Genomic DNA, 114,662 nt, shown 5'->3' on the forward strand with positions numbered 1-114,662 from the left:
ATTGCCGGCAAGAGTGGCACGGCCCAGGTGGTGGCGATCAAGCAGGGCGAGAAGTACGACCGCAACAAGCTGCAGGAGCGCCACCGCGACCACGCCCTGTTCGTCGCCTTCGCCCCGGCCGAGGACCCGAAGATCGTTGTTTCGGTCATGGTCGAGAACGGTGAGTCCGGCTCGGGCGTCGCCGCCCCGGTGGTGCGCCAGGTGATGGACGCCTGGCTGCTTGACGAAAATGGCCGGCTCAAGCCCGAGTTCGCGCCTGCCACGGTTACCCAGGAATCAGCCCTGTGATGAACAATTTCGATCGCATGCTCTCCAGCGAGGATGTGATGCGTAGGCGCGCCAGCTTTCTGCAGCGCATCCACGTCGACGGCCCTTTGCTGATCATTCTGCTGACCCTTGCGGCCGGCAGCCTGTTTGTCCTGTATTCGGCCAGTGGCAAGAACTGGGACCTGCTGCTCAAGCAGGCCACCTCGTTCGGCATCGGCCTGGTGTCGATGTTCATCATCGCCCAGCTGGAGCCGCGCTTCATGGCCCGTTGGGTGCCGCTGGCCTACCTGGCCGGGGTGCTGCTGCTTGTGGTGGTGGACGTGATGGGCCACAACGCGATGGGCGCCACGCGCTGGATCAACATCCCCGGGGTGATCCGCTTCCAGCCCTCGGAGTTCATGAAGATCATCATGCCGGCGACCATCGCCTGGTACCTGTCCAAGCGCACCTTGCCGCCGCATCTGAAACATGTGGCGATCAGCCTGGTGCTGATCGGCGTGCCGTTCATCCTGATCGTGCGCCAGCCCGACCTGGGCACGGCGCTGCTGATCCTTGCCTCCGGGGCTTTCGTGCTGTTCATGGGCGGCCTGCGCTGGCGCTGGATCCTCAGCGTACTGGCGGCTGCGGTGCCAGTGGCGGTGGCGATGTGGTTCTTCGTCATGCACGACTACCAGAAGCAGCGGGTACTGACGTTCCTGGACCCGGAAAGCGATCCGTTGGGCACTGGCTGGAACATCATCCAGTCGAAGGCGGCCATTGGCTCGGGCGGCGTGTTCGGCAAGGGGTGGCTGCTGGGCACCCAGTCGCACCTGGACTTCCTGCCGGAAAGCCACACCGACTTCATCATCGCCGTTCTCGGCGAGGAGTTCGGTCTGGTCGGCATCTGCCTGCTGCTGATCGTCTACTTGCTGCTGATCGGCCGTGGCCTGATGATCACCGCCCAGGCGCAGACCCTGTTCGGCAAGCTGCTGGCGGGCAGCCTGACCATGACCTTCTTTGTATACGTGTTCGTCAATATCGGTATGGTCAGCGGCCTTCTGCCCGTAGTGGGCGTGCCGCTGCCCTTCATCAGCTATGGCGGAACTTCGTTGGTGACGCTGCTGTCAGCGTTTGGCGTTTTGATGTCGATCCACACGCACCGCAAATGGATCGCTCAGGTTTGAATAAGGTGAAGAATTTCATGCAAGCAGTGCGTAACTGGGCTGCCCGTTGTGCGCCGTGGATCGGCGCGGTGGGCCTGTTCGGCGCTGTACAGCTGGCCCATGCCGGCGATTACCAAGGCTCGCCCCAAGTGGCCCAGTTCGTTGGTGAAATGAGCCGCGACTACGGCTTTGCCCCTGAGCAGCTGATGGCTGTGTTCAGTGAGGTGCAGCGCAAACAGTCGATCCTCGACGCCATTTCGCGCCCGGCCGAACGGGTAAAACCGTGGAAGGACTACCGACCGATGTTCATCACCGACGCGCGCATCGCACGTGGTGTGGACTTCTGGCGCCAGCACGAGGCGGTGCTGGCCCGTGCCGAGCAGGAATACGGCGTGCCGGCACAGTACATCGTCGCCATCATCGGCGTGGAAACCTTCTTTGGCCGCAACACCGGCAACTACCGGGTGATCGATGCGTTGTCGACCCTGGGCTTTGACTACCCGCCACGGGCCGAATTCTTCCGCAAGGAGCTGCGCGAATTCCTGCTGCTGGCCCGTGATGAACAGCTCGACCCGCTCACGCTCAAAGGCTCCTACGCCGGTGCCATGGGCCTGCCGCAGTTCATGCCGAGCAGCTTCCGCAACTTCGCGGTGGACTTCGACGGTGATGGCCACATCAATATCTGGAACAACCCGGACGATGCCATCGGCAGCGTGGCCAGCTACTTCAAGCGCCACGGCTGGGTTGCCGGCGAAGGTGTGGTCAGCCGCGCCTGGGTGGACGGTGGGCGCGCCGACGAAGGCCTGACCACCGGCATCGAACCGGTAAAAACCGTTGGGGAGTTGCGCACGCTTGGCTGGTCGGTCCATGATTCGCTGCGCGATGATCTGCCGGTTACCGCCTTCCGTCTCGAGGGCGACAATGGCCCCGAATACTGGATGGGCCTGAAGAACTTCTACGCGATCACTCGCTACAACCGCAGCGTGATGTATGCCATGGCGGTGCATCAGCTATCGGAACAGCTGGTTCAAGCACGGGGCGTCAAGTAATGCGCGCAATCTTCTCTGGCAACACTTTCAAGCTGCTCACCTGCCTCGCCGTCGGCGTGGTGTTGGCCAGCTGTTCGTCCAACCGCCCGCCCAAGCAAAGCAGTGGCAACGTGGTGCGCACCCAGCCGGGCCTGGACATCAACCGGGCGCACAAGGACGGCGCGCCGTGGTGGGACGTGGATGTGAACAAGATCCCCGACGCCACGCCAACCGTGCACACCGGCAACTACAAGGCCAACCCGTACACGGTACTGGGCAAGACCTACTACCCGATGCAGGACTCGCGCAATTATCGCGCGGAGGGTACAGCGTCGTGGTACGGCACCAAGTTCCACGGCCAGAACACCGCCAACGGCGAGCTGTATGACCTGTACGGCATGAGCGCGGCGCACAAGACCCTGCCGCTGCCGGCCTACGTGCGGGTGACCAACCTGGCCAACGGCCGCAGCGTGATCCTGCGGGTGAACGACCGTGGCCCGTTCTATTCGGACCGCATCATCGACCTGTCCTACGCTGCGGCGAAAAAGCTTGGTTATGCCGAGATCGGTACCGCGCACGTGCGCGTCGAAGGCATCGACCCGCAGCAATGGTGGGCCCAGCGTGGCCAGACACCACCGATGGTGCTGAAAGAGCCGCAGGTAGCCCAGACCCAGGCAATCCCGGCCAGTACCGGGCGCGTCGAGCAATGGACCCCGCCGCCCCAGCAGCACGCGGCGCCGGTTGTGCCTGTGCAGGTGGCTGGCAACAACGTGCCGGCCGGCAATGGCGGCAGCTTCCTGCAGGTGGGCGCCTTCGCCAACCCGGACGCCGCCGAACTGCTGCGCTCCAAGCTCAGCAGCATGGTTAGCGCGCCAGTGTTCATCAGCTCGATCGTGCGTAACCAGCAGACCCTGCACCGCGTGCGCCTGGGACCGATCAACAGCCAGGGCGAGATCCAGCAAGCGCAGGACAGCATCCGCCTGGCGAACCTTGGGCAAGCCAAGCTGGTCACAGCTGACTGACCGCGTTGCCTTCTTCGCGGGCACGCCCGCTCCCACAGGGGCATGCGAAACCCTGTGGGAGCGGGCGCGCCCGCGAAGAAGGCAACACCAAACTGTCGGTTTTGTCATGAATTGCCGGGCACGGGCATGTACAATGTCGGCTTTTGCCCGCAGCGACATAAAGCCGCACTTTGCGAGCCTGGCCTACGGCCACAAAAACTAGACTGACTGGCGCTGGGCACATGATCTTGCCCAGGGAACATCAGACCATTAGCGATTTTCGAGAGACGGATGAACATCACCAACCTTGCCAAACGACTTTGCCTGCCCGTACTGCTGATGATCACGCCTGCCGCCTTCGCGGCTGAGCAGATGACGCCGGCGCCACCGCAACTGGCAGCCAAGTCCTACGTACTCATGGACGCGTCCAGCGGCAACGTGCTGGTCGAGAACAACGGTGACGAGCGCCTGCCGCCAGCCAGCCTGACCAAGCTGATGACGGCCTACATCGCCACCCTGGACATCCGCCGTGGCCAGATCGGTGAAAACGACCCGGTTACCGTCAGCGAAAACGCCTGGCGTACCGGTGGTTCGCGCATGTTCATCAAGGTGGGCAGCCAGGTGACCGTCAGCGACCTGCTGCACGGCATCATCATCCAGTCCGGCAACGACGCCTCGGTTGCCCTGGCCGAGCACATCGCCGGCAGCGAAGACGCCTTCGCCGACATGATGAACAAGACCGCTGCCGACCTGGGCATGGCCAACAGCCACTTCATGAACCCGACTGGTCTGCCGCACCCGGAGCACTACTCGTCGGCTCACGACATGGCTACCCTGGCCCGTGCGATCATCAACGTCGACCCGGCCCACTACGCCATCTACTCGCAGAAAGAGTTCTTCTGGAACAACATCAAGCAGCCAAACCGCAACCTGCTGCTGTGGCGTGACAAGACCGTCGATGGCCTGAAGACCGGCCACACCGACGAAGCCGGCTACTGCATGGTGGCTTCGGCCGTTCGCGATGGCCAGCGCCTGATCGCCGTGGTGTTCGGCACCAACAGCGAGCAGTCGCGTGCTGCCGAGACCCAGAAGCTGCTGACCTATGGTTTCCGCTTCTTCGAAACCCAGACCTTCTACCAGAAGGGCACCGAGCTGACCAAGTCGCCGGTCTGGAAAGGTGCGACTGGCGAAGTGAAGGCCGGCCTGGCCAACGACCTGACCCTGACCATGCCTAAAGGCCAATTGAAGCGCCTTCAGGCTTCGATGACCATGAACCCGCAGCTCACCGCGCCAATCGCCAAAGGTGACGTGATCGGCAAAGTGGAAGTCAAACTGGACGAGAAAGTGGTTCACAGCGCCGACCTGATCGCCCTCGATGGCGTCGAGGAAGGTGGTTTCTTCCGCCGTATGTGGGATAGCATCCGTCTATTCTTCTACGGGTTGTTCAACTGATACGTGACCTGCATGCCCCCGCGTATCCTGCGGGGGCATTGTTGTTGCCACGGCTTACGAGGCCGTTTCCGCCATGAGCGAACCAGACGTCAAGTCGCACAAGATCGAATTCCCCTGCGACGATTACCCGATCAAGGTCATCGGTGACACCGTTGTCGGCTTCAAGGACACGGTGATCGAGATCCTGAGCAAGCACGCCAAGGTCGACCTTTCCACCCTGGCCGAGCGCCAGAGCAAGGAAGGCAAGTACACCACCGTGCAATTGCACATCGTTGCCGAAAGCGAGAACCAGCTGCACGATATCAACAGCGCCCTGCGCGCTACCGGCATCGTGAAAATGGTGCTCTGATGTCCGCCTGCCTCGGTTTTCGCGAGCTTGGCCTGCAGCCCTATGAACCGGTGCTGGAGGCCATGCGTCGCTTCACCGAGCAGCGCAACCCGGACAGCCAGGATGAAGTCTGGCTGGTCGAGCACCCTGCGGTCTTCACCCAGGGCCAGGCCGGCAAGGCCGAGCACCTGCTGGTGCCGGGCGACATCCCGGTGGTGCAGACCGATCGCGGTGGCCAGGTGACCTACCATGGCCCCGGGCAGCTGGTGGCCTACCTGCTGCTGGATGTGCGGCGACTGGGCTTTGGCGTGCGTGAGCTGGTCAGCCGTATCGAGCAGACGCTCATCGACCTGCTCGCCAGTTACGATGTCCAGGCCGCGGCCAAGCCCGATGCCCCGGGCGTCTATGTCGACGGAGCGAAAATCGCCTCCCTCGGCCTGCGAATCCGCAACGGCCGTTCGTTCCACGGCCTTGCCCTGAACGTGGACATGGACCTTGCGCCATTCCGCCGAATCAACCCCTGCGGCTATGCGGGGCTGGCGATGACCCAGCTGCGCGACCTGGCAGGTCCGATCGAACTCGACGAGGTCAGGACAAGGCTGCGCGGACAGCTGGTCAAGCACCTCGACTACGCTGAGCAGACGACCCTCACGGGCGGAATCGACTGAATATGACAACTGTGCAAGAAGCCGTGCCGAACCTGACACCCTCCCAGGATGCCACCCCGCGCCCAGCGCCGAAGAAGGTGGAAGCCGGGGTCAAGCTGCGTGGTGCCGAAAAGGTGGCGCGCATCCCGGTGAAGATCATCCCTACCGAAGAGCTGCCGAAGAAGCCCGACTGGATTCGTGTGCGTATCCCGGTGTCGCCAGAGGTAGACCGCATCAAGCAACTGCTGCGCAAGCACAAGCTGCACAGCGTGTGTGAAGAGGCGTCCTGCCCGAACCTGGGCGAGTGCTTCTCCGGTGGTACCGCCACCTTCATGATCATGGGTGACATCTGCACCCGTCGTTGCCCGTTCTGCGACGTTGGCCACGGCCGGCCGAAACCGCTGGACCTCGATGAGCCGAAGAACCTGGCGGTTGCCATCGCCGACCTGCGCCTGAAGTACGTGGTAATCACCTCGGTGGACCGCGACGACCTGCGTGACGGTGGCGCCCAGCACTTTGCCGACTGCATCCGCGAAATCCGTGCGTTGTCGCCGGGCGTACAGCTGGAGACCCTGGTGCCGGACTACCGTGGGCGCATGGATATTGCCCTGGAGATCACCGCGCAAGAGCCGCCGGATGTGTTCAACCACAACCTCGAGACCGTACCGCGCCTGTACAAGGCCGCGCGCCCGGGTTCTGACTACGACTGGTCGCTGGACCTGCTGCAGAAGTTCAAGCAGCTGGTGCCGCACGTACCGACCAAGTCGGGCCTGATGCTCGGCCTGGGCGAGACCGACGAGGAAGTGATCGAAGTGATGCACCGCATGCGCGAACATGACATCGACATGCTCACCCTCGGCCAGTACCTGCAACCGTCGCGCAGCCACCTGCCGGTGCAGCGTTTCGTCCACCCGGACACCTTCGCCTGGTTCGCCGAGGAAGGTTACAAGATGGGCTTCAAGAACGTTGCCTCCGGCCCGCTGGTACGTTCTTCGTACCACGCTGACCAGCAGGCTCACGAAGCCAAGATCAAGCTCTGAGCCAAGCCAGAGCCACGCATGCCGATGCGCGCCGAAGGGCGGCATCGGCATTTTTGTTTGTGCCACACGCGCTGCAAGGAGCCGCGATGAATTGCGCCGAAACCTTCCAACCCAGCCTGCCCGCCGCGCTGCCGCGTGATGCCTGTTTTGCCATTGTCGCCCCGGCGGGCGCGGCGCGGCTGGATACGCACAAGGTCAACCAGTGGTTCGTTGATCGAGGCTACAGTTGCCGCATCTACCCGGGTGCCCTTCAGGCCCAGGGCTATCTGGCGGGGCCGGACCGGCAGCGGTTGCAGGACCTGCATGATGCCTTTGCCGACCCGGCCATCGACGCCATTCTGTGCATGCGTGGGGGGTACGGCAGCATGCGCCTGCTCGACCAGCTCGATTTCGAACTGATCCGGCACAACCCCAAGCCGTTGATCGGTTACAGCGACATCACCGCGCTGCACACGGCGATCTACCGGCATACCGGGATGCTCACCTTCCATGGCGGGATGCTCAATGCCGACCTGCTGGGGGGCAAGTTGGCGCCAACCGAGGCTTCGTTGCTGGCGCAGCTGGGTGGGCATGTGCGGGCAGGGGAGCAGATCTTGCACCCTGCTGACTTCGCCTTGAGCAGCGTGCTGCATGGGGTGGCCAGCGGGCCGCTGCTGGGCGGCAACCTGTCGATGCTGGGCGCGACCCTGGGGACGATTGCCGAGCTGGATACGCAGGGCTGCATTCTGTTTATCGAGGACGTCAACGAGCCGCTTTACCGGGTGGACCGCTTGCTCACCCAGCTGCGCCTGGCGGGCAAGCTGGAGGGGGTGAAGGGTGTTCTGGTGGGGGATTTTGCCGGGATTACCACTGCGGCATTGACGCCGTTGCTGGAGGACATCTTCGCGCCGCTGGGTGTGCCGGTGCTGGCCGGGTGGCGCAGTGGCCATTGTGACCCGAATGTGTGCTTGCCGTTGGGGGCTCGGGTCAGGCTGGACAGTGATCGGCAGAGCTTGATGCTGGAGCAGGATCTTTTCCAGGCTTGAGATTTTTGGGGCTGCTTTGCAGCCCTTCGCGGGCACGCCCGCTCCCACTGGGTTTGGCGCGATACCTGTGGGAGCGGGCGTGCCCGCGAAGGGGCGCAACGCGCCCCCGGCAATCTCACTGGCTACGCAGGCTCTCGAGTAGCTTGTGGGTCGGATACCCATCCGCCGGCCACCCCAGCCCCTGCTGGGCATTGCGGATCGCCTTGCGGGTATTGGCGCCAATGATGCCATCGGCATTGCCGGCTTCGTGCCCTTTGCTGTTCAACAGGTTCTGCAGCTCCATGCGCTCGCTGCGGCTGAGCGGCAGGTCTTCTTTAGGCCAGCTGCCGGCAATGAAGCCCCAGCCCGTGAAGCGGTCACCCAGCAGGCTTACCGCCAGCGCGTAGGACGACGAATTGTTGTACTTGAGAATGGCGCGGAAGTTGTCCAGCACCAGGAACGCCGGGCCACGCGCGCCCGCTGGCAGCAGCAGGGCGGCAGACAGCTGGTTGCTGCCCACCGGCAATTGGGTACCGGCAGGCAGTTTCACACCCATCGCCAGCCACTCGCTCACCGGCTTGCGCAGGGCGCCATCGGCCTGCCAGTAATCGAAGCCAGGCGGCACCTGTACTTCGAAGCCCCACGGCTGGCCACGTTTCCAGCCCGAGCTCTGCAAGTAGTGCGCGGTCGAGGCCAGGGCGTCTGCCGTGCTGTTCCAGATGTCACGGCGGCCATCGCCATCGAAGTCTACGGCATGGGTGTTGTAGGTGGTCGGGATGAACTGGGTCTGGCCCATGGCGCCGGCCCACGAGCCACGCATGGCCTCAGGCAGGATATCGCCATGCTGGATGATCTGCAGCGCGGCGATCAGCTGGTCTTGAGCGAACTGCGGGCGGCGGCCCTCATAGGCCAGGGTAGCCAACGAGCGGATCACCGACTTGTTGCCCTGGAACTGACCGAAATTGCTTTCCATGCCCCATACCGCGACCAGCACCTGGCGATCGACGCCATAGCTTTGCTCGATGCGGGTCAGCAGTTCGGCGTTCTGTTCCAGCAGCTTCTTGCCGTTGCGTACGCGCAAAGGCGACAGGGCGCCTTCGAGGTATTCCCATACCGGGCGGGTGAACTCCGGCTGGCTGCGATCGGCCTTGATCACGTCCATGTCGGGGGTGACGCCGAGGAAGGCGCGGTCGAAGGTGTCTTGCGAAATGCCGGCTTGCAGGGCTTGCTGGCGAAAGCCTGCTTGCCATTGCGCGAAGGTTTGCAGAGGCTGGATTTCAGTGCTGGTATCGGGCGTCGTGCCGGGCAGGGTCACCACCGGGGTGGGCTGGGCAGGGGCCAGCGGCAGGGCATCGGCGGCGGTGGGCTTTTCTGCGCAGGCCACTAGCAGGATGAAACTGGAGGCCGCGATCAGCTGACGGGTTTTCCAGCGGGGGAGAAGACTGAGGAGCATTCACAGATCCAGAATTGCAGGTCAGGTGACGACCATACCATGCCTGCGCTTTCGATGCTTTCATGCAGCCAAAAAGTAGGAAGCCTCCCAATCTCTCGATTGGAAGGCTTCGCGGCGGTAGCTGCCTTTGCCTTTGTCTGGCCGTTCCTGGCGGCAGCGGAACAGTGGTTGGGCGATGATCGACTTGGCCTTGTTGGGGATGTGCTTTTTCGGCTTTTTGCTCATGGCGGAGTTCCCGGGTTGGGTGGGTTTCGCGGCGCACTGTAGGGCTTGGGACAGGGTGGGGCCAATTGATTGTGTTTATGGTCGAGATCGTGGCGCTGAGGTTGAGGCGAGCGCCGGCCCTGTGGGAGCGGGTTTACCCGCGAAGCATGCGACGCGGTGCATGGCACCGGCTTTGCCGGTGTTCGCGGGTGAACCCGCTCCCACAGGGGGGGGCAGTTATTCGGAAGGGAGGGTGAGACGCTGACCGGCCATCAGCAGCGACAAGCGCGCCAGGCCCGTCCATGGCGAGCCCTCGGCCTGCCCCTTGATCTGTGCATCGATACGCTGGGCATCCTGCAACAACTGCGCCCAGCGCTGCGCCGACAGGCGCTGCAGGGCCTTGCTGACCAATGGCCGGCGTTTGTCCCAGACCGGCGGGCGGGCCTGGCTGAAAGCCTTGTCCAGCGGTACGCCCTGGCTGAACTGCTGGGCCAGCCCCGCCAGCTGGCGCAGCTCTCGGGCCAGGGCCCAGAGAATCACCGGTGGCTCCACGCCTTCACCGCGCAAGCCTTCGAGCATGCGCAACGCATGCGCGGCTTCGCCGTTGAGAATGGCATCGACCAGGCCAAAGACATCGAAACGGGCGCTGTCGGCGACGGCGGCCTGCACGGTCTCGACAGTTATCTGGTTGCCTTCGGCGAGCAGCTTGAGCTTTTCGATTTCCTGCGCGGCCGCCAGCAGGTTACCTTCCACGCGCGCGGCAATCAGGTCGACGGCGTCACGCTGTGCCGACAGGCCGGCCTGCTGCAGGCGCTGATTGATCCACTGTGGCAGCTGGTGTACATCCACCGGCCAGATCTGGATGAACTGGCAGTGGGCACCTTCGATCAGCGCCTTGCCCCACTTGGTCTTCTGTGCGCTGCCGTCGAGCTTGGGCAGGCTGACCAGCAGCAGAGTATCTTCGGCGGGGTTCGCGCAGTATTCCATCAGCGCAGCAGCGCCCTTGTCACCGGGCTTGCCCGAGGGCAGGCGCAATTCCAGCAGGCGGCGCTGGGCGAACAGCGACAGGCTGGCGCCGGCCTGGAGCAGGGTGCCCCAGTCGAAGTTGGCGTCGGCACTGAATACCTGGCGTTCATCGAAGCCCTGCTGGCGCGCGGCGTTGCGGATGGCGTCGGCGGCTTCCTGGCACAGCAGCGGGTCGTCGCCGCTGACCACGTAGACCGGTGCCAGGGCGCCTTGCAGGTGCTTGTTGAGTTGGGCGGGGGCGAGCTTCATGGGAATCAGGCGGGGCACCCGAAGGTACCCCGCTCGGGCTTAGTTGCCCGGTACTTCCAGTGGCGACTGCTGAGGCGTCTCGGCCTGCTGGCGGCGAGCGGCGTCCAGTGCAGCGGCTTCGGCCTTGGCACGCTCGTCGGCCTGACGCTGCAGCTCGTCCAGCTGGGACGGGGTCAGCATCTGCAGGCGAACGACCATGGCGTTGACCAGGTCGCGACGCATTTCTTCGCGGGCGCGGTCGGCTTCCTGCTCGGAGCCGGTGATGTTCGAGCCGTCACGCAAGTAGATCTTGCGCACTTCCAGCTTGTCGCTCATCAGCTCCAGGTTGTTCAGGCCCTGGATGCTGTAGTTCAACACGGTGGTCAGCTCGTACTCGGCAGTACGGTTGCCGCTGTTGTAGGTCGCCGAGCGCTCGCGCTCCTGCTCGTTGGTCAGCACCAGGCGGTACGGTGCGCCAGCGTGCACGTTGACACCGCTACGCTCCAGTACTTCACGCAGCTGAACCACGGTCGGGCCGTAGGCGTTGCGTGCGCTGACGTCCATTTCTTTCACGCTCAGCTCGGTAGAGCCGGTGCCGCGCAGCTGGAAACCGCAGGCGCTGAGCATGACCGCCAGGCCAATTACCAGCAAATTGCGTTTGATCATGTTGTTGCTCCCTTGTGGGCCTGTTCGCCCGCCCGCAGTGGCTGCGGGCGGGCGTTGCCATCAGTTGGCGACGATGTTGACCAGCTTGCCCGGAACCACGATAACCTTGCGGATGGTCAGGCCATCGATGAAGCGCAGGACGTTCTCGTTGCTGCGCGCGGCGGCTTCGATTTCTTCGCGGCTGGCGGCGGCCGGCATTTCGACCTGGCCACGCAGCTTGCCGTTGACCTGCACCACCAGGGTGACGGTGTCCTGTACCAGGGCTGCCTCGTCGACGGCTGGCCAGCTGGCGTCGATGACGGCCTGCTGGTGGCCCAGCTGTTGCCACAGCTCGTGGGAGATGTGCGGGGTGATCGGTGCCAGCAGCAGGGTGACGGCCTCGAGGCCTTCCTGCAGCAGGGCGCGGTCCTGTTCAGTGGCCTGCGGGGCCTTTTCCAGCACGTTCATCACGGTCATCACCTGGGCGATTGCGGTGTTGAACTTGTGGAACTGGCCGACGTCGGTGCTGGCCTGCTTGATGGCTGCGTGGATGGCGCGGCGAATGACCTTTTGTTCGTCGTTCAGGCCGGCGATGTCCAGCTTGCCTGCCGGGCCTTGGGCCACGTGGGCCTGGGCCAGGCGCCAGACACGGCGCAGGAAGCGGCTGGCACCTTCGACGCCGGAGTCGGACCATTCCAGGCTCGCATCAGGTGGCGAGGCGAACATCATGAACAGGCGGCAGGTGTCGGCGCCGTACTGATCGATCATCGATTGCGGGTCGACGCCGTTGTTCTTCGACTTCGACATCTTCTCGGTGCCGCCGATTTCCACCGGCAGGCCGTCGGTCTTCAGGCGGGCGCCAATGATCTTGGCCTTGGCATCACGCTCGATCTCGACATCTGCCGGGTTGAACCAGTCCTTGCCGCCGTTGCTGGCCACACGGTAGTAGGTTTCGGCGACCACCATGCCCTGGGTCAGCAGGTTCTTGAACGGCTCGTTCGAGGTGACCAGGCCTTCGTCACGCATCAGCTTGTGGAAGAAGCGCGCGTACAGCAGGTGCAGGATGGCGTGCTCGATACCGCCGATGTACTGGTCGACCGGCAGCCAGTGGTTGGCCGCTTTCGGGTCGACCATGCCACCTTCGTAGTTCGGCGAGGCGTAGCGGGCGAAGTACCAGGACGACTCGACGAAGGTGTCCATGGTGTCGGTTTCGCGCTTGGCCGCGGCGCCGCATTTCGGGCAGCTGCATTCGTAGAATTCAGGCATGCGCGCCAGTGGCGAACCGGCACCGTCCGGCACCACGTTCTCCGGCAGGGTGACCGGCAGCTGGTCTTCCGGCACCGGTACGTCGCCGCAGGACGGGCAGTGGATGATCGGGATCGGGCAGCCCCAGTAGCGCTGGCGGCTGATACCCCAGTCGCGCAGGCGGAACTGGGTACGCGATTTGCCCAGCTCCTTGCGGATCAGGGCGGCTTCGATGGCGTCGAAGGCACCGGCGAAGTCCAGGCCATCGAACTCGCCGGAGTTGATCAGCTGGCCGTGCTCGCCATAGGCGGCCAGCCACTCGCTGCCGACTTCATCACCAGCGCTGGTGCGTACCACGGCCTTGACCGGCAGGTTGTACTTGTGGGCGAACTCGAAGTCGCGCTCGTCGTGGGCAGGCACGGCCATGACGGCGCCATCGCCGTAGTGCATCAGCACGTAGTTGGCGACCCATACCGGCAGCTTCTCGCCGGTCAGCGGGTGCTCGACCAGCAGGGAAGTGGCCATGCCCTTCTTCTCCTGGGTGGCCATGTCGGCTTCGGCAACGCTGCCGCTCTTGCACTCGTCGATGAACGCCTGCAGCGCCGGGTTGCCCTGGGCAGCCTGGGTGGCCAGTGGGTGTTCGGCGGCGACGGCGACGTAGGTGGCGCCCATCAGCGTGTCGGGACGGGTAGTGAAGACCTTGAGGGTGCCTTCGTGGCCGATGCTGGCCAGGTCGTAGGGGAACTGCACTTCCATGCCGCGCGACTTGCCGATCCAGTTGCGCTGCATGGTCTTGACCTGCTCAGGCCAGCCCGGCAGCTCGTCGAGGCTTTCCAGCAACTCGTCGGCGTAGTCGGTGATGCGGAAGTAGTACATCGGGATTTCGCGCTTCTCGATCAGCGCGCCCGAACGCCAGCCACGGCCATCGATGACCTGCTCGTTGGCCAGTACGGTCTGGTCCGCCGGGTCCCAGTTCACGGTACCGTTCTTGCGGTAGATGATGCCTTTCTCGAACAGGCGGGTGAACAGCCACTGCTCCCAGCGGTAGTAGTCGGGCTTGCAGGTGGTGACTTCACGTGCCCAGTCGATGGCCAGGCCCAGGCTCTTGAGCTGGGTCTTCATGTAGTCGATGTTTTCGTACGTCCACTTAGCCGGGGCGACGTTGTTCTTCATCGCCGCGTTTTCCGCGGGCATGCCGAAAGCGTCCCAGCCCATCGGCTGCAGGACGTTCTTGCCCAGCATGCGCTGGTAGCGGGCAATCACGTCACCGATGGTGTAGTTGCGCACGTGGCCCATGTGTAGCTTGCCGCTCGGGTACGGGAACATCGACAGGCAGTAGTAGGTGTCCTTGCCTGGCTGTTCGGTAACAGCGAACGATTGTTGCTCGTCCCAGAACTTCTGGGCGGCGGCTTCGATATCACGGGGCGTGTATTGTTCGTGCATGGCTACTTTTTGCTGAGAGGGAAGAGACCTTGTTCCAGGCAGCGGAACCTCGCTGCGTCCGGCACTCCGGTGTCGTTTAGAGTGAACGCCGTAGCATACAGCAGCGCCGCGCATCGTGGGAAACCTTCGTTGCGAATGCCCGCTGGTCGCGGCACACGGCTGCTTTTTGCAACGACGCTAAGCTCAGGTGTGGGGGGAGATATTCTTATCTTCAATGAGGTGAACGGATGGGAGAGACGCAGCTACCCGCAATCAGACCGGAGCTATACGAACGCCTGATCGACCGGCTTGGCCTGGCACTGGAAGTGGCCAGGACCTCGGTGCGATTGCGCGACGAGATGCCAGCCGAGCTGGAGTTGCGTGGCCTGAGCCACGCAGAGTTCGAAGTGATCAAGGCCTACCTGGATTCCCTCCCGGAGCGCCACAATGCCTGTGTCGGCAGTTACCCACAAGCGGAGCCGACATCGGCCAAGATCATCTGGCTCAAGGACAAGAAACGCCCCGCCAGCACGGCGAGATCCAGGACGCTGCCACATCGCTAGCCGTTCAGGACGCCAGGCGCAGGCTATCGCGCGCCGGTTCTTCAATATCATCACAGCTCAGGATCGACGCCGGCCATCCTCTTGTTGACCGGCGTCGATCCACTTAGGCTGCACGCCTGCCAAGGAGGTGTAGCCGATGCCGATCCGATTCTTCATCAAACAATGGCTGATGCCGCCGGGCGTGCTTTTTCTGCTGCTGCTTCTGGCGTGGTGGTTGCGCGCCCGGCGGCCGCGGCTGGCGGCGCTGTGTTTTGCCGCAGGGCTGGGCGGCATGTGGTTGATGAGCCTGCCGCTGGTGGTGCAGGAAACCGCTCGTGTGCTGGAGACGGAAGCGCCGCTGGCGGTAAGCGATTGGGCCGGGCTGGCCAGCCGTGCAGATGCCATCGTGGTGCTGGGTGCGGGGCGAGAGCGCGGTGACCCAGCCTGGGGCGGTAGCGACCAGCCCACAGCCACAGCGCTGGAGCGCATGCGCTTTGCCGCGCGGCTGGCCAAGGCTTCGGGCTTGCCGGTGCTGACCAGTGGCGGGTTGCACTACGGCACGCCGCCGAGCGAGGCGCGCTTGATGGCTGATCGCCTGCGTGAAGATTTCGGCGTCGAGGTGAAATGGCGGGAGGAGGGCAGCCGCACGACCTGGGAGAATGCCCAGCTGACGGCCAAGGTGCTGCAGCCGTTGGGAATTCGCCGGGTGGTCGTAGTGACCCAGGCGTGGCACATGCAGCGCTCGCGCTGGAGTTTCGAGCAGGCTGGGTTCGAGGTGGTGCCGGCGCCGGTCGGGTTCCTCGGGCGTGATCATGCGCGGCCGTTCGGCGGGTTGCTGCCGGAGAGCCGGGCGATGTGGCAGAGCGGGCAGTTGCTCAATGAAGTGGCGGGGTTGGTGGGGTATCGGCTGTTTTACTGAGCCTTCTACTGCCTGTACCGGACTCTTCGCGGGTGAACCCGCTCCCACAGGATTACCACACGCTACGAGATCGGTGGAGAACCTGTGGGAGCGGGTTTACCCGCGAAGAGGCCGGTGCAGGCTACATCATCAGACAGTCTTGGCAATGCGCCCGGCCAGCAACGCCCAACCCAGCAGCAATGCACAGACAATCGCCAGTGGCCACGACCGCCATTGCAGGTACGGCGTCAGTTGCTGCATCGGCACCACTTCGCCATACAGTACCGCCTGCTGGAACTGTGGTACCTGCGTGGTAATGCGGCCAAACGGGTCGATCAGCGCGGTCACCCCGTTGTTGGTGGCGCGGATCATCCAGCGCCCGGCTTCCAGCGCCCGCATCTGTGCCATCTGCAGGTGCTGCAACGGGCCGATCGAGGTGCCGAACCAGGTGTCGTTGCTGATGGTCAGCAGCAGGTCGCTGCGGGCCGCCAGGCCAGCAGCGAATTCGGGGTAGACCACTTCGTAGCAGATGTAAGGCGCAATCTGGTAGCCCTTGGCCTGCAACAGCGGCTGGTCTTCCGGGCCGCGGGCGAAGTCCGACATGGGCAGGTTGAAGAACTCGATGGCGCCACGCAGCATGTCCTGCAGCGGCACATACTCGCCAAACGGCACCAGCTTCTGCTTGAGGTAGGTGCCATCGCCTTCACCGGTGACGGTAATACCGTTGTAGTAGCGGCGCTGGTGGTGCACCACTTCACGCACCGGCACGCCGGTAATCAGCGCCGAATGCCGCTCGGCGGCGAACCGGCCCATCACATCGATATAGCCCTGGGCCTGGTCCTTGAGCACCGGAACCGCGGTTTCCGGCCACACCAGCAGGTCTACCGGCCTGGAGCTGAAGCTCAGGTCACGGTACAGCGCCAGTTGCGCGTCGATGTGCGCCGGGTCCCATTTCAAGTCCTGCTCTACGTTGCCCTGGATGGCCGCCACTTTCAACGGGTCGCCCGCCGGCTTGGTCCAGGCATGGCCCTTGAGCACCAGGCCCAGTACCCAAGGGGCCAGCAACAGCAGGCAGCCCACCGCCAGGAACGAGGGGCGGGCTCGCAGGCGGTGCAGGTTGCACAGCAGCGCAGCGGTCAGGGCCAGGGCAAAGGAAATCAGCCACACGCCGCCCAGCGGTGCCAGGCCGGCCAGCGGGCCGTCCAGTTGGCTGTAGCCGGCGTAGAGCCAGGGGAAACCGGTCAGGAACCAGCCACGGAAGGCCTCTTGCAGCAGCCACAGAGCGGCAAAGCACAAGGCGTCGGCCAGTGGTGCTTCGGTCCGCCGCAACCAGCGTGCCCACAGCCAGGTGGGCAGGGCGAAGAACCAGGCCAGGGCGGCGAAGAACGCCAGCAGCAACAGGATCGCCAGCAGCGGGGAGGCGCCGCCGTAGGTGTTCATGCTGACGTAGATCCACCAGGTGCCGGCACCGTACAGGCCGAAGCCGAACCACCAGCCACGCCACATGGCCTGGCGCGGGCTGAGCTCGCGCAGGCCGAGGTAGAGCAGGGCGATGGACAACACGGCCAATGGCCAGATGTCGAACGGCGCCAGGGCCAGGAGGGTGGAGGCACCGGCCGCCAGGGCCAGCAGGTTACCGGGCCAGCCGGGGCGGGTGATCCAACGCATGTTTGTCCTTAACGGGTGATCGGTGTCAGGCGCAGCAAGTGTATCCGCCGGCTGTCGGCATTGAGAATACGGAACTTGTAAGGGCCGATCTCGGTGGTCTCGTTGCGCTTGGGCAGGTGACCGAAGGCGCTCATCACCAGGCCGCCGACCGTGTCGAACTCGTCATCGGAGAATTCGCTGTCGAAGAACTCGTTGAAGTTCTCGATCGGGGTCAGCGCCTTGACCAGGAAGTCACCGCTGGGCAGCGGCTTGATGTAGCTGTCTTCCTCGACGTCGTGCTCGTCCTCGATGTCGCCGACGATCTGCTCCAGCACGTCCTCGATGGTGACCAGGCCGGCCACGCCGCCGTACTCGTCGATGACGACGGCCATGTGGTTATGGTTGGCGCGAAATTCGCGCAGCAGCACGTTCAGGCGCTTGGACTCGGGCACGAAAGTGGCCGGGCGCAGCAGGTCCTTGATGTTGAAGCTGTCGCCGTTCTCTTTGAGGATAAGTGGCAGCAGGTCTTTGGCGAGCAGGATACCGAGCACATCATCGTGGCTTTCGCCGATCACCGGGTAGCGCGAGTGCGCGGCGTCGATCACCGCCGGCAGGAACTCCCGGGGCGACTGGCTGGCCTTGATGCTGATCATCTGTGAACGCGGCACCATGATGTCGCGAACCTGCAGGTCGGCCACCTGGATGGCGCCTTCGACGATGGTCAGCGCTTCGCTGTCCAGCAGTTTGTTCTGATGGGCTTCGCGCAGCAATTCAAGGAGTTGCTGGCGGTTTTTCGGCTCATGGGCAAAAGCCTGGGTCAGTTTACCCAGCCAGGACTTCTGCCCGTTGCTCGATCGATCTTCGCTCATGGCGGTTCTCGTGATCCTTCGTGTATCAGTGTGTGAGGGTGTCGGTTTCATCGTCGGCGTACGGGTCGGGATGACCCAGTTCTGCCAGCAATTCCCGTTCCAGGCTTTCCATTTCCTCGGCTTCCTCATCCTCGATGTGGTCGTAGCCGAGCAGGTGCAGGCAACCGTGGATGACCAGGTGTGCCCAGTGCGCTTCCAGCGACTTGCCCTGTTCGGCGGCTTCGCGCTCGACCACCGGCACGCAGATCACCAGGTCGCCCAGCAGCGGGATGTCGAGCAGGTCGTCGGGGACGTCGGCCGGGAACGACAGCACATTGGTCGCGTAGTCCTTGTGCCGGTAGGTGTGGTTCAGCTCGCGGCCTTCGGCCTCGTCGACCAGGCGAATGGTCATTTCCGAATCGGCGCTGCGCTGGCGCAGGGCCAGTTCGCACCAGCGGCGAAAGGCGGTGTCATCCGGGGCGGCAGCATCCGTGGCCCGTTGAATATCGAGTTCAAGCATCTTTGCCGGGCGCCTCGGGCTTGGCCTGGCGGGCATCGAAGCGGTCGTAGGCCTCGACTATGCGCTGCACCAGTGGGTGACGAACCACATCTTTGGGTTGGAAGTGGGTGAAACTGATCCCCGGAACGTCCTTCAGCACCTCGATGACATGCGCCAGGCCCGACTTGGTGCCACGGGGCAGGTCGACCTGGGTGATGTCGCCGGTGATGACCGCGGTGGAGCCGAAGCCGATACGGGTAAGGAACATCTTCATCTGTTCCAGCGTGGTGTTCTGGCTCTCGTCGAGGATGATGAAGCTGTTGTTCAGGGTACGGCCACGCATGTAGGCCAGCGGGGCGATCTCGATCACCTGGCGTTCGATCAGCTTGGCCACGTGTTCGAAGCCCAGCATTTCGTACAGGGCGTCGTACAGCGGGCGCAGGTACGGGTCGATCTTCTGGGCCAGGTCGCCGGGCAGGAAGCCGAGCTTTTCGCCCGCTTCGACCGCCGGGCGCACCAGCAGGATACGGCGCACCTGTTCGCGCTCCAGCGCGTCCACGGCGCAGGCCACGGCCAGGTAGGTCTTGCCGGTACCGGCCGGGCCGATGCCGAAGTTGATATCGTTGGCCAGGATTTCCTTGACGTAGCGCTGTTGGTTGACCCCGCGCGGGCGAATGTTGCCCTTGCGCGTGCGCAGCGACACGCTGACCTCGTTGACGGCCGGGTTGTCGATGTTCTCGACGGTCGATTCCTGCAGGTACAGGTGCACGGTTTCCGGGGACAGATCGCTGGCCTTGGTCTCGCGGTAGAGACGGCGCAGCAACTGCTCGGCAGCGGAGGTGGTCTTGGGTTCGCCGATCAGCTCGAACTGATTGCCGCGGTTGCGGATCTCGATGGCCAGGCGCTGTTCGATCAGGCGCAGGTGCTCGTCGAACTGGCCGCACAAGTTGGCGAAACGGTGGGCCTCGAAGGGTTCGAGGATGAAACGATGGGGTTCTATGGGTGCGTTCAAGGTCGTTTTTAGCCGCTCGACGGCAATGGATGTGAGCTCAAGAATAACCCTTGAATGGCAGTGGCGAAAGCACTGAAACGATCAAGGGTATGTGTGGCCTGTTCTGGCCCCTTCGCGGGTAAACCCGCTCCCACAGGGATTGCACGGTTCCTGCGGGCTGCGCAGAACCTGTGGGAGCGAGTTCACCCGCGAAGAGGCCGGCACTGCTATGATGCCGGCCTTTTCTTACGCATGTGTTATCCCCCGAACATGAGCAAACCCGAACCTGCCATCTATAAAGTGATCTTCCTCAACCAGGGGCAGGTCTTCGAGATGTATGCCAAGCAGATCTACCAGAGCGACCTATGGGGGTTCCTGGAGATCGAGGAGTTCGTGTTCGGCGAGCGCTCGCAGCTGGTAGTGGACCCAAGCGAGGAGAAGCTCAAGAGCCAGTTCGAGGGGGTGATCCGCAGTTTCGTGCCGATGCACTCTATCGTGCGCATCGACGAGGTGGAACGCCTGGGCACGGCGAAGATCAGCGAAGCCAAGGGCGGCGGCAACGTGATGCCGTTCCCCATGCCGATGCCGGAAAAGTGACCACTCAGGGCAGTGGCGAGAACGGTGTGCGCCCTTCGGCGCTCTGCAGCTCCAGCAGGTACTTGCGGAAAATCTGGCCGAGCACCTGGGTGGCATGCTCCAGCTCGTCGCGGGGCATCTGCTCGGTCACTTCGTCGGCCATGTCCAGCGCATCCTCGGCGCCGTTGACCGCGGCCATCTTCAGCAGGATGTAGGCCTGCACATTGTTGGCCTTGACCCCTTCGCCACGGAAGAACATGGCGCCCAGGCGATACTGGGCCTCGGCATGGCCTTGCAGCGAGGCCTTTTCGAACCAGTTAAGGGCTTTGCCCAGATTTTTCGGCGTTTGCGTGTAGTAGTACTCGCCCAGTTCGAATTGCGCCTGGGCATCCCCCGCGGTAGCCGTCTGCTCACAAGCCTTGAGGGCGTTTGCCAGGTCTTCGGGCTGGACATTCAAGGTGCAGCGGCCCGTTGCCGGAATCAGCAACGAGTTACCGCCCTCTGCCAGGGCCAGCAGGGGCTGAAGAAGCAACAGGCAGCCCAGGGTCAGGGCGCGGCCGGTGCGGTTCATGGGGATCGACTTACCTCTGCAAAGCTGCGGCCAATGTCTCTGGTGGCACATTATGGGATAAGCAGCGCCAACCTTACAAAGTTTTACTCGATTTTCTGCTTGGTTGGGGAAGTCAGCTGATTGTGCAGGGTTAATTATTTCCTTTGGCGACCCCTTCGCGGGTGAACCCGCTCCCACAGGTACTGCACCAACATTGGCTCGGTGCGGTCCCTGTGGGAGCGGGTTTACCCGCGAAGAGGCCGGGACAGGCTGACAATCACTTCAGGGCTGCAAAGGCCTTTTCAGCCGCATCCAGGGTGATCTGCAGCTCTTTGTCGCCATGGGCGATAGAGGTGAAGCCAGCCTCGAACGCGCTAGGCGCCAGGTACACGCCACCATCGAGCATCAGGTGGAAGAAGCGCTTGAAGCGCTCGGCGTCGCTGGCCATCACGTCTTCGAAGGTGACGATGTCGTCGGCACCGCTGAAGTACAGGCCGAACATGGCACCGGCCTGGGTGGTGACGAACGGCACGCCAGCGGCATCGGCGCGCTGTTGCAAGCCGTCGAGCATACGGCTGGTGTAGTCGGTCAGCTCGGCGTGGAAGCCCGGGCGGCTGATCAGCTTCAGGGTGGTCAGGCCGGCGGCCATGGCCAGCGGGTTACCCGACAGGGTGCCCGCCTGGTACACCGGGCCGAGCGGGGCGATGCAGCCCATGATTTCACGCTTGCCGCCGAAGCAACCGACCGGCATGCCGCCGCCGACGATCTTGCCGAAGGTCGACAGGTCCGGGTTGATGCCGTAGTGGCCCTGGGCGCCGCCGAGCGAAACGCGGAAACCGGTCATCACTTCGTCGAAGATCAACACCACGCCGTGCTTGTCGCACTGCTCGCGCAGGCCTTCGAGGAAGCCTGGCGCCGGTGGTACGCAGTTCATGTTGCCGGCTACCGGCTCGACAATGATGCAGGCTACGGACTGGCCGACTTCGGCAAGGGTTTTCTCGACGGCGGCGATGTCGTTGAACGGCAGGGTCAGGGTGTGCTTGGCGAAGTCCGCCGGCACGCCTGCCGAGCTCGGTACGCCCTGGGTCAGCAGGCCGGAGCCGGCTTTTACCAGCAGGCTGTCGGAGTGGCCGTGGTAGCAGCCTTCGAACTTGATGATGGCGTCACGGCCGGTGTAGCCACGGGCCAGGCGGATGGCGCTCATGGTGGCTTCGGTGCCCGAGCTGACCATGCGTACCATCTCCATGGACGGCACCAACGAGCAGACCAGATCGGCCATCTCGGTTTCCATGGCGGTCGGGGCACCATAGGACAGGCCGTGCTCCAGCTGCCTGCGTACCGAGTCCAGTACCTGCGGGTGGCCGTGGCCGAGGATCATCGGGCCCCAGGAGCCGACGTAGTCGACGTAGCGCTTGTCATCCTCGTCAACGACGTAGGCGCCTTCGGCATGCTTGAAGAACAGCGGCGTGCCGCCAACGCTCTTGAAAGCGCGGACCGGCGAGTTGACGCCACCGGGGATGTGCTTCTGGGCTTGGGCGAACAGGGCTTCGGAACGGGACATGGGGGTTCTCTCGAATCAGGATGCGAACAAGGCGTTGAAGGCGCGGGCGCGGCGGGTGACTTCCTGCGCGCTGTCGGCACCGAACAGGCCGTGGATCACCGCCAGCAGGTCGGCGCCATGGGCGACCAGCGGGGCGGCGTTGTCGAGGGTAATGCCGCCGATCACCGCGATCGGCAGTTTCACCTGGGCGCGGGCCTGCTCCAGCAGTTCGATGTTGGCAGCGGGTGCCCCCGGCTTGGTGACGGAATTGTAGAAGCGGCCAAAGGCCACGTAGCTGGCGCCTTCGCTGGCAGCCTGGGCGGCCAGTTCGAGGCTGGCGTGGCAGGTGGAGCCGATGATTGCCTGGCGGCCGAGCAATGCGCGGGCCGGGGTCAGCGGGCCGTCGGTCTGGCCCAGATGCACGCCGACGCCAAGGCGCGCGGCCAGTTCGGCGTCGTCGTTGATGAGCAGCTGGGTGCCATAGTGCTCGCAAAGCTTCAGCAGCCCTTCGGCTTCACGCAGGCGCCGCGCCGCGTCGTCACTTTTGTCGCGATACTGCAGCAGGCACACGCCGCCTTCCAGTGCCGCTTCGACATGGGACAGGAAACGGCCAGCGAGCAGCTGGCTGTCGGTGATGGCGTACAGACCGCGTAGCTTCATTGGAGGCCTCGTGTCAGGAACAGAAATCCAGCGGCAGGCGGCGCGGCACGAACTGGCCCTTGCCCAGCTGTTCGGCGTCACGCAGGGTGCGCCAGGTGTAGTCCAGGGCACTGCGGACGGCGCTTTCCAGCTGCTCGCCGAGGGCCAGACGGCCGGCCAGGGCGCTGGCCAGGGTGCAGCCCGAGCCGTGGTAGCTGCCCGGCAGTCGCTGGCAGGTCCAGGTGTGGCGCTGGCCGTCGCGGCTGTACAGGCGGTTGTGAATTTCGTCTTCGTCGCCGTGACCACCGGTAATCAGCAGGTGTCTACAGAACGGCAACAGTTTCTCGGCACACTCGTCGGCGGTGCCTTCGGGCAGTTCGGCAAGGATGCGGGCTTCGGGCAGGTTCGGCGTGGCGATGATTGCCAGCGGCAGCAGGCGTTCGCGCAGGGCATAGCCCACTTCGTCCTTGCCCAGTCGGCCACCACCACCGGCACGCAGCACCGGGTCGCAGACCAGCGGCAGATGCGGGTGGGCGGCCAGCAGTTCGGCGACGGTGTCGACCATCTCGATCGAACCGAGCATGCCCAGCTTGACGGCGGCCACCGTAGAGTCGGCCAGCACGGCGTTGGCCTGGGCCAGCACCCACTCGCGGTCGAGCACGCGGAAGTCGGAAACGTTGACGGTATCCTGCACGGTCAGGGCGGTCACTGCGGGTGCGGCGTGACAGCCTTGGGCGATCAGGGCTTCGATATCTGCCTGCAGGCCGGCGCCGCCACTGGGGTCGTGGCCGGAGAGACAGAGGACAACGGGGCGGGAGCTGTAGGTATTCATGGTCGGCGAGCTTACCACCAATCCCGTTTGGGCGGATCGTCCTACAAACGAGTTTTGTTGATCAATAGGTCAGGTTTCTGTCGGATTTCTTTCTGTAAGCGCCGATTTAGAGCCTTTTCTTTGTGTTTGGATGTGGTCGATTGCCAGGTTGCGAAGCTATGCTAGAGTGCTCGGATAACTCTACAAACGGGTTCTGCCGGATCGTGTCGTCTCAAACGGATGGGAGGCAACCGCGACTCGACTGGACAGGCCATGCTGGGGCTGTATGCGCTATTTGCTGATTGTGCTTCTGGGCTTGCTGCCCATGCTGGCCGGGGCAGTCGATTTCGACGACGCTACCCGGCATCTTCCGCTGGGCAAGGCCATGCAGGTTTATGAAGACCTCGATGGCAGTGCCAGCATCGCCCAGGTCACTGCCCCTGGGTTCGCCAAGCATTTTCGCCCCCACCATGAAGACGTGCTGAACGCCGGTTACTCCACCTCGGTGTTCTGGCTCAAGGTCGAACTGCGCCCTGTCGCCGCACCCGGCGCCGCCCCACGGCAATGGCTGCTGGAGTTGGCCTACCCGCCGCTGGACCACCTCGAGCTGTACCTGCCCGACAGCAGTGGCAGTTACCGCCTGGCCCGGCGCACCGGCGACGCCTTGCCCTACCAAAGCCGGCAGATCCTGCAGAACAACTACCTGTTCGAACTGCAGCTGCCGCCTGGCCAGGTGACCACCGCCTACCTGCGCCTGCACAGCCAGGGCTCGGTGCAGGCGCCGCTGGCGCTGTGGTCCGCCCAGGCCTATATGGAGGAGCAGCCCACGCGCCTGTATGTGCTGGGGATGATCTACGGCGTGTTGCTGGTGATGCTGGTGTACAACCTGTTCATCTACCTCAGCGTGCGCGATGTCAGCTACCTCTACTACATCCTCTATATCGCTTCGTTCGGCTTGTACCAGGTGTCGGTGAATGGCGCCGGTGTGGCCTACTTCTGGCCGGACAGCCCGTGGTGGGCGAATGCTTCGACGCCGTTGTTCATCGGTGCCGCTGGCCTGTTCGGCTGCCAGTTCGCCCGGCACTTCCTGCAACTGGGCAGCATCAGCCGTGGTTTCGACCGGCTGCTGCAACTGCTGATGCTGGGTGGCGCGCTGGTCATGGTGCTGGCGGTGACCATGCCCTACGGTGTCGCTTTGCGCATGGCCACGGTGCTGGCGTTGCTATTTACCGTGAGCATCTTCAGTGCCGGTCTGTATGCCTGGTGGCGTGGCTTGCGCGTGGCACGCTGGTTCATCATCGCCTGGACGGCGTTCTTGCTCGGTGGCCTGGTCAACACCTTGATGGTGCTGGGCTACCTGCCGAACGTGTTCATTACCATGTATGCCAGCCAGCTGGGGTCGGCGCTGGAGGTGGCCTTGCTGTCGCTGGCGCTGGCCGACCGCATCAACAGCCTGCGTGAGCAGCAGGCCCAGACCTTGCGTGACACGGGGCGCACGCTGGAGCAACTGAACTTGCAACTGGCCAGGAGTAATCGTCTGAAAGACGAATTCCTGGCCAGCGTGACTCATGAACTGCGTACGCCGATGAATGGCGTGATCGGCTCGCTGGAGCTGATGCAGACCCTGCCGATGGAGGCCGAGATGGCCCAGTACCACCGCACGGCGGTGGGGTCGGCCCAGGGCATGATGGATATGGTCGATGCCATTCTTACCCTGTCCGAACTACAGGCCGGCCGCCTGCGCGCGCAGCCGGCGCCGTTCAGCCTGCGTGACCTGCTGCAGGGCGTGCGTGCCGGTTATGCCGGGCAGGCTTTGGGCAAAGGCTTGTACTTGAGCCTGGACATCCCGGCCGATGTGCCGGACGGGTTGCTGGGCGATGCTCAGAAGCTGGCCCGCTGCCTGGGGTGCCTGGTGGACAACGGTTTGAAGTTCACCCACCAGGGCGGGGTGATGATCCAGGTGCGCGGGCGCCGGGTGGGGCCTGACGACCTGGCGCTGACCTTCATGGTCAGCGACAGCGGTATCGGCTTCGATGACCTCGACCAGGCGACCCTGTACCAGCGCTTCTTCCAGGTCGATGGCTCGATGACCCGGCGCTATGGCGGGCTGGGGATTGGATTGTCGATTTGCCGGCAGATGGGGGAATTGCTGGGGGCGCGGTTGTCGCATGAGTCGACGCGGGGGTTGGGGAGCCGGTTCGAGTTGAGTTTGAACATGGCTATTGCGCAGGTGCAGATGGCATCGAATGTTCTGCAGGCGCGACGGTCGCTTTAGAGAGTTGGGTTTTATGCGCTAAGTGCTCGCCACGACAATTGCAGCGTCTGGTAGATCCCTCACGGCGAACCCCTCTCAGCCCCGCTGCAACCCAAAGCCATGCCCCCGCCACATGTTTAGTCATTAATGCCACTTTGACTGACTCGTACAGAGTGCTTCACTGGGTCTCTCAAGCTACCCGGATCCAGGAGCCCCCGATGAACCTGCACCAGTACGCTGAAACCCACGAAGTCACCAACCAGCCACCGCCCCTCGACGGTGCCAACCTGTACCGCCTCGACCTGCCGCTACAGGAATGGTCGCGGCGTTTCGGTGCGGGTTGGGCCGAATCGCGGATCGATGCCTACGGTGCCCTGGCCGGCGGCCCGCTGATGCAGGCGGGCTTCCTGGCCAATGCGCACAAGCCGGAGTTCAGCAGCCACGACCGCTACGGCCATCGCATCGACCTGGTCGAGTTCCACCCTGCCTACCACGAACTGATGCGCACCGCCGTCGAGCACGGCCTGCCGTCGCTGCCATGGGCCGAACCCCGCCCAGGCGCCCATGTGGCGCGGGCTTCGATGACCTACCTGCACAGCCAGGCCGAGGCCGGTACCGGCTGCCCGCTGACCATGACCTTCGCTGCCGTGCCAGCGCTGCGGCTGCAACCCGAACTGGCCGAATACTGGCTGCCGAAAATCCTCGCCTGCGAGTACGACCCGCGTAACGTCGGCGACCGTCACAAGGCCGGAGTCACTCTGGGCATGGCCATGACCGAGAAGCAGGGCGGCACCGATGTACGGGCCAACACCACCCGCGCTTATCCGGTCGGCGCCGCTGGCCCGGGGCAGGCCTACGAGCTGGTCGGGCACAAGTGGTTCTGCTCGGCGCCAATGTGCGATGCCTTTCTGACCCTGGCCCAGACCGAAAAAGGCCTGAGCTGCTTTCTGCTGCCGCGTCACCGCCCGGATGACAGCCGCAACCAGTTCTATATCCAGCGCCTGAAGAACAAGCTGGGCAACAGTTCCAACGCCTCCAGCGAGGTGGAATTGCGCGGCGCCCTGGCGTGGATGGTCGGGGAAGAAGGGCGGGGCGTGCCGACCATCATCGAAATGGTGGCCATGACCCGCTTCGACTGCATGGTCGGCTCCAGCGCCCTGATGCGCCAGGCGCTGACCCAGGCGGCCCACCACTGCGCGCACCGCAAGGTTGGCGGGCGGCTGCTGAACGAGCAGCCGTTGATGCAGAACGTGCTGGCCGACCTGGCGTTGGAAAGCGAGGCCGCGCTGGCCCTGAGCCTGCGCATGGGGCAGGCGCTGGAGCAGCTGGAAGACCCGCAGCAGGCGCATTTCGCCCGGCTGGTCACGGCGGTGGGCAAGTACTGGATCTGCAAGCGCGCGCCGGCGATGATCAACGAGGCAGCCGAGTGCCTGGGCGGGGCGGGTTATGTGGAAGACAGCATCCTGCCACGGCTGTACCGCGAAGCGCCGGTGAACTCGACCTGGGAAGGCTCGGGCAATGTGCAGTGCCTGGACGTGCTGCGGGCCTTGTCCAAGGAGCCGGGCGTGCTTGATGCACTGTTCGCCGAGCTGGGCGATGGGCACGGGGACCCGCGCCTGGCGGCGCACATCGGCAACCTCAAGGGGGCGTTTGCCGACACTGGCGACATGCAGTACCGCGCGCGGCAGCTGACCGAGGATATTGCCCTGGCGCTGCAGGCCAAGCTGTTGCTGGAGGCGGGCAATGCGGCGGTCAGTGATGCATTCATCGACAGCCGCTTGACCGGCGGCGGGCGCGTGTATGGGGCGTTGCCGCGGGGTGTGGATGTGGAGGCATTGGTGGCCAGGGCGACGCCAGCACAGGACCTGTAGGAGCGGCCTTGTGTCGCGATAGGGCTGCGAAGCAGCCCCAGGGGATCAGCGCAGATGCACAAATTGCCGGGGCTGCTTTGCAGCCCTATCGCGACACAAGGCCGCTCCTACAGGGACCAGCGCTGGCCTGCTGATTAACACCGATCAATGGGGGTGTATTTAGCCAAGAAGGCAGGCAAGATGGTTCACATGCATGTCCAGACAGGAAGCACAGTGTGAGCCAAGCTTTTGTAGTCGTTGATACCCCCGAACAGGCCGTCGACCGTCTGGCGGCCCTGCATGACCAGGCCACCGGGGCCCTTAGCCAGGCCCTCAAGCGTTACCTGAAGGACCGTACCGAGCCGGGCGTCGAAGAGCGCGACCTGTTCCGCTACCCGGCGCTGCGCCTGACCTACTACAGCCACGGCGAAGTCGCCGCCACCACGCGGGCCTACGCCAAGGTCCAGGTGGCCGGTACCTACAGCGTCACCATCACCCAGCCGGCTGCTTTCCGTGGCTACCTGCTGGAACAACTGCGCCCGCTGATGCACGACTACACCGTCACGGTAGAGGTCGGCGTCAGCGAACAGAACATCCCTTACCCCTACGTGGTCGACCAGGGCGACGAGCTGGCCGGCAGCGGCATCACCGCCGCGCAGCTGGCGCGGGTGTTCCCCAGCACCGACCTGTCGGCTGCCACCGACAACATCGCCGACGGCCTGTATGACTGGGACAGTACCGAAACCCTGCCACTGGCGCTGTTCGATGCCGCGCGGGTCGACTTCTCGCTGCGCCGCCTGGTGCACTACACCGGCAGCGACTGGCGTCATGTGCAGCCGTGGATCCTGCTGACCAACTATCATCGCTATGTCGACCAGTTCATCAGCCACGGCCTCGACCAGTTGCGTGACGACCCGCGCTTCGTGCGCATGGTGCTGCCGGGCAACGTGGTGATCGAGAAGGGCATGGACCACGGTGAAACCCAGGCCCTGGTGGCCAGCGTGGTCTGGCACCGCTACCAGATGCCGGCATATCACCTGATCGCCGCCGACGGCGACGGCGTCACGCTGGTCAACATCGGCGTCGGCCCGTCCAATGCCAAAAACATCACCGACCACCTGGCCGTGCTGCGCCCGCATTGCTGGCTGATGATCGGCCACTGCGGCGGCCTGCGGCAGTCGCAGACCATCGGCGACTATGTGCTGGCACATGCCTACATGCGCCGTGACGGCATTCTCGACCGGGTGGTGCCGCCGAACATTCCGATTCCGGCCCTGGCCGAAGTGCAGCTGGCCTTGCAGGAAGCCGCCGCGCAGGTCACCGGCGAGCGTGGCGAACAGCTGAAGAAGCGCCTGCGCACCGGCACCGTGCTGACCTACGACGACCGCAACTGGGAGCTGCGCTGGGCCCAGGAGCGGCCGTTGATCAACCTGTCGCGTGCCGTGGCGGTGGATATGGAAAGCGGTACCATTGCCGCCCAGGGTTACCGCTTGCGCGTACCGTACGGCACCTTGCTGTGTGTGTCCGACAAGCCGTTGCACAGCGAGATCAAGCTGCCGGGTTCGGCCAACGCCTTCTATAACCGGGCGGTGAGCCAGCATCTGAAGATCGGCATTGCTGCCCTCGACCTGCTGCGCACCGAGCTCAACTCGCTGCACTCGCGTAAACTGCGCAGTTTCGATGAGCCGCCGTTCCGCTGAGGATCCATGTCACTGCCACCCCGTTCCAAGCCGCGCCGCCCCCAGGCGCGGCCTGCCACCGGCCTGCGTCGCCAGCCCAAGGCGCCACCGGCCGAGCCGCGCCTGATCCTGTTCAACAAACCGTTCGATGTGCTTACCCAGTTCAGCGACGGCGACGGGCGCGCGACGCTCAAGGACTACATCGACATCCCCGGCGTGTACCCGGCTGGGCGGCTGGACCGCGACAGTGAAGGCCTGTTGTTGCTGACCAACGATGGCGGCCTGCAGGCGCGCATTGCCGACCCGAAGCACAAGCTCGCCAAGACTTACTGGGTTCAGGTGGAGGGGGAGCCGAGCGAGGAGCAGTTGCAGCGCTTGCGCGATGGTGTGGAACTGAACGATGGGCCGACCTTGCCAGCCGAAGCGCGGCGCCTGGACGAGCCGGCGCTGTGGCCGCGCAACCCGCCAGTGCGTTTTCGCAAAAGCGTGCCGACCAGCTGGCTGGAGCTGGTGATTCGCGAAGGGCGTAACCGCCAGGTGCGGCGGATGACGGCGGCGGTGGGGTTGCCGACCTTGCGCCTGGTGCGGGTGCGGATTGGCGACTGGGCGCTGGATGGGCTGGAGCAGGGCTGCTGGCGCGAAGTCACGGCGAAGTTGCAGCGTTAGCGGGGGCCGCTTTGCGGCCCATCGCGACACAAGGCCGCTCCTACAGGTGCAGCGCAAACTCAGGCATTGTGCGATCCCTGTAGGAGCGGCCTTGTGTCGCGAAAGGAGCGCAAAGCGCTCCCGGCTTTCTTAAGCCTTACACCCCTTCGAGAAACCCCACCACCACGCTCTTGATGATAAAGGCCAGCACCCCCAGCCCCAGCACGAAGAACAGGATCAGCGTCCCGAACCGCCCGGCCTTGGACTTTTTCGCCAGGTCCCAGACGATGAAACCCATGAAACCGATCAACACGGTGACCAGGATGATCATCATCCACTCTTCGAATACGGCGGGATCCATCGGTGTTCTCCAGGCGGGTTGAGCGTCCGATTATACGCCTGCTGGCGCAGGCAATTAACGCAGGTGGGTCAAGGGCAGCTCGGTGCTGGCCAGCACCTGGTTCAGCACGAAGCTCGAACGTACGCTGGTGACGCCTTCAATGCGAGTCAGGCTGCCTAGCAGCAGTTTCTGGTAGTGGTCCATGTCGGGCACCACCACCTTCAACTGGTAGTCGGCATCCATGCCGGTGACCAGGCTGCATTCGAGCACCTGTGGCAGGTTGCGGATGGCCGCCTCGAAGGTTTCGAAACGCTCCGGTGTGTGGCGGTCCATGCCGATCAGCACATAGGCAGTCAGGCTCAGGCCCAGCTTCTTGCGGTCGAGCAGGGCCACCTGGCGCGAAATGTAACCATCGTCCTCCAGTTGCTTGACCCGACGCGAGCATGGCGAAGGCGAGAGGCCGATGCGTTCGGCCAGTTCCTGGTTGGAAATGCGCGCATCGCGCTGCAATTCGGCGAGGATGCTCAGGTCGTAGCGGTCAAGCTTGCTCATGGTTTATGCCTTTTCTGTTCGGATTGCTGCGAATTATCAATCCAGGGTGAAAAATTGCGCAAGTGCTATTTATCCGAGCAATCTTCGCAATCATCTGCCGGACTCTGTCCGGTATCTTTATCCACAGAATCACTGCCCGGACATCAGTCCACGGCGACGCGCCCTAGGCGGGCGGTCGCGGCCAGCCATCCAACAGGATCTGCAGGCCCCCGGGCTACACACCTTCCAGAAGACGGTGTGAGGTGAGCCGGCGCCACAAGTGCCGAGCACGGACGACAATTCCTGAAGGGAGGCCCTGCGGCCTCCCTTTTTTCATGGCTGGAAATTTAATTGGCCTGCGTTCCGGGCGCGGTAGACTGGCTGTGGTTGCCTTATTTCTACCGAGAGGAACAGCATGAAGTCGCGCATCTGGCAGTTGGCAGGTGTTGGTGTGTTGGGGTTGAGCATCAGCCTCGGGGCCGTGGCCGAAGGGCCGGTCGAGGGGGCGCCCGGCCGCTCGCTCAATTCGCGTGACGAAGTGCAGCAGACCCAGCCGCCACGTCAGGGCTATTACCAGGACATCCCCCGCCGCCATGGTGATAACCGCTACTGGGAAGCCGGTGGGCCGGGGCAACGGCCTGGCGGTGACTGGCAGGGGCGCCCGGACGGTCATGGCAATGGTTGGGGGCCGGGGCCGCAGTATCGCCCGGGGCATACCATCGATCATTTCCCGGACCGTTACTGGAAAGTGCCTTATCGTGGCGATGACTACTTCTACTCCGGTGGGTACTGGTATCGCCCCCATGGTGGCCGTTATGTCGTGGTGACCCCGCCCCATGGCGTGCGGGTCGACTACCTGCCGCCTTATGCGCGGGAAGTCTGGCTGGGCGGGGCGCTGTTCTTCCTGGTGGCCGATACCTACTACCAGTACCTGGCCGACAGCCGCGAATACGTGGTGGTCAACCCGCCGGTTGCCACGCCGACACCTGTCGGTGGCGGGTATGATGTGGTGGCCTACCCTATGTCTGGGCAAGGGCAGGAACAGCAGGACCAGGACCGCTACCAGTGCCACCGCTGGGCGGTGAGCCAGTCAGGCTTCGACCCGGCAACGGCAACTTATGCACCGCCGGCCAATGTGGCGGACAACTACCGGCGGGCGCTGGGCGCTTGCTTCAGTGGCCGAGGCTACAGCATCAACTGATGCGGGACACGTCCCTGCGATGGACCTGTATGCCTCACGTATTGATTGAAGCCGGCGCAGAGCCCTGTGGGAGCAACTGTCTTGCTCAATTTCTAAAAGCTGGCGCGTTCCCTGTGGGAGCGGGCTTGCCCGCGAACACGGGCGAAGCCCGTGCCATCCACCGCGGTGTCTTCTTTGCGTAACCCTCTCGCACAATTACGCTCACTGACTCACACCGGGTCGGCATGCACCATCACATCCGCCTGTGGATAACGCTGGCGGATCACCCTAGAGGCCTCCACGCACAAGGCGTGCGCTTCATGCAGCGGCAATTGCCCCGGCATCTCCAGATGCAACTGCACGAACCACTGATTGCCCGACACCCGCGTACGCAGGTCGTGCACGCCCTTGACCCCGGGAATGGCCAGCACCAGCGCAGCCATGTCCTCGCCAACATCGCCGGGCAGTTCCTGGTCCATGAGGATGGCCGTACTCTCCCGCGCGATCTGCAGCGCGCTCCAGAGGATATAGACAGCGATGCCCAGGCCGAACAGGGCATCCAGCTGCGGCCAGCCAAAGCGTGCCAGCAGCAGGGCCAGCAGGATGCTGCCGTTGAGCAGCAGGTCCGAGCGGTAGTGCAGGGAGTCGGCCCGCACCGCCGTGGAGCCGGTCAGTCGGATGACCCTGTGTTGCAGTGCCAGCAGGGCAAGGGTCAGCACCAGCGACAGCAGCATTACCCCGATACCGACGGCGGTATCGCCCAAGGGTTGCGGGGTGTGCAGGCGTTCAACCGCCTGCACCCCGATCAGCACCGCACTGACCCCGATGAACAGCGCCTGCGCCATACCGGCCAGGGCCTCGGCCTTGCCATGGCCGAATCGGTGGTCGTTGTCGGCCGGGCGCAGGGCATAGTGCACGGCCAGCAGGTTGAGAAACGAGGCAACGGCATCCAGTGCCGAGTCGGTCAGCCCGGCCAGCAGGCTGACCGAGCCGCTCAGCCACCAGGCCAGCGCCTTGCTCAGGACCAGTATGCTGGCCACTGCCAGCGATGCGCGAGTGGCCAGGCGTAGCAGGCGCTGGTGTTCAGCCGGGGTGGTCATCATCCGTGGGCGGTGTCCTTGTGCTTCAGGCTGCAGGCACCAGGCCCAGGCTGGCCAGCTGCTCGATGCTGCCGCGATGCTGAATGAGCCGTGGGTCGTTCAGCGGCAGGCGCTGGCCCAGTTCGCTTTCCAGAATGGCTTGCAGCTTCAGGTTGTCGACCTTGCCATCGGGGCTCACGGCCTCGCGCAGTTTGACCGGGTCGACCTGAGCCGAGCGCCCGCCTGGGTAATAGATGGCGCCGGTGGCGAAGTCGATACCGAAGGCGATCAGCCCCGGGATTACGTAGAACAGGATGCCGATGGCATCCATTGCGGCAACCACAGGGTCGATCTTGCCGCCGATCTGGCCGCGCCGTTCCGGGTACAGAATGGTGCCGCAGGCCGTCAGTTGGGTCAGCAAGGTGACGATGAGGGCGCCACCGATGACGCGGGATGGGATGCGCATGTGAAAACTCCGAAAAGGTATTCAGCAGGGCAAGCGAAACGCCTGCACCTGAAGCTAAGACCATGATAAGGCAGCTTGGGTTCGCCGTTATACTCGCCGGACTGTTCGAGGACCACCATGATTTCATTACCGATCGATGCTGTCTTGCCCGCCTTGCGCCAGGCCCTGGAAAACCGTGACGAAGTGGTGCTCGAGGCGCCGCCTGGCGCCGGCAAGACCACCCGCGTGCCGCTGGCGCTGCTCGACGAGCCCTGGCTGGCTGGGCAGAGCATTCTCATGCTCGAGCCCCGGCGCCTGGCTGCTCGCGCGGCTGCTGAACGGCTGGCCAGCGAGCTGGGCGAAAAGGTCGGCGAAACCGTGGGCTATCGCATCCGCCTGGACAGCAAGGTCGGGCCGAAAACACGCATCGAGGTGGTGACCGAAGGCATCCTCACCCGCCGCCTGCAGGCCGACCCGGCGCTGGAGGGTGTGGGGCTGGTGATCTTCGACGAATTTCACGAGCGCAGCCTCGATGCCGACCTGGCTTTGGCATTGAGCCTGAATGGTCGGGAACTGCTGCGGGACGATCCGCCACTGAAGGTTTTGCTGATGTCCGCGACCCTGGAGGGCGAGCGCCTTTCGCGGCTGCTGAATGATGCCCCGGTGGTCAGCAGTGAAGGCCGCATGCACCCCGTCGACATCCGTTGGGGGCGGCCTTTCCAGCCGGGCGAGTTCATCGAGCCACGGGTAGTGGACAGCGTGCTGCAGGCACTGGCTGACCAGACCGGCAGTGTGCTGGTGTTCCTGCCGGGTCAGGCCGAGATCCGCCGGGTGCACCAGAGCCTGCAGGAAGCATTGGGCGAGCGCCCCGAGGTCCTGCTCTGCCCGTTGCATGGCGAGCTCGATCTCGACGCCCAGCGTGCGGCCATCGACCCTGCGGCCGAGGGCCTGCGCAAGGTGGTGCTGGCCACCAACATAGCCGAGACCAGCCTGACCATCGACGGCGTGCGCGTGGTGATCGATGCAGGCCTGGCCCGGGTACCGCGCTTCGACCCTGGCAGCGGCATGACCCGCCTGGACACTCAACGCATCTCCCGTGCCAGCGCCACCCAGCGCGCCGGCCGTGCCGGCCGCCTGGAGCCCGGCGTGTGCTATCGCCTGTGGTCCGAGGCCCAGCATGACCAGCTGGCCGCCCACGGCAGCGCCGAAATCATGCAGGCCGACCTGGCCGGCCTGGCCCTGCAACTGGCGCGCTGGGGTGTGACGCCCGAGCAATTGCGCTGGCTCGACCAGCCCCCCACGGCCGCTTTCGCCCAGGCCCAGGACCTGCTGGCGCGGCTCAATGCCTTCAAGCCTGGCAGCCGTGACAACCTTAGCGAACACGGCCAGGCCATGGCCGAGTTGCCGGCGCATCCGCGTATTGCGCATCTACTCTTGCGCGGCCAGGACCTGGGCCTGGCACAGATGGCCTGCGATGTGGCGGCGCTGCTGGGCGAGCGGGATATCCAGCGCGGCGGCGGTGCTGATTTGCACAGCCGCCTGGCGCTGGTCAGTGGCGAGAGCAAGGCCGCCCGTGGCAGCCACGGCGGTGTGCAGCGTGCGCGCCAACTGGCCCGCCAGTACCGTGGCCTGCTGCGTGGCAAACCAGGCTCGCCGGTTGCAGACCCTGATCACCCGCGCTGGCTGGGCGCACTGCTGGCGCTGGCCTACCCCGACCGCGTCGCCCAGCAGCGCCGCGAGGGCGGTGCGGAATATCGGCTGGCCAACGGCCGTGCGGCGCTGTTTGCCGAAGTCGACGCACTGATGAAGTGCCCGTGGCTGGTGATCGCCGACCTGGGCAGCCGCCAGGGCCAGCGCGAAGAACGTATCTACCTGGCTGCCGAGTTCGATCCGGCGCTGCTCGAGGGCGTGCTGGCTGAACAGGTCGAGCGGGTCGATATCCTCGATTGGGACGAGCGCGAGCAGGTGTTGCGCGCCGAACGCCAGGTCAAGGTCGGCGAGCTGGTGCTCAGCCGCGAACCGCTGGCCGGCCTGGATGACGAAGCGCGGGCTCGCGCGTTGCTTGGCCTGGTCCGGCGCAAAGGCCTGAACCTGCTGAGCTGGACTCCCGAGCTTCGGCAATGGCAGGCGCGCGTGGCCTTGCTGCGTCAGCTGGACCTGGCCAAGGACGGCCACAGCGAATGGCCCGACCTTGCAGACGAGGCCTTGCTCGCCAGCCTGGAAGACTGGTTGCAGCCTTACTTGGGCAAGGTGTCGCGCCTCAGCCATTTCGCCGCACTGGACTTGCCGTCGATGCTGCGCAACCTGTTGCCCTGGCCGCTGCCGCAACGCCTCGAAGAGCAGGCCCCTGCGCACCTGACGGTACCGTCCGGCTCGAACATCCGCCTGGACTACAGCGAAAACCCGCCAATCCTCGCGGTGCGCCTGCAAGAGCTGTTCGGCCTGGCCGATACCCCATGCATCGCCAACGGCCGCCAGCAGGTCAAGCTGCACCTGCTGTCACCGGCACGCCGGCCGGTGCAGGTAACTCAGGACCTGGCCAATTTCTGGCGTACGACCTATGCCGAGGTGAAGAAAGATTTGAAGGGGCGTTATCCGAAGCACTATTGGCCGGATGACCCGCTGGTGGCCGAGGCAACGGCACGGGCCAAGCCTCGAGGGACCTGATAACAGTGAGTTCCGGTCAGCGATGAGCCTGGGCATTACGCCCCGGCTTCACCTTCCAGCAACATGAACAGGCGGTACAGCACTACGGTGCTGAACAACTGCAGGAAGCCGCTGAGGCTGTCCATGGCCAGCTCCATGCCTGGCGATGGCTCGGGGAAGGCCATCAGCAGCAGCCCGTCGATCAGCCAGATGGGGGCCAGCACGCCGACAACACAAATCATGATGCGCATGAAGTGCCCGGTGGTCATGCTTGCACTGTCGCGCATCGACTGCACCACCGGCCGGCCGCGCAGTACCAGCAGGTACTCGGCGAACACCAGGTTGATCATGATCCACACGCCCGGGAAGATGAACAGCGCAAGGCCGGCCATGATCAGCAGCGAGCTGATCAGGATCAGCAGGGCCAGCTGTGGCCACAATTGCAGGGCGCGGGCGAACAGGTCGCGCTTGGCGATTTCCTGGCCGTTGCTGCGGGTGTCGAGGTACAGGATCAGCGCGGCGCTGTACAGCGGGTAGAACAGCAGGCTGACCAGCATGCCGTAGGCCGGCGATGCCTGATCGCCCATCTGTCGGTACAGCAGCTGGGTGAGCAAGGCTTCCAGCACCACCAGCGGCAGGCACAGCTGGAGGATGTTCGGCAGGTGGCGGCGGAAGAAGTACAGGGAGTCGCGCAGGACGCTCAGCGGGTTCATCGGTCTACATCGCATGGCAGTAAAAACAGGGGCATAACTTTAGCCCAAAGCAGGCCTGGGGCTGTCACTTGCTGAAAAAAGTTTCACGCCGCCGGTGATTGAATCCCACGCCTGTACGCCCCATCTTTGACGCTGTCCGTTGTCCGCTACCCCACGAGGTCGCCCCATGAATACTGAAGAACAAACCCTGATCGACGGCCTGTTCGGCCGCCTCAAGCAAGCCGAGGACCCTAGCCAGCCACGCGATGCGCAGGCCCAGGCATGCATCGAGGAACACGTACGCCAGCAGCCGGCGGCGCCTTATTACATGGCCCAGGCGATTCTGGTGCAGGAGGCGGCGATCAAGCGCCTCGACGAGCAGAACAAGCAATTGGAAGCCGAACTGAAGCAGGCTCGTGCCCAGGCCGAGGCCGCCCGTGCCGGCAGCGCGCCGAGCAATGGTGGTGGTGGTTTCCTGTCCAGCATCTTTGGTTCGTCTGGGCGCAATGCGGCCCCGGCCGTGCAACCGCAGCGTCCCGCTGCAGCCCCCGTGGCATCTGGCGGTGGCTGGCGTGAGCCGTCGGCGCCGGGCTTCTCCCAGCCACAAGCGCAGCAGTCTGGCTTTGCCGCTGCACCGGCACGCAGTGGTGCCAGCAGCTTCCTCGGCGGCGCGATGCAGACTGCGGCCGGTGTGGCGGGTGGTGTGTTGCTGGCGCAGGGCATCAGCAGCCTGTTCAACCACAACTCGCAGCCGGAGGAGGTAGTAGAGGTGATCAAGGAAGAGCCGGCGCCGGCCAGCGACAGCGGTGGCTGGAACGACTCGGGGGCGCAGCAGCAGGTGGCTGACAACGGTGGTTGGGGCAGCGACCAGGGTGGTTATGCCGACAGCGATTATGGCAGCGATGATGGCGGGTTCTTCTCGGACGACGATTCGTACGTCTGACAGGTCTGGCATACTGCTCGCAGTTTTGGGGGCGCTTTGCGCCCCTTTCGCGACACAAGGCCGCTCCTACAAGGGTACGCGAACCCCTGTAGGAGCGGCCTTGTGTCGCGAAAGGGCTGCAAAGCAGCCCCCAGCATTCCAGGCCGACCAAGGGGTTCCAAGGTGAAAAAGATCGCGCTGTTCGCCGATGTGCAGAACCTCTACTACACCGTGCGCCAGGCCCACGGCTGCCATTTCAACTACACCGCCCTGTGGGCCGATGTCAGCCGCGAAGGCCAGATCGTCGAGGCCGTGGCTTATGCCATCGACCGTGGCGACAGCAAGCAGCAACAGTTCCAGCAGATCCTGCGCAACCTAGGTTTCGATGTGCGCCTCAAACCCTTCATCCAGCGCAGCGATGGCTCGGCCAAAGGTGACTGGGATGTGGGTATCACCCTGGATGTGATCGACGCCGCCAGCCGCGTCGACCAAGTGGTACTGGCCTCCGGCGATGGCGATTTCGACCTGCTGCTGGAGCGGGTGATACAGCGCCATGGCACCGAGGCAGTGGTGTATGGTGTGCCCGGGCTTACCGCACTGTCGCTGATCCGTGCCGCCACCCGCTATGTGCCCATCGAGGGTGCGCTGTTGCTAAAACACTGAGATTTTTCATGGAACGTATCGCTGTCATCGACTTTGAAACCACCGGCATCAGCCCCGGCGCCGGCTGCCGAGCTACCGAGGTGGCGGTGGTGATGCTCGAGGGCGGGCGCATCGTCGAGCGTTACCAGAGCCTGATGAACGCCGGCGTGCCGGTACCGGCCTTCGTCGCCGGGCTCACCGGCATCACCACCGCCATGCTGCGCAGTGCACCGCCGGTGGACAAGGTGATGAACGAAGTGGCCGAGTTCGTCGGTAATACCCCGCTGTTGGCACACAATGCCGCCTTCGACCAGAAGTTCTGGGACTACGAACTGAGCCGCATCGGCCGTAACCGCAGCCAGGCCTTCGCCTGTTCCCTGCTGCTGTCACGGCGCCTGTTGCCGGCGGCGCCGAACCACAAGCTGGGCACTCTGACCCGCTGGGCCGGGCTGCCGGATACCGGTACCGCGCACCGGGCCATGGCCGATGCCGAAATGGCCGCCAACCTGCTGCAACACTTGGCTGGAGTGCTGCGCCAGGGCCATGGTGTACAGCAACTCTCGCACGACCTGCTCTGCCGCCTGCAGAAAACCCCAGCCGCGAAGGTTCGTGAAACCCTGGCCAGGTTCTGTTAGGGCTTCTTCTCCAGTTGCGCCAGCGGCACCCGCCGCTCCACAGCGCTTGAGAGAATGATCGACGTCTTGCTGAAGCCGAACTGCGCGACCCGGTTGATCAGTTCTTCCAGCTCCGGCATCGAACCCACCGCTGCCTGCATGATGACGCAGGGGTCGCCGGTTACCCGGTGGCATTCGGTCAACTGGGGGATCTGGGTCAACGCTTCATAGGCTTGCTGGTTGCCGTGGCTGGCCAGGCGCAGTTCGATCACGCACTGGATCGGCAGGCCGATCTTGCTCATGTCGACCTTGGCCTGGTAGCCGGTGATAACCCCGCTGGCCTCGAGCTTGGCCACCCGCTCGGCCACTGCCGGCGCCGACAGGTTCACCTGGCGCGCCAGTTGCGCGAAGGTGGCGCGGCCATTGTCGAGCAGGGCGGCGAGCAGCATACGGTCGTACTTGTCCATGGGTTATTCCCGTCTTGTTTCGATTCTATTGAAAAGCATCCGAATAACCATGCAATGCAAAGTGTTCGGGTGATTTAAAGTTGTTTTGTAACTTAAGTTTACCCGGTGGCCTTTCTAAACTAAGCCACCCGTAAACGGATTTCGAGTGTTTCCCATGCCTGCCTCCCGTCGCTTCCCGTTGTTGCTCATTGGCGCTTTCCTGGCCTTGTACCTGGTCTGGGGCTCCACCTACCTGTTCATTCGCATAGGCGTCGAAAGTTGGCCACCGATGCTCATGGCCGGGGTGCGTTTCCTGATTGCCGGGGGCCTTCTGTATGGCTTCTTGCGCTGGCGCGGTGTGCCGGCACCGACCTGGCCGCAGTGGCGGGCTGCGGGGGCGATCGGTTTTCTGCTGCTCAGCTGTGGCAACGGTGGCGTGACCGTGGCCGAGCATGCTGGCGTAGCCTCAGGCGTGGCGGCGTTGGCGGTGGCGACGGTACCGCTGTTCACCTTGCTGTTCGGCCTGCTGTTCGGGCACCGCAATTCGAAGCTGGAGTGGGCAGGGATCGCCTTGGGGCTGGTGGGTATCGGACTGCTGAACCTGGGCTCCAACCTGCAGGCAAGCCCGATTGGTGCTGCGCTGATCATTTTTGCGGCAGCGTCGTGGGCATTCGGCTCGGTGTGGAGCAAGACCTTGCCGCTGCCCCAGGGGCCCATGGCCAGCGCCGCGGAAATGCTGGTCGGTGGCGCTGTGCTGCTGCTCGGCAGCGTGCTGTCTGGCGAGCGCATGACGCAGATGCCGACCGCTGCCGGCTGGGGGGCACTGGCCTACCTGGTGTTCTTCGGTTCGATCCTGGCGTTCAGTGCCTACATGTACCTGCTCAAGCACGTGCGCCCGGCAGCTGCCACCAGCTATGCCTATGTCAACCCGGCAGTGGCCGTGCTGCTGGGCATCATCTTTGCCGGTGAGCAGATCGGTGCCGAAGAATGTGTGGCCATGGCGGTGATCATCGGCGCGGTGGTGCTGATCGGCCTGCCGCAGTGGCGCAAGGCACCTGAGCCGGCGCAGCCGTTGAAAGGCGAAATCTGCAAGTAGACAGGGGCGATGCGGTAAACTTGCCGCCTTCGCTGAACCCCCTGACGGTATTGCCATGAATTTCGCCAAACTCGGCCTGATCGAACCGTTGCTGCGCACCCTGCAGCAACTGGACTACACCACCCCGACGCCGGTGCAGGCCAAGGCCATCCCCGCCGTACTGGCCGGCCGCGACCTGATGGCCGCGGCCCAGACCGGCACCGGCAAGACCGCGGGCTTTGCCCTGCCTGTGCTGCAGCGCCTGGCGCTGGAAGGCGAGAAGGTGGCCGGCAACTCGATCCGCGCGCTGGTGCTGGTGCCCACTCGTGAGCTGGCCGAGCAGGTGCACAACAACGTACGCGAGTACGCCGAGAACCTGCCACTGAGTACCTATGCGGTGTATGGCGGGGTCAGCATCAACCCGCAGATGATGCGCCTGCGCCGTGGTGTCGACCTGCTGGTGGCCACCCCCGGGCGCTTGCTCGACCTGTTCCGGCAGAACGCCGTGAAGTTCAACCAGGTGCAGACCCTGGTGCTGGACGAAGCCGACCGCATGCTTGACCTGGGCTTTGCCGAAGAGCTGCAGTCCGTGTACGCGGCGCTGCCACGCAAGCGCCAGACGTTGCTGTTCTCCGCCACTTTCTCCGACCAGATTCGCATGCTGGCGGGGCTGGCCCTGAATGACCCGCTGAGCATCGAAGTCAGCCCGCGCAATGCCACGGCCACCAGCGTCAAGCAATGGCTGGTGCCTGTGGATAAAAAGCGCAAAGTCGACCTGTTCTGCCACCTGCTGCGCAAGCAGCGCTGGAAGCAGGTACTGGTGTTCGCCAAGACTCGCAATGGCGTCGATCAACTGGTGGAGCGCTTGCTGGCCGAAGGTGTGAATGCCGACGGTATCCATGGTGACCGCCCGCAAGCCACCCGCCAGCGCGCGCTGGACAGCTTCAAGGCCCGCGAAATCCAGGTGCTGGTGGCAACCGATGTGGCGGCTCGCGGCCTGGATATCGATGACTTGCCGCTGGTGGTCAACCTTGACCTGCCGATCGTTGCCGAGGATTACGTGCACCGCATCGGGCGTACCGGGCGGGCCGGCAACAAGGGTGAGGCGATCTCGCTGGTGTGTGCCGATGAAGTGCAACTGCTGGCGGCGATCGAAGTGCTGACCCGGCAGACCCTGCCCCGTCATGAAGAGCCGGACTTCATCCCTGACCACCGGGTGCCGATGACCGACGCCAGTGGCCAGGTGATCAAGAAACCGAAGAAGCCCAAGAAGCCGAAGGAAAACAGCGCCAAGCGCGGGTTGGGGCGCTGGATGGACAGCGCTGAAGCAGGCAGTGCGGAGCCGGCGGTGAAGGCGGTGCGCAAGGTGCCGAGCTTCAATGGTGGGCCGCGCAAGCGTAAGCCGTAGATTCGCGGCCTACACGGTCCCTGTGGGAGCGGTGTCAGCCTCGGGATTTGAGCCAGCTTGCCGCCGCCCGCCCGGCGCGCAACCCGCTGGCAAAGCACGCGGTCAGCAAATACCCCCCGGTCGGCGCCTCCCAGTCCAGCATCTCGCCGGCACAGAACACCCCCGGCATGCCCTTGAGCATCAAACCCTCATCCAGCCCCTCGAAACGCACCCCACCCGCGCTGCTGATTGCCTCGTCCAGTGGTCGTGTGCGCACCAGCGTTATCGGCAAGGCCTTGATCGCCTTCGCCAAGGCATCAGGGTCGGCAAAGGTCGCCTGATCGGTCAGCTCGCGCAACAGCGCCGCCTTGACCCCATCGATACCCAGCTGGCTGTGCAGGTGCTTGGCCATGGAGCGCGAACCCCGTGGTTTGGCCAGCGCCCGGGCAATCTTGTCCACAGGCTTGTCCGGCAACAGGTCTAACAGCAACACCCCATGGCCCTCACGGTTGATGGCCTCGCGCACCGGCGCTGACCATGCATACACCAGGCTGCCTTCCACACCCTGCGCGGTCAGGATGAACTCCCCCTTGCGCGGCGCGCTGCCGGGAACGCTGAGGGCAATGTTCTTCAACGGCGCACCGGCGAACTTGTCCTTGAGCAACGCGCTCCAGCCTGCCACTTCAAAACCACAGTTGCTGGGCTGCAGGGGCGAGATATCCACAGCTCGTTCGGCCAGCAGCGGCTGCCAGCTACCGTCCGAGCCCAGTCGCGCCCAGCTGCCGCCACCCAGCGCCAGCACCACCACGGCGGCCTTCACCAGCCGCTCGCCTTGTGGATAAGCAATCCGCAATGCACCTTCGGCATTCCAGCCCAGCCAGCGGTGGCGGGTGTGGATAACTACCCCGTTGTCGCGCAGGCGCTTGAGCCAGGCGCGCAGCAGTGGCGCGGCTTTCATGTCGGTGGGGAACACCCGGCCCGAGGTGCCGACGAAGGTTTCGATGCCCAGGCCGTGGATCCACTGGCGCAAGGCGTCGGCATCGAAGTCTTGCAGCAGCGCAGCGATTTCGCCCTGGCGCTCGGCATACCGGCTGACGAACGCCGGGTATGGCTCGGAATGGGTGATGTTCATGCCACCGACACCCGCCAGCAGGAACTTGCGGCCTACCGAAGGCATTGCATCGAACACCTCGACCGGCAGGCCCGCCTGGGCCAGTGCTTCGGCAGCCATCAGGCCGGCTGGGCCGCCGCCGATGACGACAGCGAGAGGAGGGAAGGCGGGGCTCAGATCAGGCATGGTGGGCAGCAGGCTGTGGAAAAGAGGCGCATTCTAGCGCAGCGCGGCCTGTGGAAGCACTGATCAAAAAATGATCACTACTCTGCAGGCCTTGTTTGTAAAGGGCTGCAGCGCCTTTCCCGCAGGTTATCCACAAGCGGTTCCACAGTCATTGTGAACAACCGATGACGCGCGCCGCGCTGTGATGAAGGATGCCATGGCGCCTGGCCAGCGCTGCGCGGTCCTTGCTGTAGCCACCGCCAATCACACCCACCACCGGGATGTCGCGGCCCAGGCAGTGGCGCAGCACCGCTTCGTCACGGGCGGCAACGCCTGCATCGGTCAGTTGCAGATAGCCCAGGGCGTCATCCTTGTGCACATCGACCCCGGCGTCATACAGCACCAGGTCCGGTCGATAGAGGGGCAGCAGGTAGTTGAGGGCGTCGTCCACCACCTTCAGGTAGGCCATGTCGCCCATACCGCGGGGCAGGGGGATGTCCCAATCGCTTTGTGCCTTGCGCGCCGGGAAGTTCTGTTCGCAATGCAGCGACACGGTGATGGCGTCTGGCGTGTCGTGCAGTATGCGCGCGGTGCCGTCACCCTGATGCACATCGCAGTCGAAGATCAGCACCCGGTGTACCCGGCCAGCCTCCAGCAGGTAGTGGCTGATCACGGCCAGGTCGTTGAAGATGCAAAAGCCGGCAGGGTGGTCGTAATGGGCGTGGTGGGTGCCGCCGGCAAGGTGGCAGGCAATGCCGTGCTGCAGCGCCATCTCGGCGCTCAGCAGCGAGCCGCCTACGGCGCGCACGGTACGCCGGGCCAGGGCCTCGCTCCAGGGCAGGCCGAGCCGGCGCTGGTCCTCGCGCGACAGGTCGCCATTCATGTAGCGCTCGATGTAGCTGCGGTCGTGGGCCAGGGCAAGGATGTCGTTGGGGCATATGTCCGGGCGCAGCAGGGCCTGGTCGGTGGTGAGCCCGCTGTCGATCAAGTGGTCGTGCAGCAGGCGGAACTTGTCCATGGGGAAGCGGTGTTCGGCGGGGAACTCCGGGCTGTAGTCTTCGTGGTAGATCAGCGGCAACGGCATGGGTGGGGTCGCAATCGGGGCCAGTGCTGATCTTGCCATGGCTGGAGACTGCTGTGGGAGAACCTGCCTGGCATCAATCTCCTGGCCAGCGCCGCTCCTACAGGGCGTGTTTGCCGCGAGGGGGCGTTATTTCGTGGTACTGGCCAGCACCCGTTGCCAGTCCGGCTCGTTCAGGCGACCGAGGATGCGCGCCTTGCCATTGCCATCCACCGAAACGAACAGCGCACTGGCATAGCCGCTCTCACGCTCGCCCCCCGCAACTTTCTGCTGGCGGGCAAAATGGTCGATGCAGCCGTTGTGGGTCACCAGCACCAGGTTATGTCCCGGTCGTTTGTGTGCCAGCGCTTCACTGGCGAACTGGCTGTCACAGCTTTCCAGCCAGTCCCCACTGGCCACCGCCTGGCCAAGGATGAAATGCGCGGTTTGCCGTGTGCGCAGTTTCGGGCTGCTGAGCATGTCGGCGTTGTCCAGGCCCAACCGGTGCAACCCCTGGCCAACGCGCCCGGCAGCCTGGCTGCCGGCCACGGTGATGCCGGTGGGGTCGTCCAGGCACGGGCCGGGGGCGCTGTCGCAGCGCTCGGCGTGGCGGATCATCACGATCACCGCACCTTCGGCCCAGTCCTGCAGCAGGCCGCTGTCACTCAATTGTCGATCGTTGCCAAGCTCCACGATGTGCGTCCTCGTCGCCAGCCAGGTGCTCAACGCCGCCACGACCATGCACAGGCCAAGGGCGGCACCGAGGGCTTTGCGGGTCATGCGTCGCTTGCGCCGGGCGTGGATGGCAGGGTGCCCCAAGGTGTTGCTCGATAACATGTGTTGCTCCGTTGGCGTGATCGCGGCTGGCGCGACGGTGTTGCTGGCATCCTGCCAACTGGCCTGTCGGGGGGCGGTGAAGGGCGTGTGAAAATTGCATTCGGGCGCGCCGGCTGGGTGAAACCCGCACCCGCGCCTACGCTGTAAACTGCAAGGCGGTAAAACCGGAGCACGCCCCATGACCCCAATCCTGCAACTGGAAAGCGCGCGGCTGGTTCTGCGCCAATGGCACGACGACGACCTGCGCGAGTTCGCCGCCCTGTGTGCCGACCCGCAGGTGATGCGCTACTTCCCGGCACCGCTGACACGCCTGGAGGCAGCCGCGCTGATCGGCCGTGTGCGCGGGCATTTCAATGAGTACGGCTTTGGTTTGTGGGCCCTGGAGCGCAAGGACAGCGGTGCCTTCATCGGCATGACCGGGTTGCTGCACGTGGGGTTCGATGCCGATTTCACGCCGGCGGTGGAGATCGGCTGGCGCCTGGCACGCCGTCACTGGGGCCTGGGTTTCGCCAGCGAGGCGGCGTGGACCTGCCTGCGCTGTGCTTTCGCCCAATTGCGCCTGGACGAGGTGGTGTCGTTCACCAGCGAGAGCAACCTGCCGTCGCAGAAGGTCATGCAGGCCATCGGTATGCAGCAGGACCTGAATGGCAGTTTCGAACACCCCCGCCTGCCTGTGGGCCATCCGCTGCGCCCGCATGTGCTGTACCGCATCGACCGCGCTCACTGGGAGCGTACCCTGCGCGCCTGAATGCATGGCCATGCCCGGCGCCTATGACAAACCCTGTATCATTTGCCTTCACAAGTGTGCTGTAGAAATGTGTTGCCTTGCTAGGAGAACCCCGATGAGTCATGTGTTGGACGACCTGGTCGACCTGTTGAGCCTCGAGTCCATCGAGGAGAACCTGTTCCGTGGACGCAGCCAGGACCTGGGCTTCCGCCAGCTGTACGGCGGGCAGGTACTGGGCCAATCGTTGTCGGCGGCCAGCCAGACGGTCGAGGATGCACGCCATGTGCATTCGTTGCACGGCTACTTCCTGCGCCCTGGCGATGCCAGCCTGCCGGTGGTGTATTCGGTGGACCGCGTGCGCGATGGCGGCAGCTTCAGCACCCGGCGGGTGACCGCGATTCAGAAGGGCCAGCCGATCTTCACCTGCAGCGCCTCGTTCCAGTATGACGAGGAAGGTTTCGGGCACCAGGCGCAGATGCCCGAGGTGGTCGGCCCGGAGAACCTGCCAACTGAAGTCGAGCTGGCCCGGGCCATGGCCGACCAGTTGCCCGAGCGCATTCGCGACAAGGTGCTGTGCGCCAAGCCGATCGAGATACGCCCGGTCACCGAGCGCGACCCGTTCAACCCCAAGCCTGGCGACCCGGTGAAGTACGCCTGGTTCCGCGCCGACGGCAACCTGCCCGATATCCCCGCCCTGCACAAATACATGCTGGCCTACGCCTCGGACTTCGGCCTGCTGACCACTGCGTTGCTGCCCCATGGCAAATCGGTGTGGCAGCGTGACATGCAGATCGCCAGCCTCGACCATTCGCTGTGGTTCCATGGCAACCTGCGTGCCGATGAGTGGCTGCTGTACGCCACCGACAGCCCTTGGGCAGGCAATGCCCGCGGCTTCTGCCGCGGCAGCATCTTCAATCAGGCCGGGCAACTGGTGGCGTCGTCGTGCCAGGAAGGCCTGATTCGCCACCGCAAGGACTGGGCATGAGCCTGGGCGAGCTGCGCAACTGGGTGTTCGACATGGACGGCACCCTGACCGTGGCCGTGCACGATTTTGCCGCTATCCGGGTGGCGCTGGATATCCCGGCCGAGCACGACATCCTCACCCACCTGGCAGCCTTGCCAGCGGACGAAGCGGCGGCCAAGCATGCCTGGCTGCTGGAGCATGAGCGTGATCTGGCAATTGCCTCCACAGCGGCCGCCGGGGCGGTGGAGCTGGTGCGCGAACTGGCCGAGCGTGGTTGCCGGCTGGGCATTTTGACCCGCAATGCCCGCGAGCTGGCGCATGTGACGCTGGAGGCCATCGGCCTGGCGGACTGCTTTGCGGTGGAGCACATTCTCGGGCGTGACGAAGCGGCGCCCAAACCAAGCCCGGATGGGCTGCTGAAAATTGCCAATGCCTGGGGTGTGGCACCAGGTGATCTGGTGATGGTGGGGGATTACCGGTTTGACCTTGACTGTGGGCGGGCTGCGGGGGCGCGCACGGTGCTGGTGAACCTGCCGGACAATCCGTGGCCGGAGCTGGTGGATTGGCATGCGGCCGATTGCCGGGCATTGAAGGTGATGCTGGGCTGAGTTTTTGTGTCGCCTGTGCGGGCCTCTTCGCGGGTAAACCCGCTCCCACAGGGACCGCACCGAGCTCAGGTCCAGCACTTAACCTGTGGGAGCGGGTTCACCCGCGAAGAGGCCGGACCTGTCTATGCTGAACCCCAATCTATTCCTGAACGGAGACCCACCCATGACCAGCAAGGCCATCTACGTACAACCCGGCGGCGGCTACGACAAGGTCGAGGTCGGCACCTGCGAAGCCTCTGCACCCCAGGCCGGCGAGATCACCGTGCGCCTGCATGCCAGCTCTCTCAACTACCACGATTTCGCCGTTGTCAGCGGCATGTGGGGCCCGAGCGAGCGGCGCATCCCCATGGCCGATGGCGCAGGCGAGGTGGTCGCGGTGGGTAGCGGCGTCACCGAGTTCCAGGTTGGCGACAATGTGGTCAGTACCTTCTTCCCCGACTGGCTCGACGGCCAGGCCAATGTGGAAGGCTTTGCCAGGGTGCCCGGCGACGGTATCGATGGTTACGCCCGTGAACAGGTCACCGCTCGCGCCACTGCCTTCACCCTGGCGCCCAAGGGCTTCAGCCATGCTGAAGCTGCCACGCTGACCACGGCCGGTCTCACGGCCTGGCGTGCGTTGATGAGCGACGACCACCTCAAGCCTGGCGATACGGTGCTGGTGCAGGGCACTGGCGGTGTGTCGATCTTCGCGCTGCAGTTTGCCAAGCTGGCCGGCGCGACGGTGATCGCCACCTCTTCCAGCGACGCCAAACTGGAGCGCCTGAAGGCCTTGGGTGCCGATCACCTGATCAACTACAAGAGCACTGCGGCCTGGGGTGAGAAAGTGCGCGAGCTGACTGGCAACCGCGGTGTCGACCATGTGATCGAAGTAGGTGGCCCGGCGACGCTGGAGCAATCGATGATTGCCGCGCGCATTGGTGGACATGTGTCGTTGATCGGTATCCTCACCGGCGTGGCCGGGCAGTTGCCGCTGGTGCAGGCGCTGGTACGGCAGATTCGTCTGCAGGGCGTGCTGGTTGGCAGCCGCGCCCAGCAACAGGCGATGGTGCGGGCAATCGATGCCAACGGCCTGCGGCCAGTGGTGGACAAGCATTTCGAGCTGGAGCAGATCGTCGACGCATTCCGTTATCAGGAGAGCAACCGGCATTTCGGCAAGATCTGCCTGACCTGGTAACCAGGGCCCGACGCGGTTCTCTTTGTAGGAGCGGCCTTGTGTCGCGAAAGGGCTGCGAAGCGGCCCCAGCAATTTTTGCATCATCGCTGAAATCCTGGGGCTGCTGTGCAGCCCTTCGCGACACAAGGCCGCTCCTACAGGGGATCGTGTCAGGCCTGTTCGGGCAGTAGTCGGTCGCGGCTATTGGACAGGTGCAGGCACACCGCCGCCCGCGCCGCGTCCGGGTCCCGCCGGCGGATGGCATTGAGGATCGCCTCATGCTCGAGGTTGGCCAGGTATGCCTGCCGCGCCAGCTTCGCCCCGCTGCGTTCGGCCAGGGCCATGCGATTGCGCGGGATCAGGCCGTTGCCCAGCTGCAACAGCATTTCAGTGAAGTACAGGTTGCCAGTGGCCTCGGCAATCAGTAGGTGAAAGCGCCGGTCGGCCTCGATACAGCTGTCACCAGCGGCGGCCAGGTCCTGGTAGTCATCCAGCGCCTGACGCATGCGCGCCAAGTGCCCCTCGTCACGGCGTAGCGCGGCCAGGGCGGCGGCCTGGCCTTCCAGGCCGATGCGCAGTTCCAGCAGGTCGCGCACATTGGCTGCGCTTTCCGCCGCGATGCGCAGGCCGGCCTGGGCCTGGCGCTCCATCACGAACGTACCGATACCGTGGCGTGGCTCAACCAGCCCCGAGGCCTGCAGTTTGGACAAGGCCTCGCGAACCACGGTGCGGCTGACCCCATGCTCGCGCACCAGGCTGTTCTCCGAGGGCAACTTGTCGCCTGGCTTGAAGGTACCCAGCAGGATCTGTTGCGTCAGGCTGGAGACCAGGTCATGGGCGCGGCTGTGGCCGCGTTTGTGAGCTTGTTCGATGGCCATGGCGGGGTCCGATTGTTGTTGTGCTTGTACGACAAGTTAATCGATGAAAATATTTTTTGCCGATTTTTCTGACGCTCAAGCCCACCAGTAGCCTGTAGGTTTTTGCAAGATATGAGCATATAGGCATTGTAGTAGCTTGTATTTTGCGATTTTGCCGATCTTGCTCATCTTGTCGTACAACTAAGCTGCGCATATGCTCCTCCCCACTGCCATGTCAGACAACCTCGACCCGCACAAAAACAATTAGTGGGAGATCCGCAAGTGAACGATACCCTCGCTCCGTCTGCCCGAAATGAAGGCGACGCCCTGGCCAGTGCTGTGGCCAAGGTCAAGCGCCACGTCCTGCCGCTGTTCGTCATCATGTTCATCGTCAACTACCTGGACCGCGTCAACATCGGCTTCGTCCGCCCGCATCTGGAAAGCGACCTGGGCATCAGCGCGGCGGCCTATGGCTTTGGCGCCGGCCTGTTCTTCATCGGCTACGCGTTGTTCGAGGTGCCCTCGAACATGCTGCTGCAGAAGGTCGGTGCACGGCTGTGGCTGACCCGCATCATGTTCACCTGGGGGCTGGTGGCCACGGCCATGGCCTTCGTGCAGAACGAAACCCAGTTCTACGTGCTGCGCTTTCTGCTGGGCGTTGCCGAAGCGGGCTTCTTCCCCGGGGTGATCTACTACTTCACCCGCTGGCTGCCGGCCGCCGAGCGTGGCAAGGCGATTGCCATCTTCCTCAGTGGTTCGGCATTGGCGTCGCTGATTTCCGGGCCGTTGGCCGGTGCACTTATGCAGATTCAAGGCCTGGGCCTGCATGGCTGGCAGTGGATGCTGTTCATCGAAGGCATGGCCTCGGTGACGCTGTGCTTCTTCGTGTTCTTCTGGCTCGACTCCAGGCCGCAGGACGCCAAGTGGCTGAGTCAGGCCGAGCAGGATGCACTGGTGGCCGCCATCGATCGCGAGCAGCTTGAGCGCGAAGCGGTCGGCGCGGTCAGGCCATCGGCCTGGAGCCTGCTCAAGGACCGCCAGATCCTGCTGTTCTGCCTGATCTACTTCTGCATTCAGCTGACCATCTATGCCGCCACGTTCTGGCTGCCGAGCATCATCAAGCGCATGGGTGACCTGAGCGACCTGCAGGTCGGCTTCTTCAACTCAATCCCGTGGCTGATTTCGATTCTGGCCATGTATGCCTTCGCCGCCGGTTCGGCGCGCTGGAAGTTCCAGCAGGCCTGGGTGGCAGGTGCGCTGGTAATCGCAGCCATCGGCATGTTCATGTCCACCACGGGTGGGCCTGTTTTCGCCTTTGTCGCGGTGTGCTTCGCGGCCATCGGTTTCAAGTCGGCGTCGTCACTGTTCTGGCCGATCCCGCAGGGCTACCTGGATGCCCGCATCGCCGCTGCGGTGATCGCGTTGATCAACTCGGTCGGCAACCTCGGCGGCTTCGTCGCCCCAACCACCTTCGGCCTGCTGGAGCAGCAGACCGGCTCGATCCAGGGCGGCCTGTACGGCCTGGCGGTGACCTCGGTGCTGGCGGCCATTGCCATCTTCTTCGTACGCACTCGCCCAAAGGGCGTCCCTTCCGATGACCTCAAGGCCCCCTCGGCCCTGGGTCAGAGCCATTGATGACCGCGAGACAACAACCATGAACATGCAGACCCTTCACACCAGCACCCCCGTGGTCACCGACCTGCGCGTGATCCCCGTCGCCGGGCACGACAGCATGCTGCTAAATCTCAGTGGTGCCCATGGCCCGTTCTTTACCCGCAACGTGGTGGTGCTGCGCGACAGTGCCGGCAAGACCGGGCTGGGCGAGGTGCCCGGCGGCGAGAAGATCCGCCAGACCCTGGAAGACGCCCGCAGCCTGGTGATCGGCCAGCCGATCGGCCATTACCAGCGCGTGCTCAATGCCATGCGCCAGACCTTCGCCAACCGTGATTCGGCTGGTCGTGGCCTGCAGACCTTCGACCTGCGCATCACCGTGCATGCGGTGACGGCCATCGAGTCGGCGCTGCTCGACCTGCTCGGCCAGCATCTGGATGTGCCGATGGCCGCACTGCTGGGCGAAGGGCAGCAGCGCGAAGCGGTGAAGATGCTCGGTTACCTGTTCTACATCGGCGACCGCCAGCAGACCGACCTGGCCTACCGCAACGAAGCCGATGCCGAGGACGACTGGTTCCGCCTGCGCCACGAAAAGGCCCTGACCGCGGACGCGGTGGTGCGCCTGGCCGAGGCCGCCAAGGCGCGCTATGGCTTCAGCGACTTCAAGCTCAAGGGCGGGGTGTTGCGCGGCGAGGAGGAGATGGAAGCGGTAACGGCACTGGCCGAACGTTTCCCCGAAGCACGCATCACCCTCGACCCGAATGGTGCCTGGTCATTGAAGGAGGCCATTGCCCTGTGCCGCGACAAGCACGATGTGCTGGCCTACGCCGAAGACCCATGCGGTGCCGAGAACGGCTACTCGGGCCGTGAGGTGATGGCCGAGTTCCGTCGCGCCACCGGCCTGCCCACCGCCACCAACATGATCGCCACCGACTGGCGGCAGATGGGCCATGCGATCCAGCTGCAGTCGGTGGACATTCCGCTGGCCGACCCGCACTTCTGGACACTGCAGGGTTCGGTCCGGGTGGCGCAGATGTGCAACGACTGGGGGCTGACCTGGGGCTCGCATTCCAACAACCACTTCGATATCTCGCTGGCGATGTTCACCCAGGTAGCAGCTGCGGCACCGGGTGAAATCACTGCGATCGACACCCACTGGATCTGGCAGGACGGCCAGCGCCTGACCCGCGAACCGCTGCGCATCGTCGACGGGCATGTGCACGTGCCGGCACGGCCGGGGCTGGGGGTGGAACTGGATGAAGACCAATTGGCCAAGGCCCATGAGTGCTACCGCAACATGGGGTTGGGCGCGCGGGACGACAGCGTGGCGATGCAGTTCCTGGTTCCGGGGTGGAGCTTCGATAACAAGCGACCTTGCCTGGTGCGTTAAGACTGCTGGCCTCTTCGCGGGCTTGCCCGCTCCCACAGGTGCACCACAGGTTTGAGGGGTGTGGAGTACCTGTGGGAGCGGGCGAGCCCGCGAAAGGGCCAGTACAGCCACAGCACACCCAAATGAAAAACAAAAGCTCCAGACGGCCCGGTGGCGCGATCGGGCATGCCATTCGCGACATCCGGCGTTAATGGAAACGCCCTGTCGTGATCGAACAGTTCCGGGGCGTTCTCGTGTAATTTCCCGCAGCCCTGGGGGGCTTAAATGAAGCCCGACCTGCGCTGACACGTTGCTCTGTGACGCGTGCCAAATATCAACAACAGAGCGCGAGCAACCTGTCGACTTATTGATTTCAAAGGAGATATTTTCGCCTACGCCTGCCCGTCCATCCTTGTGTCAGCAAAAAGAGAACAACATCAATGAACACCGTGGGATCTGATGGCAACCTTGCACAAGGTTTCAAGCCACGTCATGTAACGATGCTGTCCATCGCCGGCATCATCGGCGCCGGACTTTTCGTCGGCTCTGGCCACGCCATCGCGGCAGCTGGGCCAGCTACCATAATTTCCTATTTCGTGGCCGGGACCCTGGTGGTACTGGTCATGCGCATGCTCGGCGAAATGGCCGTGGCACACCCGGACACCGGATCGTTTTCCACCTACGCCGAGCAGGCCATCGGCCGCTGGGCCGGCTATACCATCGGCTGGTTGTACTGGTGGTTCTGGGTACTGGTAATCCCGATCGAAGCACTGGCCGCCGGGCATGTTCTGAATGCCTGGTTCCCGCAGGTGGACAGCTGGATCTTCGCCCTGGCCTCGGTGCTGCTGCTGGCCGGTACCAACCTGTTCAGCGTGGCCAAGTACGGTGAGTTCGAGTTCTGGTTCGCCATCCTCAAGGTCACGGCCATTCTCGGCTTCATCGGCCTGGGCTTCGCTGCGCTGATGGGCTGGCTGCCCAACCGCGAGGTCAGCGGCCTGAGCGGCCTGATGGCCGAGCACGGCGGCTTCGCGCCGAAGGGCTGGTCGGCCGTGGTCGGTGCGTTCATTACCGTGATGTTCAGCTTCATCGGCACCGAAGCGGTGACCATCGCAGCTTCCGAATCCAGCGACCCGTCGCGCAACATCGCCAAGGCTACTCGCTCGGTGATCTGGCGCATCAGCACCTTCTACATCCTGTCGATCTTCGTGATCATTTCGGTGGTGCCGTGGAACGACCCGCAGCTGGCGGTGGTGGGCTCCTACCAGCGTGCGCTGGAGATCATGAACATCCCCAACGCTGCCTTCATGGTCGACCTGGTGGTGCTGGTGGCAGTGACCAGCTGCATGAACTCGTCGATCTACATCGCCTCGCGGATGATGTACTCGCTGGCCAAGCGCGGTGATGCGCCGGCCATGCTCAACAAGACCTCCAAGGTGGGTGTACCGCGTGCTGCGGTGTTCGGCAGCACTCTGATCGGCGCGGCCATTGCCATCCTCAACTACTTCGCGCCGAAGGGCGTGTTCGAGTTCCTGCTGGCCAGCTCCGGCGCCATTGCCTTGCTGGTGTACATGGTCATCGCCATTTCGCAGCTGCGCATGCGCCGCCGCCTGGAGCGGGAAAACACCGAGCTGAAGTTCCGCATGTGGCTTTTCCCGTACCTGACCTGGGCGGTGATCCTGTTCATTGGCGGGGCATTGGCGGTAATGATGTACACGCCTGAACACCGGGCAGAAGTGAGTTCGACATTGGGCCTGGCGATCGTGATTTCCTTCCTGGGGATCGTGACCACGCGGGGCAACGCGCAACCGGTGGGGGTGCGCTCGATGGGGTGATTGAGGTCACCTGGCGGTAGGGCAAAGGGCACCAGTGGATGGTGCCCTTTGTTTTTTTGAAACACTTGTTCGGTGTTGTTGACGCTCGAACGGCGGCTCACCGGGCGTAGACTCCCTTTCGAATTCATAAAGGGAGTCGATGCATGAGCGCTGAACAACAAGACCCACAAGCGCCGCCGGCCCTTACTTTGGTAAAGGATGACCGTTTTGAGGAAGTGCTGGCGTTGATTCAAGGCGCCAGGCAGCGGGTGGCGCAGGCGGTCAATACTCAGTTGATCGATTTGTACTGGCAGGTGGGAGCCTACATTGGTCGAAAGCTGGAGAGGGCTGAATGGGGGGATTCGGTGGTAAGCCAGCTGGCTGCTCACCTTGCTCAGACGCAGCCGGGCCTACGTGGTTTTACCAGGCCTAACCTGTTTCGTATGCGTCAATTCTATGAGGCGTATCGCCACGATGAGAAAGTCTCAGCACTGCTGAGACAATTGCCGTGGACTCATAATTTGACGATCCTCAGCCAGAGCAAGCTTCCCCAGGAGCGCGAGTTCTACCTGCGCATGGCAGTACAGGAAAAGTGGTCAAGCCGAGAATTGGAAAGGCAATTCAAGGCCTCGCTTTTTGAGCGCAGCGTCGCAAGCCCAGCGAGGGCTTCGGCAGCACTGCGGCAGGACTACCCGGCAGCCATGGAGGTTTTCCGAGATGCCTACATGGTCGAGTTCCTCGGCCTGCCTAGGGACCATGCCGAAGCAGACCTGCATGGCGCATTGATAGACCGGCTAAAAGAGTTCCTGAGCGAACTGGGCCGGGATTTCTGCTTCGTCGGCTCTCAATATCCACTTCAGGTTGGCGGCCGGGATTTCGCACTGGACTTGCTGTTCTTCCACCGTGGTCTCAACTGCCTGGTAGCGATCGAACTGAAGGTTGGTCGCTTCGAGCCCGAGTACCTGGGCAAGCTCGATTTTTATCTTGAGGCGCTGGATCGCAATGAGCGTAAGCCTCATGAAAACCCTGCCATCGGCGTGTTGCTATGTGCAAGCAGGGACGACGAGGTGGTCGAGTACGCACTTAATCGCAGTTTGTCTCCAGCGCTGATTGCGGAGTATCAAACGCGCTTGCCGGACAAGGCACTGCTGCAAGCCAAGCTGCATGAGTTCTATGCCTTGGGCGCTGCTGAGGAACAGGGCGCATGAGCACCCATCAAATGCCGCACTTCACGCTTTCCACATAACGCATTACTGCCGGCGCTTTCTCGAAGCGCCGGTGGATCAGGCTAAGCCACGAGCTGGCCTGGCAGTCTATAATCCGCCGGTAGTTCACCTGCGGCAGGCTGATGCGTTGCACCACCGACTCTGGTACCACTGCGATGCCTTGGCCGAGTGACACCAGGGTGATCACCGCCACCAGGCTACCTGGCTGGGGGCCGAGCCTCGGGACGAAACCACCTTGTGCGGCCACCTCCAGCGTGCCGGAGATCTGTTCGGGCAGGATGAAGGTTTCATTGGCCAGGCGCGAGGCCGGTATCTGTGGCACTTCATTGATCCGCGAGCTGGCGGGCAGGGCGAGGACGAAACCTTCCTGGTGCAAGGCGATGGTTTCGAGTTCTTCCGGCAGATCCATCGGCGAGCGCACATAGGCAAGGTCGAGCAGGCCATCGCGGACCATGCCGGGCAGTTCGGCCATCGGCAGTTCGCGAATGTTCAGGCGCACGCCGGGGCAGGTTTCGCTGTAGCGGCTGACCTGCTGCTGGAGCATGCCCGAGTACGCGGCCGAGGCCACATAGCCGAGTTCGATACGCCCGCTTTCGCCACGGGCGGCCCGTTGCGCGCCCAGTTGTGCAGCATCGAACTGGCGCACGGCATGTTCGGCCTCGATAAACAGGGCCTGGCCGGCGGCGGTGAGGTTGACCTCGCGCTGGTTGCGCTCGAACAGGCGTACGCCCAGTTCGCGCTCCATATCCTGGATCTGCCGGCTGAGGGTGGGTGGGGCAATGCCCAGTTGCTCGGCGGCGCGGGTGAAGTGACCGTGGCGGGCGACGCAGAGGAAGTAGCGGAAATGGCGGATTTCCATGGGTGTTACCTGCAGGGTAATGACGCGGGTCGCCGGGGCTAACAAAGCTCGGGGTCGGCGGCGTTATGGTGAAGCCAACACTACAAGGCTGGTGGCTTGGCGGCAAAGGCTGCCTGGGGATTGCAGGGGACCACTTCGCGGCCCATCGCAGGCAAGCCAGCCCCCACAGGTGCAGCACAACCTTCGAAAGCGATGCCGTACTTGTGGGAGCTGGCATGCCTGCAAAGCAGCCCCGGCGATATTGCAGCTAAACGGCACTCTCCAAGCCAACCAGCTCAGCTTCCGGAGCCTCACCATGCCCTCTGCGCGTTTCACCCTGCTCACCGCTTCCTTGGTCTGCGCCCTGATCATCCTCGACACCAACATCGTCGCGGTCAGCCTGCCCAGCATCGCCCGCGACCTGTCCGGCTCGTTCGCCGATATCGAATGGCTGGTCAGCGCCTACCTGCTGGCCTTCGCCGCCTGCCTGCTGCCTGCCGGCAGCCTGGCCGACCGCTTCGGCCGGCGGCGCATGCTGCTGCTCGGCCTGGCCCTGTTCGGCGTCGCCTCGCTGGCCTGTGGCGCGGCGCCAAGCCTGCTGTTCCTCGACTTGGCCAGGGCCGCCAAGGGCGTTGGTGCGGCGTTGCTGCTGACCTCGGCCCTGGCCGCGATCGGCAACCGCTTTCACCAGCCCCAGGAACGCATGCGCGCCTGGGCCTTCTGGGGCGCCTGCATGGGCGCCACCATTACCTTTGCGCCGTTGCTGGGCGGGCTGATAGCCAGCACCCTTGGCTGGCGCTGGATCTTCTACATCAACCTGCCGCTGGTGGCAGTGCTCGCAGTGATGGTGCTGCACAGTGTCGAAGAGTCCCGTGACAGCGCTGCGGCCCGGCTCGACCCATGGGGCAGCCTGACTTTCGCCGGCAGCCTGGGTTACCTGATCTGGGCGATGATCGATGCCAACCAGGTAGGCTGGGGCAGTGCGCAAACCTTGGGGCGGCTGGTGATCAGCGCCTTCCTGTTCGGCCTGTTCGTCATGGTCGAGCGCAGCCAGGAACGACCGATGATCGACCTGCGGCTGATGCGTAGCGGGCGTTTCGTCGGCGCCTTGCTGGGCATGTTCGCCTACGCAGCCTGCGCCCAGGTGATGATGACCCTGCTGCCGCTGTATCTGCAGAACGGCCTGCAATTGCCGGCCTTGGCCGCAGGAGCTGGCATGCTGCCGTTTGCCGTGGCCATGCTGCTTACGCCACGCCTGGGCATGCGCCTGGCTGCGCACTTGAGCCCGGCGCAGGTGTTCGCACTTGGCCTGGTATTGGTCGGGGTGGGTAACCTGCTATGTGCCTGGGCCACGCAGCGGGGCGGTTACGGTGCGTTCGCCCTGGCCAGCCTGGTGCTGGGTGCTGGCGCCGGGCTGCTGAATGGCGATACGCAGAAGAACATCATGGCTTGCGTACCGCGTGAGCGTACCGGCATGGCTTCGGGGTTGAGTACAACCACGCGGTTCGGGGCGATCGTGCTGGCCATCGCTGGGCTGGGTGGTGTGCTGGCTGCACGTAGTGAGCAGTTGCTGCATGACTCCGTGGCTGCCGTGGCGCCTGGGCAATCGGGCCAGGTTGCGGCAATGGCTGCGCGGGTTGCCGCTGGTGATTTGCAGGCGGCATTGGCGTTATTTGAGCCCGGGTTGCGGGAAGCGGTGGCACCCTTGGCCCGCCAAGCGTTCATCGGGGGCTTCGAAGCCGTGTTGCAGGTCGCTGGTGTGGCGGCGCTGCTGTTCGCGATGCTGGTTGGCGTGTTGCTGAGCCGACCGCTGCCAGCCATGCCGGAGGCGCTGCTCGCTGAAGGGCAATCATGAAGCGAACGCAGGAGCACTACGATACAGTGACTGGGGGCATCAAGCCCCTGGTCGCGGCATTCGACAATCAGTCATTCAACAGCCATGGCTTCAGTTCCTTGAGGTTGCTCACCACCAGCTGCTGCGCCTCGGGCAGTACTGCAAGGTTGCGGTGGTCGATCTGGTAACGCTGCAACACGTACTTCACCAGTGCCCTGCGGCTGGGCACCACCAATTGCCCCTGCGTCATGCCGAAGTCGGTTTCGATGATTGCCTTCTGCGCCGCGTTCAATCGCCCGTCAGGTTCGAAGATCACGGGCACCTCGACATTCCAGTCTTCATCCTGCTCGCGCGTGTTCGGCGATTGGTCGAGCAGGTCTGGCTGCCCGCGCAGGCGGCTGAGCACGAAATCGCGATACTGGCCGTTCTTTTCGCAGTAAGCCCGCACGTGCCAGCGCATGCCGGTGTAGACCAGCGTGTGCGGAGCGATAAGGCGTACCTCGACGTTAGGGGTGTTGAAGGACACGTATTCGGTTTCCAGGCGCAGGCCTTCACGGCAGGCCTTGAGCAAGGGGCGCAGCACCTCCGGGCGTATAGGCCGGTCTGGCACCTCCAGCACCCGGGTATGCGCATAGGCCAGTGCCAGCCCATCGATGTGCGGAGCTCGCTCATTGTTCTGGTAAAGCAGGTGCAGGTAGGCGCTGGCGCTGTCATCGATGAACAGCGGTTTGAAGTGCTTGCCTGGTACATAGCCCTTGAGCTGCTTGTCATATGTCAAGTTTTTGGGCGCATGTTCGCTGATGTAGGTATTGATGTCCTTCGACGCCTGCTGGCGGCTGATGCCAAAGCTCTGCATCAGGTGGCCCGTGGTCAGCCGGCCTTCCCACCAGGCAACGGTCTCGATCAAACGATAGCGAAGTGCCAGGTCCCAGCGTACCTGCTCGATGGATTGCTTGCGTTTCATACCCTCTCCATGTGCGCGATTACTTTACCTGTATAAGTCTACATTCTAGACCTGTCGTCAAACACTACATATCGTGATTCTGTCATTCGAAATGAATTGAAGTCACGAAAGGAAGTGGACATGACTATGTCTGAAGCGGTTTCGACAGGGGCGTTGGTGTTGATCGGGGTAATCTTGGTGGTGCTCCTGGTGCAGTACCTGAGGTTGCGAGAAATCTGGCACCTGGTTCTCGCCTGCCGCCAGGACGCGCGTTGGGCGCGGATATGGGAGATGGAAAATCGGGAGCTACGCTCGGCACAGCGTGCCGACAAAGCGCACATCGCGCAGCTGCAAAACAAGCTGGTGCTTTTGCAGAACCGGGTCTCTGCGGAAGTGTGGAAAGGGGAGGCATGAACACACTGGAACGGATCAAAGGTTGCGCTAGTGACCTGGGTAGCTGAGATGCCTATAAAAAGTAGACCGATCCGTCAAGATGCTGGCCAAGTGTTTTTGCAACTTTATGTTGCAGGTGCCAATCAGTATCATTAAGATTTGTACTCCAGGACGCAAGGAGAGCACTGTCCATATAAAAAGAAGGTCAAAAAAGAATGCTGAAAATGCTCCTCGTGTATGTCCATCTGCTCGCCACCTGTATTGCCCTCGGTAGGGTCTTGCTTGCCGATCACAAGCTTTGGAGTTGGCGCAAGGAAGCGTTGGATCAGGCAAAGCATGAGTACCTGGAAGAAACCAGGAAAATTGCCACCCTCGCGTTACTGGCTCTTTGGGGCAGTGGTCTGCTGTTGATACTTCAGGGGTATCTTCTCGAAGGCGCGGCGTATTTGCTCAACCAGAAACTCTGGGCCAAGGTTGCGGTTGTCGCGCTGCTGACGTTGAACGGTGGTCTGTTACATCGCATCGGCTTCCCGTTGTTGCAGAAAGCCCCTTTCGTATTGTTACCAGGTTCCGACCGCGGTCGCCTTGCACTATTGGGGGCTTTCTCTATGAGTGGTTGGCTGTTCGCGGCTTTTTTAGGGGTGGCCCGAGCCTGGAACCATGTCATGCCATGCATGCATGTGATGGCGGTGTTCACGGCATTCGCTTTGCTGGCTTGTATCGTGGCGCTTGTGGTCGCCTGCACGGCAGCTAGCATGGAAACTACGGCTTCATAGAGGCTGTGACGCAACTCAAGCGTCAATAGCATGAAACTTCCCGCAGTGCAGGAACCAGTCAGCGTTTCACTCTGACCTGCACCCTGTTGAAGGCTGTACCTCTTCTGAAGTTCGCTCGACAAGGAACTAATCTGACACGCCGAAAAAGTGAAGTTCACTTCACCGAGACGAACGCGCTTGGTTGAAACGCCTGTAGTGGCAAAAAATTCCCAGCAATTCCCCACACCGCGTTGGACTCTTCGCGGGTAAACCCGCTCCCACAGGAAGGCGCGAACCGCCTGAATCAACATCGCCTGCCGGGCTACGGCTTCAGCATAGAGGGCGTAGTCTTAGGCCATCAGGATCGTGTCTATCGGTGAGTGGAGGGGGTGAGGAAACGCCCTGCGCGAAAGGGGCAAAATCTGATTTTCTGAGCTTGCACACCTCAAAATTCAGACACAAAAAAAGACGCCCGAGGGCGTCTTCTTCTTTGGGATTTGGTGGGCCGGGGTAATTTGAAACAAGTCGGTATCTATCTGTTTTGGCTAGTGAATAATTTGTTTTCAACTTGCCTGGAATACCAGTTGGAACGCTGCGTGGCCTGGATTCCGATGGACAGTAATTTTTGAGCTCAGCCAAGCGACTCATCAAAGTAGTCGCTGTCGAGCCTTGGCACCTTGTAAAGCTGCGAGCTGACTCCGACCTCGTGATCCAACATCAGATTGACCAAGCGTTTACCGTCGACCAGTACAAGCCCTTCGACCGATAGCGCGAACTCAACTGCTTGGGCGGTGAAGCCAGAGGTAGTTATGAATACGCCGCGTTTGGCTTTCTGTCCTGCCAGGGCGCCATAGAACGCCTGCAAATCGGGGCGGCCTACTGTGTTCTGCCAGCGCTTGGCCTGCACGTAGACTTTCTCCAGACCCAGCGCGTCGAGCGAGATCACGCCGTCGATTCCGCCGTCACCACTACCGCCGACCTGCTGCAGTGCCTGACGGTTCGCTCCGTAGCCCAAGCTGTGCAGGACGTCGAGTACGATGTGCTCGAAGCGCGTCGGGCTCGCTTGCAACAGACTGTCCAGCAGATCGCCCGCGACGCTGGTGCGCAGTTCTAGGATGGCTTGATTCAGGCGCTCCTGCGGGCTGCTAGTTGCGAGGTCAGTCTTGGTAATAGGCGCTGGAGCGTCATTTCCTTCATCCAGCGAGGTGGCATCCGGCGCTGTCTTCAGCTTTACGCTCATGAAGTTCACTGCTAGATGCTCGATCTGCTCTGGGCTCAACGGGGCAGGGTTGGCTTGGGCGAATGCGCGGCCGATGTCAGTTAGCTGCCAGTAGCCACGCTTTGCGCTGCTGGAATAGCCGGCGCGCTTGAGCCGATCATGCGCCCAGCCGGAGCGGTTCTTGTAAGTAGCTTGGCCGCTGGCGATGGTCTCCTGCCGCTGTGCCTCGCTCAGACCAAGTGTCAAGGCAGCTGCTTCATGGGCCTCGCCCGCGATGGCGCCTTCCGGGTGGGCAGCGAGAAAACGCAGGATGGGCTCGATGAACTGGTCGTAGGTTGGGACAGGCATGGTTTGCTTCTTCCTGATAAAAAGCTTAGTTCGGCCTAGCAGTTCGACGCCTGTGCTTTGCCTTGGGCGCGGCAGTGCGCTGGGTTTTGCTGCGGTTCCAGTAATGCGCTGGCGGGTTCGTCGTTCGGGTCTTGGGGAGGGGCAATTCACTGCGGAAGGTTTTGGCCAAGATACTTTGAGTCAGCTAGTCCACTCTGTGCGCATATCCCGCACTGCGGGTGCCTAAGCGGAGGTAGCTTAACCAAGGTGAGGCGGTTTTGGCCATCGCAGGAGGCCATTTCGAGAGGCGGTTGTATTTAAGCCCGGATGTTCCGCCTTGCAGGTCGCGACTGTTCTTGGTCCCTTCTTGGGCAACACCATTGGAAGCCGCTATCACATGCTCGCCTGCCCTGCAGGTAACTTGAGCAAAAGCTTTGCCTTGGAGGTGGCTTTTTGGAATCATGTTGCGTGATCGATGACGAACCTCTTGCAGTGAGAAATAAGAGTAAGTCAACCGCATCGCCGTAATTTTTCCTCTCTGTTGCCTAGAGCTATAATTTTGGCTAATTGCTTGATGAAGAGGAAAAATATGATTTCAGTTCAACGTGGTTAGGAGTTGGTTTCGTGGGGAAAGCTTTGGAAGTCGCTAACATAGTTTCGTCTGTTGCAACTGCCGTTGTGGCAGCGTTGGCGCTCTCTTTTAGTGTGTGGCAATTTAACGAGGGTCAAAAGCTGGCGCAAGAAAATTTGGATAGTGAGAGGGAGGCAAAGGCTGTAGAGCTATTTATTAAGTTCAATGAAATGAAAGAGGAAATGGAAAGTAAGTCGACTGCAGGTTCGGCAGGTGTTGATTTTTGGCGCGAAAATTCTCTTCTTGGTATTACAGAGTCGCTGTATAACTTGACTCAAGGCAATGATAAGTGGGAGTCTACCATTGACTGGATGCTGGGGATGCAAAAGGATTTCTTGCAGGAACGTGGGGTCAACTGCAATACCTACTCCTCCGAGTTCATAGAGTTTTTGAAGTCCGGTGGACCAGTAAAGTGCTCATAACTTTATGAGTTAATTAATCGGTTAGTCCATCGGCGGAAGGACTTACCGAAGGGGGCGTCGATGGAGCGCCTACGACGCGAAACAGAGGACCAGTTTGACGAACTGGTGTTCGAATTCCTTTGGGAATTTCTCTGAGCTGGCCACAAAAAAGTTTATTTGCTAGCGCTAGCGTGTGTTGCCTTTGTATGCAAGTGGGGCTGGAGCATCGAAGTGGCGCTCAACAATATAGCGATTGAAGGAGCACTTTCCGAACTTCGATCATATGAGCGCCACCTAGGACGTGTGATAGCGGCCAGGAAGCGGATCGGTGAAACCTTCAGCGCACAATGCCAAGTTCGGCATCATCCAGCAGCGCTTTGCCCAAGGCGCAGAGGTAGTGCGCAGCCCTGGTCAGATTGGTTTTGTCTTTCATAAAGCGGTCCCTGGTCAGGTCTCTGCATAGCCGCTGTGAGTCGTTGTCCCCTACGGATGTCTCCACCCGCAGGTTCAAAGCTCACACAGGTTATGTACTTGTCGAAACGCTGCGAAGGCCCAGCCTCTGTTGACTTTGCAAAGAGTCGATCACCGTGAGCCTGTATCGGAGTACCGTTGCGCACGATGAATGTCCCAAGTCTGTGACTCAGTATTAGCCGTATCGACCGGACATGTTTAATCGCACCGAGCTTGCACATGTCTCAGTCCAGCATGCCCCTCATGCTCTGCTGTAGCGAAGACTTGAGCGCCGCATCACTTGCTACCAGGCGGTAGAGCTCTAGGTCCTGGCGGCGGCGTATTAGCATGACTTCCTCGAAAATCTTCTCAAACGCCAGTGCACGATGGTCTTCGTCTTGGCTATTTTGGTACTTGGGCTCAAAGTCGGGATGCTCCTGAATGCCTTTTAGAATGCTCAGAAACTTTACGCGCTTTTCTTCCGTGGTAACCCCCCAGCCCTGGAACCAACGCTCGTTGAAACTCTGGATGATTTGGTCCAGCGGGTCTTTTTCCTGTTCACCGCCATGCACCCCACGCGGGTTGGGGTTTGCTGGGTCCAGCTCGGTTTCTGCGTCATCCAGCCCAATGCTGTGGTTCAACTTAACCCGTTCCAGCCCATAGGACGCCAGGTCAACCGAGTTGAGCAGAGCGTCGATTTCGTCGGCGTCTTTGTCCTGAACTTTTAGTTTCGGAATCAGGAACTTAAGGAACCAGAACAGCTTTTCCCAGGCCACAATCTCGTACGGCATGATCGAGGCCATCTGGCCGTAGATCTTCACGAACTGCTTGGCCTTGATCTTGAAATCGACCTTGGCCTCATCCTCTAGCTCTAGTTCCACGTCGAAACGCTCAGCGGCGATATCAATCAGCACCGCCAGCTTTTCAGCATCGACGTTGTCGAAATACTGCGTGGCGAATGCCTCCACCTCCGGCCACTCGTATACGCCGACCTCGTCCAGCTGGTCCTTGAGTTCGTGCAGCACATTGATATCCGTTGCGCCGGACAGGCTGGTGGCCGTGTAGAACGGGTCGAAGGAGGCTTTGATGTCTTCCACCTGGTTGAAGAAATCCAGAACGAACAGGTCTTCAGTCTTCTTGCCCCACTTTGGAGCGGCACGATTGAGGCGCGAGAGCGCTTGCACGGCGAGCACGTACTGCAGCTTCTTATCCACGTACATGGCACACAGCTTAGGCTGATCGAAGCCGGTCAGGTACTTGTTGGCCACCACTAGCAAGCGATACTCGTCGGTTTCGAACTTGTCACGAGTGTCCGCTTCGGCGAAGCCGTTGATGCCGGCTTCAGTGTATTCGATACCATCAACCAATTTTTCGCCGGAGAAGGCAATTAGCGCCTTGAACGGGTTGCCGCGCGCCGCCAGCAAGCGGCTGATGGCCTTGTGATAACGGATGGCGGCTTCGATGTTCTGAGTGATGACCATGCCCTTGGCCTGGCCTTTGAGCTTTTTCGGCGTGACCACCTGCTCAATAAAATGCTCCAGCATCACCTCGGCCTTAACGTCGATGGTCTGCTGGTCGCGTTCGACATAGGCGCGTAGCTTCTTCTGCGCTTTCAGCGTGTCAAACAGCGGATTGTCCTCAATGGACTTCTGAATTTCGTAATAGCTGCGGTATGTGGTGTAGTTGGCCAGCACGTCGAGTATAAAGCCCTCTTCAATGGCTTGTTTCATCGAGTACAGGTGGAAGGGCGCAAAGCGGCCATCGGCCTGCCGCTCGCCGAACTTCTCCAACGTGCTGTTCTTCGGTGTAGCGGTGAAGGCGAAGTACGAGGCATTACCGCGCATCTTGCTGTTCTTGATGGCGTTGAGAATCTTCTCCTGAGTGTCGTCTTGCTCGTCGCCGCCCATCACCTTGTTCATCGTGCCATGGCTGCTACCGTCCTGCGAGCTGTGTGCCTCGTCGATGATCACGGCAAAGCGCTTGCCGGCCATGTCGTCGATACCATCCACGATCACCGGGAATTTCTGGATGGTGGTAATGATAATTTTTTTGCCCTGCTCCAACGCCTGCTGGAGGTCGGAGGACTTCAGCGCCGGAGCGATGATGTTTTTCACCTCGGAGAACTCGCGTAGGTTCTCGCGCAATTGCTTGTCCAGCAGGCGGCGGTCGGTAACCACAATCACCGAGTCGAACAGAGGCACATCTAGAGCGCGCGCGCCGACCACCTCCTGAGACGCCGGATAGGTTTCTATCAACTGATATGCCGCCCAGGTGATGGAGTTCGATTTGCCTGAGCCGGCCGAGTGCTGGATCAGGTAGCGCTGACCCACGCCATGCTGGCTGGCATGCGCCACTAGGCGGCGCACCACATCCAGTTGGTGGTAGCGCGGGAAAAACAGCGTACGCTTGGCCAGTGGCATCTTGCTGCTGCCGTCCAGGCGCACGAAGTGTTGGATGATGTTGGCCACACTTTCGCGGCTGAAAATCTCCTGCCACAGGTAGGAGCTTTTGTGCCCGGCGGGGTTGGGTGGGTTGCCAGCCCCGTGGTTATGGCCCTTGTTGAATGGTAGGAAGAAGGTCGCGACACCGGCCAACTTGGTGGTCATGTAGACCTCGTCGGTGTCTACCGTCATGTGCACTAGGCAGCGGCCGAATTGCAGCAACGGCTGGTCTGTGTCGCGGTTCTGCTTGTACTGCTTTTGCCCGTGATAACGGGCGTTCTGGCCCGTCCAGGGGTTCTTCAGCTCCAGCGTGGCGAAGGGCAAGCCATTGATAAACAGCACCAGGTCGATTTCTTCCAGTGGATTACTCATGGAGTAACGCACTTGGCGGGTGCTGCTAAAGATATTCGCCGCAAACTGCTGTTTGACTCGCTCCGAACTGCTGGCAAGCGGCGCGGGGTACATCAGGTTAAGGTGCACGTCGTCGATGGCCAGGCCGCGCTTTAGCAGGTGAAGCACACCGTACTTCTTCGCCAGCCGGTCGAAGCGTTCGAGGATGCGTAGATCCCAGTCGTCGTAGCGCTGCTTGAGACGATCCAAATCATCGCCTTGGCTGGCCTCAAAAAATTGCCACAAGCAATGGCTATCCACGGCATAGTGGGCATTGAAATCCTGAGCTCGGCCAAGTCGATACCCGTGGTTGTGGCCCGCCGGCACTGGCGCCGCGCTGTCACGGACCAGCGCCTGCTCTTCTAGGCAAGTACCTGTGAGGTATTTCTCGATGCCAGCTTCCAGCGCCTGTTCGTTGGTCTTGCTTACCATGCCGGCTTCCTTATGCCTGTTCTTTCTATCTCTGCCAGGCTAGCCCGGCGTAGGGTGCAAATGTCTATAACTACCCAGCCAACGGGGGCAGACATTCGTCGCTACCCCACCTGACTTACCACTAACCCATGGATCCACTCGACAGCAAAACCATTAACAAAGCTGGGCGACAGCCTGCTGCATTTCTAACAGTTCGGCATACTCGTCTAAGCAGTTGCTGCTGGGCATCCATCAGGCCACTTCCATATCTTGAGTTTCCGGCTCCGACACGCCCGGCACCTTGATCTTGCCGGTCACGGCGCTATTGATCAGGGTGACTTTGTATTCTTTGAGTTTGGTGATTTGTTGTTCAAGTAAATCGAGAGCTTTGTTCAGCTTCTCCGACTCAAGACCAAGGTGCGCCACTATTGCGTCCTGTTCCTCACGGCTTGGGAAACCAATTTCCATAGACATAAACATATGGCTGTAAAAGCGCAGGCGTGAAGAGTGTAGTCCCGTTGAGACTTTATTGTAGTGCGCAATATAAGTCGTGGTTTTCAGGAGCATCTCAAGGTACTGCGGATTTAATGTGCCGTGATTCAGTTGCCTGTAAACCCCATAGGCCGAACTAACAATGCCAGCCCGATCAGAAACGCCAAGCGCGCCCATCCACGCCCACATGATGTTGAATATAAGATCATCTTTTTGGCAGGTCTTTGATCCGGTATAATCCTCAGACATAAACATTGTCACATTCTTTTCTGAGCGAGGCGTTACCCCAGTCAGATGAGAAACTGAGAGAAGTTCTTGCTGCCCGTCGGGGGATCGCTCATCGACTTCTCGGAAAATATACTTGGCTCGCTTTATCGACCAATGCGACGGAATTTCGCCAATCCATTCGATTTCGGAGTTCCGCATGGGGGCACGCGGATTAAGACCGCGGGTTACGGTATGCTGGATCAGTATCTGCTTGCGCTCTTTGAGTAGTTCGATCTGACGCTCCTTGGTCTGAACCGCCTGATCAATTTGCGCAGTTTTGACAGATAAAAATCGAGAAATAAGCTTCTGCTCTTGAATTGGCGGATTGAGTGATTTAAAAGCCAGAAATACTTCCTTCGGGATGGTGTTTCTCAAGCCTTTGTACAGAAATCTCAGTCGCTTTCCTGAGTCAAGACTTAGGTAAAGGTATTGAAGATATTCTTCGTCAAATTTTTTGCGTGGCCGGAACACCGTGTAGGCGCCCGTTATCATTCCATGCAACGAGGAAAGGCCAATGGTTCTAGGCGTTTCCTCGACATCGAACAAGCAGAAAACAAAGTCGCCAGGAGTGACCTCTTGGTAGGTATTAAACTCTGCAGGAAACTTTCCTTCTGGATTGTCCATGTCGCGTTTGATAATTCCACCTAGAGTGAGCGACAGAAGCGTATAACGGCTGGAATTCTTGCCAACAAGATTTTTTTTAAGATCAAAAATGTACTTGTTTGCCAGGGTTTTCCAGTGTGCAGGAACACTTCCATAGCACTCAACGCCGGAGTCGCGATAGTTCTCATAGGTCGGGAGAGATCTGAGAGATTTAGACATTTTTGACTCCAGAAACCTCGTCAAGAGGCACGCCCAAAATTTCCGCAATCAACCCTTCCGCCTGCTGCTCCAGCGCCACTATCTTCCGAGCCACTTCGTGCATGCTGGGCAGAGTTTGGTGCTTGTAGAAGTATTTGTTGAAGCTGATCTCGTAGCCGATCTTCACCGACTCCAGATTGATCCAGGCCTCGGCGACATGGGGCACCACTTCGGCCTTGAAGAAGCGGTGGATGGAATCGGCCAGGGGGATGCTTTCGCTGTCGCGCAGGTCACTATTGGATTCGTAGGTTATAAATTCGCCGGCCCTGTCGCTGGGGTAGTAGCCGAAGTCCGGTAGGTCGGCCTCGCGGCAGTCCAGCCGCTCTAGCAGCGCGGCCAACTCGGAGCGGTCAAATTTCTCCACCTTTCGGATGACCTTGGCGGCGTTTTCGTCGTACCAGCTCACTGCATTGAGCACCTGATTGCGCTCACTGGCACCGAGCTTGATGCAGGCCTCTTTGCTCAGTTGTTTAAGCGCCTTGTCCACCTGTTTGGCGAACAGGTTGAAGTCGTCATATTCCTCGCTGCCGATGGCTTGCATCAGGTAGTTGGCCACGGTGACCAGCAGGGACTGCTTGGCCCATGTTTCCAGGCTCAGCAGCTTTTTGCGCTGCTTGGCGTTGAGCTCCAGGCCTTGTTCTTCACACCAGGCAAGGATGGCTTTTTCATGGGTGGTCAAGGTAGCGTCCTGATACACCGCCTCGCCCCACTCTTGGTAAATCCACTGCATGGGTTCGCGCAGAGCCTTATCGAAACGTAGGGTTTCTATGCGCTCGGCGCTGAACTGCGCCTTGCGCCGGTCTGGGCGTTCGATGCTGACCTTGTGGTAGCCGAAGTCGCGGTTATCAAACACCTGCGCGGCAATGCCGTCGCCACCGGCCGGGCGGTCGAAGCTGGCTAGGTCGAGGTAGGTTTGGGTGATCCGCTCGATATGCTCAGGGGCAAGTTCACAGTTTTTGTTGCCGAGGTTTTTGCGCAGTTTGCGGTAAAGCAGGCTGGCATCGATCAGTTGCACCTTGCCTCGGCGCTGCGCCGGCTTGTTGCTGGAGAGCAGCCAGATATAGGTGGTGATGCCGGTGTTGTAGAACAGATTGTTGGGCAACTGGATGATTGCATCAAGCAGATCGTTTTCAATCAGATGTCGGCGGATATTGCTCTCGCCACCACCGGCGTCGCCGGTAAACAGGCTGGAGCCGTTATGCACCGAGGCGATTCGCGAGCCGAGGCCGCTGTCGCCGGGAACTTTCATTTTGTTGACCATTTCCATCAGAAACAGCAACTGGCCGTCGCTGGAGCGCGGGGTGGCGTCCTGCAACTCGGTCTTTCCCCAATAGTCTGCGAGGCTAACCTTGAAGCGCGGGTCGATCACGTCGCCACCGTCTTTGATAAACTTCTGTTCGCTGGCCCAACTTTTACCGTAGGGCGGGTTGGACAGCATAAAGTCGAAGCGGCTACCGGCAAATTCGTCCACCGAAAGGGTGGAGCCAGGGCGGATGTGAGCAGGGTTGTTGCCCTTGATCATCATGTCCGACTTGCAAATGGCATAGGTCTCGTCGTTGATCTCCTTGCCATAAAGGTGAATGTCGCGCTGGATGGCCGAGTCCGGGTATTTTTCTTCGATAAAATTCTGCGACTCGGTGAGCATGCCTCCACTGCCGCAGGCCGGGTCGTAGATGGTCATCACGGTGGGCAGGCGGTCCTTGATCGGGTCGAAGACCAGGTGGGTCATCAGCTCGATCACTTCGCGCGGGGTGAAGTGCTCGCCGGCTTCCTCGTTGTTCTCTTCATTGAACTTGCGAATCAGCTCCTCGAACACATAGCCCATGCCCAAGTTGCTCAGGGCTGGCAGGCGGTTGCCTTGAGGGTCTTCGCTGTCGTGCGGGGTGAGGTTGATGGTGGGCGAGGTGAATTTTTCCAGTACGTCAAGCAGCACATCTTTGCTGGCCATGTGGCGCATCTGTGACTTGAGATTGAAGCGCCGGATGATGTCTTTGACGTTGTCGCTAAAGCCGTCGAGGTATTCCTCAACGTTGCTCAGGAGGATCTGCTGGTTGTTGGTGGCGGTCTTCTGCAGTTGGCTTAGCGTCCACTTGCTGGTGTTGTAGAACACATAACCGGAAGCGGCACGCAGGGCGCTGTCGTCCAATTCGGTCTGGCTCATTTCATTTTGCTGAAAGGCTAGCTCTTCCATTACCTTGACCTTGCTCGCCTCCAGCAGGGCATCGAGCCGGCGCAGCACCACCATAGGCAGGATGACGTCACGGTATTTTCCGCGTACATACACGTCGCGCAGGCAGTCGTCGGCAATCGACCAGATAAATGAAACCAGTTTGTTGTGGACCGCGTGGTTCAACTGCAGATACTCCAAATCAAAGCGCTGAATGGCAGCGCTGCTAGGGCGGTTGTTCCGCACCCATGTGTAAGCTAAGGAGCGCATCTTAACTAATGCAGAGGGGCTTTTGGCGGTGGAGATGCAAGCGGATGGGGAACCAGCCTGCTAGGTTAGGGGGGAGAGGATGCTCGTGACCAGTTGTTGGATAGCATGGAGAAGCGGTTCGGTGATCAACTATCGTGAGAGAGCATTCGCCCAACTCACGTTGAATCGCACTAACGGGGAAAAATCCATGATTTTTCTAGTCGACGAGTGAGCAGCAGCACTGTCAGCAATTAGTAGTATTGCGTCGCCTGAGTGCGCTCGGCTAGACGATGATCGAGAAACCAAGCAACGTGCTTTCTCTGCCAAGCCCAAGGCGTTTTTCGCTGCCAGCGCTTTGCAATTTCAGCCTGGATGATTATTGCCTGTCGCACATGGCGTTGTCGCGTCGTGTGGGACCCGGTCAGCACGCCAGCCAAGAATAACTCCATATCGAATGGCTTGCTCATGACCGTCCTCCAATGTAGGCCGCGACCACATTGATCCGACCGTGCCCCAGCTCATGGCTGATTTGCCTTCTGGCCTCACGATCTAGGTGCCTATCTACCTGGCAACATTGGCCGCCACTGATTGGCGCGGGGTGTTGGGTGATTTGCTCGTAGCGCTCACATGCGTAAGCTGCTCGTAGCTCATGGAAGCCTTTGAGGTTCTGTGCATGCAGGATGTACCGTGCCGGGCGGACGATGTTCTGCAGAACGTCAAAGTAGCTTTCGTGTGGCGCAATCAAGTTGCGGCTGCCCTCAGGCAACACCCGCTCTGCAAATCTAAGCGCACCTAGAACATGCACATCCATCGAAATCCAACGTGGTGCCGAGGCGCCGGCGCGGCCGCCCTTGGTGCCATCCTGAATGTTAATCCTGCCTAGGTCGTTAGCCTCACGGCATAGCCGTGGCAGGTCAGCCAAGATGGCCTCACGCAAGCGCATGCCGGTGGCTCGCGCCAACAGAACAATTGCGGCGGCCCGTTGCTGATGATTGCGGCAAAGCGCATCGACGATTTGTTTAACCTGTTCGCGTTCTTGGCCCTGCGGCACTGAGTGGCGAATCCCGGTGCGCTGAATACCCAACGCCTTGCTCGGACTTGGCAATTTCACAAACTGATCAGCGCGAAGCGCCGCCATGGTCCTGTTAACGCTGGATAGCCGGTTTTGTGCGGTGCTGACAGCGAGCTCACCGCTCCTAACCACGTCGCGCAGATACGCCGCATAGTCAGCCAACACCTTCCGATCAATCTGCCGCGCATCATTAATACCAGGCCCATGTTCGGAGCGGCACCACTTCACGAATGCCTGCCACCGATCACAGTGCGCCTTGACCGTGCCGTAGTGGCCTCCGCCAAACATGTCTTTCAGCGCCTGCGGTCCTGCGTAGCTCAGTTGCCTGCCGTAGCCGAAATTGCGGCCATCGCGTCTACCCACCAATGCCATGTCGGTCACCTCATCGTCCGATCTCCGATCCTCGCCCCACGTCATCCCGCCAAGAATGCTGAGTGTTATCAGGGATCAAGGCCCCTGCGACCTGTGGGGGATGTCCACTACGCGGGACTGGCGGCTCCTTACGTCCGGGAGCTAGGGCATCTCATGATCTGGCCTCCTTAACACCGTTGCCGGTGGGCGGGTGGAGGCAGTGCTGGCTGACTAAACCAACGCCTGAAGATCCTGAGCCGGGTGAACGCAGCAGTGCGATGACCGGGGCATGCCTGACTGTCAGTCAGGTGCAGTCCATTCCCTGGTCTGCGGCACCATCATCTACATGGCTGTTGCTGGTGACATCGGCGTTTGTCACGCCGATTGTCACGAGGGGGATTGCCGCAAAGCCATGTGCGATGAGGGCTGCAGCAGTGCTAGAAGCGCCCGTCTCTTTCCAGAGAAAGAGACGGGCGCAGGTTGGCGCAAGATTCGGCCAAGCGGATTGGTTGCTGCAGGGCAGCGAAGTAGGAGGTGTTGCCTGGCGCACGAGGGCCATGATCTGAAGTAGGCATCCATCACCGGGGAGGTGACCGGGCGAGCTGCCGGATGCGAATCGCCATTTGGGGGAGAACCACCGCGAGAGCGGCGTGACCTTCAAGGCTCGGGCCACCTGGGTTGCTGTCATCGACAGCACTTGCACGGCCAGTTCTACGCCTGTGGATAAACGCAGTCAAGGTTCGAAAGTCAGCGCCACTTTTGACTTTAAGAGCGGTTATCCACCGCTGGAATTCCGTGGTAAATCCTGGACAACGTGGTCGCTTTTAGCTCTTCAAAGTTAGGTCCTTCCAAACAGGACGGCTTTGCAGCCCTGTTTGGAAGGACCCGCGCTGAAAGGCGGATAAACGAGGCTGCTTTCCCTGAATCTTGAACGCTCAATTGTTGTTGCTGCCGTTGATGCGCCTGCATAGCGCTAGCGTATCGGCACCACGTTCTTGTCTCTGATTTGGCCATATGCTGAAGCGAGCAGGCTGCCGGTGGCGGCTTTCTGGATGTACTCACTCCACCAAGCCATCATCGGGCGCCGGCGCTCGATGTAGTCGGCTCGGTTGTAGGCGCTGCGCACCTCATCCTTGTCGACATGCGCCAGTGCGACCTCAATCAGCTCCGGGTCCCACCCATGTTCATTCAAGATGGTGCTGGCCATCGAGCGCATGCCGTGGCTGACTAAGCGATCCTGGAAGCCCATGCGTTTCAACGCCATGTTGGCCGTTTGGCTATTGGCATGAGTACGCGGGTTTCTGTCAGCCGGGAAGACGTATTCGCGATGGCCGCTGTGAGTCTTCAGTGACTCCAGCAACGCGACAGCGTGATCACTCAAAGGAATGCTATGTGGGCGGCGCTTCTTCATCCGCTCCGTAGGGATAGTCCAAACGCGCCTTTCAAAGTCGATGTCTGCCCAGCAAGTAGTTGCCGCCTCGGCGGGGCGAGTCATCGTGTGCAACTGCCATTCGATCAGGCAGCGGGTAGTGCGTTTGATGCTGGCGTTCGCGATCTCCAGCATGAGCTCGGGGAGCTCTTCTGGCGGAAGCGCAGCCATGTTCTCTTTCTTGGGCTTCTTGAATACTGCCCTGATGCCGGTGAGCGGGTTGGCGAAGATCAGGCCGGAGTTGACGCCGTAGGTCATGATCTCGTTTAGCCGCTGGCTGAGACGCTTGACCGTTTCCAGGCTGCCTTTCGCTTCGATTGGGCGAAGCAGTCCGATCACCATCGGCGCAGTGATTTTCGCGAGTGGGGTCGTCTTCATATCGGGGAACACGTGCAGCGTGAGCGACCGCCAAATGTCCTCGGCGTAGGCCGGGGTAACCGAGTCTTTTTTGAGCTCGAACCAGGCGGTAGCCACGTTCTCGAAGGTGTGTTCCGTTTCTGCGCGCTTGGCTTCATTCAACGTATTGCGTTGCACCTTCGGATCGATGCCCTGGGCGAGCAACTCGCGTGCATCGACTGCCATCTTTCGTGCGTTGGCTAGTGACAGTTCGGGGTAGGTCCCAAAGCCGATGTTGATGCGCTTCTTGGTCACCGGTTCGCGGTAGTTGAAATTCCACAGCAACGAGCCGTTGCTGCGTACGCGGAGCTGTAAACCGTCACCGTCAGTGAGGACGTAATCCTTGGACGCGGGTTTGACTCCCTTGAGCTGTCGATCGGAGAGGCGGAGGTTTTGAGCAGGCATGAGATTGTCCTCAAGCACTGATTCGGTATTCCAAAGATTAGCACCGGATGGGCTGGAATACCGTCTGGAATACCAGAATGGCTGGAACTCAAAAACTCTCAAAAGACCGCAAAAACGCTGGAGGCCGCGTATTTGCTGGGTCGCAGGCACAAAAAAAGACGTCCGTGGACGTCTTTGTTTGATCATTTGGTGGAGCCGGGGGGATTTGAACCCCCGTCCGCCAGTACTCCGCTGTCGGTACTACATGCTTAGCCGTGTCTACTGAGTTAATCCGCAGCCGCCCGACGGGCAGGGTGCTTTGGACGAGTTGGGTAAGTTTTAGTCGCTTTGCCCCCAACGTGCTACACGACGATCCTGTTCTGTATGACAATCATTTCGGGTTTACAGGCATCCCCTGATGATTGCTGGAGCCGAAGCTACCAGGAGAGCGGGCTCAGCTGCTTACGCAGCGAGAGCGTAGCCCTCGTAGTTTTCGTCATTGGCAACTATAGAAAGTTGCAACAGTGGATTTACGAGTTCTGTTACCAACTCGGCATGCACCTAGAGTTTCGCTACCGGCGTCGAATCCTAATCGGCCCCACACTAGCTCTTGGCTAACGCACCTTACGGCACGTGATGCGGAGTATACGCCATTGTGCGGGCGACGTCGACTGCCGGCCCGATCGCCCGCTTTCTGGCCTCACGCGCCGCTACCACCGCCGCTGGTGCCGCTGCCTTTCTCGGTTTTTTCCAGGCGCTCCAGCACTTTGCTGGTGATGGCGATACATTCCTTGGTGTCGCCTGCGGCCTGGGCAGCCTTGGCTTTGTCGACGTGCTCGGTGATGGCCTTGTCCAGGCCTTCGGAGGTGGCCCCGGCGGTGGCCATGCTGTCGTCGATCTTTTGCAGATTGGTGGTGCACAGGTCTTCGGCGGCAAACACCGGGGAAGCCAGCAGGGTCGCGGCCGCGAACAGGGCCGAAAGCGCGGTACCTTTCATGGGAGTCTCCTTCTGGGCCTCTGGAGGGTGGGCCTGTAAGGGTGGACTGTGGGGGATTGGCGGGGGTTCAATCGGGATGGTGAAGGGGTGGAATGATGGTGGGGATGGCACCGGCTTTGCCGGTGTTCGCGGGTGAACCCGCTCCCACATGGAATTGGGTTGGCTCGTGGTGTGCGCTGTACCGGTGGGAGCGGGCATGCCCGCTCCCACAGGGTCAGATGCTGCGGGGGCGGGTGACGCGGTCGACCAGGTAGACCAGGCCATGATAGTCGATGCCGCTGTGGCTGCTCAGGCCGATCTCGCAGGTGCGACTGGTGGAGATGCCTTCGCTGCAATACTGCACCGCATCCTTCAGGCTACGCAGCGAGTGGGCGTTCAGCTCGGGGGTGGTGAAGCCTTTGTCGCCGGCGAAGCCGCAACAATGGATGCCTTCCGGGATGACCACCTGCTTGCTGCAGCGCCGCGCCAGGTCGATCAGCGCCTGGCTTTCGCCAAGGTGCTGGGTGCTGCAGGTCACATGCACGGCCACCGGCTCGTCCTGGGGGGTGAACTCCAGGCGCTCGACCAGGTGGGTGCGGATGAAGCGCACCGGGTCGTACAGGTCCAGCCGGCTTTCGCCCAGATCCTGCACCAGGCGCAGGGTGCAGGGGCTGGTGTCGCAGTAGATCGGGTCGAGGCCGCCGCGGCTGGCGTGCAACAGAGCGGCGATCAGTTCCTGGCGCTTGTGTTCGGCCTGCTCGGGGTAGCCCTTGGAGGCGAACGGCTGGCCGCAGCACAGGTTGTCGGCGTTGTCGGGGAACACCACCTGGTAACCGGCCTTTTCCAGCAGGGCGCGGGTCTTGTCCAGCAGCGAGCTCTGCTCGCGGTCGGCATAGGCCGGGCCCATCACCCGCGAGACGCAGGCGGCCAGGTACACCACCCGAGGGCGGGCGTCGTTGCTGGCCGGGCCGAAGTCCAGTGGGCGCAAGGGTTGTGGCATCGCCGGGGTCCACTGCGGCAAGCGGCCTTTGCTGGCTTTGTTCAGCGAGGCGCTCAGGCGGCCCAGGCGTGGGGCGCCGAGCAGCTTGCGGGCGGTGTTGGCGGCGGTCAGGGTCAAGCGCGCGCCACCCAGGGCGGTGTGGAAGTGTTCGGCCAGCCAGTCGGCGGTTTTTTCGTGCCCGGCGGCCTGGCTGCGCAGTTTTTTCACCAGTTCGCCGGTATTGATGCCGACCGGGCAGCGCTGGGCGCACAGGCCGGTCGCGGCGCAGGTGTCGATGCCTTGGTACTGGTAAGTCTGGCGCAGTTCACGGGTATCGATGCCGGCGCGCTGCTTGGCCTGGATGTCACGCCACATGACGATGCGCTGGCGCGGGCTGAGGGTCAGGCCTTTGGACGGGCAAACCGGTTCGCAGAAGCCGCATTCGATGCACTTGTCGACGATCTCGTCGGCAGCGGGCAGCGGCTTGAGGTTCTTCAGGTGAATGTCCGGATCCTCGCTCAGCACCACGTCGGGGTTGAGAATGCCGTTGGGGTCGAGCAGACGCTTGAGCTTCCACATCAGCTGGTAGGCGTCATGGCCCCACTCCAGCTCCACGAACGGTGCCATGTTGCGCCCGGTGCCGTGTTCGGCCTTGAGCGAGCCGCCGAACTCCACCGCCACCAGTTGCGCCACATCGTCCATGAAGGCCTGGTAGCGGGCGACTTCCTCGGCACTGTTGAAGCCCTGGGTGAAGACAAAATGCAGGTTGCCTTCCAGGGCGTGGCCGAAAATGATCGCTTCATCGTAGCGGTGCTTGTCGAACAGCTGGATCAGGCGGTTGACGCCTTCTGCCAGTTGCTCGACGGGGAAGGTGACGTCTTCGATGATGACAGTGGTGCCGGTCTGGCGTACGGCACCGACGGCGGGGAAGGTGTCCTTGCGGATCTTCCACAGCTGGTTGTACACGACCGGGTCTTCGCTGAAGTCCACCTGCTGTTCCAGCGGGAAGTCGGCGATCGAAGCCATCACCTGTGGCAGCTGTTCATGCAGCAGGCTCTGGCTGGCGGCGCGGGACTCGATCAGCAGGGCACAGGCATTGTCCGACAGGCCTTTTACCCACAGCGGCATGCCGGGCATGTCCTGCACTGAGCGCAGGCTGCGGCGGTCGAGCAGTTCTACCGCAGAAACCGGCTGGCGCTTGAGCACGGTCACCGCGCGGCAGCAGCTTTCCACGCTGGGGAACACCAGCAGGGCGCTGGCCTTGTGCGGGTGGTCGGGCACGGTGTCGTAAGTGACGGCGCTGATGAAGCCCAGGGTGCCTTCGGAGCCGACCAGCAGGTGCTGAAGGATATCCAGGGGTTGGTCGTAATCCACCAGCGCATTCAGCGACAGGCCGGTAGTATTCTTCAGCCGGTATTTGTGCCGGATGCGCTCGGCCAGGGCGGTGTTGGCGCGTGTTTCACGGCCCAGCTGGGCCAATGCTGCCAGCAGGTCGGCATGGCTGCGTTCAAAGGCGGCAACGCTGGCCGAGTCTTCGCTGTCCAGGCGCGTGCCGTCGGCCAGCACCAGGCGCAGGCCGGCCAGGGTATGGTAGGTGTTCTGCGCGGTGCCGCAGCACATGCCGCTGGCGTTGTTGGCGACGATGCCGCCGATCTTGCAAGCATTGATCGACGCCGGGTCGGGGCCGATCTTGCGCCCGAAGGGGGCCAGCCAGGCGTTGGCCTGGGCGCCGATGACGCCGGGCTGCAGGCGGATCTGCTCGCCTTGGCCGCGGATTTCGCGGCCGTTCCAGTTATCGCCCAGCACGATCAGTACCGAGTCGCTGATGGCCTGGCCGGACAGGCTGGTGCCGGCGGCGCGGAAGGTGACCGGCACCCGCTCGCGCTGGGCCAGTTTGATCAGGCCGACCACCTCGTCCTCGGACTCGACGCGTACCACCAGCTTGGGGATCAGCCGGTAGAAACTGGCGTCGGTGCCGAAGGCCAGGGTGGAGGTCGGGTCGTCGAAGCGGCGTTCGGCGGGGATCAGGCGCTCGGCATCACGCAGGAATGCGGCGGGCAGGCTCATGCAGTCTCCTCGCGGGGCTGTGGCGTCTGTGCGCCACATGCCCCGGGTCAATCAGGCGGTCGTTCTTGCGGGCGCTCAGGCGCCCAGTTCGCGTACCAGCGAGTCGCGGGTGATTTCGCTGATCGACTTGGCGCCGGTCAGCACCATCGCTACGCGCATTTCCTTCTCGAACAGCTCCAGCAGGTTCTTCACCCCGGCCTGGCCGTGCACGGCAAGGGCGTAGAGGAAGGCGCGGCCGATCAGTACGGTATCGGCGCCCAGGGCGATCATGCGCACCACATCGAGGCCGCTGCGGATGCCGGAGTCGGCAAGGATCTTCAGCTCGCCTTTGACCGCGTCGGCAATCGCCGGCAGGGCGCGGGCGCTGGACAGCACGCCGTCGAGCTGGCGGCCGCCGTGGTTGGACACGACGATGCCGTCGGCGCCGAAACGGACCGCATCGCGGGCGTCATCGGCATCAAGGATGCCCTTGATGATCATCGGGCCGTCCCAGAAGTCGCGAATCCATTCCAGGTCTTTCCAGGAAATGGACGGGTCGAAGTTGTTGGCCAGCCAGCCGATGTAGTCGGCAAGGCCGGTGGGGTTGCCACGGTAGGTGGAAATGTTGCCCAGGTCGTGTGGGCGCCCCATAACGCCGACATCCCACGCCCACTCGGGGTGGGTCATGGCTTGCAGCACGCGACGCAGCGGGCCGTTCTTGCCACTCATGCCGGAGTGGGCGTCGCGGTAGCGGGCGCCGGGTGTCGGCATGTCGACGGTGAACACCAGGGTCTTGACCCCGGCGGCCTTGGCCCGCTCCAGGGCGTTGCGCATGAAGCCGCGGTCCTTGAGCACGTACAGCTGGAACCACATCGGCCGGTCGATGGCCGGGGCGACTTCTTCGATCGGGCACACCGACACCGTCGACATGGTGAACGGAATGCCGTGGGCCGCCGCCGCGCGCGCTGCCTGCACTTCGCCACGGCGGGCGTACATGCCGGTGAGGCCGACCGGGGCCAGGGCCACCGGCATGCTCAGGGTTTCGTCGAACAGCTTGGTCTGAAGGCTGAGCTCGGACATGTTCTTCAGCACGCGCTGACGCAGGGCAATGCTGGCCAGGTCCGAGACGTTGTGGCGCAGGGTGTGCTCGGCGTAGGCGCCGCCGTCGGCATAGTGGAACAGGAAGGGAGGCAGCTTGCGTTGGGCCGCGGCGCGATAGTCGGTAGAGGCAGAAATGATCATGGATTCTCGCAGCGTTGCTTGTGGGGATTGCCGGGCGCGCCATGGCGCCCGGCCCCTTTCACTTTAGTGATGAACCAGCATGCCGGTCAGCCAGTAGGCCTGGATCAGGGTGATCAGGCCGACGATGGTGGCGAAGAACAGGCTGTGCTTGACGGTGAAGCGGAACAGGTCGGATTCCTTGCCGACAAGGCCGGTGGCGGCGCAGGCCACGGCGATCGACTGCGGCGAGATCATCTTGCCGGTCACGCCGCCGCTGGTGTTGGCCGCTACCAGCAGGGTGTCGTTGACCCCGATCTGGTGCGCGGTAGTGGCCTGCAGCGAGCTGAACAGGGCGTTGGACGAGGTGTCGGAACCGGTGAGGAACACACCCAGCCAGCCGAGGAACGGCGAGAAGAACGGGAACGCGGCACCGGTACCGGCCAGCACCAGGGCCATGGTCGAGGACATGCCCGAGTAGTTGGTGACGAAGGCGAAGGCCAGCACCATGCCGATCGACAGGATTGGCCAGCGCAGTTCCCAGAAGGTTTCCTTGAAAGTGGTCAGACCAGTTTTGAAGTTGATCTTCAGCACGGCCATGGAGATCAGCGCCGAGAGGAAGATCGCGGTGCCGGTGGCAGAGATCGGGTCGAGCTTGAACACCGCTGGCATGGCGGTTGGCGCGGCGACGATCGGCGCGGTCTTGATCACCAGTTGGTCGAGGTGCGGGATGGCGAAGTTGAACACGAAGTTGTACATCGCGCCGCCTGGGGCGAAGGCCGCCTTGAACGGCTTCAGGGTCCAGATGGTGACCAGCACGGTGAGGATCAGGAACGGCGACCAGGCTTTGAAGATTTCGCCAAAGCTGTAGGGGCTTGGCTGGCTGCCGCTTGGTTGTACCACGGCGGCGCCGACGCTGCCTTTGGCTTCGGCGAACGAGCGCTTGGGCTGCCAGACTTTCAGGAACAGGGTCAGGGCGATCAGGCTGGCCAGGGCCGAGGTGATGTCCGGCAGTTCCGGGCCGATGAAGTTCGAGGTGAAGTACTGGGTAACCGCGAAGCTCAGGCCGGCGACCAGGGCGGCAGGCCAGGTTTCTTTCACGCCACGCAGGCCGTCCATCATGAACACCAGCCAGAACGGCACGAACAGCGACAGCAGCGGCAGCTGGCGACCGGTCATGGCGCCGATGTGGAAGGCGTCGATGCCGGTGACCTGGCCGGCCACGATGATCGGGATGCCCAAGGCGCCGAAGGCCACCGGCGCGGTGTTGGCGATAAGGCACAGGCCGGCGGCGTACAGCGGGTTGAAGCCCAGGCCCACCAGCAGCGCGGCAGTGATTGCCACCGGTGCGCCGAAGCCCGCCGCACCTTCCAGGAAGGCACCGAAGCAGAAGCCGATCAGCAGCACTTGCAGGCGCTGGTCGTCGGTAATCGACAGTACCGAGCTGCGGATCACTTCGAACTGGCCGCTCTTGACCGTGAGTTTGTACAGGAACACCGCGGCAACGATGATCCAGGCAATCGGCCAGAGGCCGTACAGGAAGCCATAACCCGCGGCGGCGAAGGCCATGTCGACAGGCATCTGGAAGGCGAAGATTGCCACCAGGATCGACAATGCGAGGGTGATGCTGCCGGCCACGTGGCCTTTGAGGCGGAACACGGCGAGGGCAAGGAAGAAGAAGACGATGGGAATGACCGCCGCCAGTGCGGACAGGCCAAGACTACCAAGCGGGCTATAGATTTGTTGCCAGGTTTGCATATGGGGTGGCCCCTAATTGTTGTTGGTCAGGCACTGGCATTGGATAATTGGTAAGACCAATTTACAATGACTGGGCGCTAGGTTAAAAGCGTCTTCGTGGGTGTGTCAATTTGTCCCGTGCAAAACTTTGGTCGCGTGCCGATGAGCGGGCGCCTGATGAGCTGGGAAAATCGTCGCCTGGTGGGTGTTTGCGTGACCTGGATCGGCGAGAATAGCCACCCCTGAAATTGCCGGGGGTTTGTGGAGAGCATGTGATGGTTTTTGATCAGGTCCGCCAACGGCGCCTGTCCGACGACATCGTCGATCGGTTGGAAGGGATGATTCTGGAAGGCACGCTGACCTCGGGGCAGCGGTTGCCGGCCGAGCGCGTCCTTGCCGAGCAGTTCGGCGTGTCCCGCCCGTCACTGCGTGAGGCGATCCAGAAGCTGGTGGCCAAGGGGCTGCTGGTCAGCCGCCAGGGTGGGGGCAATTTTGTTGCCGAGTCTCTGGGGTCCACTTTCAGCGACCCGTTGCTGCAGCTGCTCGAGCACAGTGCCGAGGCGCAGCGTGACCTGCTCGAGTTTCGCCATACGCTGGAAGCGTCCTGCGCCTACTACGCGGCCCAGCGCGCCACCCAGCCGGACCGCGCGCGGCTCAAGGCGGCCTTCGATGCGCTGCAGGACTGCTATGCCAGGGCCGACGAAGTGACCCGGGCGGAAGAGGGCGCGGCCGATGCGCGCTTTCACCTGGCGATTGCCGAGGCCAGCCATAATGCCGTGCTGCTGCACACTATTCGGGGCTTGTTCGACCTGCTCAAGCGCAACGTGGTAACCAACATCGGTGGCATGTACCAGCAACGGACCGAGACCCGGGACATGCTGATCAGCCAGCACCGGGAGCTGTACCTGGCGATAGTCGAGGGCCGGGCGGAGGATGCTCGGGAAGTTTCCAGCCGGCACATTCTGTATGTGCAGGAGGTGCTGGAAGAGGCGCACGAAGAAGCGCAGCGAGTGGCGCGGGCGGAGCGGCGTAGCGGGCGCTGAGATTTGTACTGGCAGTGCTGGCATCTTCGCGGGTAAACCCGCTCCCACAGAGATTGCACCGAATCTGAACTCAGTGTTAATCCTGTGGGAGCGGGTTTACCCGCGAAGAGGCCGGAACAGGCCAAAGAAGAGCTATTACTCTTCCTTGCCCTTGTTCCGCACAGCCCGCTGCAGCTCGCGGTTGGAATCACGCTCGCGCACGGTGTCGCGTTTGTCGAATTCCTTCTTGCCCTTGCCCAGTGCGATTTCGCACTTGATCAGGTGCTTGCTCCAGTACAGCGACAGGGCCACGCAGGTGTAACCCTTTTGTGCCACGGCCGCTTCCAGGCGCTCGAGCTCGCGCTTGTTCAGCAGCAGCTTGCGGGTGCGGATGGGGTCGGCGATGACGTGGGTGCTGGCCGTGGTCAGCGGGGTGATGTGGCTGCCGAACAGCCAGGCCTCACCGTCCTTCAGCAGCACGTAGCTGTCAGTCAGGTGAGCCTTGCCGGCTCGCAGGCTTTTTACTTCCCAGCCGGACAGGACCAGCCCGGCCTCGAACTTGTGTTCGATGAAGTAATCGTGTCGCGCTTTCTTGTTCTGCGCGATGGTCCCGGTCGGATGTTTTTTTTGCTTAGCCATAGGGGCGGCATTATAGGCAAGTCGGCGCGTCGTCCGCTATGGGATTTCGGTGTGCTTGAGCCACTGCAATGAATACCGGACAATACCGACGCTGTCATAGCTACAGAAAATGTTTTCGGCGCGTTGCGAAGCGACGCCACCCAGCCTTGGAAGTGACGCCTGGATGACTACCCATATTCAACGCTCCGCCCTGCTGCCATACCCCGCCCAGGCGCTGTATGACCTGGTCAATGATGTCGCCAGCTACCCGGAATTTCTGCCTTGGTGCTCCGATTCCACGGTGCTGGAAGCCAGCGACACGCACATGCGCGCCAAGCTCGAAGTGGCCAAGGGTGGCATGAGCCAGCACTTCGTCACGCGCAACGTGCTGGTGCCGGGGCAGTCCATCGAGATGAACCTGGAAGAGGGGCCGTTCACCCAGCTGCATGGTTTGTGGGTGTTCAAACCGTTGGGTGACAAAGCCTGCAAAATCAGCCTGGACCTGTCGTTCGACTATGCCGGCCCGCTGGTGCGCGCCACCCTGGGCCCGCTGTTCAACCAGGCGGCGAACACGCTGGTGGATGCGTTCTGCCAGCGCGCCAAGCAGCTGAATACCTGACTGAAAAAGCGGCAACAAAAAGCCCGGACCAGGTCCGGGCTTTTTTGTATCTGCTCGCCGCTTATTGAGGCGAGGTTTCCAGTGGAGCCGGAGTCGGGACCGGGGTGGTCTCGATGGTGTCGATCTCGCGCTGGATGGATTCTTCCACCGAGCCTGGCTTGGCCGGTTTTTCTTCAGGCTGCACGGTTGGCTGCTCTGGCTGGTTGGCCGGGCTGACCGTGGTGTCGCTGCTGCCACCGAGGATTTCCTGGTCGCGGCTGACGCCTGGCATGAAGTCGCCAGACAGGCTGACCAACTGATCGCTTTCGTTGAAGAACACGCTCATGCGTTCTTGCTGGCGTTTGCCGCCGCCTGGCTGCAGGCTGTACAGGTAATCCCAACGGTTGGTGTTGAAGGTGTCCTGGATCAGCGGGTTACCCATGATAAACCTTACTTGCCGGCGGGTCATTCCGGGGCGCAATTGGTCTATCATGTCTTGCGTAACGACATTGCCCTGCTGGATGTCGATTTTGTAAACCCCGGGAAACGAGCAACCGGCGAGTGCGAGCAGTCCCGCGAGGGCGAGGCTGTTTAGCAAGAGCTTGGTGTTTTGCATCGGTGGGCGACTTCCACTATCTTGGCTGGACAACGTAAACCCCGATCATACCCGTATTAAGAGAAGCTGCGAAGCAGCATCGGCGAGAAAGCTGACCATGGTTGAAAATAGCGAATTGCGCAAAGCCGGTCTCAAGGTGACCCTGCCTCGAGTCAAGATCCTTCAGATGCTCGACTCCACCGAGCAGCGTCACATGAGCGCCGAGGATGTCTACAAGGCGCTGATGGAGGCTGGCGAGGACGTGGGCCTGGCCACCGTCTATCGCGTACTGACCCAGTTCGAAGCGGCGGGTCTGGTGGTTCGCCACAACTTCGACGGCGGTCATGCGGTGTTCGAACTGGCCGATGGCGGTCACCACGACCATATGGTCAACGTGGAGACCAGTGAAGTCATCGAGTTCATGGATGCCGAAATCGAGAAGCGCCAGCGCGAAATCGTGGCCGAGCATGGCTACGAGCTGGTGGACCACAATCTGGTCCTGTACGTGCGTAAAAAGAAGTAACGATTTAATCGTTATGGATGGCAAAGGCGACCTTCGGGTCGCCTTTGTGCTTTCTGGGGCTGGGAGGTGTGTCGTTTGTTTCGGCCTCTTCGCGGGTAAACCCGCTCCCACAGGTATTGCGAATATCCTGTGGGAGCGGGTTTGCCCGCGAATAGCCTGAAAAATTAAGGCTCAGGCCTTGCCGCTCACCACCATCTTTCGCGCATGCGCCAGGGATTCCTTGGTCAGGTCGATGCCGCCGAGCATCCGCGCCACCTCTTCGACCCGCTCGCGTTTGCCCAGGCTGGCCACGGCGGTGTGGGTAGTGTCGCTATTGCGCACCTTGTGCACGAACAGGTGGTGATGCCCCTGTGCCGCCACTTGCGGCAGGTGGGTTACGGTCAGCACCTGGCCGCGCTCGCCCAGGCGGCGTAGCAGTTGGCCGACGATTTCGGCGGTAGGCCCGCCGATGCCGACGTCGACTTCGTCGAACACCAGGGTGGGAATGCGCGAGGTCTGCGCGGTAATCACCTGGATCGCCAGGCTGATGCGCGACAGCTCACCACCTGAAGCGACCTTGGCCAGGCCTTTGAGCGGTTGGCCGGGGTTGGCGCTGACCAGTAGCTCGATCTGCTCCAGGCCATGGGGTGACAGGTCTGCGCTTTCGTTGGGGGTGAGCGCGATGCAGAAGCGCCCGCCGGGCATGCCCAGGCGCTGGATTTCCTGTTCGACGGCCACCGCCAGCTGCTGCGCGGCCTGCTGGCGCAGGGCGCTGAGCTCGCGGGCCTTCTCTTGGTAATGCTGGGCGAAGGCAGCCAGCTCTTCACCCAGCTGCTCGATCGACTCGTCACTGGCGTTCAGGCTTTCCAGCTCTTCCATCAACTGCTGCTGCAGGTGGGGCAGTTCGGCCGGGTGCACACGGTGCTTGCGCGCCAGCGTATAGATAGTGTCGAGGCGTTCTTCCAGCGCCTGTAGGCGCATGGGGTCGGCGTCGAAGTTGTCGAGGAAACGGTTGAGCTCGCCCACGGCTTCCTCGACCTGGATCTGCGCACTGGCGATCAGGTTGGCCGCTTCGCCCAATGCCTTTGGCGAGTTGGTGGCGGCGCCCAGGCGGTTGAGGCTGGAGGTGAGGGCGCTGAGTACGTTGCCCGAATCGCTTTCGCTGCACTGGTCGATGACCTGGCGGCAGATGGCGAACAGCGCTTCGGCGCTGGTCAGGTTCTTGTGTTCCTGCTCCAGCTGCTCCAGCTCGTGTTCGCCCAGGCCGAGGTTGTCCAGCTCCTCCAGCTGATAGCTCAGCAGCTGATGGCGAGCGCGTTGCTCGTCACCGGAATTGGACAGGCGCTCCAGTTCCAGGCGGGTCTGGTTCCAGCGCTTGGCGGCCAGCTGCACCTGGCGAGCCAGGTCGACGGCGCCGGCATACTCGTCAAGCAGGCGGCGGTGGGTGTCGGTCTTGAGCAGCGACTGGTGCTCGTGCTGGCTGTGAATGTCGATCAGCAGCTCGCCGAGCGCCTTGAGGTCGCCAAGCGGGCAGGGCGTGCCATTGATGTAGCCACGGCTGCGGCCTTCGGCGGTGATCACTCGGCGCAGGATGCACGGGCCGTCGTTGTCCAGGTCGCGTTCGGCCAGCCAGGTATGCGCTTCGGGGATGTCCACCAGGTCGAAGGTGGCGAGGATGTCTGCCTTGTCCGTACCAGGGCGCACCACGCCGCTGTCGGCCCGGTCACCCAGGGCCAGGCCGAGGGCATCGAGCATGATCGATTTGCCGGCGCCGGTCTCGCCGGTGATGACGGACATGCCACGGGCGATCTCGAGGTCGAGGTGCTCGACGATGGCGTAGTTGTGAATGGACAGGTGCACCAGCATGGGGCCGCTCCCGAAAGTCAGGTCTGGTTATTTATACAGTACTTTTTTCAGGCCTGCCAATGCCCCTCGGCAGATTCTGTTCGGTGCGGAAAGCACCTTGCCCCTTGAAGCTGGTTTTTCCGGCCCCATATAGCCGACATCCAAGGCGAGCCTGGCTCGCAGTCCAGAAAATTGCGCAGGAGAGACCCCATGGCTGACGAGCAGCTGAACGAAAAAGACCTTAACGTTGAAGAAACCGGTGCAGAAACCACTGCTGACGCCCGTGTTCTGGAACTCGAGGAACAGCTGGCCGCCGCCAAGGACCAGTCGCTGCGCGCCGTTGCCGACTTGCAGAACGTGCGCCGTCGCGCCGAGCAGGATGTCGAGAAAGCCCACAAGTTCGCCCTGGAGAAGTTCTCCAGCGACCTGCTGCCGGTGATCGACAGCCTGGAACTGGCCCTGGCCCATTCGAGTGCCGAAGACGAGCACGTCAAGCAGATCCGCGAAGGTGTCGAGCTGACCCTGAAGATGTTCCAGGACACCCTCAAGCGCTACAACCTCGAAGCGGTCGACCCGCATGGCCAGCCGTTCAACCCTGAGCACCATCAGGCCATGGCCATGCAGGAAAACGCCGAAGTAGAGCCGAACAGCGTGCTGAACGTGTTCCAGAAGGGCTACCTGCTCAACGGCCGCCTGCTGCGCCCCGCCATGGTGGTGGTCAGCAAGGCGCCGAGCGCGCCACAACCCTCGATCAATGAGAAGGCTTGAAATCCTCCGGGGCATCCCCATCTAGGTGTCAAGCGTTCAAGTATTACCGCAGTTGGCCAAAGTAGTCGCTGCTACCAAATTCAAGTTTCGGGAGAGTTAACATGGGCAAAATCATCGGTATCGACCTGGGGACCACCAACTCGTGCGTCTCCGTCCTGGAAAACGGTAACGTCAAGGTCATCGAAAACGCCGAAGGCGCGCGTACTACCCCTTCGATCGTGGCCTACGCCAACGACGGCGAAATCCTGGTCGGTCAGTCGGCCAAGCGCCAGGCTGTCACCAACCCGCACAACACCCTGTTCGCAGTGAAGCGCCTGATCGGCCGCCGCTTCGAAGAAGACGTCGTGCAGAAAGACATCAAGCTGGTGCCATACAAGATCGTCAAGGCCAGCAACGGCGACGCCTGGGTGCAGGCCAGCGGCAAGGACATGGCGCCGCCGCAGATCAGCGCCGAAGTGCTGAAGAAAATGAAGAAGACCGCCGAAGACTACCTCGGCGAGCCAGTTACCGAAGCGGTCATCACCGTTCCGGCCTACTTCAACGACAGCCAGCGTCAGGCCACCAAGGATGCCGGTCGCATCGCTGGCCTGGACGTAAAACGCATCATCAACGAGCCGACTGCCGCTGCACTGGCGTACGGCATGGACAAGGCCAAGGGCGACCACACTGTCATCGTTTATGACCTGGGTGGCGGTACCTTCGACGTTTCGGTCATCGAAATCGCCGAAGTCGACGGAGAGCATCAGTTCGAAGTACTGGCTACCAACGGCGACACCTTCCTGGGTGGTGAAGACTTCGACATGCGCCTGATCGACTACCTCGTCGACGAGTTCAAGAAAGAGTCCGGCATGGACCTGAAGAACGATCCGCTGGCACTGCAGCGTCTGAAAGAAGCCGCTGAAAAGGCCAAGATCGAACTGTCCTCCGCTCAGTCGACCGACGTCAACCTGCCGTACATCACTGCAGACGCTACCGGTCCGAAGCACCTGAACGTGAAGATCTCCCGCGCCAAGCTGGAGTCGCTGGTCGAAGACCTGGTTGCCCGTACCATCGAGCCTTGCCGTATCGCTCTGAAGGACGCCGGCATCGATGCCGGCAAGATCGACGACGTGATCCTGGTCGGTGGCCAGACCCGTATGCCGCTGGTACAGAAAGCCGTTGCCGACTTCTTCGGTAAAGAAGCGCGCAAGGACGTCAACCCGGACGAAGCCGTGGCCATGGGTGCTGCCATCCAGGGCGCCGTACTGGCCGGTGACGTGAAGGACGTACTGCTGCTGGACGTCAGCCCGCTGACCCTGGGTATCGAAACCATGGGTGGCGTGATGACTTCGCTGATCGAGAAGAACACCACCATCCCGACCAAGAAGTCGCAGGTGTTCTCGACTGCCGACGACAACCAGGGTGCCGTGACCATTCACGTGCTGCAGGGTGAGCGCAAGCAGGCTGCCCAGAACAAGTCGCTGGGCAAGTTCGACCTGGCTGACATTCCGCCGGCTCCACGTGGCGTGCCGCAGATCGAAGTAACCTTCGACATCGACGCCAACGGCATCCTGCACGTCAGCGCCAAGGACAAGGCCACCGGCAAGTCGCAGTCGATCGTGATCAAGGCCAACTCTGGCCTGTCGGACGAAGAGATCGAGCGCATGGTGCGTGACGCCGAGGCCAACGCCGAGGAAGACCGCAAGTTCGAAGAGCTGGCCGCTGCCCGTAACCAGGGTGATGCGCTGGTTCACTCGACCCGCAAGATGGTCGCGGACGCTGGTGACAAGGTTACCGCTGAAGAGAAAACGGCCATCGAGGCTGCCGTTGTTGCCCTGGAAGCCGCTGTCAAAGGCGACGACAAGGCTGCCATCGATGCCAAGGTCGAAGAGCTGTCCAAGGTCTCGGCACCGGTTGCCCAGAAGATGTACGCCGAGCAGTCGGCTGAACAGCCTCAGGGTGGCGCGCAGCAGGCCGAGCCGGAAGCCAAGCACGATGACGTGGTTGACGCCGAGTTCGAAGAAGTGAAAGACAACAACAAGCAGTAATCCCTGCATGTTGTCGGCCAGTTCACCGTCGTTTGGCGGTGAGCTGGTAGGATGTCACCGCGCGGGGGCTTGCTCCCGCGTTGGCGTATCTGGAATTCGAGAATTTTTACAGCATCTGTCAGTGGCCCTGTGGGCAAAAGGCAGGTGCTGATGGCGCGGCGCAGATGCCAGACGCCCAACAAGGTGCAAATGACCTATGTCCAAGCGTGATTATTATGAGGTTCTGGGTGTCGAGCGCGGCGCCAGCGAAGCTGACCTCAAGAAGGCTTACCGTCGCCTGGCGATGAAGTACCACCCGGACCGCAACCCGGGCGACAAAGAGTCGGAAGACAAGTTCAAGGAGGCCAACGAGGCCTACGAAGTGCTGTCCGATGCCAGCAAGCGTGCTGCGTTCGACCAGTACGGTCATGCCGGGGTGGACCCGAGCATGGGTGGCGGTGGTGCCGGTTTCGGCGGTGCCAACTTCTCCGACATCTTCGGCGATGTGTTCAGCGACTTCTTCGGTGGCGGTCGCGGTGGCGGCCGTGGCGGTGCCCAACGCGGCAGCGACCTGCGTTACACCCTCGAGCTGAACCTGGAAGAGGCGGTGCGCGGCACCACGGTCAGCATTCGCGTGCCAACGCTGGTCAACTGCCAGCCGTGCGACGGCTCCGGTGCCAAGAAGGGTTCGACCCCGTCCACCTGCCCGACTTGCGGTGGTATCGGCCAGGTGCGCATGCAGCAGGGCTTCTTCTCGGTACAGCAAACCTGCCCGCGCTGCCATGGCCAGGGCAAGATCATTACCGACCCCTGCACCTCGTGCCGCGGCGAAGGCCGTGTCGAGGAGTACAAGACGCTGTCGGTCAAGGTGCCAGCGGGTGTCGATACCGGTGACCGCATTCGCCTGTCGGGCGAGGGCGAGGCGGGTACCCATGGTGGCCCGACTGGCGACCTGTATGTGGTGATCAACGTGCGCGAGCACGAGATCTTCCAGCGTGATGGCAAGCACCTGTACTGCGAAGTACCGATCAGCTATACCGATGCCGCCCTGGGTGGCGAGCTGGAAGTGCCGACCCTCGATGGTCGGGTGAAGCTGAAGATCCCGGAAGGCACCCAGACCGGCAAACAGTTCCGCCTGCGTGGCAAGGGTGTTGCACCGGTGCGCGGTGGTGGTGCGGGTGACCTGCTGTGCCGTGTTGCGGTGGAAACCCCGGTCAACCTCAGCCGCCGTCAGCGCGAGTTGCTCGAAGAGCTGCGTGATTCGCTGGAAGGTGATAGCTCCCACTCGCCCAAGGCCAGTGGCTGGTTCGATGGCGTGAAGCGCTTCTTCGGCGATCTCTGACAAGGAAATGGCTATGCGACGTATTGCAGTGATGGGCGCGGCAGGGCGAATGGGCAAGACCCTCGTCGAAGCCGTGCAACAACAGGCGCCCCAGGCAGGCCTGACGGCAGCGATCGACCGCCCGGACAGTACGCTGGTGGGGGCTGATGCCGGCGAGCTGGCAGCCCTGGGCCGTATCGGTGTGCCGATTTCCGACGACCTGGCCAAGGTGGTCGACGAATTCGACGTGCTGATCGACTTCACCCACCCTTCGGTGACCCTGAAGAACCTGGCATTCTGCCGCAAGGCGGGCAAGGCCATGGTCATCGGCACAACCGGCTTCACTCCGGAAGAGAAGCAGCAACTGGCCGAAGCCGGCAAGGAAATCCCGATCGTCTTCGCTGCCAACTTCAGCGTCGGTGTCAACCTGTGCCTGAAGCTGCTGGATACCGCGGCGCGCGTGCTGGGTGATGATGTGGATATCGAAATCCTCGAGGCGCACCACCGGCACAAGGTCGATGCGCCGTCGGGTACCGCGCTGCGCATGGGTGAAGTGGTTGCCCAGGCGCTGGGCCGTAACCTGCAGGAAGTGGCCGTATACGGCCGTGAAGGGCAGACCGGTGCGCGTGAGCGCCAGACCATCGGCTTCGCCACCGTGCGTGCCGGTGATGTGGTGGGTGACCATACCGTGCTGTTCGCCGCCGAAGGCGAGCGCGTCGAGATTACCCACAAGGCTTCCAGCCGCATGACCTTCGCCAAGGGCGCCGTGCGTGCGGCGCTGTGGCTGGACGGGCGCGAGCCTGGTTTGTACGACATGCAGGATGTGCTCGAACTGCGCTGAGCCGTTGGAGCGGTGCTGGCTTCTTCGCGGGTGAACCCGCTCCACAGGAATTATGCAGGGCTCAGCCTTTGCGCGGTCCCTGTGGGAGCGGGTTTACCCGCGAAGCAGGCGCCGCGAATGTCAGCCTGTCGCATTCATGTGTTTTAGAGACACATCTGCGGTAGACCGAAAACGCACTTTTCTGTAAGCTACAGCTTTAGTGTGTCCACTAAAAGCGCGCAGCGAATTGAATTCAGCACATGAAAGCGGGGTGACGTGTCCATACGTCACTCCGCTTTTTTGCAACCTGCGATCGCCCTTTCATGCTTGATTTACGGGAGGTCTTCTTGACAAAGCCAGCCATACTCGCCCTTGCCGACGGCAGTATTTTCCGCGGTGAAGCTATCGGTGCCGACGGTCAGACCGTTGGTGAGGTGGTATTCAACACCGCTATGACCGGCTACCAGGAAATCCTTACAGACCCTTCCTACGCGCAGCAAATCGTTACCCTGACCTACCCGCACATCGGCAACACCGGTACTACTCCGGAAGATGCCGAGTCGAACCGCGTCTGGTCCGCTGGCCTGGTCATCCGTGACCTGCCGCTGCTGGCCAGCAACTGGCGTAACACCCAGTCGCTGCCTGAGTACCTCAAGGCCAACAACGTCGTCGCCATCGCCGGCATCGACACCCGTCGCCTGACCCGAATCCTGCGTGAAAAGGGCGCTCAGAACGGTTGCATCCTCGCCGGTGACAACATCAGCGAAGAAGCTGCCATCGCCGCTGCTCGCGCCTTCCCGGGCCTGAAGGGCATGGACCTGGCCAAGGTCGTTTCCACCAAGGAACGCTACGAGTGGTGCTCCAGTGTGTGGGAGCTGAAGACCGACAGCCACCCGACCATCGAGGCCGCAGACCTGCCTTACCACGTGGTCGCATTCGACTACGGCGTCAAGCTGAACATCCTGCGCATGCTGGTTGCTCGTGGCTGCCGCGTGACCGTGGTACCGGCCCAGACCCCGGCCAGCGAAGTACTGGCACTCAACCCGGACGGCGTGTTCCTGTCCAACGGCCCAGGTGACCCCGAGCCGTGCGACTACGCCATCCAGGCGATCAAGGAAATCCTCGAGACCGAGATCCCGGTATTCGGCATCTGCCTCGGCCACCAGCTGCTGGCCCTGGCTTCCGGCGCCAAGACCGTGAAAATGGGTCACGGCCACCACGGTGCCAACCACCCGGTCCAGGACCTGGACACCGGCGTGGTCATGATCACCAGCCAGAACCACGGCTTTGCCGTTGACGAGGCCACCCTGCCGGGCAACGTCCGCGCCATCCACAAGTCGCTGTTCGACGGCACCCTGCAGGGTATCGAGCGTACCGACAAGAGCGCGTTCAGCTTCCAGGGCCACCCTGAAGCGAGCCCAGGCCCGACCGATGTCGCGCCACTGTTCGATCGTTTCACCGATGCCATGGCCAAGCGCCGCTGAGCATCCTGCTTCAAGGCCCCGGGCCGGCTTGCGCCGCGCCCGGAAGCGCCTGACCCAGATTGTTCAAAGCGGCTTGCCGACTGACCCCGGATTTGAGTGACAACCATGCCAAAACGTACAGATATCAAAAGCATCCTGATTCTCGGCGCTGGCCCGATCGTGATCGGCCAGGCCTGCGAATTCGACTACTCCGGCGCCCAGGCCTGTAAAGCCCTGCGCGAGGAAGGTTTCCGCGTCATCCTGGTGAACTCCAACCCGGCCACCATCATGACCGACCCGGCCATGGCCGACGCCACCTACATCGAGCCGATCAAGTGGCAGTCTGTGGCCAAGATCATCGAGAAAGAGCGCCCGGACGCCGTCCTGCCGACCATGGGTGGCCAGACCGCACTGAACTGCGCCCTGGACCTCGAGCGCCACGGCGTTCTGGAAAAGTTCGGTGTAGAGATGATCGGCGCCAACGCCGACACCATCGACAAGGCTGAAGACCGTTCGCGCTTCGACAAGGCCATGAAGGACATCGGCCTGGAGTGCCCGCGCTCCGGGATCGCCCATAGCATGGAAGAGGCCTATGCGGTCCTCGAGAAGCTCGGCTTCCCGTGCATCATCCGCCCGTCGTTCACCATGGGCGGCACTGGCGGTGGTATCGCCTACAACCGTGAAGAATTCGAAGAAATCTGCACCCGTGGCCTGGACCTGTCGCCGACCAAGGAACTGCTGATCGACGAATCGCTGATCGGCTGGAAAGAATACGAGATGGAAGTGGTCCGCGACAAAAAGGACAACTGCATCATCGTCTGCTCGATCGAGAACTTCGACCCGATGGGCGTGCACACCGGTGACTCGATCACTGTTGCCCCGGCGCAGACCCTGACCGACAAGGAATACCAGATCATGCGCAACGCCTCGCTGGCGGTGCTGCGTGAAATTGGTGTGGAAACCGGCGGTTCCAACGTGCAGTTCGGTATCTGCCCGAACACCGGCCGCATGGTCGTGATCGAGATGAACCCGCGCGTTTCGCGTTCCTCGGCGCTGGCTTCCAAGGCTACCGGCTTCCCGATCGCCAAGATCGCCGCCAAGCTGGCCATCGGTTACACCCTCGACGAACTGCAGAACGACATCACCGGCGGTCGTACCCCGGCATCCTTCGAGCCGTCGATCGACTACGTCGTCACCAAGCTGCCACGCTTCGCCTTCGAGAAATTCCCGAAAGCCGACGCCCGCCTGACCACCCAGATGAAATCCGTGGGTGAAGTCATGGCCATCGGTCGTACCTTCCAGGAGTCCCTGCAGAAAGCCCTGCGCGGCCTGGAAGTAGGCGCCTGCGGTCTCGACCCGAAAGTCGACCTGGCCAGCCCGGAAGCTTCCAGCATCCTCAAGCGCGAGCTTACCGTGCCAGGTGCCGAGCGCATCTGGTACGTCGCCGACGCCATGCGTTCGGGCATGACCTGCGAAGAAATCTTCAATCTGACCGGCATCGACATGTGGTTCCTGGTGCAGATGGAAGACCTGATCAAGGAAGAAGAGAAGGTCAAGACCCTGGCCCTGTCGTCGATCGACAAGGACTACATGCTGCGCCTCAAGCGCAAGGGCTTCTCTGACCAGCGCCTGGCCAAGCTGCTGGGTATCACCGACAAGAACCTGCGCCGTCACCGCCACAAGCTGGAAGTGTTCCCGGTGTACAAGCGCGTCGATACCTGCGCTGCCGAATTCGCCACCGACACCGCCTACCTGTACTCCACCTATGAGGAAGAGTGCGAGGCCAACCCGTCGACCCGCGACAAGATCATGATCCTGGGTGGCGGTCCTAACCGTATCGGCCAGGGTATCGAGTTCGACTACTGCTGCGTACACGCCGCACTGGCGCTGCGTGAAGACGGTTACGAGACCATCATGGTCAACTGCAACCCGGAAACCGTCTCCACCGACTACGACACCTCCGACCGCCTGTACTTCGAGCCGCTGACCCTGGAAGACGTGCTGGAAGTGTGCCGCGTCGAGAAACCGAAAGGCGTGATCGTCCACTACGGCGGCCAGACCCCGCTGAAACTGGCCCGCGCCCTGGAAGAAGCCGGCGTACCGATCATCGGTACCAGCCCGGACGCCATCGACCGCGCCGAAGACCGCGAGCGCTTCCAGCAGATGGTGCAGCGCCTGAACCTGCTGCAGCCGCCAAACGCCACCGTGCGCAGCGAAGAAGAAGCCATCAGCGCCGCTGGCGGCATCGGCTACCCGCTGGTCGTGCGCCCGTCCTACGTACTGGGCGGCCGTGCCATGGAAATCGTCTACGAGCTGGACGAGCTCAAGCGCTACCTGCGTGAAGCCGTACAGGTTTCCAACGACAGCCCGGTACTGCTGGACCACTTCCTCAACTGCGCCATCGAGATGGACGTGGATGCGGTGTGCGACGGCACCGATGTGGTAATCGGCGCGATCATGCAGCACATCGAGCAGGCCGGCGTTCACTCCGGTGACTCGGCGTGCTCGCTGCCACCTTACTCGCTGAGCAAGGAAGTGCAGGACGAAGTCCGCGTACAGGTCAAGAAAATGGCCCTGGAGCTGGGCGTGGTCGGCCTGATGAACGTGCAGCTGGCATTGCAGGGCGACAAGATCTACGTGATCGAAGTCAACCCGCGCGCTTCGCGTACCGTGCCATTCGTGTCCAAGTGCATCGGCACTTCCCTGGCGATGATCGCGGCCCGCGTCATGGCTGGCAAAACCCTGAAAGAGCTGGGCTTCACTCAGGAAATCATCCCGAACTTCTACAGCGTCAAGGAAGCCGTCTTCCCGTTCGCCAAGTTCCCGGGGGTTGACCCGATCCTCGGCCCTGAGATGAAATCGACCGGTGAAGTCATGGGTGTCGGTGACAGCTTCGGTGAAGCCTTCGCCAAGGCCCAGATGGGAGCCAGCGAAGTGCTGCCGACCGGCGGTACCGCGTTCATCAGCGTGCGTGACGACGACAAGCCGCAAGTGGCTGGCGTTGCCCGCGACCTGATCGCCCTGGGCTTCGAAGTGGTTGCAACTGCCGGCACTGCCAAGGTTATCGAAGCGGCTGGCCTGAAAGTGCGCCGTGTGAACAAGGTGACCGAAGGTCGCCCGCACGTGGTCGACATGATCAAGAACGACGAAGTGTCGCTGATCATCAACACCACCGAAGGCCGCCAGTCGATCGCCGATTCCTACTCGATTCGTCGCAATGCGCTGCAGCACAAGATTTACTGCACCACCACCATTGCGGCCGGTGAAGCCATCTGCGAGGCGCTGAAATTCGGTCCGGAAAAGACCGTTCGTCGTCTGCAGGATCTGCATGCAGGATTGAAAGCATGAGCATTACCAAGTACCCGATGACCGTCCAGGGCGCTCGCGCCCTGGAAGAGGAGTTGCTGTTCCTGAGCAAGACCGAGCGTCCGCGCCTGAGCCAGGCTATTGGCGAAGCACGCGAGCTGGGTGACCTGAAGGAAAATGCCGAATACCACGCTGCTCGTGAAGAGCAGGGCATGGTCGAGGCGCGTATCCGCGATATCGAAGGTCGCCTGCAGAACTCGGTGGTGATCGACGTGACCACCATCGCTCACACCGGCAAGGTGATTTTCGGTACCACCGTGGTACTGGCGAACACCGAAACCGATGATGAAGTGACCTACCAGATCGTTGGCGAAGATGAAGCCGACGTGAAGAAAGGCAAGCTGTCGAGCAGCGCCCCGATCGCCCGTGCCATCATTGGCAAGGAAGAAGGGGATACCGTTGTCGTGAAGACGCCGAACGGTACGGTCGAGTACGAGATTGTCGAAGTCAAGCACATCTGACCGGCGCCTGCGGGCGCCATCCCTCGAGGGGATCCTCTGGCAGCTGGCCCAGGTTTTCTGGGTCGGTGGCCTGTGGGTGTTCCACGTGGGGCTGGTGCCCGCGCTCAAGGTCAGTGGCCTGGCACCGCTGCTGGTGCAGGACATCGCCGGGCAGATCGACCGCTGGTTGATTGGTGTGGCGATGCTTGGCTTGCTTATCCAGTTGGTCGTGCTGGCCAAAGTGGACGGCCTGCCGGCCTGGTGGCGGCAGTTCCGGGGGCAGATGCTATTGCTCGGCCTTGGCGCCTGCGTGGGGTATTACACCTTGCGCTACGGTATTTCCGTGGGCGAGCGCTGGCAGATGTTCTGCTTCCTGGTACTGGGCTTTTCCGGCATCGTGCTGGTGGCCCAGCCAGTACCGGTCAGGTTGCGCCGCTAAACGGCTCGAGATTACTGGGGCCGCTTTGCGGCCCATCGCCGGCAAGCCGGCTCCCACACCGACCGCATCAGATTCAGGCCATGCGCCGTACCTGTGAGAGCTGGCTTGCCGGCGATGGGCTGCGCAGCAGCCCCTTTGCCGTTACTTGTAACGGTGGATGTTGGACAGCTGCTTGTTCGGCTGTGGGTTCTTGCGGTAGATCAGGGCTTTCTTGCCGATGGTCTGCACCAGCTCGGCACGGCCGGCCTTGCACAGTTCGGCAATGGTCTCGGCACGTTCTTCGCGGTCTTCCGAGCGAATTTCGACCTTGATCAGCTCATGGTCGACCAGAGCACGCTCCAGTTCGGCGATGACGCCTTCATTCAAACCGTTGCCAGCAACGATCAGGACCGGCTTCAGGTCATGACCAATGGACTTGTATTGCTTCTTCTGCTCGTTATTGAGCGGCATAATCTGACCCTTTCCGTCTGATTCTGTAAAATTGACCGGCATTTTACCCGAGGGCCACCGGCTCCGCCCAGTCAATCACGACGCATATCATCGAGGTGCCCCGTGGTACAACGTTCAAAAAGCAGCGCAAACTGGCTGCGAGAGCATTTCAACGATCCTTTTGTGAAACAGGCACAAAAGGATGGCTACCGCTCGCGTGCGAGCTACAAATTGCTGGAGATCCAGGAAAAGGACCGGCTGATCCGCCCAGGCATGAGCGTGATCGACCTCGGCGCGGCTCCTGGGGGCTGGTCGCAGGTGACCAGTCGTCTGATTGGTGGCCAGGGCCGCCTGATCGCTTCCGACATCCTGGAGATGGACTCGATCCCCGATGTGACCTTCATCCAGGGCGATTTCACCCATGATGAAGTGCTGCAGCGCATTCTCGAGGCCGTCGGCGATTCGCACGTAGACCTTGTGATTTCCGACATGGCCCCCAATATGAGTGGTACGCCTGCGGTGGACATGCCGCGGGCCATGTTCCTCTGCGAGCTGGCGCTCGATCTGGCAACCCGCGTGCTAAAGCCCGGCGGCGACTTCCTGATCAAGATTTTCCAGGGCGAAGGTTTCGATGTGTACCTCAAGGACGTGCGCAGCAAGTTCGAAAAGGTACAGATGCGCAAGCCATCGTCGTCGCGTGACCGTTCCCGCGAGCAGTACCTGCTGGGCCGGGGCTTCAAGGGGGCGTGAAAGGCGGCAAGCGGGGTGGCCGATAGTTATTTCCAATCGGCCGCTGCGTCAGGATCGTCCGAACTTCGTGTAGTCTAGCTTTCACAAAGGGTTACAGACGGTGCCTGCGGCTGCGTAGGTAATGTAGTAAGTTAGGGCGATGAATATCATGCGAGGAACGGCTGCGTCGTGCGCCGACCTCAGAGGGTAGCGAATTGAACGACATGGCAAAGAATCTGATCCTGTGGTTGATCATCGCAGCTGTCTTGGTGACGGTGATGAACAACTTCTCCAGCCCTAACGAGCCGCAGACCCTCAACTATTCCGACTTCATCCAGCAGGTCAAGGATGGCAAGGTCGAGCGTGTCACCGTCGACGGCTACATCATTACCGGCAAGCGTGCCGATGGCGACAACTTCAAGACCGTGCGCCCGGCCATTACCGACAATGGCCTGATCGGTGACCTGGTCGACAACCACGTCATCATCGAGGGCAAGCAGCCTGAGCAGCAGAGCATCTGGACCCAGCTGCTAGTCGCGAGCTTCCCGATCCTGGTGATCATCGCCGTGTTCATGTTCTTCATGCGTCAGATGCAGGGCGGTGCGGGCGGCAAGGGCGGGCCGATGAGCTTCGGCAAGAGCAAGGCGCGCCTGCTGTCCGAAGACCAGGTCAAGACTACCCTGGCTGACGTCGCCGGTTGCGACGAGGCCAAGGAAGAGGTTGGCGAGCTGGTCGAGTTCCTGCGCGATCCGGGCAAGTTCCAGCGCCTGGGTGGTCGTATCCCGCGTGGCGTGCTGATGGTCGGCCCGCCTGGTACCGGTAAGACCCTGCTGGCCAAGGCCATCGCCGGTGAGGCGAAAGTGCCGTTCTTCACCATTTCCGGCTCGGACTTCGTGGAAATGTTCGTCGGTGTCGGCGCCAGCCGTGTGCGTGACATGTTCGAGCAGGCCAAGAAGCACGCCCCGTGCATCATCTTCATCGACGAGATCGACGCCGTTGGTCGCCACCGTGGCGCCGGCATGGGCGGTGGTCACGACGAGCGTGAGCAAACCCTCAACCAGTTGCTGGTTGAGATGGATGGTTTCGAGATGAACGACGGCATCATCGTCATCGCCGCCACCAACCGTCCGGATGTGCTCGACCCGGCGCTGCTGCGCCCCGGCCGCTTCGACCGCCAGGTGGTGGTCGGCCTGCCGGATATTCGTGGTCGCGAGCAGATCCTCAAGGTGCACATGCGCAAGGTGCCGGTCGGCGAGAACGTCAATCCGGCGGTCATCGCCCGTGGTACCCCCGGCTTCTCCGGTGCAGACCTGGCCAACCTGGTCAACGAAGCCTCGCTGTTTGCTGCGCGCTCCAACAAGCGCCTGGTCGAAATGAAAGAGTTCGAACTGGCCAAGGACAAGATCATGATGGGTGCCGAGCGCAAGACCATGGTCATGTCCGAGAAAGAAAAGCAGAACACCGCTTATCACGAAGCTGGCCACGCCATCGTCGGCCGCCTGGTGCCAGAGCACGATCCGGTCTACAAGGTTTCGATCATTCCGCGTGGCCGTGCCTTGGGCGTGACCATGTTCCTGCCGGAAGAAGACCGCTACAGCCTGTCCAAGCGCGCACTGATCAGCCAGATCTGCTCGCTGTACGGTGGTCGTATCGCCGAGGAGATGACTCTGGGCTTCGACGGCGTCACTACCGGTGCATCCAACGACATCATGCGTGCCAGCCAGATCGCCCGAAACATGGTGACCAAGTGGGGCCTTTCGGAAAAACTCGGCCCGCTGATGTACGCCGAGGAAGAAGGCGAGGTGTTCCTGGGCCGCAGTGCTGCCAGCCAGCACGCCAGCGTTTCCGGCGAAACCGCCAAGCTGATCGACTCGGAAGTGCGCAGCATCATCGACCAGTGCTACGCCACAGCCAAGCAGCTGCTCACCGATAACCGTGACAAGCTCGATGCCATGGCCGAAGCGCTGATGAAGTACGAGACCATCGACGCCGAGCAGATTGACGATATCATGGCCGGCCGTACCCCCCGCGAACCGCGCGACTGGGATGATGACTCGGCTTCGGGCAAGCCTGCTGCCCAGGGTGATCGCCCGGAATCGCCGATCGGCGGTCCAGCGGCTCAACACTAAGGGCATCTATGAGCTCAGTGCAGTACCCGACCCGGTTGCCTTGCGGCAACCGGGTTCTTGATTTGTCGCGTACCCATGTCATGGGTATTCTCAACATCACCCCTGATTCCTTCTCCGATGGCGGGCGCTTCAATCAGCGCGACGAGGCGCTGCGTCATGCCGAAGCGATGGTTGCCGCAGGCGCCACGCTTGTCGACATCGGCGGCGAGTCCACGCGGCCGGGTGCGCGCGCGGTATCGGTGACCGAGGAGCTGGAGCGGGTGGCCCCCATGGTCGAGGCTATCAACAGCCGCCTCGATGTGGTCATCTCCGTCGATACCTCCACGCCAGCGGTCATGCGTGAAGCGGCGCGCCTCGGTGCAGGGCTGATCAACGACGTGCGTGCGCTGGAGCGCGATGGGGCCCTGGATGCCGCCGCGGATACCGGCTTGCCGGTGTGCCTCATGCACATGCGTGGCGAGCCGGGTAACATGCAGGACGACCCACATTACGAAGATGTGACCGCCGACGTTACGCGTTATCTTGAACAGCGAATGGCGGCCTGTGTTGCGGCGGGCATCGATGAAAACAGAATCATCCTTGATCCGGGCTTCGGTTTCGCCAAGACACTGGCGCACAACCTGAGCCTGTTCAAGCACATGGAAGCGCTCTATCGCCTTGGGCGCCCGCTGCTGGTGGGTGTTTCACGCAAGAGCATGATCGGCCTGACGCTGGAACGTCCGGTCGGCGAGCGGTTGTACGGCAGCCTTGCGCTGGCGGCGTTGGCCATGACCAAGGGGGCGAGCATCCTTCGTGTCCATGATGTGACCGAAACCGTTGATGTGGTGCGCATGATCGCTGCGGTGCAAAGCGCCGAATAAGAACATTGGAGTCCCTATGAGCAGAAAATACTTTGGTACCGACGGCATTCGTGGCCGCGTCGGCGAATACCCGATCACGCCGGACTTCATGCTGAAGCTTGGCTGGGCGGCCGGCATGGCCTTCCGCAAGCAGGGCCACTGCCGGGTGCTGGTTGGCAAGGACACGCGTATCTCCGGTTACATGTTCGAGTCCGCACTCGAAGCCGGCCTGTCCGCGGCAGGTGCCGACGTCATGCTGCTCGGGCCAATGCCTACGCCGGCCATCGCCTACCTGACGCGTACCTTCCACGCCGAAGCCGGCATTGTCATCAGTGCCTCGCACAACCCGCACGATGATAACGGCATCAAGTTTTTCTCTGGCCAGGGGACCAAGCTGCCGGACGAAGTCGAGCTGATGATCGAGGAATTGCTCGACCAGCCGATGACCGTCGTCGAATCGGGCAAGCTGGGCAAGGTTTCGCGCATCAATGATGCCGCCGGCCGCTACATCGAATTCTGCAAGAGCAGCGTGCCGAGCAGCACCAGCTTCGACGGCCTCAAGCTGGTTGTCGATTGCGCCCACGGTGCCACCTACAAGGTCGCGCCAAGCGTGTTCCGCGAGCTGGGTGCCGACGTGACCGTGCTGCATGCCCAGCCCGACGGGTTGAACATCAACGAAGGCTGCGGCTCGACTCATATCGAATCGCTGCAGGCTGCCGTGCTGGTCGGCCATGCCGATCTGGGTATCGCCTTCGACGGTGACGGCGACCGCGTGCTGATGGTTGACCACACCGGCGCCATCGTCGATGGTGACGAACTGCTGTTCATCATCGCTCGCGATCTGCAGGAGCGAGGCAAGCTGCAGGGTGGAGTAGTGGGCACGCTGATGAGCAACCTGGGCCTGGAGCTTGCGCTGAAGGACCTGGATATTCCGTTCGTCCGGGCCAAGGTCGGTGACCGCTACGTCATGGCAGAGCTGCAGGAGCGTGAGTGGCTGGTCGGTGGTGAAAACTCTGGTCACGTCGTGTGCTGCAACCACACCACCACGGGTGACGCGATCATCGCTGCGCTGCAGGTGCTCATGGCGCTCAAGCGTCGTGGTGAAACCCTGGCGCAGGCCCGTCAGGCCCTGCGCAAGTGCCCGCAGGTACTGATCAACGTGCGCTACGGCGCCAGCAAGGTCGACCCGCTGGAGCACCCGGCGGTCAAGGAAGCCAGTGCCAAGGTGACCGATGCCTTGGCCGGCCGCGGTCGCGTGCTGCTGCGCAAATCCGGTACCGAGCCGTTGGTGCGTGTGATGGTCGAGGGCGAGGACGAAAGCCAGGTGCGCATGCACGCAGAAGCGTTGGCCAAACTGGTTAGCGAAGTTTGTGTCTGATGGCGCTTGCCAGCGCAGATAGGGTTGGGTACTATCTGCGCCCACTTTGACCGACGAGGTAAAGCATGCGTCGCCCTATGGTAGCTGGTAACTGGAAGATGCACGGTACCCGCGCTAGCGTCGCTGAGCTTACCGAAGGCTTGAGAAATCTGGCCTTGCCGAGCGGAGTGGAAGTCGCTGTGTTTCCACCAGCCTTGTTCATCAATCAAGTGATCGATGGCCTGGCAGGTAAGGAAATTACTGTCGGCGCACAGAATTCTGCAGTACTACCCGAACAGGGTGCGCTGACCGGAGAAGTTGCTCCGGAACAGCTGGTTGAAGCAGGTTGCAAGTTGGTGTTGATTGGTCATTCGGAGCGTCGCCAGATCATTGGTGAAACCGACGAAGTGCTTAATCGAAAGTTTGCAGCGGCCCAGGCCAAAGGTTTGAAGCCAGTGCTTTGCATAGGGGAAACCCTGGAAGAGCGCGAGGCCGGCAAAACGCTCGAAGTTGTCGGGCGTCAACTAAGCAGTATCATCGAAGCATTCGGTGTTAAGGCTTTTGCCAATGCAGTAATTGCCTATGAGCCTGTATGGGCCATCGGCACTGGCCTTACGGCCACGCCACAGCAGGCTCAGGATGTGCATGCAGCCATCCGCAGCCAGCTGGCGGCAGAAGATGCTGAAGTGGCTGCGAAGGTGCAGTTGCTCTACGGCGGCAGCGTGAAGGCGGCCAATGCGGCCGAACTGTTCGGCATGCCGGATATCGATGGGGGGCTCATTGGTGGGGCTTCCCTGAACGCAGACGAATTCGGTGCAATTTGTCGCGCCGCAGGAAACTGAACAAATGCTGGAAACAGTCATCGTTGTTTTTCATCTGTTGGCAGCGCTGTCGCTTGTAGTGCTGGTTCTGTTGCAACAGGGTAAAGGTGCGGAAGCAGGTGCATCTTTCGGCGCGGGTGCTTCAAATACCGTGTTCGGGAGCCAGGGCTCTGCAACGTTCCTGAGTAAATTAACTGCTATACTCGCTGCCACTTTCTTTTTGACAGCACTTGGGTTAGGATACTTCGCGAAGCAACAAGCTCACCAGCTTAGCCAAGCAGGTCTTCCAGATCCAGCAGTGCTAGAAGTGAAAGAGCCGCAGAAACCGGCAGTTAATGATGATGTACCGGTGCTCCAGCAGCAGAAGAGCGAAACCACTCCGAATGCGGGTGATGTACCTCCTCCGGCACAAGAGCAGAAGTAACGGGTTTCAAGTAGTATTGCCGAGGTGGTGGAATTGGTAGACACGCAACCTTGAGGTGGTTGTGCCCATAGGGTGTAGGGGTTCGAGTCCCCTTCTCGGTACCAATTAAAGCTTGAGAGCCCGCTTTAGCGGGCTTTCTTGCAGGTGAAGGTTTGGATTTGACCCTCGTGAGGGTTCGGTCTTATACTTTTGCCCCAGCTTTGTCGCGGGGTGGAGCAGCTTGGTAGCTCGTCGGGCTCATAACCCGAAGGTCGTTGGTTCAAATCCAGCCCCCGCAACCAGCTTCAGCGGAGCCCCTTTTCAGGGGCTTTTTGCTAACCGAACAGTTTTCGGCGTCGTTGTCCAACGGCGCTTTCAGGGATGGGCGCTTCGCCCATTTTTTATTTGCACAGCATGCACGAGGGGGTTCAGGTGTCGAGCAAGCTAGAACAGTTGCAGGCCTTGTTGGCCCCGGTTGTCGAGGGTCTGGGCTATCAGTGCTGGGGGATCGAATACGTTTCCCAGGGTAAGCATTCGGTACTGCGCATCTACATCGACAAGGAAGGCGGCATCCTGGTGGACGACTGCGAAGCGGTCAGCCGTCAGGCCAGCGCAATCCTCGATGTGGAAGATCCGATCAGCAGTGAGTACACCCTCGAGGTGTCTTCTCCAGGCATGGATCGCCCACTGTTCACTCTGGAACAGTTTGCCTCGCATGCCGGCGAACAAGTGAAGATCAAGCTGCGCTCACCCTTCGAGGGTCGTCGTAACTTCCAGGGCCTTCTCCGCGGTGTGGAGGAGCAGGATGTGGTGGTCCAGGTGGACAATCAAGAGTTCCTGTTGCCGATCGACTCGATCGACAAGGCCAATATTATTCCCAGTTTTGACTGAGACGTGCCGGGCCCGGCGGACTATCCGGGCCCAATGGCTTGCGCAAGGCGAGGCGTACGATGAGCAAAGAAGTACTGCTGGTTGTTGAATCGGTATCCAACGAAAAAGGTGTACCGCCCGGCGTCATTTTCGAAGCGCTGGAAGTGGCTCTGGCCACTGCAACCAAAAAACGTTTTGAAGACGAAGTCGACCTGCGTGTGGAAATCAACCGCCACACCGGTAGCTACGAGACCTTCCGTCGCTGGACCGTGGTCGATGAAGCCGATCTTGATGATCCGGCGATCGAGACCTGGCTCGACAAGATCAAGGACACCCACCCTGAAGCCAAGGTAGGTGACGTGATCGAAGAGAAGATCGAGTCCATCGAGTTCGGACGTATCGCCGCCCAAACCGCCAAGCAGGTCATCGTGCAGAAGGTCCGTGAGGCCGAGCGTGCCCAAGTGGTCGATGCCTACCGCGAACGCGTCGGCGAGATCATTTCCGGTACCGTGAAAAAGGTTACCCGCGACAACGTCATCGTTGACCTGGGCAACAACGCCGAGGCCTTGCTGGCCCGCGAAGACATCATTCCGCGCGAAACCTTCCGTGTCGGCGTGCGCCTGCGTGCGCTGCTGAAGGAAATTCGCACTGAAAACCGTGGCCCACAGCTGATTCTGTCGCGCACCGCGCCGCAGATGCTGATCGAGCTTTTCCGCATCGAAGTGCCGGAAATTGCCGAGGGCCTGATCGAAGTCATGGCCGCTTCCCGTGATCCGGGTTCGCGAGCCAAGATCGCCGTCCGCTCCAAGGACAAGCGTATCGACCCGCAAGGTGCCTGCATCGGCATGCGTGGTTCGCGCGTCCAGGCCGTATCCGGGGAGCTGGGTGGTGAGCGTGTGGATATCGTCCTGTGGGACGATAACCCGGCGCAGTTCGTCATCAACGCCATGTCGCCGGCTGAAGTCGCGGCGATCATCGTTGATGAAGATGCCCATGCCATGGACATCGCCGTCGCCGAGGACAACCTGGCCCAGGCCATTGGCCGTGGCGGTCAGAACGTTCGCCTGGCCAGTCAGCTGACTGGCTGGACCCTGAACGTGATGACCGAGAAGGACATCCAGGCCAAGCAACAGGCCGAAACCGGTGACATCCTGCGCAATTTCATCGATGAACTGGAAGTCGACGAGGAGCTGGCCCAAGTGCTGGTCGACGAAGGCTTCACCAGCCTCGAAGAAATTGCCTACGTACCGTTGGAAGAAATGCTCAACATCGATGGCTTTGACGAGGATATCGTCAATGAGCTCCGCGCTCGAGCCAAGGACCGTTTGTTGACCAAGGCCATCGCTACCGAAGAAAAACTGGCAGACGCCCACCCGGCCGAAGACCTGCTCTCCCTCGAGGGCATGGACAAGGACCTGGCGGCTGAACTGGCGGTGCGCGGCGTGGTTAACCGCGAAGACCTGGCCGAGCAGTCGATCGACGATCTGCTCGACATCGACGGCATCGACGAAGAGCGTGCCGGCAAGTTGATCATGGCCGCCCGAGCCCACTGGTTCGAGTAATTAAGCGCGGCCTGAGGAGAGAAGTGCATGACGCAAGTCACGGTGAAAGAACTGGCCCAAGAGGTCGAGGCACCGGTAGAGCGCCTGCTGCAGCAGATGCGTGAGGCAGGTCTGCCGCACACCGACGCCGGTCAGGTAGTGACCGACAATGAGAAGCAGACCCTGCTGACTCATTTGAAGAGCAGCCACAAGAGCAAGGCGGAAGAACCGCGCAAGATTACCTTGCAGCGCAAAACCACCAGCACCCTGCGTGTCGCCGGTAGCAAGAGCATCAGCGTAGAAGTACGCAAGAAGAAAGTATTCGTGCAGCGCAGCCCGGAAGAAATCCAGGCTGAGCAGAAGCGTGAGCTGGAAGAGCGCCGCGCGGCTGAAAACGCCGCTCGCGACAAGGTCGACGCTGAAGTTCGCCAGCGCAACGAGGAGCAGGCTCGCCGTCAGGCCGCCGAAGCCCCGGCTGCCGCCCCTGCGCCTGCCGCCAAGCCTGAGGCGGCCCCTGCTGCTGCCCCGGCCCCGGTAGTTGCCGACGCTCCCGCGTCCGAAGACGCCGCAGCCCGTGCTGCCGAGCGCAAGAAGGACGAAGCCCGTCGCAACGAAGGTCGCACCCGTGACGAAGACCGTCGCCGTGGCGAGGCTCCGCGCGTGTCGATCAAGGTCAAGGTCAAGGAGAAGGAAAAGGCTCCGACTCCTCGTGCCGCGCCGCGCACCACCGATGAAGAAAGCGATGGCGTACGCCGTGGCCGCGGTGGCAAGAGCAAGCTGAAGAAGCGCAACCAGCATGGCTTCCAGAACCCGACCGGTCCAGTCATTCGTGACGTGACCATCGGTGAGACCATCACCGTCTCGGAACTGGCCCAGCAGATGTCGGTCAAGGCCGCCGAAGTGGTCAAGTTCATGTTCAAGCTGGGTACCCCGGTCACCATCAACCAGGTGCTCGACCAGGAAACCGCTCAGCTGGTCGCAGAAGAACTGGGCCACAAGGTGACGCTGGTCAGCGATACCGCCCTGGAAGACTCCCTGGCCGAATCGCTGAAGTTCGAAGGTGAAGTCGAATCGCGTGCGCCGGTCGTTACCGTCATGGGTCACGTTGACCACGGTAAGACCTCGCTGCTCGACTACATCCGTCGTGCCAAGGTTGCCGCTGGCGAAGCCGGTGGTATCACCCAGCACATCGGTGCTTACCACGTGGAAACCGACCGCGGCATGGTCACCTTCCTCGACACCCCTGGCCACGCTGCGTTCACCGCAATGCGTGCCCGTGGTGCCAAGGCCACCGACATCGTCATCCTGGTAGTGGCGGCGGACGACGGCGTGATGCCGCAGACCCGCGAAGCCGTTCAGCATGCCAAGGCAGCTGGCGTTCCGCTGGTGGTCGCGGTGAACAAGATCGACAAGCCGGGTGCCGACCTCGACCGCATCCGCAACGAGCTGGCCGTCGAAGGCGTGACCTCCGAGGATTGGGGTGGTGATACTCCGTTCGTCAAGGTTTCGGCGAAGATGGGTACCGGCGTCGACGAGCTGCTCGAAGCTGTCCTGCTGCAGGCCGAGATTCTCGAACTGACCGCTACCCCGACCGCTCCGGGTCGTGGTGTGGTTGTCGAATCGCGCCTGGACAAGGGCCGTGGCCCGGTGGCGACCATCCTGGTTCAGGACGGTACCCTGCGTCAGGGCGACATGGTCCTGTGCGGTTCCAACTATGGCCGCGTGCGCGCCATGCTCGACGAGAACGGCAAGCCTGTGAAGGAAGCCGGCCCGTCGATCCCGGTCGAAATCCTCGGCCTGGACGGTACCCCGGAAGCCGGTGACGAGCTGTCCGTGGTTGCCGACGAGAAGAAGGCCCGCGAAGTTGCCATGTTCCGTCAAGGCAAGTACCGCGAGGTCAAGCTGGCCCGCGCTCACGCCGGCAAGCTGGAAAACATCTTCGAGACCATGGGTCAGGAAGAGAAGAAGACCCTCAACATCGTCCTCAAGACCGACGTGCGTGGTTCCCTGGAAGCACTGCAGGGTTCGCTGTCGGGCCTGGGCAACGACGAAGTTCAGGTGCGCGTGATCGGTGGCGGCGTCGGTGGTATCACCGAAAGCGACGCCAACCTGGCGCTGGCTTCGAATGCAGTACTGTTCGGCTTCAACGTGCGTGCCGATGCCGGCGCGCGCAAGATCGTCGAGCAGGAAGGTCTGGATATGCGTTACTACAACGTGATCTACGACATCATCGAAGACGTCAAGAAGGCCCTGACCGGCATGCTCGGCAGCGATGTTCGCGAGAACATCCTGGGTGTTGCCGAAGTCCGTGACGTGTTCCGTTCGCCGAAGTTCGGCGCCATCGCTGGCTGTATGGTCATCGAGGGTACCGTGTACCGCAACCGTCCGATCCGCGTACTGCGCGAAGACGTTGTGATCTTCGAAGGCGAGCTGGAATCGCTGCGTCGCTTCAAGGACGATGCCTCCGAAGTGCGTAACGGCATGGAGTGCGGTATCGGCGTGAAGAGCTACAACGACGTCAAGGTCGGCGACAAGATCGAAGTCTTCGAGAAAGTCCAGGTGGCTCGTACCCTTTAAGGGCGAGCGAGCCGCAAGCGCCCGCTGCAGGGCGGCTTGCGGTACCTCTTCAGGTAGCGCCCGGTCAGGCCATTGGTCTGTCCGGGCGTTTGCCGCTTTAAGTTACAGGTAGCAAGAATGGCCAAAGAATATAGCCGTACCCAACGTATCGGCGATCAGATGCAGCGCGAGCTGGCCGAGCTGATCCGTCGCGAAGTCAAAGACCCGCGTGTCGGTCTGGTTACCATCACTGCCGTCGACGTCAGCCGTGACCTGGGCCATGCCAAGGTGTTCATCACCGTCATGGGCGAGGAAACCCCGGACGCCGTCCAGCAGTCGCTGAAGGCGCTGAACAGCGCTGCAAGCTTCCTGCGTTTGCACCTGGGGCGCTCGATGCAGCTGCGCAGCGTGCCGCAACTGCACTTCCACTTCGATGAAAGTGTCAGCCGCGGTGTACACCTGTCGGCACTGATCGAGCGTGCAGTGGCCGAAGACCGCCTGCACAAGGATGCCGACAAGCCGGACGCCGAGGAGTAAGCGGTGGCCCAGGTCAAACGTATCCGCCGCAACGTCAGCGGCATCATCCTGCTCGACAAGCCGCTGGGCTTCACCTCCAACGCCGCGCTGCAAAAGGTGCGCTGGCTGCTCAATGCGGAAAAGGCCGGCCACACCGGCAGTCTCGACCCGCTGGCAACCGGCGTGCTGCCGCTGTGCTTTGGCGAAGCGACCAAGTTTTCGCAGTACCTGCTCGATTCGGACAAGGGCTACGAAACAGTCATGCAGATGGGGCAGACTACCAACACCGGCGATGCCGAAGGTGAGGTGCTGCAGACCCGCGAGGTGACCGTTGGTCGCGCCGACATCGAGGCCCTGTTGCCGCGTTTTCGTGGCCAGATCAGCCAGATACCGCCGATGTACTCGGCGCTCAAGCGTGACGGCCAGCCGCTGTACAAGCTGGCACGTGCAGGAGAGGTAGTGGAGCGCGAGGCGCGTTCTGTTACTATTGGCCGCTTGGAGTTGCTCGAGTGCGAAGGCACCCGTGCACGGTTGAGCGTAGGATGCAGCAAAGGCACCTATATCCGCACCCTGGTGGAGGATATCGGCGAGGCCCTTGGCTGCGGCGCCTATGTCGCCGAGCTGCGCAGGACCCAGGCCGGGCCCTTCGCGCTGGCACAGACGGTCACCCTCGAGGAACTTGAACAGGCCCACGCCGAAGGCGGTAACGAAGCGCTCGACCGCTTCCTGATGCCCTCGGACAGCGGCCTGCAGGACTGGCCGTTGGTGTGCCTGTCCGAGCACAGTGCGTTCTACTGGCTGCATGGGCAGGCGGTACGCGCGCCGGACGCGCCACAATTTGGCATGGTCCGGGTACAGGATCACAATGCACGCTTCATCGGTATCGGTGAAGTGAGCGAAGACGGGCGCATTGCGCCGCGTCGGCTGATTCGGTCGGAATGACCGAAACCGCGGGGCCAGGCAGTTGCCGAACCCCACGGCATCAAGGGTGGCTGTCAGTAGGCACGGTCACACCTTTTTTATTAATACAGGGATTTGTCCCTGGCCTATTGGACCCCGCATGCGGGATCCGTTATCAGGAGAAGCCAAATGGCCCTCAGCGTTGAAGAAAAAGCTCAGATCGTTGCCGAATACCAGCAAGCCGCCGGCGATACCGGTAGCCCGGAAGTGCAGGTTGCTCTGCTGACCGCCAACATCAACAAGCTGCAAGGCCACTTCAAGGCCAACGACAAAGACCACCACTCCCGTCGTGGTCTGATCCGTATGGTCAACCAGCGTCGTAAGCTGCTGGATTACCTGAAGGGCAAAGACACCACTCGTTACAGCGCCCTGATCGGTCGCCTGGGTCTGCGTCGCTAATAGCGGCCTGGCCAGTGGTGTGCATGGCGTGTCGCAAGCTTCGGCAGGGCTGTTCTGCAGCGCTGTCGTTGGACACGCCACGTGTATCTCCGAGGTTGGCAGCCTGGCAATGCTGAGCGGATTTTCCGCTTGGTGCCAGGCTCCCAGCCTCGTGTTGTATCTGGACGGTCAACGGGGCCGATTCCCTGTTCTGCCCAAGAATTCGCAAGAAACCAGTTCCCCCAGAGCCACTGAAAAAAGGTAGGAAACCGTGAACCCGGTAATCAAGACTTTCCAGTTCGGTCAATCGACCGTTACTCTCGAAACGGGCCGTATTGCCCGTCAGGCAACCGGCGCCGTGCTGGTTACCGTCGACAACGACGTCACCGTGCTGGTGACTGTGGTAGGTGCCAAACAGGCTGATCCAGGCAAGGGTTTCTTCCCGCTGTCGGTTCACTACCAGGAAAAGACCTACGCCGCCGGCAAGATCCCGGGTGGCTTCTTCAAGCGTGAAGGCCGTCCTTCCGAGAAAGAGACGCTGACCTCGCGCCTGATCGACCGTCCGATCCGTCCGCTGTTCCCGGAAGGCTTCATGAACGAAGTGCAGGTCGTCTGCACCGTGGTTTCCACCAGCAAGAAGACCGACCCGGACATCGCTGCGATGATCGGTACCTCGGCTGCCCTGGCCATTTCCGGCATTCCGTTCGAAGGCCCGATCGGCGCCGCCCGCGTTGCCTTCCACGAAAGCACCGGCTACCTGCTGAACCCGACCTACGAGCAACTGGCTGCTTCGAGCCTGGACATGGTCGTTGCCGGTACCGAATCGGCTGTACTGATGGTTGAATCGGAAGCCAAAGAGCTGACCGAAGACCAGATGCTGGGCGCCGTGCTGTTCGCCCACGACGAATTCCAGGCCGTGATCCAGGCCGTCAAGGAACTGGCCGCCGAAGCCGCCAAGCCGACCTGGGACTGGCAGCCAGCCCCGGCCAACGTCGAGCTGATGAACCTGGTCCGTGGCGAGTTCGGCGAAGCCGTTTCGCAGGCCTACACCATCACCCAGAAGGCTGACCGCTACAACCGCCTGGGCCAGCTGCGTGACGAGGCCATTGCCCGTCTGAGCAACGAAGAGACCGGCCCGTCCGCCAGCGCCATCAAGGAAATCTTCGGCGAGCTGGAATACCGCACCGTCCGCGAGAACATCGTCAACGGCAAGCCGCGTATCGACGGCCGTGACACCCGCACCGTGCGCCCGCTGAACATCGAAGTCGGCGTACTGCCGAAGACTCACGGTTCGGCGCTGTTCACCCGTGGCGAGACCCAGGCCCTGGTCGTCGCGACCCTGGGTACCGCCCGTGACGCCCAGCTGCTGGACACCCTGGAAGGCGAGAAGAAAGACCCGTTCATGCTGCACTACAACTTCCCGCCATTCTCGGTGGGTGAGTGCGGCCGCATGGGCGGTGCCGGCCGTCGTGAAATCGGCCACGGTCGCCTGGCCCGTCGTGGCGTGCAGGCCATGCTGCCGAGCGACAGCGAATTCCCGTACACCATCCGCGTGGTTTCGGAAATCACCGAATCCAACGGTTCCAGCTCCATGGCTTCGGTCTGCGGTGCTTCCCTGGCGCTGATGGACGCTGGTGTGCCGATGAAGGCACCGGTTGCCGGTATCGCCATGGGCCTGGTCAAGGAAGGTGACAAGTTTGCCGTCCTGACCGACATCCTGGGTGACGAAGACCACCTGGGCGACATGGACTTCAAGGTAGCCGGTACCGCCAAGGGTGTTACCGCGCTGCAGATGGACATCAAGATCAACGGCATCACCGAAGAGATCATGGAAATCGCCCTGGGCCAGGCCCTGGAAGCGCGCCTGAACATCCTCGGCCAGATGAACCAGATCATCGCCCAGTCGCGTAGCGAGCTGTCGGCCAACGCCCCGACCATGATCGCCATGAAGATCGATACGGACAAGATCCGTGACGTCATCGGTAAAGGCGGCGCCACCATTCGCGCCATCTGCGAAGAGACCAAGGCTTCGATCGACATCGAAGACGACGGCTCGATCAAGATCTTCGGCGAAACCAAGGAAGCGGCAGATGCTGCCAAGCAGCGCATCCTGGGCATCACCGCCGAGGCCGAGATCGGCAAGATCTACGTCGGCAAGGTCGAGCGCATCGTCGACTTCGGTGCCTTCGTCAACATCCTGCCTGGCAAGGACGGCCTGGTGCACATTTCCATGCTGAGCGATGCTCGCGTCGAGAAAGTCACCGACATCCTGAAAGAAGGCCAGGAAGTTGAAGTACTGGTACTGGACGTGGACAACCGCGGCCGTATCAAGCTGTCGATCAAGGATGTTGCCGCAGCCAAGGCTTCGGGCGTCTGAGAATTGCCTCGCAGTAGCTCGCAGTAGAAAGAAGGGCCCCGCAAGGGGCCCTTTTTTTATGCCGGTACGGAACCTTTTGCGGACTTGCATCTTGCATGCAGGTTTATCGTGCAGATTGCAGAATGCACGACGCCGCCAGGATGGATGTTTTGCTAACTCCTTGATTTAAAAGGAAACAAGCGAAACGGCAAAGCTGGCACAGCGCATGCAACTATCCTGATACCTGACGCCAGGACATACGGCGCAGACCTTTCGATAAACAGGAGTGACTCACATGAAGAAGTTCGCCATTGCTGCCGCTACTGCTACCGCTCTGACCCTGACCATGGCCAACGGCGCGTTCGCTGCAGAGCCAACCCAGGCTCCAGTCATGTTGGCCGCGAACACCGTCGACAACGCCAAGCAGGAAGGTTCCGACACCTGGATCACCACCAAGGTGAAAGCGGACCTGCTGACTGAAAAAGGTATTCCAGGCAGCGACATCAAAGTCGAGACCAGCCAGGGCGTCGTCTCGCTGTCGTCTGACGTGGCAGTGACTCAGTCCCAGAAAGAAGAAGCCGTTCGCATTACCAAGAACATCAAAGGCGTCAAGAGCGTCATGTCCGACGGCCTGAAAGCCGAGTAAGGAATGTCCCGTCGGCCAAACGGATTTGGCCACCTTTGCTCCAGGCCCCGGCTTATTGCCGGGGCTTTTCATTGTGCGCCTAGTACACCGGATTACGCGCAACCACATCACTTTCGAAGCATTCCTGCTCGGCTATCAGCGGCTCGACCAATGGTCGGCTATCGCGAAAGTGCGCGGTTTGGGTATGCACTTCATACGCCGCGTCGTCGCGGTAGATCTCGTACAGGTAGATCACATCCGGGTCGACGCGATCTTGCGACACATCGAACACCAGGCAGCCAGGTTCGGTGGCGACGGAAGCTGCCGCATTGACCTTGATCGCATTCAGAAAGTCCTCTGCGCAGCCGGGCTTCACCCGAGTCTTGATGAACAGGCTATACACAAGTCGCTCCTTTTGTTTTAAATTCGACTATGAATTGTATACAAAAATGGAGCTTCGCCAATGTCCGAATTGCCTGTCCGCCCTGGTCGCCTGAACGGCCTGCGCCATATCGCCTTGCTGGTACCGAACCTGGAAGAGTGCGAGCGCTTCTACGTCGATGTGCTGGGCATGGAAGTGCTGAACCGCGCCAATGAAGACCTGGTGTACCTGACCTGCGGTAACGACAACCTGTCGTTGGGGCGCGGGGCCGGGGCGGCCAATGGTTTGCAGACTTTGGACCATTATGGGTTCATCGTCGATAGCGTGGAGGAGCTGGAGGCTTGGTACCAGTACTTCAAGGCCCATGGCGTGACTTTGCTGGATCGGCCGTTCAATCATGGTGACGGGGCGCGCAGCTTCCACCTGCTGGACCCGGCAGGGAACAAGGTGCAGCCGCTTTATCACCCGGCGGTGTCGGGGCAGCGGTTGGTGTGAAGCCTGTACCGGCCTCTTCGCGGGTAAACCCGCTCCCACAGGTACTGCACAAACCTTGAGCAGTGCGCGATCCCTGTGGGAGCGGGCAAGCCCGCGAAGGGGCCAGACCTGCTAGTAGAAGTTACTCAGCATCCAGATGCATCGGCGTCACCACCCGCCCATCGCTCTCGGCCTGGCCCAGGCTGGTATCGATGAAGTACACCCGGTCATCTTCCAG

At 61.9% G+C, this 114,662-nt stretch carries 103 protein-coding genes, 2 tRNA genes and 1 other RNA gene (2 of these 106 only partly in view); 63 read left to right on the forward strand and 43 right to left on the reverse strand.

Translation table 11 applies throughout. The features are described 5' to 3' along the window. The 9 genes from mrdA to J5M58_RS03915 all read left to right on the forward strand — a co-directional run. A protein-coding gene (gene mrdA, locus J5M58_RS03875) for a penicillin-binding protein 2 (RefSeq protein WP_112253625.1) crosses the window boundary here: on the forward strand, positions 1–288 show its 3' portion. The gene continues 1,602 nt to the left of window position 1, outside the view; only the last 288 of its 1,890 coding nucleotides appear in the window; its start codon lies beyond the left edge, outside the window; its stop codon occupies positions 286–288. Between the two features lie 38 nt (positions 289–326). Further along, positions 327–1,430, forward strand: coding sequence for a rod shape-determining protein RodA (rodA, locus tag J5M58_RS03880; protein ID WP_015271941.1), 1,104 nt, complete (start codon positions 327–329; stop codon positions 1,428–1,430). A gap of 17 nt (positions 1,431–1,447) precedes the next feature. Beyond that, positions 1,448–2,458 (forward strand): lytic murein transglycosylase B, encoded by a 1,011-nt coding sequence (gene mltB, locus J5M58_RS03885; protein WP_207877210.1) that lies wholly within the window; start codon positions 1,448–1,450, stop codon positions 2,456–2,458. Further along, positions 2,458–3,459: a septal ring lytic transglycosylase RlpA family protein gene (locus J5M58_RS03890; protein WP_112253624.1), complete on the forward strand. Its 1,002-nt coding sequence runs from the start codon at positions 2,458–2,460 to the stop codon at positions 3,457–3,459. Before mltB ends, J5M58_RS03890 begins: the two co-directional genes overlap by 1 nt. Positions 3,460–3,729: 270 nt before the next feature. Further along, entirely contained in the window at positions 3,730–4,890 is a 1,161-nt protein-coding gene (locus J5M58_RS03895) for a D-alanyl-D-alanine carboxypeptidase family protein (protein ID WP_085591614.1), read from the forward strand. 73 nt (positions 4,891–4,963) lie between these two features. Next, positions 4,964–5,239 (forward strand): DUF493 domain-containing protein, encoded by a 276-nt coding sequence (locus J5M58_RS03900; protein WP_003249736.1) that lies wholly within the window; start codon positions 4,964–4,966, stop codon positions 5,237–5,239. After that, positions 5,239–5,886, forward strand: coding sequence for a lipoyl(octanoyl) transferase LipB (gene lipB, locus J5M58_RS03905; RefSeq protein ID WP_112253623.1), 648 nt, complete (start codon positions 5,239–5,241; stop codon positions 5,884–5,886). The genes J5M58_RS03900 and lipB overlap by 1 nt, the downstream gene beginning before the upstream one ends. A 2-nt stretch (positions 5,887–5,888) precedes the next feature. Further along, positions 5,889–6,905 (forward strand): lipoyl synthase, encoded by a 1,017-nt coding sequence (gene lipA, locus J5M58_RS03910; protein ID WP_112253622.1) that lies wholly within the window; start codon positions 5,889–5,891, stop codon positions 6,903–6,905. Positions 6,906–6,991: 86 nt separating this feature from the next. Then, complete coding sequence (locus J5M58_RS03915) at positions 6,992–7,930, forward strand: LD-carboxypeptidase (RefSeq protein ID WP_207877212.1); 939 nt, start codon at positions 6,992–6,994, stop codon at positions 7,928–7,930. A 115-nt stretch (positions 7,931–8,045) separates the two neighbouring features. Here J5M58_RS03915 and J5M58_RS03920 read toward each other — a convergent pair whose 3' ends face one another. The 5 genes from J5M58_RS03920 to leuS form a co-directional block, all read right to left on the reverse strand. Next, positions 8,046–9,362: a lytic murein transglycosylase gene (locus J5M58_RS03920; RefSeq protein WP_207877214.1), complete on the reverse strand. Its 1,317-nt coding sequence runs from the start codon at positions 9,360–9,362 to the stop codon at positions 8,046–8,048. Positions 9,363–9,422: 60 nt separating this feature from the next. Beyond that, positions 9,423–9,587, reverse strand: a complete 165-nt coding sequence (arfA, locus tag J5M58_RS03925) for an alternative ribosome rescue factor ArfA (RefSeq protein WP_207877218.1) — start codon at positions 9,585–9,587, stop codon at positions 9,423–9,425. 216 nt (positions 9,588–9,803) lie between these two features. After that, positions 9,804–10,841 carry a DNA polymerase III subunit delta gene (holA, locus tag J5M58_RS03930; protein WP_112253619.1) on the reverse strand — a complete coding sequence of 346 codons (1,038 nt, stop codon included), beginning with the start codon at positions 10,839–10,841 and terminating at the stop codon, positions 9,804–9,806. 39 nt (positions 10,842–10,880) lie between these two features. Next, positions 10,881–11,486, reverse strand: coding sequence for an LPS assembly lipoprotein LptE (lptE, locus tag J5M58_RS03935; protein ID WP_112253618.1), 606 nt, complete (start codon positions 11,484–11,486; stop codon positions 10,881–10,883). A 60-nt stretch (positions 11,487–11,546) separates the two neighbouring features. Then, on the reverse strand, positions 11,547–14,153 hold the full coding sequence (gene leuS / locus J5M58_RS03940; RefSeq protein WP_112253617.1) for a leucine--tRNA ligase: 2,607 nt from the start codon (positions 14,151–14,153) through the stop codon (positions 11,547–11,549). A 227-nt stretch (positions 14,154–14,380) separates the two neighbouring features. Here leuS and J5M58_RS03945 point away from each other — a divergent pair, with 227 nt between their 5' ends. Beyond that, entirely contained in the window at positions 14,381–14,695 is a 315-nt protein-coding gene (locus J5M58_RS03945; RefSeq protein ID WP_112253616.1) for a hypothetical protein, read from the forward strand. A 136-nt stretch (positions 14,696–14,831) separates the two neighbouring features. After that, positions 14,832–15,593, forward strand: coding sequence for a YdcF family protein (locus tag J5M58_RS03950; RefSeq protein WP_112253615.1), 762 nt, complete (start codon positions 14,832–14,834; stop codon positions 15,591–15,593). A 129-nt stretch (positions 15,594–15,722) separates the two neighbouring features. On the opposite strand, the gene lnt is transcribed toward J5M58_RS03950, so the two are convergent. Genes lnt through J5M58_RS03970 form a run of 4 tightly spaced genes read right to left on the reverse strand, consistent with a single transcriptional unit; the run spans position 15,723 to position 19,578 of the window. Then, entirely contained in the window at positions 15,723–17,240 is a 1,518-nt protein-coding gene (gene lnt, locus J5M58_RS03955) for an apolipoprotein N-acyltransferase (RefSeq protein ID WP_207877221.1), read from the reverse strand. 8 nt (positions 17,241–17,248) lie between these two features. After that, positions 17,249–18,088 (reverse strand): HlyC/CorC family transporter, encoded by an 840-nt coding sequence (locus tag J5M58_RS03960; RefSeq protein WP_046613214.1) that lies wholly within the window; start codon positions 18,086–18,088, stop codon positions 17,249–17,251. Positions 18,089–18,113: 25 nt separating this feature from the next. Then, positions 18,114–18,587 (reverse strand): rRNA maturation RNase YbeY, encoded by a 474-nt coding sequence (gene ybeY / locus J5M58_RS03965; RefSeq protein ID WP_112253613.1) that lies wholly within the window; start codon positions 18,585–18,587, stop codon positions 18,114–18,116. Then, positions 18,580–19,578, reverse strand: coding sequence for a PhoH family protein (locus tag J5M58_RS03970; protein ID WP_112253612.1), 999 nt, complete (start codon positions 19,576–19,578; stop codon positions 18,580–18,582). Before J5M58_RS03970 ends, ybeY begins: the two co-directional genes overlap by 8 nt. 249 nt (positions 19,579–19,827) lie before the next feature. Here J5M58_RS03970 and J5M58_RS03975 point away from each other — a divergent pair, with 249 nt between their 5' ends. Continuing rightward, positions 19,828–20,154, forward strand: coding sequence for a DUF1820 family protein (locus tag J5M58_RS03975; RefSeq protein WP_181457389.1), 327 nt, complete (start codon positions 19,828–19,830; stop codon positions 20,152–20,154). Positions 20,155–20,158: 4 nt separating this feature from the next. Here J5M58_RS03975 and J5M58_RS03980 read toward each other — a convergent pair whose 3' ends face one another. The 4 genes from J5M58_RS03980 to J5M58_RS03995 form a co-directional block, all read right to left on the reverse strand. Next, positions 20,159–20,704: a tetratricopeptide repeat protein gene (locus J5M58_RS03980; RefSeq protein ID WP_207877223.1), complete on the reverse strand. Its 546-nt coding sequence runs from the start codon at positions 20,702–20,704 to the stop codon at positions 20,159–20,161. A 256-nt stretch (positions 20,705–20,960) separates the two neighbouring features. Continuing rightward, positions 20,961–22,244: a glutamate-1-semialdehyde 2,1-aminomutase gene (hemL, locus tag J5M58_RS03985; protein ID WP_207877225.1), complete on the reverse strand. Its 1,284-nt coding sequence runs from the start codon at positions 22,242–22,244 to the stop codon at positions 20,961–20,963. A gap of 15 nt (positions 22,245–22,259) precedes the next feature. Then, a complete protein-coding gene (gene thiE, locus J5M58_RS03990) occupies positions 22,260–22,883 on the reverse strand; it encodes a thiamine phosphate synthase (RefSeq protein WP_207877227.1) in 624 nt (207 codons plus the stop codon). Between the two features lie 13 nt (positions 22,884–22,896). Next, entirely contained in the window at positions 22,897–23,694 is a 798-nt protein-coding gene (locus J5M58_RS03995) for a hydroxymethylpyrimidine/phosphomethylpyrimidine kinase (RefSeq protein ID WP_112253607.1), read from the reverse strand. Positions 23,695–23,959: 265 nt separating this feature from the next. On the opposite strand from J5M58_RS03995, the gene J5M58_RS04000 reads away from it, so the two are divergent. The 4 genes from J5M58_RS04000 (at position 23,960) to J5M58_RS04015 (ending at position 30,122) form a co-directional block, all read left to right on the forward strand. Continuing rightward, positions 23,960–25,948, forward strand: a complete 1,989-nt coding sequence (locus tag J5M58_RS04000; protein ID WP_207877229.1) for a hybrid sensor histidine kinase/response regulator — start codon at positions 23,960–23,962, stop codon at positions 25,946–25,948. A gap of 197 nt (positions 25,949–26,145) precedes the next feature. Next, positions 26,146–27,798 carry an acyl-CoA dehydrogenase family protein gene (locus tag J5M58_RS04005; protein WP_207877231.1) on the forward strand — a complete coding sequence of 551 codons (1,653 nt, stop codon included), beginning with the start codon at positions 26,146–26,148 and terminating at the stop codon, positions 27,796–27,798. Positions 27,799–28,013: 215 nt separating this feature from the next. After that, entirely contained in the window at positions 28,014–29,477 is a 1,464-nt protein-coding gene (gene amn, locus J5M58_RS04010; RefSeq protein WP_112253604.1) for an AMP nucleosidase, read from the forward strand. 6 nt (positions 29,478–29,483) lie between these two features. Continuing rightward, entirely contained in the window at positions 29,484–30,122 is a 639-nt protein-coding gene (locus J5M58_RS04015; protein ID WP_112253603.1) for a pseudouridine synthase, read from the forward strand. Positions 30,123–30,258: 136 nt separating this feature from the next. On the opposite strand, the gene J5M58_RS04020 is transcribed toward J5M58_RS04015, so the two are convergent. Both J5M58_RS04020 and J5M58_RS04025 read right to left on the reverse strand, forming a co-directional pair. Continuing rightward, positions 30,259–30,462, reverse strand: coding sequence for a DUF2788 domain-containing protein (locus J5M58_RS04020; RefSeq protein WP_013974331.1), 204 nt, complete (start codon positions 30,460–30,462; stop codon positions 30,259–30,261). Between the two features lie 54 nt (positions 30,463–30,516). Further along, positions 30,517–30,993 carry an Lrp/AsnC family transcriptional regulator gene (locus tag J5M58_RS04025; protein ID WP_003249795.1) on the reverse strand — a complete coding sequence of 159 codons (477 nt, stop codon included), beginning with the start codon at positions 30,991–30,993 and terminating at the stop codon, positions 30,517–30,519. Between the two features lie 394 nt (positions 30,994–31,387). On the opposite strand from J5M58_RS04025, the gene J5M58_RS04030 reads away from it, so the two are divergent. Continuing rightward, positions 31,388–32,173, forward strand: a complete 786-nt coding sequence (locus tag J5M58_RS04030; RefSeq protein ID WP_207877233.1) for a DUF6515 family protein — start codon at positions 31,388–31,390, stop codon at positions 32,171–32,173. 209 nt (positions 32,174–32,382) lie between these two features. Here the strand turns inward: J5M58_RS04030 and J5M58_RS04035 are convergent, their stop codons facing one another. Further along, a complete protein-coding gene (locus tag J5M58_RS04035; protein WP_112253601.1) occupies positions 32,383–33,255 on the reverse strand; it encodes a cation diffusion facilitator family transporter in 873 nt (290 codons plus the stop codon). A 22-nt stretch (positions 33,256–33,277) separates the two neighbouring features. Beyond that, entirely contained in the window at positions 33,278–33,697 is a 420-nt protein-coding gene (locus tag J5M58_RS04040) for a hypothetical protein (protein ID WP_046613202.1), read from the reverse strand. Between the two features lie 117 nt (positions 33,698–33,814). Between J5M58_RS04040 and hrpB the strand changes: the two genes are divergently transcribed. Beyond that, complete coding sequence (gene hrpB, locus J5M58_RS04045; RefSeq protein ID WP_112253600.1) at positions 33,815–36,343, forward strand: ATP-dependent helicase HrpB; 2,529 nt, start codon at positions 33,815–33,817, stop codon at positions 36,341–36,343. Positions 36,344–36,378: 35 nt separating this feature from the next. Here the strand turns inward: hrpB and J5M58_RS04050 are convergent, their stop codons facing one another. Further along, a complete protein-coding gene (locus J5M58_RS04050) occupies positions 36,379–37,035 on the reverse strand; it encodes a YciC family protein (protein ID WP_112253599.1) in 657 nt (218 codons plus the stop codon). Between the two features lie 166 nt (positions 37,036–37,201). Between J5M58_RS04050 and J5M58_RS04055 the strand changes: the two genes are divergently transcribed. The 3 genes from J5M58_RS04055 (at position 37,202) to J5M58_RS04065 (ending at position 39,213) form a co-directional block, all read left to right on the forward strand. After that, entirely contained in the window at positions 37,202–37,957 is a 756-nt protein-coding gene (locus J5M58_RS04055) for a DUF2076 domain-containing protein (protein WP_207877235.1), read from the forward strand. 162 nt (positions 37,958–38,119) lie between these two features. Next, complete coding sequence (locus J5M58_RS04060; RefSeq protein WP_004576858.1) at positions 38,120–38,599, forward strand: NYN domain-containing protein; 480 nt, start codon at positions 38,120–38,122, stop codon at positions 38,597–38,599. 8 nt (positions 38,600–38,607) lie between these two features. Continuing rightward, positions 38,608–39,213 carry a PolC-type DNA polymerase III gene (locus J5M58_RS04065; RefSeq protein ID WP_207877237.1) on the forward strand — a complete coding sequence of 202 codons (606 nt, stop codon included), beginning with the start codon at positions 38,608–38,610 and terminating at the stop codon, positions 39,211–39,213. On the opposite strand, the gene J5M58_RS04070 is transcribed toward J5M58_RS04065, so the two are convergent. Then, on the reverse strand, positions 39,210–39,659 hold the full coding sequence (locus J5M58_RS04070; protein ID WP_015271918.1) for an Lrp/AsnC family transcriptional regulator: 450 nt from the start codon (positions 39,657–39,659) through the stop codon (positions 39,210–39,212). The genes J5M58_RS04065 and J5M58_RS04070 overlap by 4 nt on opposite strands. A 154-nt stretch (positions 39,660–39,813) precedes the next feature. Between J5M58_RS04070 and yedA the strand changes: the two genes are divergently transcribed. Together yedA and J5M58_RS04080 are read left to right on the forward strand one after the other, a co-directional pair. Continuing rightward, positions 39,814–40,734, forward strand: coding sequence for a drug/metabolite exporter YedA (gene yedA, locus J5M58_RS04075; protein WP_112253595.1), 921 nt, complete (start codon positions 39,814–39,816; stop codon positions 40,732–40,734). A gap of 55 nt (positions 40,735–40,789) precedes the next feature. Then, positions 40,790–42,121: a DEAD/DEAH box helicase gene (locus J5M58_RS04080; protein ID WP_207877239.1), complete on the forward strand. Its 1,332-nt coding sequence runs from the start codon at positions 40,790–40,792 to the stop codon at positions 42,119–42,121. Positions 42,122–42,155: 34 nt separating this feature from the next. On the opposite strand, the gene J5M58_RS04085 is transcribed toward J5M58_RS04080, so the two are convergent. The 3 genes from J5M58_RS04085 to J5M58_RS04095 all read right to left on the reverse strand — a co-directional run bounded on the left by J5M58_RS04085 (position 42,156) and on the right by J5M58_RS04095 (position 45,273). Continuing rightward, positions 42,156–43,397 (reverse strand): TIGR03862 family flavoprotein, encoded by a 1,242-nt coding sequence (locus tag J5M58_RS04085; protein WP_207877241.1) that lies wholly within the window; start codon positions 43,395–43,397, stop codon positions 42,156–42,158. A gap of 148 nt (positions 43,398–43,545) precedes the next feature. Then, positions 43,546–44,460 (reverse strand): histone deacetylase, encoded by a 915-nt coding sequence (locus J5M58_RS04090; RefSeq protein WP_061303542.1) that lies wholly within the window; start codon positions 44,458–44,460, stop codon positions 43,546–43,548. Between the two features lie 126 nt (positions 44,461–44,586). Next, a complete protein-coding gene (locus J5M58_RS04095; RefSeq protein WP_207877243.1) occupies positions 44,587–45,273 on the reverse strand; it encodes a histidine phosphatase family protein in 687 nt (228 codons plus the stop codon). Positions 45,274–45,451: 178 nt separating this feature from the next. Between J5M58_RS04095 and J5M58_RS04100 the strand changes: the two genes are divergently transcribed. The 4 genes from J5M58_RS04100 (at position 45,452) to J5M58_RS04115 (ending at position 48,746) form a co-directional block, all read left to right on the forward strand. Then, entirely contained in the window at positions 45,452–46,021 is a 570-nt protein-coding gene (locus J5M58_RS04100; RefSeq protein WP_112253591.1) for a GNAT family N-acetyltransferase, read from the forward strand. Between the two features lie 94 nt (positions 46,022–46,115). Beyond that, entirely contained in the window at positions 46,116–46,985 is an 870-nt protein-coding gene (gene tesB, locus J5M58_RS04105) for an acyl-CoA thioesterase II (RefSeq protein WP_112253590.1), read from the forward strand. Then, positions 46,982–47,572, forward strand: coding sequence for an HAD family hydrolase (locus J5M58_RS04110; protein ID WP_207877245.1), 591 nt, complete (start codon positions 46,982–46,984; stop codon positions 47,570–47,572). Before tesB ends, J5M58_RS04110 begins: the two co-directional genes overlap by 4 nt. A 163-nt stretch (positions 47,573–47,735) precedes the next feature. After that, the gene (locus J5M58_RS04115) at positions 47,736–48,746 is read left to right on the forward strand and encodes an NAD(P)-dependent alcohol dehydrogenase (RefSeq protein WP_112253588.1); all 1,011 of its coding nucleotides are present in this window, start codon (positions 47,736–47,738) and stop codon (positions 48,744–48,746) included. A gap of 149 nt (positions 48,747–48,895) precedes the next feature. On the opposite strand, the gene J5M58_RS04120 is transcribed toward J5M58_RS04115, so the two are convergent. Continuing rightward, entirely contained in the window at positions 48,896–49,603 is a 708-nt protein-coding gene (locus J5M58_RS04120; protein WP_112253587.1) for a FadR/GntR family transcriptional regulator, read from the reverse strand. 261 nt (positions 49,604–49,864) lie between these two features. Here J5M58_RS04120 and J5M58_RS04125 point away from each other — a divergent pair, with 261 nt between their 5' ends. The 4 genes from J5M58_RS04125 (at position 49,865) to J5M58_RS04140 (ending at position 55,581) form a co-directional block, all read left to right on the forward strand. After that, positions 49,865–51,217, forward strand: coding sequence for an MFS transporter (locus tag J5M58_RS04125; protein WP_112253586.1), 1,353 nt, complete (start codon positions 49,865–49,867; stop codon positions 51,215–51,217). Positions 51,218–51,236: 19 nt separating this feature from the next. Beyond that, positions 51,237–52,583, forward strand: a complete 1,347-nt coding sequence (gene gudD / locus J5M58_RS04130; protein WP_112253585.1) for a glucarate dehydratase — start codon at positions 51,237–51,239, stop codon at positions 52,581–52,583. A gap of 419 nt (positions 52,584–53,002) precedes the next feature. Then, a complete protein-coding gene (gene gabP / locus J5M58_RS04135; protein WP_112253584.1) occupies positions 53,003–54,394 on the forward strand; it encodes a GABA permease in 1,392 nt (463 codons plus the stop codon). A 143-nt stretch (positions 54,395–54,537) separates the two neighbouring features. Then, positions 54,538–55,581, forward strand: a complete 1,044-nt coding sequence (locus J5M58_RS04140; protein ID WP_207877247.1) for a YhcG family protein — start codon at positions 54,538–54,540, stop codon at positions 55,579–55,581. 7 nt (positions 55,582–55,588) lie between these two features. Here J5M58_RS04140 and J5M58_RS04145 read toward each other — a convergent pair whose 3' ends face one another. Continuing rightward, positions 55,589–56,458, reverse strand: a complete 870-nt coding sequence (locus tag J5M58_RS04145) for a LysR family transcriptional regulator (protein ID WP_207877249.1) — start codon at positions 56,456–56,458, stop codon at positions 55,589–55,591. A 295-nt stretch (positions 56,459–56,753) separates the two neighbouring features. Here J5M58_RS04145 and J5M58_RS04150 point away from each other — a divergent pair, with 295 nt between their 5' ends. Further along, entirely contained in the window at positions 56,754–58,292 is a 1,539-nt protein-coding gene (locus tag J5M58_RS04150; RefSeq protein WP_207877251.1) for an MFS transporter, read from the forward strand. Positions 58,293–58,359: 67 nt separating this feature from the next. Here the strand turns inward: J5M58_RS04150 and J5M58_RS04155 are convergent, their stop codons facing one another. Next, positions 58,360–59,235, reverse strand: a complete 876-nt coding sequence (locus tag J5M58_RS04155; protein WP_207877255.1) for a WYL domain-containing protein — start codon at positions 59,233–59,235, stop codon at positions 58,360–58,362. Positions 59,236–59,355: 120 nt separating this feature from the next. Here J5M58_RS04155 and J5M58_RS04160 point away from each other — a divergent pair, with 120 nt between their 5' ends. Together J5M58_RS04160 and J5M58_RS04165 are read left to right on the forward strand one after the other, a co-directional pair. Then, positions 59,356–59,628, forward strand: coding sequence for a hypothetical protein (locus J5M58_RS04160; RefSeq protein ID WP_112253580.1), 273 nt, complete (start codon positions 59,356–59,358; stop codon positions 59,626–59,628). A 194-nt stretch (positions 59,629–59,822) separates the two neighbouring features. After that, positions 59,823–60,383 carry a hypothetical protein gene (locus J5M58_RS04165; RefSeq protein WP_112253579.1) on the forward strand — a complete coding sequence of 187 codons (561 nt, stop codon included), beginning with the start codon at positions 59,823–59,825 and terminating at the stop codon, positions 60,381–60,383. Positions 60,384–60,993: 610 nt separating this feature from the next. On the opposite strand, the gene J5M58_RS04170 is transcribed toward J5M58_RS04165, so the two are convergent. After that, a complete protein-coding gene (locus tag J5M58_RS04170; RefSeq protein ID WP_207877257.1) occupies positions 60,994–61,929 on the reverse strand; it encodes a restriction endonuclease in 936 nt (311 codons plus the stop codon). A gap of 546 nt (positions 61,930–62,475) precedes the next feature. On the opposite strand from J5M58_RS04170, the gene J5M58_RS04175 reads away from it, so the two are divergent. Then, complete coding sequence (locus J5M58_RS04175; RefSeq protein ID WP_207877259.1) at positions 62,476–62,961, forward strand: hypothetical protein; 486 nt, start codon at positions 62,476–62,478, stop codon at positions 62,959–62,961. Positions 62,962–63,635: 674 nt separating this feature from the next. Here the strand turns inward: J5M58_RS04175 and J5M58_RS04180 are convergent. The 11 genes from J5M58_RS04180 to J5M58_RS04230 all read right to left on the reverse strand — a co-directional run bounded on the left by J5M58_RS04180 (position 63,636) and on the right by J5M58_RS04230 (position 81,277). Then, complete coding sequence (locus J5M58_RS04180; RefSeq protein ID WP_207877262.1) at positions 63,636–66,653, reverse strand: type I restriction endonuclease subunit R; 3,018 nt, start codon at positions 66,651–66,653, stop codon at positions 63,636–63,638. A gap of 231 nt (positions 66,654–66,884) precedes the next feature. Then, positions 66,885–68,213, reverse strand: coding sequence for a restriction endonuclease subunit S (locus J5M58_RS04185; RefSeq protein WP_207877264.1), 1,329 nt, complete (start codon positions 68,211–68,213; stop codon positions 66,885–66,887). Continuing rightward, complete coding sequence (locus J5M58_RS04190) at positions 68,206–70,605, reverse strand: class I SAM-dependent DNA methyltransferase (protein WP_207877313.1); 2,400 nt, start codon at positions 70,603–70,605, stop codon at positions 68,206–68,208. The genes J5M58_RS04185 and J5M58_RS04190 overlap by 8 nt, the downstream gene beginning before the upstream one ends. A gap of 314 nt (positions 70,606–70,919) precedes the next feature. Next, the gene (locus J5M58_RS04195) at positions 70,920–71,135 is read right to left on the reverse strand and encodes a hypothetical protein (protein ID WP_207877266.1); all 216 of its coding nucleotides are present in this window, start codon (positions 71,133–71,135) and stop codon (positions 70,920–70,922) included. Beyond that, positions 71,132–72,112, reverse strand: a complete 981-nt coding sequence (locus tag J5M58_RS04200) for an integrase domain-containing protein (protein ID WP_207877268.1) — start codon at positions 72,110–72,112, stop codon at positions 71,132–71,134. Before J5M58_RS04200 ends, J5M58_RS04195 begins: the two co-directional genes overlap by 4 nt. 952 nt (positions 72,113–73,064) lie before the next feature. Next, positions 73,065–74,321, reverse strand: a complete 1,257-nt coding sequence (locus J5M58_RS04205) for an integrase domain-containing protein (RefSeq protein ID WP_207877270.1) — start codon at positions 74,319–74,321, stop codon at positions 73,065–73,067. Positions 74,322–74,508: 187 nt separating this feature from the next. After that, positions 74,509–74,900: a transfer-messenger RNA gene (gene ssrA / locus J5M58_RS04210) on the reverse strand. Between the two features lie 100 nt (positions 74,901–75,000). Next, positions 75,001–75,297 (reverse strand): hypothetical protein, encoded by a 297-nt coding sequence (locus J5M58_RS04215; RefSeq protein WP_207877272.1) that lies wholly within the window; start codon positions 75,295–75,297, stop codon positions 75,001–75,003. A gap of 214 nt (positions 75,298–75,511) precedes the next feature. Further along, positions 75,512–78,322 carry an FAD-binding and (Fe-S)-binding domain-containing protein gene (locus tag J5M58_RS04220; RefSeq protein ID WP_207877276.1) on the reverse strand — a complete coding sequence of 937 codons (2,811 nt, stop codon included), beginning with the start codon at positions 78,320–78,322 and terminating at the stop codon, positions 75,512–75,514. Positions 78,323–78,397: 75 nt separating this feature from the next. Next, positions 78,398–79,543, reverse strand: a complete 1,146-nt coding sequence (gene lldD, locus J5M58_RS04225) for an FMN-dependent L-lactate dehydrogenase LldD (protein ID WP_112249988.1) — start codon at positions 79,541–79,543, stop codon at positions 78,398–78,400. A gap of 63 nt (positions 79,544–79,606) precedes the next feature. After that, a complete protein-coding gene (locus tag J5M58_RS04230; RefSeq protein ID WP_015271872.1) occupies positions 79,607–81,277 on the reverse strand; it encodes a lactate permease LctP family transporter in 1,671 nt (556 codons plus the stop codon). A gap of 254 nt (positions 81,278–81,531) precedes the next feature. On the opposite strand from J5M58_RS04230, the gene J5M58_RS04235 reads away from it, so the two are divergent. Continuing rightward, positions 81,532–82,299, forward strand: coding sequence for an FCD domain-containing protein (locus tag J5M58_RS04235; protein WP_013974301.1), 768 nt, complete (start codon positions 81,532–81,534; stop codon positions 82,297–82,299). Between the two features lie 135 nt (positions 82,300–82,434). Here the strand turns inward: J5M58_RS04235 and smpB are convergent, their stop codons facing one another. Further along, positions 82,435–82,917 carry an SsrA-binding protein SmpB gene (smpB, locus tag J5M58_RS04240; RefSeq protein ID WP_112249989.1) on the reverse strand — a complete coding sequence of 161 codons (483 nt, stop codon included), beginning with the start codon at positions 82,915–82,917 and terminating at the stop codon, positions 82,435–82,437. Positions 82,918–83,080: 163 nt separating this feature from the next. Between smpB and J5M58_RS04245 the strand changes: the two genes are divergently transcribed. Further along, complete coding sequence (locus tag J5M58_RS04245; protein ID WP_112249991.1) at positions 83,081–83,515, forward strand: type II toxin-antitoxin system RatA family toxin; 435 nt, start codon at positions 83,081–83,083, stop codon at positions 83,513–83,515. Positions 83,516–83,576: 61 nt separating this feature from the next. Here the strand turns inward: J5M58_RS04245 and J5M58_RS04250 are convergent, their stop codons facing one another. Next, entirely contained in the window at positions 83,577–84,110 is a 534-nt protein-coding gene (locus J5M58_RS04250) for an outer membrane protein assembly factor BamE (RefSeq protein WP_112249993.1), read from the reverse strand. Positions 84,111–84,207: 97 nt separating this feature from the next. On the opposite strand from J5M58_RS04250, the gene fur reads away from it, so the two are divergent. Further along, positions 84,208–84,612: a ferric iron uptake transcriptional regulator gene (gene fur, locus J5M58_RS04255; protein WP_015271870.1), complete on the forward strand. Its 405-nt coding sequence runs from the start codon at positions 84,208–84,210 to the stop codon at positions 84,610–84,612. 171 nt (positions 84,613–84,783) lie between these two features. Here fur and recN read toward each other — a convergent pair whose 3' ends face one another. Next, complete coding sequence (gene recN / locus J5M58_RS04260; protein ID WP_112249995.1) at positions 84,784–86,457, reverse strand: DNA repair protein RecN; 1,674 nt, start codon at positions 86,455–86,457, stop codon at positions 84,784–84,786. A 189-nt stretch (positions 86,458–86,646) separates the two neighbouring features. Here recN and grpE point away from each other — a divergent pair, with 189 nt between their 5' ends. The 8 genes from grpE to J5M58_RS04300 all read left to right on the forward strand — a co-directional run bounded on the left by grpE (position 86,647) and on the right by J5M58_RS04300 (position 97,059). Then, complete coding sequence (grpE, locus tag J5M58_RS04265; RefSeq protein WP_112249997.1) at positions 86,647–87,204, forward strand: nucleotide exchange factor GrpE; 558 nt, start codon at positions 86,647–86,649, stop codon at positions 87,202–87,204. 101 nt (positions 87,205–87,305) lie between these two features. Next, the gene (dnaK, locus tag J5M58_RS04270) at positions 87,306–89,231 is read left to right on the forward strand and encodes a molecular chaperone DnaK (protein WP_207877278.1); all 1,926 of its coding nucleotides are present in this window, start codon (positions 87,306–87,308) and stop codon (positions 89,229–89,231) included. A gap of 196 nt (positions 89,232–89,427) precedes the next feature. After that, a complete protein-coding gene (dnaJ, locus tag J5M58_RS04275; RefSeq protein ID WP_207877280.1) occupies positions 89,428–90,552 on the forward strand; it encodes a molecular chaperone DnaJ in 1,125 nt (374 codons plus the stop codon). A gap of 13 nt (positions 90,553–90,565) precedes the next feature. Next, positions 90,566–91,372, forward strand: coding sequence for a 4-hydroxy-tetrahydrodipicolinate reductase (dapB, locus tag J5M58_RS04280; protein ID WP_112250001.1), 807 nt, complete (start codon positions 90,566–90,568; stop codon positions 91,370–91,372). 326 nt (positions 91,373–91,698) lie between these two features. Further along, the gene (gene carA, locus J5M58_RS04285) at positions 91,699–92,835 is read left to right on the forward strand and encodes a glutamine-hydrolyzing carbamoyl-phosphate synthase small subunit (RefSeq protein WP_207877282.1); all 1,137 of its coding nucleotides are present in this window, start codon (positions 91,699–91,701) and stop codon (positions 92,833–92,835) included. A 105-nt stretch (positions 92,836–92,940) separates the two neighbouring features. Further along, positions 92,941–96,162 carry a carbamoyl-phosphate synthase large subunit gene (gene carB, locus J5M58_RS04290; protein WP_112250004.1) on the forward strand — a complete coding sequence of 1,074 codons (3,222 nt, stop codon included), beginning with the start codon at positions 92,941–92,943 and terminating at the stop codon, positions 96,160–96,162. Beyond that, positions 96,159–96,641 (forward strand): transcription elongation factor GreA, encoded by a 483-nt coding sequence (gene greA / locus J5M58_RS04295; RefSeq protein ID WP_085625697.1) that lies wholly within the window; start codon positions 96,159–96,161, stop codon positions 96,639–96,641. The genes carB and greA overlap by 4 nt, the downstream gene beginning before the upstream one ends. Next, a complete protein-coding gene (locus J5M58_RS04300; protein WP_112250006.1) occupies positions 96,619–97,059 on the forward strand; it encodes an MFS transporter in 441 nt (146 codons plus the stop codon). Before greA ends, J5M58_RS04300 begins: the two co-directional genes overlap by 23 nt. A gap of 141 nt (positions 97,060–97,200) precedes the next feature. Here the strand turns inward: J5M58_RS04300 and yhbY are convergent, their stop codons facing one another. Further along, complete coding sequence (gene yhbY, locus J5M58_RS04305) at positions 97,201–97,509, reverse strand: ribosome assembly RNA-binding protein YhbY (protein ID WP_003249945.1); 309 nt, start codon at positions 97,507–97,509, stop codon at positions 97,201–97,203. A gap of 102 nt (positions 97,510–97,611) precedes the next feature. Here yhbY and rlmE point away from each other — a divergent pair, with 102 nt between their 5' ends. From rlmE to J5M58_RS04385, 16 genes are all read left to right on the forward strand, one after another. Continuing rightward, positions 97,612–98,238: a 23S rRNA (uridine(2552)-2'-O)-methyltransferase RlmE gene (gene rlmE, locus J5M58_RS04310; protein ID WP_112250008.1), complete on the forward strand. Its 627-nt coding sequence runs from the start codon at positions 97,612–97,614 to the stop codon at positions 98,236–98,238. A gap of 203 nt (positions 98,239–98,441) precedes the next feature. Next, a complete protein-coding gene (ftsH, locus tag J5M58_RS04315) occupies positions 98,442–100,346 on the forward strand; it encodes an ATP-dependent zinc metalloprotease FtsH (protein ID WP_112250010.1) in 1,905 nt (634 codons plus the stop codon). An 8-nt stretch (positions 100,347–100,354) separates the two neighbouring features. Then, positions 100,355–101,206: a dihydropteroate synthase gene (gene folP / locus J5M58_RS04320; protein ID WP_207877284.1), complete on the forward strand. Its 852-nt coding sequence runs from the start codon at positions 100,355–100,357 to the stop codon at positions 101,204–101,206. A gap of 16 nt (positions 101,207–101,222) precedes the next feature. Continuing rightward, complete coding sequence (glmM, locus tag J5M58_RS04325) at positions 101,223–102,563, forward strand: phosphoglucosamine mutase (protein ID WP_207877286.1); 1,341 nt, start codon at positions 101,223–101,225, stop codon at positions 102,561–102,563. Positions 102,564–102,628: 65 nt separating this feature from the next. Beyond that, entirely contained in the window at positions 102,629–103,384 is a 756-nt protein-coding gene (gene tpiA, locus J5M58_RS04330; RefSeq protein ID WP_112250013.1) for a triose-phosphate isomerase, read from the forward strand. 4 nt (positions 103,385–103,388) lie between these two features. After that, a complete protein-coding gene (gene secG / locus J5M58_RS04335) occupies positions 103,389–103,787 on the forward strand; it encodes a preprotein translocase subunit SecG (protein ID WP_112250014.1) in 399 nt (132 codons plus the stop codon). Between the two features lie 18 nt (positions 103,788–103,805). Beyond that, positions 103,806–103,891: transfer RNA gene (locus tag J5M58_RS04340), tRNA-Leu, on the forward strand. A 100-nt stretch (positions 103,892–103,991) separates the two neighbouring features. Next, positions 103,992–104,068 (forward strand) — tRNA-Met (locus tag J5M58_RS04345). A 130-nt stretch (positions 104,069–104,198) separates the two neighbouring features. After that, complete coding sequence (rimP, locus tag J5M58_RS04350; RefSeq protein ID WP_003249960.1) at positions 104,199–104,657, forward strand: ribosome maturation factor RimP; 459 nt, start codon at positions 104,199–104,201, stop codon at positions 104,655–104,657. A gap of 59 nt (positions 104,658–104,716) precedes the next feature. Next, a complete protein-coding gene (gene nusA, locus J5M58_RS04355; protein ID WP_009685349.1) occupies positions 104,717–106,198 on the forward strand; it encodes a transcription termination factor NusA in 1,482 nt (493 codons plus the stop codon). Between the two features lie 27 nt (positions 106,199–106,225). After that, entirely contained in the window at positions 106,226–108,754 is a 2,529-nt protein-coding gene (gene infB, locus J5M58_RS04360) for a translation initiation factor IF-2 (RefSeq protein ID WP_112250015.1), read from the forward strand. Positions 108,755–108,871: 117 nt separating this feature from the next. Further along, positions 108,872–109,270 carry a 30S ribosome-binding factor RbfA gene (gene rbfA / locus J5M58_RS04365; RefSeq protein WP_025340699.1) on the forward strand — a complete coding sequence of 133 codons (399 nt, stop codon included), beginning with the start codon at positions 108,872–108,874 and terminating at the stop codon, positions 109,268–109,270. A 3-nt stretch (positions 109,271–109,273) separates the two neighbouring features. After that, a complete protein-coding gene (truB, locus tag J5M58_RS04370; protein WP_013974284.1) occupies positions 109,274–110,191 on the forward strand; it encodes a tRNA pseudouridine(55) synthase TruB in 918 nt (305 codons plus the stop codon). A gap of 147 nt (positions 110,192–110,338) precedes the next feature. Continuing rightward, positions 110,339–110,608: a 30S ribosomal protein S15 gene (gene rpsO / locus J5M58_RS04375; RefSeq protein WP_003249971.1), complete on the forward strand. Its 270-nt coding sequence runs from the start codon at positions 110,339–110,341 to the stop codon at positions 110,606–110,608. A gap of 250 nt (positions 110,609–110,858) precedes the next feature. Next, positions 110,859–112,964, forward strand: a complete 2,106-nt coding sequence (pnp, locus tag J5M58_RS04380) for a polyribonucleotide nucleotidyltransferase (RefSeq protein ID WP_114170431.1) — start codon at positions 110,859–110,861, stop codon at positions 112,962–112,964. A gap of 274 nt (positions 112,965–113,238) precedes the next feature. Then, entirely contained in the window at positions 113,239–113,589 is a 351-nt protein-coding gene (locus J5M58_RS04385) for a BON domain-containing protein (RefSeq protein ID WP_025340697.1), read from the forward strand. 79 nt (positions 113,590–113,668) lie between these two features. Here J5M58_RS04385 and J5M58_RS04390 read toward each other — a convergent pair whose 3' ends face one another. Further along, the gene (locus J5M58_RS04390) at positions 113,669–113,971 is read right to left on the reverse strand and encodes a putative quinol monooxygenase (RefSeq protein ID WP_207877288.1); all 303 of its coding nucleotides are present in this window, start codon (positions 113,969–113,971) and stop codon (positions 113,669–113,671) included. 60 nt (positions 113,972–114,031) lie between these two features. Between J5M58_RS04390 and J5M58_RS04395 the strand changes: the two genes are divergently transcribed. Then, positions 114,032–114,445, forward strand: a complete 414-nt coding sequence (locus tag J5M58_RS04395) for a VOC family protein (protein ID WP_112250023.1) — start codon at positions 114,032–114,034, stop codon at positions 114,443–114,445. A 121-nt stretch (positions 114,446–114,566) separates the two neighbouring features. On the opposite strand, the gene J5M58_RS04400 is transcribed toward J5M58_RS04395, so the two are convergent. Continuing rightward, positions 114,567–114,662 carry the 3' portion of a DUF748 domain-containing protein gene (locus J5M58_RS04400; protein ID WP_207877290.1) on the reverse strand. It continues 2,841 nt past the right edge of the window, so the window shows 96 of its 2,937 coding nt (coding positions 2,842–2,937); its start codon lies beyond the right edge, outside the window; it ends in the stop codon at positions 114,567–114,569.

It is taken from the genome of Pseudomonas sp. 32_A, assembly GCF_017490905.1.
In the GTDB taxonomy this organism is placed as follows: domain Bacteria; phylum Pseudomonadota; class Gammaproteobacteria; order Pseudomonadales; family Pseudomonadaceae; genus Aquipseudomonas; species Aquipseudomonas inefficax.

Coding starts and splice junctions, on each gene's coding strand:
- rodA (WP_015271941.1), top strand. CDS start 327: ATGCGTAGGCGCGCCAGCTTTCTGCAGCGCATCCACGTCGACGGCCCT.
- lipB (WP_112253623.1), top strand. CDS start 5,239: ATGTCCGCCTGCCTCGGTTTTCGCGAGCTTGGCCTGCAGCCCTATGAA.
- J5M58_RS04000 (WP_207877229.1), top strand. CDS start 23,960: ATGCGCTATTTGCTGATTGTGCTTCTGGGCTTGCTGCCCATGCTGGCC.
- J5M58_RS04160 (WP_112253580.1), top strand. CDS start 59,356: ATGACTATGTCTGAAGCGGTTTCGACAGGGGCGTTGGTGTTGATCGGG.
- J5M58_RS03945 (WP_112253616.1), top strand. CDS start 14,381: ATGGGAGAGACGCAGCTACCCGCAATCAGACCGGAGCTATACGAACGC.
- hemL (WP_207877225.1), bottom strand. CDS start 22,244: ATGTCCCGTTCCGAAGCCCTGTTCGCCCAAGCCCAGAAGCACATCCCC.
- J5M58_RS04080 (WP_207877239.1), top strand. CDS start 40,790: ATGAATTTCGCCAAACTCGGCCTGATCGAACCGTTGCTGCGCACCCTG.
- lptE (WP_112253618.1), bottom strand. CDS start 11,486: ATGATCAAACGCAATTTGCTGGTAATTGGCCTGGCGGTCATGCTCAGC.
- hrpB (WP_112253600.1), top strand. CDS start 33,815: ATGATTTCATTACCGATCGATGCTGTCTTGCCCGCCTTGCGCCAGGCC.
- tpiA (WP_112250013.1), top strand. CDS start 102,629: ATGCGTCGCCCTATGGTAGCTGGTAACTGGAAGATGCACGGTACCCGC.
- folP (WP_207877284.1), top strand. CDS start 100,355: ATGAGCTCAGTGCAGTACCCGACCCGGTTGCCTTGCGGCAACCGGGTT.
- rpsO (WP_003249971.1), top strand. CDS start 110,339: ATGGCCCTCAGCGTTGAAGAAAAAGCTCAGATCGTTGCCGAATACCAG.
- J5M58_RS03895 (WP_085591614.1), top strand. CDS start 3,730: ATGAACATCACCAACCTTGCCAAACGACTTTGCCTGCCCGTACTGCTG.
- dnaJ (WP_207877280.1), top strand. CDS start 89,428: ATGTCCAAGCGTGATTATTATGAGGTTCTGGGTGTCGAGCGCGGCGCC.
- J5M58_RS03915 (WP_207877212.1), top strand. CDS start 6,992: ATGAATTGCGCCGAAACCTTCCAACCCAGCCTGCCCGCCGCGCTGCCG.
- smpB (WP_112249989.1), bottom strand. CDS start 82,917: ATGGCTAAGCAAAAAAAACATCCGACCGGGACCATCGCGCAGAACAAG.
- J5M58_RS04090 (WP_061303542.1), bottom strand. CDS start 44,460: ATGCCGTTGCCGCTGATCTACCACGAAGACTACAGCCCGGAGTTCCCC.
- J5M58_RS04245 (WP_112249991.1), top strand. CDS start 83,081: ATGACTACCCATATTCAACGCTCCGCCCTGCTGCCATACCCCGCCCAG.
- lipA (WP_112253622.1), top strand. CDS start 5,889: ATGACAACTGTGCAAGAAGCCGTGCCGAACCTGACACCCTCCCAGGAT.
- rbfA (WP_025340699.1), top strand. CDS start 108,872: ATGGCCAAAGAATATAGCCGTACCCAACGTATCGGCGATCAGATGCAG.
- J5M58_RS03980 (WP_207877223.1), bottom strand. CDS start 20,704: ATGAACCGCACCGGCCGCGCCCTGACCCTGGGCTGCCTGTTGCTTCTT.
- recN (WP_112249995.1), bottom strand. CDS start 86,457: ATGCTGGTGCACCTGTCCATTCACAACTACGCCATCGTCGAGCACCTC.
- J5M58_RS04035 (WP_112253601.1), bottom strand. CDS start 33,255: ATGATGACCACCCCGGCTGAACACCAGCGCCTGCTACGCCTGGCCACT.
- J5M58_RS04205 (WP_207877270.1), bottom strand. CDS start 74,321: ATGCCTGCTCAAAACCTCCGCCTCTCCGATCGACAGCTCAAGGGAGTC.
- gudD (WP_112253585.1), top strand. CDS start 51,237: ATGAACATGCAGACCCTTCACACCAGCACCCCCGTGGTCACCGACCTG.
- J5M58_RS03975 (WP_181457389.1), top strand. CDS start 19,828: ATGAGCAAACCCGAACCTGCCATCTATAAAGTGATCTTCCTCAACCAG.
- ftsH (WP_112250010.1), top strand. CDS start 98,442: ATGGCAAAGAATCTGATCCTGTGGTTGATCATCGCAGCTGTCTTGGTG.
- J5M58_RS04025 (WP_003249795.1), bottom strand. CDS start 30,993: ATGAGCAAGCTTGACCGCTACGACCTGAGCATCCTCGCCGAATTGCAG.
- J5M58_RS04030 (WP_207877233.1), top strand. CDS start 31,388: ATGAAGTCGCGCATCTGGCAGTTGGCAGGTGTTGGTGTGTTGGGGTTG.
- gabP (WP_112253584.1), top strand. CDS start 53,003: ATGAACACCGTGGGATCTGATGGCAACCTTGCACAAGGTTTCAAGCCA.
- J5M58_RS03900 (WP_003249736.1), top strand. CDS start 4,964: ATGAGCGAACCAGACGTCAAGTCGCACAAGATCGAATTCCCCTGCGAC.
- lnt (WP_207877221.1), bottom strand. CDS start 17,240: ATGCGTTGGATCACCCGCCCCGGCTGGCCCGGTAACCTGCTGGCCCTG.
- lldD (WP_112249988.1), bottom strand. CDS start 79,543: ATGATCATTTCTGCCTCTACCGACTATCGCGCCGCGGCCCAACGCAAG.
- J5M58_RS04220 (WP_207877276.1), bottom strand. CDS start 78,322: ATGAGCCTGCCCGCCGCATTCCTGCGTGATGCCGAGCGCCTGATCCCC.
- J5M58_RS04385 (WP_025340697.1), top strand. CDS start 113,239: ATGAAGAAGTTCGCCATTGCTGCCGCTACTGCTACCGCTCTGACCCTG.
- J5M58_RS04015 (WP_112253603.1), top strand. CDS start 29,484: ATGTCACTGCCACCCCGTTCCAAGCCGCGCCGCCCCCAGGCGCGGCCT.
- J5M58_RS04005 (WP_207877231.1), top strand. CDS start 26,146: ATGAACCTGCACCAGTACGCTGAAACCCACGAAGTCACCAACCAGCCA.
- J5M58_RS04100 (WP_112253591.1), top strand. CDS start 45,452: ATGACCCCAATCCTGCAACTGGAAAGCGCGCGGCTGGTTCTGCGCCAA.
- J5M58_RS04145 (WP_207877249.1), bottom strand. CDS start 56,458: ATGGAAATCCGCCATTTCCGCTACTTCCTCTGCGTCGCCCGCCACGGT.
- J5M58_RS04120 (WP_112253587.1), bottom strand. CDS start 49,603: ATGGCCATCGAACAAGCTCACAAACGCGGCCACAGCCGCGCCCATGAC.
- J5M58_RS04040 (WP_046613202.1), bottom strand. CDS start 33,697: ATGCGCATCCCATCCCGCGTCATCGGTGGCGCCCTCATCGTCACCTTG.
- J5M58_RS04140 (WP_207877247.1), top strand. CDS start 54,538: ATGAGCGCTGAACAACAAGACCCACAAGCGCCGCCGGCCCTTACTTTG.
- glmM (WP_207877286.1), top strand. CDS start 101,223: ATGAGCAGAAAATACTTTGGTACCGACGGCATTCGTGGCCGCGTCGGC.
- J5M58_RS04165 (WP_112253579.1), top strand. CDS start 59,823: ATGCTGAAAATGCTCCTCGTGTATGTCCATCTGCTCGCCACCTGTATT.
- J5M58_RS04150 (WP_207877251.1), top strand. CDS start 56,754: ATGCCCTCTGCGCGTTTCACCCTGCTCACCGCTTCCTTGGTCTGCGCC.
- thiE (WP_207877227.1), bottom strand. CDS start 22,883: ATGAAGCTACGCGGTCTGTACGCCATCACCGACAGCCAGCTGCTCGCT.
- J5M58_RS04195 (WP_207877266.1), bottom strand. CDS start 71,135: ATGAGCAAGCCATTCGATATGGAGTTATTCTTGGCTGGCGTGCTGACC.
- carB (WP_112250004.1), top strand. CDS start 92,941: ATGCCAAAACGTACAGATATCAAAAGCATCCTGATTCTCGGCGCTGGC.
- J5M58_RS04070 (WP_015271918.1), bottom strand. CDS start 39,659: ATGGACAAGTACGACCGTATGCTGCTCGCCGCCCTGCTCGACAATGGC.
- J5M58_RS04215 (WP_207877272.1), bottom strand. CDS start 75,297: ATGAAAGGTACCGCGCTTTCGGCCCTGTTCGCGGCCGCGACCCTGCTG.
- J5M58_RS03950 (WP_112253615.1), top strand. CDS start 14,832: ATGCCGATCCGATTCTTCATCAAACAATGGCTGATGCCGCCGGGCGTG.
- yhbY (WP_003249945.1), bottom strand. CDS start 97,509: ATGCCGCTCAATAACGAGCAGAAGAAGCAATACAAGTCCATTGGTCAT.
- J5M58_RS04050 (WP_112253599.1), bottom strand. CDS start 37,035: ATGAACCCGCTGAGCGTCCTGCGCGACTCCCTGTACTTCTTCCGCCGC.
- J5M58_RS04200 (WP_207877268.1), bottom strand. CDS start 72,112: ATGGCATTGGTGGGTAGACGCGATGGCCGCAATTTCGGCTACGGCAGG.
- ybeY (WP_112253613.1), bottom strand. CDS start 18,587: ATGCTTGAACTCGATATTCAACGGGCCACGGATGCTGCCGCCCCGGAT.
- J5M58_RS04180 (WP_207877262.1), bottom strand. CDS start 66,653: ATGGTAAGCAAGACCAACGAACAGGCGCTGGAAGCTGGCATCGAGAAA.
- tesB (WP_112253590.1), top strand. CDS start 46,116: ATGAGTCATGTGTTGGACGACCTGGTCGACCTGTTGAGCCTCGAGTCC.
- arfA (WP_207877218.1), bottom strand. CDS start 9,587: ATGAGCAAAAAGCCGAAAAAGCACATCCCCAACAAGGCCAAGTCGATC.
- yedA (WP_112253595.1), top strand. CDS start 39,814: ATGCCTGCCTCCCGTCGCTTCCCGTTGTTGCTCATTGGCGCTTTCCTG.
- J5M58_RS04055 (WP_207877235.1), top strand. CDS start 37,202: ATGAATACTGAAGAACAAACCCTGATCGACGGCCTGTTCGGCCGCCTC.
- J5M58_RS04170 (WP_207877257.1), bottom strand. CDS start 61,929: ATGCCTGTCCCAACCTACGACCAGTTCATCGAGCCCATCCTGCGTTTT.
- J5M58_RS04230 (WP_015271872.1), bottom strand. CDS start 81,277: ATGCAAACCTGGCAACAAATCTATAGCCCGCTTGGTAGTCTTGGCCTG.
- holA (WP_112253619.1), bottom strand. CDS start 10,841: ATGAAGCTCGCCCCCGCCCAACTCAACAAGCACCTGCAAGGCGCCCTG.
- secG (WP_112250014.1), top strand. CDS start 103,389: ATGCTGGAAACAGTCATCGTTGTTTTTCATCTGTTGGCAGCGCTGTCG.
- J5M58_RS03920 (WP_207877214.1), bottom strand. CDS start 9,362: ATGCTCCTCAGTCTTCTCCCCCGCTGGAAAACCCGTCAGCTGATCGCG.
- grpE (WP_112249997.1), top strand. CDS start 86,647: ATGGCTGACGAGCAGCTGAACGAAAAAGACCTTAACGTTGAAGAAACC.
- J5M58_RS03890 (WP_112253624.1), top strand. CDS start 2,458: ATGCGCGCAATCTTCTCTGGCAACACTTTCAAGCTGCTCACCTGCCTC.
- infB (WP_112250015.1), top strand. CDS start 106,226: ATGACGCAAGTCACGGTGAAAGAACTGGCCCAAGAGGTCGAGGCACCG.
- J5M58_RS04395 (WP_112250023.1), top strand. CDS start 114,032: ATGTCCGAATTGCCTGTCCGCCCTGGTCGCCTGAACGGCCTGCGCCAT.
- J5M58_RS04185 (WP_207877264.1), bottom strand. CDS start 68,213: ATGTCTAAATCTCTCAGATCTCTCCCGACCTATGAGAACTATCGCGAC.
- J5M58_RS04095 (WP_207877243.1), bottom strand. CDS start 45,273: ATGTTATCGAGCAACACCTTGGGGCACCCTGCCATCCACGCCCGGCGC.
- J5M58_RS04155 (WP_207877255.1), bottom strand. CDS start 59,235: ATGAAACGCAAGCAATCCATCGAGCAGGTACGCTGGGACCTGGCACTT.
- dnaK (WP_207877278.1), top strand. CDS start 87,306: ATGGGCAAAATCATCGGTATCGACCTGGGGACCACCAACTCGTGCGTC.
- J5M58_RS04110 (WP_207877245.1), top strand. CDS start 46,982: ATGAGCCTGGGCGAGCTGCGCAACTGGGTGTTCGACATGGACGGCACC.
- leuS (WP_112253617.1), bottom strand. CDS start 14,153: ATGCACGAACAATACACGCCCCGTGATATCGAAGCCGCCGCCCAGAAG.
- dapB (WP_112250001.1), top strand. CDS start 90,566: ATGCGACGTATTGCAGTGATGGGCGCGGCAGGGCGAATGGGCAAGACC.
- mltB (WP_207877210.1), top strand. CDS start 1,448: ATGCAAGCAGTGCGTAACTGGGCTGCCCGTTGTGCGCCGTGGATCGGC.
- J5M58_RS04250 (WP_112249993.1), bottom strand. CDS start 84,110: ATGCAAAACACCAAGCTCTTGCTAAACAGCCTCGCCCTCGCGGGACTG.
- greA (WP_085625697.1), top strand. CDS start 96,159: ATGAGCATTACCAAGTACCCGATGACCGTCCAGGGCGCTCGCGCCCTG.
- fur (WP_015271870.1), top strand. CDS start 84,208: ATGGTTGAAAATAGCGAATTGCGCAAAGCCGGTCTCAAGGTGACCCTG.
- nusA (WP_009685349.1), top strand. CDS start 104,717: ATGAGCAAAGAAGTACTGCTGGTTGTTGAATCGGTATCCAACGAAAAA.
- J5M58_RS04085 (WP_207877241.1), bottom strand. CDS start 43,397: ATGCCTGATCTGAGCCCCGCCTTCCCTCCTCTCGCTGTCGTCATCGGC.
- J5M58_RS04065 (WP_207877237.1), top strand. CDS start 38,608: ATGGAACGTATCGCTGTCATCGACTTTGAAACCACCGGCATCAGCCCC.
- J5M58_RS04235 (WP_013974301.1), top strand. CDS start 81,532: ATGGTTTTTGATCAGGTCCGCCAACGGCGCCTGTCCGACGACATCGTC.
- J5M58_RS03960 (WP_046613214.1), bottom strand. CDS start 18,088: ATGAGCGAAGATCGATCGAGCAACGGGCAGAAGTCCTGGCTGGGTAAA.
- J5M58_RS04020 (WP_013974331.1), bottom strand. CDS start 30,462: ATGGATCCCGCCGTATTCGAAGAGTGGATGATGATCATCCTGGTCACC.
- J5M58_RS04115 (WP_112253588.1), top strand. CDS start 47,736: ATGACCAGCAAGGCCATCTACGTACAACCCGGCGGCGGCTACGACAAG.
- J5M58_RS03995 (WP_112253607.1), bottom strand. CDS start 23,694: ATGAATACCTACAGCTCCCGCCCCGTTGTCCTCTGTCTCTCCGGCCAC.